General features: G+C 64.7%; 97 protein-coding genes, 1 tRNA gene and 1 riboswitch (2 of these 99 only partly in view). Of the genes, 42 read left to right on the forward strand and 56 right to left on the reverse strand.

Annotated elements, in window-relative coordinates:
• The 3 genes in view from JN302_RS34640 to JN302_RS34650 are tightly spaced (at most 16 nt apart) and all read left to right on the forward strand, a layout consistent with a single transcriptional unit that may run on beyond the window.
• On the forward strand, positions 1-301 hold the end of the coding sequence (locus tag JN302_RS34640; RefSeq protein ID WP_244846098.1) for an ABC transporter ATP-binding protein. The gene continues 521 nt to the left of window position 1, outside the view; only the last 301 of its 822 coding nucleotides appear in the window; its start codon lies off the left edge, out of view; it ends in the stop codon at positions 299-301.
• A 16-nt stretch (positions 302-317) separates the two neighbouring features.
• The gene (locus JN302_RS34645) at positions 318-1,172 is read left to right on the forward strand and encodes a sugar phosphate isomerase/epimerase family protein (protein WP_202330578.1); all 855 of its coding nucleotides are present in this window, start codon (positions 318-320) and stop codon (positions 1,170-1,172) included.
• The gene (locus JN302_RS34650) at positions 1,169-2,002 is read left to right on the forward strand and encodes a shikimate dehydrogenase family protein (RefSeq protein ID WP_202330579.1); all 834 of its coding nucleotides are present in this window, start codon (positions 1,169-1,171) and stop codon (positions 2,000-2,002) included. The genes JN302_RS34645 and JN302_RS34650 overlap by 4 nt, the downstream gene beginning before the upstream one ends.
• On the opposite strand, the gene JN302_RS34655 is transcribed toward JN302_RS34650, so the two are convergent.
• Positions 1,999-2,787 (reverse strand): shikimate dehydrogenase family protein, encoded by a 789-nt coding sequence (locus tag JN302_RS34655; protein ID WP_202330580.1) that lies wholly within the window; start codon positions 2,785-2,787, stop codon positions 1,999-2,001. The genes JN302_RS34650 and JN302_RS34655 overlap by 4 nt on opposite strands.
• Positions 2,788-2,825: 38 nt before the next feature.
• Positions 2,826-4,790, reverse strand: coding sequence for an FG-GAP repeat domain-containing protein (locus JN302_RS34660; protein WP_244846743.1), 1,965 nt, complete (start codon positions 4,788-4,790; stop codon positions 2,826-2,828).
• 93 nt (positions 4,791-4,883) lie between these two features.
• Between JN302_RS34660 and JN302_RS34665 the strand changes: the two genes are divergently transcribed.
• On the forward strand, positions 4,884-5,813 hold the full coding sequence (locus JN302_RS34665) for a dihydrodipicolinate synthase family protein (protein WP_202330582.1): 930 nt from the start codon (positions 4,884-4,886) through the stop codon (positions 5,811-5,813).
• Positions 5,814-5,897: 84 nt separating this feature from the next.
• Here JN302_RS34665 and JN302_RS34670 read toward each other — a convergent pair whose 3' ends face one another.
• Positions 5,898-7,523 carry a thiamine pyrophosphate-binding protein gene (locus tag JN302_RS34670; protein ID WP_202330583.1) on the reverse strand — a complete coding sequence of 542 codons (1,626 nt, stop codon included), beginning with the start codon at positions 7,521-7,523 and terminating at the stop codon, positions 5,898-5,900.
• 349 nt (positions 7,524-7,872) lie between these two features.
• On the opposite strand from JN302_RS34670, the gene JN302_RS34675 reads away from it, so the two are divergent.
• The 3 genes from JN302_RS34675 to JN302_RS34685 all read left to right on the forward strand — a co-directional run bounded on the left by JN302_RS34675 (position 7,873) and on the right by JN302_RS34685 (position 11,323).
• Positions 7,873-9,093 carry a C4-dicarboxylate TRAP transporter substrate-binding protein gene (locus JN302_RS34675; RefSeq protein WP_202308829.1) on the forward strand — a complete coding sequence of 407 codons (1,221 nt, stop codon included), beginning with the start codon at positions 7,873-7,875 and terminating at the stop codon, positions 9,091-9,093.
• Between the two features lie 176 nt (positions 9,094-9,269).
• Positions 9,270-9,839, forward strand: coding sequence for a TRAP transporter small permease subunit (locus tag JN302_RS34680; RefSeq protein WP_202330584.1), 570 nt, complete (start codon positions 9,270-9,272; stop codon positions 9,837-9,839).
• Positions 9,836-11,323, forward strand: a complete 1,488-nt coding sequence (locus JN302_RS34685) for a TRAP transporter large permease (RefSeq protein WP_202308831.1) — start codon at positions 9,836-9,838, stop codon at positions 11,321-11,323. Before JN302_RS34680 ends, JN302_RS34685 begins: the two co-directional genes overlap by 4 nt.
• A 3-nt stretch (positions 11,324-11,326) precedes the next feature.
• On the opposite strand, the gene JN302_RS34690 is transcribed toward JN302_RS34685, so the two are convergent.
• The 4 genes from JN302_RS34690 to JN302_RS34705 all read right to left on the reverse strand — a co-directional run bounded on the left by JN302_RS34690 (position 11,327) and on the right by JN302_RS34705 (position 15,163).
• Positions 11,327-12,115 carry an IclR family transcriptional regulator gene (locus JN302_RS34690; protein ID WP_202330585.1) on the reverse strand — a complete coding sequence of 263 codons (789 nt, stop codon included), beginning with the start codon at positions 12,113-12,115 and terminating at the stop codon, positions 11,327-11,329.
• A gap of 107 nt (positions 12,116-12,222) precedes the next feature.
• Positions 12,223-13,047 carry an SDR family NAD(P)-dependent oxidoreductase gene (locus JN302_RS34695; RefSeq protein ID WP_202334549.1) on the reverse strand — a complete coding sequence of 275 codons (825 nt, stop codon included), beginning with the start codon at positions 13,045-13,047 and terminating at the stop codon, positions 12,223-12,225.
• Between the two features lie 2 nt (positions 13,048-13,049).
• Entirely contained in the window at positions 13,050-14,036 is a 987-nt protein-coding gene (locus JN302_RS34700; protein ID WP_202330586.1) for an acyl-CoA dehydrogenase family protein, read from the reverse strand.
• A complete protein-coding gene (locus JN302_RS34705; RefSeq protein ID WP_202330587.1) occupies positions 14,033-15,163 on the reverse strand; it encodes an acyl-CoA dehydrogenase family protein in 1,131 nt (376 codons plus the stop codon). Before JN302_RS34705 ends, JN302_RS34700 begins: the two co-directional genes overlap by 4 nt.
• 278 nt (positions 15,164-15,441) lie before the next feature.
• Between JN302_RS34705 and JN302_RS34710 the strand changes: the two genes are divergently transcribed.
• Genes JN302_RS34710 through JN302_RS34725 form a run of 4 tightly spaced genes read left to right on the forward strand, consistent with a single transcriptional unit; the run spans position 15,442 to position 19,937 of the window.
• Positions 15,442-16,596 carry an acyl-CoA dehydrogenase family protein gene (locus tag JN302_RS34710; protein WP_202330588.1) on the forward strand — a complete coding sequence of 385 codons (1,155 nt, stop codon included), beginning with the start codon at positions 15,442-15,444 and terminating at the stop codon, positions 16,594-16,596.
• Complete coding sequence (locus JN302_RS34715; RefSeq protein ID WP_202330589.1) at positions 16,596-17,519, forward strand: acyl-CoA dehydrogenase family protein; 924 nt, start codon at positions 16,596-16,598, stop codon at positions 17,517-17,519. Before JN302_RS34710 ends, JN302_RS34715 begins: the two co-directional genes overlap by 1 nt.
• On the forward strand, positions 17,516-18,322 hold the full coding sequence (locus JN302_RS34720; RefSeq protein ID WP_202330590.1) for an enoyl-CoA hydratase/isomerase family protein: 807 nt from the start codon (positions 17,516-17,518) through the stop codon (positions 18,320-18,322). The genes JN302_RS34715 and JN302_RS34720 overlap by 4 nt, the downstream gene beginning before the upstream one ends.
• Before the next feature lie 25 nt (positions 18,323-18,347).
• A complete protein-coding gene (locus tag JN302_RS34725) occupies positions 18,348-19,937 on the forward strand; it encodes an AMP-binding protein (RefSeq protein ID WP_202330591.1) in 1,590 nt (529 codons plus the stop codon).
• 253 nt (positions 19,938-20,190) lie between these two features.
• Here the strand turns inward: JN302_RS34725 and JN302_RS34730 are convergent, their stop codons facing one another.
• The gene (locus JN302_RS34730) at positions 20,191-21,201 is read right to left on the reverse strand and encodes a helix-turn-helix transcriptional regulator (RefSeq protein WP_202330592.1); all 1,011 of its coding nucleotides are present in this window, start codon (positions 21,199-21,201) and stop codon (positions 20,191-20,193) included.
• Positions 21,202-21,329: 128 nt separating this feature from the next.
• On the opposite strand from JN302_RS34730, the gene JN302_RS34735 reads away from it, so the two are divergent.
• A complete protein-coding gene (locus JN302_RS34735) occupies positions 21,330-23,780 on the forward strand; it encodes an arylsulfatase (RefSeq protein ID WP_202330593.1) in 2,451 nt (816 codons plus the stop codon).
• 33 nt (positions 23,781-23,813) lie between these two features.
• The gene (locus JN302_RS34740; RefSeq protein ID WP_244742563.1) at positions 23,814-24,173 is read left to right on the forward strand and encodes a hypothetical protein; all 360 of its coding nucleotides are present in this window, start codon (positions 23,814-23,816) and stop codon (positions 24,171-24,173) included.
• A gap of 185 nt (positions 24,174-24,358) precedes the next feature.
• Here JN302_RS34740 and JN302_RS34745 read toward each other — a convergent pair whose 3' ends face one another.
• From JN302_RS34745 to JN302_RS34755, 3 genes are all read right to left on the reverse strand, one after another.
• Positions 24,359-27,709, reverse strand: a complete 3,351-nt coding sequence (locus JN302_RS34745) for an AAA family ATPase (protein ID WP_202330594.1) — start codon at positions 27,707-27,709, stop codon at positions 24,359-24,361.
• Between the two features lie 465 nt (positions 27,710-28,174).
• Positions 28,175-28,882: a hypothetical protein gene (locus JN302_RS34750; protein ID WP_202330595.1), complete on the reverse strand. Its 708-nt coding sequence runs from the start codon at positions 28,880-28,882 to the stop codon at positions 28,175-28,177.
• A gap of 38 nt (positions 28,883-28,920) precedes the next feature.
• A complete protein-coding gene (locus tag JN302_RS34755) occupies positions 28,921-29,310 on the reverse strand; it encodes a hypothetical protein (protein WP_202330596.1) in 390 nt (129 codons plus the stop codon).
• Positions 29,311-29,504: 194 nt separating this feature from the next.
• Here JN302_RS34755 and JN302_RS34760 point away from each other — a divergent pair, with 194 nt between their 5' ends.
• The 3 genes from JN302_RS34760 to hemA all read left to right on the forward strand — a co-directional run bounded on the left by JN302_RS34760 (position 29,505) and on the right by hemA (position 32,259).
• Entirely contained in the window at positions 29,505-29,759 is a 255-nt protein-coding gene (locus JN302_RS34760; RefSeq protein ID WP_202308852.1) for a hypothetical protein, read from the forward strand.
• A 514-nt stretch (positions 29,760-30,273) separates the two neighbouring features.
• Positions 30,274-30,603: a hypothetical protein gene (locus JN302_RS34765; RefSeq protein WP_202308853.1), complete on the forward strand. Its 330-nt coding sequence runs from the start codon at positions 30,274-30,276 to the stop codon at positions 30,601-30,603.
• A gap of 378 nt (positions 30,604-30,981) precedes the next feature.
• Positions 30,982-32,259 (forward strand): 5-aminolevulinate synthase, encoded by a 1,278-nt coding sequence (hemA, locus tag JN302_RS34770; protein WP_202330597.1) that lies wholly within the window; start codon positions 30,982-30,984, stop codon positions 32,257-32,259.
• Positions 32,260-32,348: 89 nt separating this feature from the next.
• Here hemA and JN302_RS34775 read toward each other — a convergent pair whose 3' ends face one another.
• From JN302_RS34775 to JN302_RS39475, 3 genes are all read right to left on the reverse strand, one after another.
• The gene (locus JN302_RS34775) at positions 32,349-33,515 is read right to left on the reverse strand and encodes a pyridoxal phosphate-dependent aminotransferase (RefSeq protein WP_202330598.1); all 1,167 of its coding nucleotides are present in this window, start codon (positions 33,513-33,515) and stop codon (positions 32,349-32,351) included.
• A 219-nt stretch (positions 33,516-33,734) separates the two neighbouring features.
• Positions 33,735-34,937 carry a YcaO-like family protein gene (locus tag JN302_RS34780; protein ID WP_202330599.1) on the reverse strand — a complete coding sequence of 401 codons (1,203 nt, stop codon included), beginning with the start codon at positions 34,935-34,937 and terminating at the stop codon, positions 33,735-33,737.
• Positions 34,938-35,365: 428 nt separating this feature from the next.
• Positions 35,366-35,959 carry a hypothetical protein gene (locus JN302_RS39475; RefSeq protein ID WP_244846099.1) on the reverse strand — a complete coding sequence of 198 codons (594 nt, stop codon included), beginning with the start codon at positions 35,957-35,959 and terminating at the stop codon, positions 35,366-35,368.
• A 129-nt stretch (positions 35,960-36,088) separates the two neighbouring features.
• On the opposite strand from JN302_RS39475, the gene JN302_RS39480 reads away from it, so the two are divergent.
• Positions 36,089-37,399 (forward strand): tetratricopeptide repeat protein, encoded by a 1,311-nt coding sequence (locus tag JN302_RS39480; protein ID WP_244846100.1) that lies wholly within the window; start codon positions 36,089-36,091, stop codon positions 37,397-37,399.
• Between the two features lie 28 nt (positions 37,400-37,427).
• Here JN302_RS39480 and JN302_RS34790 read toward each other — a convergent pair whose 3' ends face one another.
• From JN302_RS34790 to mscL, 3 genes are all read right to left on the reverse strand, one after another.
• Positions 37,428-37,832: a hypothetical protein gene (locus JN302_RS34790; protein ID WP_202308858.1), complete on the reverse strand. Its 405-nt coding sequence runs from the start codon at positions 37,830-37,832 to the stop codon at positions 37,428-37,430.
• Positions 37,833-37,849: 17 nt separating this feature from the next.
• Complete coding sequence (locus tag JN302_RS34795) at positions 37,850-39,577, reverse strand: peroxidase family protein (protein ID WP_202330601.1); 1,728 nt, start codon at positions 39,575-39,577, stop codon at positions 37,850-37,852.
• 333 nt (positions 39,578-39,910) lie between these two features.
• Positions 39,911-40,330: a large conductance mechanosensitive channel protein MscL gene (gene mscL, locus JN302_RS34800; protein ID WP_202308860.1), complete on the reverse strand. Its 420-nt coding sequence runs from the start codon at positions 40,328-40,330 to the stop codon at positions 39,911-39,913.
• Positions 40,331-40,611: 281 nt separating this feature from the next.
• On the opposite strand from mscL, the gene JN302_RS34805 reads away from it, so the two are divergent.
• Entirely contained in the window at positions 40,612-44,085 is a 3,474-nt protein-coding gene (locus tag JN302_RS34805) for a PAS domain-containing hybrid sensor histidine kinase/response regulator (protein WP_202308861.1), read from the forward strand.
• A gap of 10 nt (positions 44,086-44,095) precedes the next feature.
• Here the strand turns inward: JN302_RS34805 and JN302_RS34810 are convergent, their stop codons facing one another.
• Positions 44,096-44,755, reverse strand: a complete 660-nt coding sequence (locus JN302_RS34810) for a response regulator (protein WP_202308862.1) — start codon at positions 44,753-44,755, stop codon at positions 44,096-44,098.
• Positions 44,756-44,885: 130 nt separating this feature from the next.
• Positions 44,886-45,302 (reverse strand): hypothetical protein, encoded by a 417-nt coding sequence (locus JN302_RS34815; protein WP_202330602.1) that lies wholly within the window; start codon positions 45,300-45,302, stop codon positions 44,886-44,888.
• Between the two features lie 107 nt (positions 45,303-45,409).
• Here JN302_RS34815 and JN302_RS34820 point away from each other — a divergent pair, with 107 nt between their 5' ends.
• Together JN302_RS34820 and JN302_RS34825 are read left to right on the forward strand one after the other, a co-directional pair.
• Entirely contained in the window at positions 45,410-45,769 is a 360-nt protein-coding gene (locus tag JN302_RS34820) for a DUF952 domain-containing protein (RefSeq protein WP_202308863.1), read from the forward strand.
• On the forward strand, positions 45,766-46,851 hold the full coding sequence (locus JN302_RS34825; protein WP_202330603.1) for a quinone-dependent dihydroorotate dehydrogenase: 1,086 nt from the start codon (positions 45,766-45,768) through the stop codon (positions 46,849-46,851). The genes JN302_RS34820 and JN302_RS34825 overlap by 4 nt, the downstream gene beginning before the upstream one ends.
• Positions 46,852-47,019: 168 nt before the next feature.
• Here the strand turns inward: JN302_RS34825 and JN302_RS34830 are convergent, their stop codons facing one another.
• On the reverse strand, positions 47,020-48,357 hold the full coding sequence (locus tag JN302_RS34830; protein ID WP_446720696.1) for an MATE family efflux transporter: 1,338 nt from the start codon (positions 48,355-48,357) through the stop codon (positions 47,020-47,022).
• A 130-nt stretch (positions 48,358-48,487) separates the two neighbouring features.
• Here JN302_RS34830 and JN302_RS34835 point away from each other — a divergent pair, with 130 nt between their 5' ends.
• Entirely contained in the window at positions 48,488-49,390 is a 903-nt protein-coding gene (locus tag JN302_RS34835) for a histone deacetylase family protein (protein WP_202334550.1), read from the forward strand.
• A 4-nt stretch (positions 49,391-49,394) separates the two neighbouring features.
• Here JN302_RS34835 and JN302_RS34840 read toward each other — a convergent pair whose 3' ends face one another.
• Complete coding sequence (locus JN302_RS34840; protein WP_202330605.1) at positions 49,395-49,658, reverse strand: DUF6460 domain-containing protein; 264 nt, start codon at positions 49,656-49,658, stop codon at positions 49,395-49,397.
• Positions 49,659-49,784: 126 nt separating this feature from the next.
• On the opposite strand from JN302_RS34840, the gene JN302_RS34845 reads away from it, so the two are divergent.
• Positions 49,785-49,858 (forward strand) — tRNA-Gly (locus JN302_RS34845).
• Between the two features lie 155 nt (positions 49,859-50,013).
• Positions 50,014-50,280, forward strand: coding sequence for a hypothetical protein (locus tag JN302_RS34850; protein WP_202330606.1), 267 nt, complete (start codon positions 50,014-50,016; stop codon positions 50,278-50,280).
• 245 nt (positions 50,281-50,525) lie between these two features.
• Here JN302_RS34850 and JN302_RS34855 read toward each other — a convergent pair whose 3' ends face one another.
• Entirely contained in the window at positions 50,526-52,973 is a 2,448-nt protein-coding gene (locus JN302_RS34855) for a tetratricopeptide repeat protein (RefSeq protein ID WP_202330607.1), read from the reverse strand.
• Positions 52,970-53,833, reverse strand: coding sequence for a hypothetical protein (locus JN302_RS34860; RefSeq protein WP_202330608.1), 864 nt, complete (start codon positions 53,831-53,833; stop codon positions 52,970-52,972). The genes JN302_RS34855 and JN302_RS34860 overlap by 4 nt, the downstream gene beginning before the upstream one ends.
• Before the next feature lie 428 nt (positions 53,834-54,261).
• On the opposite strand from JN302_RS34860, the gene JN302_RS34865 reads away from it, so the two are divergent.
• Positions 54,262-55,437 (forward strand): dipeptidase, encoded by a 1,176-nt coding sequence (locus tag JN302_RS34865; protein ID WP_202330609.1) that lies wholly within the window; start codon positions 54,262-54,264, stop codon positions 55,435-55,437.
• Between the two features lie 101 nt (positions 55,438-55,538).
• Positions 55,539-56,429: a cytochrome c3 family protein gene (locus tag JN302_RS34870; protein ID WP_202330610.1), complete on the forward strand. Its 891-nt coding sequence runs from the start codon at positions 55,539-55,541 to the stop codon at positions 56,427-56,429.
• Between the two features lie 215 nt (positions 56,430-56,644).
• Here JN302_RS34870 and JN302_RS34875 read toward each other — a convergent pair whose 3' ends face one another.
• The gene (locus JN302_RS34875) at positions 56,645-57,730 is read right to left on the reverse strand and encodes a 2'-deoxycytidine 5'-triphosphate deaminase (protein WP_202330611.1); all 1,086 of its coding nucleotides are present in this window, start codon (positions 57,728-57,730) and stop codon (positions 56,645-56,647) included.
• 296 nt (positions 57,731-58,026) lie between these two features.
• Positions 58,027-58,103, forward strand: a riboswitch (SAM riboswitch).
• Between the two features lie 44 nt (positions 58,104-58,147).
• Here JN302_RS34875 and JN302_RS34880 point away from each other — a divergent pair.
• On the forward strand, positions 58,148-59,344 hold the full coding sequence (locus tag JN302_RS34880) for an O-succinylhomoserine sulfhydrylase (RefSeq protein WP_202330612.1): 1,197 nt from the start codon (positions 58,148-58,150) through the stop codon (positions 59,342-59,344).
• Positions 59,345-59,474: 130 nt separating this feature from the next.
• On the opposite strand, the gene JN302_RS34885 is transcribed toward JN302_RS34880, so the two are convergent.
• From JN302_RS34885 to JN302_RS34895, 3 genes are all read right to left on the reverse strand, one after another.
• Positions 59,475-59,735: a hypothetical protein gene (locus JN302_RS34885; RefSeq protein WP_202308873.1), complete on the reverse strand. Its 261-nt coding sequence runs from the start codon at positions 59,733-59,735 to the stop codon at positions 59,475-59,477.
• Positions 59,732-60,166, reverse strand: coding sequence for a DUF5681 domain-containing protein (locus JN302_RS34890; RefSeq protein ID WP_210382574.1), 435 nt, complete (start codon positions 60,164-60,166; stop codon positions 59,732-59,734). Before JN302_RS34890 ends, JN302_RS34885 begins: the two co-directional genes overlap by 4 nt.
• Positions 60,167-60,836: 670 nt before the next feature.
• A complete protein-coding gene (locus JN302_RS34895; protein ID WP_202330614.1) occupies positions 60,837-61,442 on the reverse strand; it encodes a CDP-alcohol phosphatidyltransferase family protein in 606 nt (201 codons plus the stop codon).
• 370 nt (positions 61,443-61,812) lie between these two features.
• Between JN302_RS34895 and apaG the strand changes: the two genes are divergently transcribed.
• Complete coding sequence (gene apaG / locus JN302_RS34900) at positions 61,813-62,205, forward strand: Co2+/Mg2+ efflux protein ApaG (protein ID WP_202308876.1); 393 nt, start codon at positions 61,813-61,815, stop codon at positions 62,203-62,205.
• A gap of 662 nt (positions 62,206-62,867) precedes the next feature.
• On the opposite strand, the gene JN302_RS34905 is transcribed toward apaG, so the two are convergent.
• The 3 genes from JN302_RS34905 to JN302_RS34915 all read right to left on the reverse strand — a co-directional run bounded on the left by JN302_RS34905 (position 62,868) and on the right by JN302_RS34915 (position 66,115).
• Complete coding sequence (locus JN302_RS34905) at positions 62,868-63,875, reverse strand: Hsp33 family molecular chaperone (protein ID WP_202330615.1); 1,008 nt, start codon at positions 63,873-63,875, stop codon at positions 62,868-62,870.
• Positions 63,876-63,993: 118 nt separating this feature from the next.
• Positions 63,994-64,905, reverse strand: coding sequence for an ornithine carbamoyltransferase (gene argF / locus JN302_RS34910; RefSeq protein WP_202330616.1), 912 nt, complete (start codon positions 64,903-64,905; stop codon positions 63,994-63,996).
• A 13-nt stretch (positions 64,906-64,918) separates the two neighbouring features.
• Entirely contained in the window at positions 64,919-66,115 is a 1,197-nt protein-coding gene (locus JN302_RS34915) for an aspartate aminotransferase family protein (protein ID WP_202330617.1), read from the reverse strand.
• A gap of 865 nt (positions 66,116-66,980) precedes the next feature.
• Here JN302_RS34915 and JN302_RS34920 point away from each other — a divergent pair.
• Positions 66,981-67,493 carry a GcrA family cell cycle regulator gene (locus tag JN302_RS34920; protein WP_202308880.1) on the forward strand — a complete coding sequence of 171 codons (513 nt, stop codon included), beginning with the start codon at positions 66,981-66,983 and terminating at the stop codon, positions 67,491-67,493.
• 127 nt (positions 67,494-67,620) lie between these two features.
• On the opposite strand, the gene JN302_RS34925 is transcribed toward JN302_RS34920, so the two are convergent.
• The 5 genes from JN302_RS34925 to JN302_RS34945 all read right to left on the reverse strand — a co-directional run bounded on the left by JN302_RS34925 (position 67,621) and on the right by JN302_RS34945 (position 72,602).
• Positions 67,621-68,553: a hypothetical protein gene (locus JN302_RS34925; protein ID WP_202330618.1), complete on the reverse strand. Its 933-nt coding sequence runs from the start codon at positions 68,551-68,553 to the stop codon at positions 67,621-67,623.
• Between the two features lie 253 nt (positions 68,554-68,806).
• Complete coding sequence (gene dmeF / locus JN302_RS34930) at positions 68,807-69,724, reverse strand: CDF family Co(II)/Ni(II) efflux transporter DmeF (RefSeq protein ID WP_202330619.1); 918 nt, start codon at positions 69,722-69,724, stop codon at positions 68,807-68,809.
• Between the two features lie 10 nt (positions 69,725-69,734).
• Entirely contained in the window at positions 69,735-70,010 is a 276-nt protein-coding gene (locus tag JN302_RS34935; RefSeq protein ID WP_202330620.1) for a metal/formaldehyde-sensitive transcriptional repressor, read from the reverse strand.
• Between the two features lie 469 nt (positions 70,011-70,479).
• The gene (phoU, locus tag JN302_RS34940; RefSeq protein ID WP_202330621.1) at positions 70,480-71,205 is read right to left on the reverse strand and encodes a phosphate signaling complex protein PhoU; all 726 of its coding nucleotides are present in this window, start codon (positions 71,203-71,205) and stop codon (positions 70,480-70,482) included.
• A 128-nt stretch (positions 71,206-71,333) separates the two neighbouring features.
• Positions 71,334-72,602, reverse strand: coding sequence for an ATP-binding protein (locus JN302_RS34945; protein ID WP_202330622.1), 1,269 nt, complete (start codon positions 72,600-72,602; stop codon positions 71,334-71,336).
• 138 nt (positions 72,603-72,740) lie between these two features.
• Between JN302_RS34945 and ppk2 the strand changes: the two genes are divergently transcribed.
• Entirely contained in the window at positions 72,741-73,652 is a 912-nt protein-coding gene (ppk2, locus tag JN302_RS34950) for a polyphosphate kinase 2 (RefSeq protein ID WP_202330623.1), read from the forward strand.
• A 9-nt stretch (positions 73,653-73,661) separates the two neighbouring features.
• A complete protein-coding gene (locus JN302_RS34955) occupies positions 73,662-74,516 on the forward strand; it encodes a transporter substrate-binding domain-containing protein (protein WP_202330624.1) in 855 nt (284 codons plus the stop codon).
• 100 nt (positions 74,517-74,616) lie between these two features.
• On the opposite strand, the gene JN302_RS34960 is transcribed toward JN302_RS34955, so the two are convergent.
• The gene (locus tag JN302_RS34960; protein WP_202308888.1) at positions 74,617-75,285 is read right to left on the reverse strand and encodes a TetR/AcrR family transcriptional regulator; all 669 of its coding nucleotides are present in this window, start codon (positions 75,283-75,285) and stop codon (positions 74,617-74,619) included.
• Between the two features lie 135 nt (positions 75,286-75,420).
• On the opposite strand from JN302_RS34960, the gene JN302_RS34965 reads away from it, so the two are divergent.
• The 6 genes from JN302_RS34965 to JN302_RS34990 all read left to right on the forward strand — a co-directional run bounded on the left by JN302_RS34965 (position 75,421) and on the right by JN302_RS34990 (position 81,106).
• Positions 75,421-76,326 carry a shikimate dehydrogenase gene (locus tag JN302_RS34965; protein WP_202330625.1) on the forward strand — a complete coding sequence of 302 codons (906 nt, stop codon included), beginning with the start codon at positions 75,421-75,423 and terminating at the stop codon, positions 76,324-76,326.
• A gap of 146 nt (positions 76,327-76,472) precedes the next feature.
• Positions 76,473-77,459: a TRAP transporter substrate-binding protein DctP gene (dctP, locus tag JN302_RS34970; protein WP_202308890.1), complete on the forward strand. Its 987-nt coding sequence runs from the start codon at positions 76,473-76,475 to the stop codon at positions 77,457-77,459.
• A 137-nt stretch (positions 77,460-77,596) separates the two neighbouring features.
• The gene (locus JN302_RS34975) at positions 77,597-78,109 is read left to right on the forward strand and encodes a TRAP transporter small permease (RefSeq protein ID WP_202330626.1); all 513 of its coding nucleotides are present in this window, start codon (positions 77,597-77,599) and stop codon (positions 78,107-78,109) included.
• Positions 78,106-79,407 (forward strand): TRAP transporter large permease, encoded by a 1,302-nt coding sequence (locus tag JN302_RS34980; protein WP_202330627.1) that lies wholly within the window; start codon positions 78,106-78,108, stop codon positions 79,405-79,407. Before JN302_RS34975 ends, JN302_RS34980 begins: the two co-directional genes overlap by 4 nt.
• A gap of 16 nt (positions 79,408-79,423) precedes the next feature.
• Positions 79,424-79,870 carry a type II 3-dehydroquinate dehydratase gene (locus JN302_RS34985; RefSeq protein ID WP_202330628.1) on the forward strand — a complete coding sequence of 149 codons (447 nt, stop codon included), beginning with the start codon at positions 79,424-79,426 and terminating at the stop codon, positions 79,868-79,870.
• A gap of 426 nt (positions 79,871-80,296) precedes the next feature.
• The gene (locus tag JN302_RS34990) at positions 80,297-81,106 is read left to right on the forward strand and encodes a class I SAM-dependent methyltransferase (RefSeq protein ID WP_202330629.1); all 810 of its coding nucleotides are present in this window, start codon (positions 80,297-80,299) and stop codon (positions 81,104-81,106) included.
• Between the two features lie 229 nt (positions 81,107-81,335).
• On the opposite strand, the gene JN302_RS34995 is transcribed toward JN302_RS34990, so the two are convergent.
• Entirely contained in the window at positions 81,336-82,169 is an 834-nt protein-coding gene (locus JN302_RS34995) for a sterol desaturase family protein (RefSeq protein ID WP_202330630.1), read from the reverse strand.
• Positions 82,170-82,182: 13 nt separating this feature from the next.
• A complete protein-coding gene (locus tag JN302_RS35000; protein WP_202308896.1) occupies positions 82,183-82,596 on the reverse strand; it encodes a tellurite resistance TerB family protein in 414 nt (137 codons plus the stop codon).
• Positions 82,597-82,870: 274 nt separating this feature from the next.
• On the opposite strand from JN302_RS35000, the gene JN302_RS35005 reads away from it, so the two are divergent.
• A complete protein-coding gene (locus JN302_RS35005; RefSeq protein ID WP_202330631.1) occupies positions 82,871-84,523 on the forward strand; it encodes a lysine--tRNA ligase in 1,653 nt (550 codons plus the stop codon).
• 310 nt (positions 84,524-84,833) lie between these two features.
• Here the strand turns inward: JN302_RS35005 and JN302_RS35010 are convergent, their stop codons facing one another.
• The 8 genes from JN302_RS35010 to JN302_RS35045 form a co-directional block, all read right to left on the reverse strand.
• The gene (locus JN302_RS35010) at positions 84,834-85,538 is read right to left on the reverse strand and encodes a thermonuclease family protein (protein WP_202330632.1); all 705 of its coding nucleotides are present in this window, start codon (positions 85,536-85,538) and stop codon (positions 84,834-84,836) included.
• A 7-nt stretch (positions 85,539-85,545) separates the two neighbouring features.
• Positions 85,546-86,190, reverse strand: a complete 645-nt coding sequence (locus JN302_RS35015) for a S24 family peptidase (protein ID WP_202308899.1) — start codon at positions 86,188-86,190, stop codon at positions 85,546-85,548.
• A gap of 501 nt (positions 86,191-86,691) precedes the next feature.
• Positions 86,692-87,237, reverse strand: a complete 546-nt coding sequence (locus tag JN302_RS35020; RefSeq protein ID WP_202330633.1) for a thioesterase family protein — start codon at positions 87,235-87,237, stop codon at positions 86,692-86,694.
• A gap of 284 nt (positions 87,238-87,521) precedes the next feature.
• Complete coding sequence (locus JN302_RS35025) at positions 87,522-89,741, reverse strand: 3-hydroxyacyl-CoA dehydrogenase NAD-binding domain-containing protein (protein ID WP_202330634.1); 2,220 nt, start codon at positions 89,739-89,741, stop codon at positions 87,522-87,524.
• Positions 89,742-89,757: 16 nt separating this feature from the next.
• A complete protein-coding gene (locus JN302_RS35030; protein ID WP_202308902.1) occupies positions 89,758-90,966 on the reverse strand; it encodes an acetyl-CoA C-acetyltransferase in 1,209 nt (402 codons plus the stop codon).
• A gap of 78 nt (positions 90,967-91,044) precedes the next feature.
• Positions 91,045-92,217 (reverse strand): acyl-CoA dehydrogenase family protein, encoded by a 1,173-nt coding sequence (locus tag JN302_RS35035; protein WP_446720697.1) that lies wholly within the window; start codon positions 92,215-92,217, stop codon positions 91,045-91,047.
• Positions 92,218-92,291: 74 nt separating this feature from the next.
• Positions 92,292-94,088 carry an acyl-CoA dehydrogenase C-terminal domain-containing protein gene (locus JN302_RS35040; RefSeq protein ID WP_202330635.1) on the reverse strand — a complete coding sequence of 599 codons (1,797 nt, stop codon included), beginning with the start codon at positions 94,086-94,088 and terminating at the stop codon, positions 92,292-92,294.
• Positions 94,089-94,405: 317 nt separating this feature from the next.
• A complete protein-coding gene (locus tag JN302_RS35045) occupies positions 94,406-95,866 on the reverse strand; it encodes an ATP-dependent nuclease (protein ID WP_202330636.1) in 1,461 nt (486 codons plus the stop codon).
• 752 nt (positions 95,867-96,618) lie between these two features.
• Between JN302_RS35045 and JN302_RS35050 the strand changes: the two genes are divergently transcribed.
• Positions 96,619-98,259: a hypothetical protein gene (locus tag JN302_RS35050; protein ID WP_202330637.1), complete on the forward strand. Its 1,641-nt coding sequence runs from the start codon at positions 96,619-96,621 to the stop codon at positions 98,257-98,259.
• Between the two features lie 56 nt (positions 98,260-98,315).
• A complete protein-coding gene (locus tag JN302_RS35055) occupies positions 98,316-100,067 on the forward strand; it encodes a hypothetical protein (protein ID WP_202330638.1) in 1,752 nt (583 codons plus the stop codon).
• Positions 100,068-100,125: 58 nt separating this feature from the next.
• Here JN302_RS35055 and JN302_RS35060 read toward each other — a convergent pair whose 3' ends face one another.
• The gene (locus JN302_RS35060) at positions 100,126-100,725 is read right to left on the reverse strand and encodes a hypothetical protein (RefSeq protein ID WP_202330639.1); all 600 of its coding nucleotides are present in this window, start codon (positions 100,723-100,725) and stop codon (positions 100,126-100,128) included.
• Positions 100,726-100,992: 267 nt separating this feature from the next.
• Here JN302_RS35060 and JN302_RS35065 point away from each other — a divergent pair, with 267 nt between their 5' ends.
• Both JN302_RS35065 and JN302_RS35070 read left to right on the forward strand, forming a co-directional pair.
• The gene (locus JN302_RS35065) at positions 100,993-101,625 is read left to right on the forward strand and encodes a tyrosine-type recombinase/integrase (RefSeq protein ID WP_202308912.1); all 633 of its coding nucleotides are present in this window, start codon (positions 100,993-100,995) and stop codon (positions 101,623-101,625) included.
• A 300-nt stretch (positions 101,626-101,925) separates the two neighbouring features.
• The gene (locus JN302_RS35070; RefSeq protein WP_202330640.1) at positions 101,926-102,369 is read left to right on the forward strand and encodes a pyridoxamine 5'-phosphate oxidase family protein; all 444 of its coding nucleotides are present in this window, start codon (positions 101,926-101,928) and stop codon (positions 102,367-102,369) included.
• 555 nt (positions 102,370-102,924) lie between these two features.
• On the opposite strand, the gene JN302_RS35075 is transcribed toward JN302_RS35070, so the two are convergent.
• The 9 genes from JN302_RS35075 to JN302_RS35115 all read right to left on the reverse strand — a co-directional run bounded on the left by JN302_RS35075 (position 102,925) and on the right by JN302_RS35115 (position 113,985).
• Positions 102,925-103,443, reverse strand: coding sequence for an NADH-quinone oxidoreductase subunit B family protein (locus tag JN302_RS35075; protein ID WP_202330641.1), 519 nt, complete (start codon positions 103,441-103,443; stop codon positions 102,925-102,927).
• Positions 103,440-104,954 (reverse strand): hydrogenase large subunit, encoded by a 1,515-nt coding sequence (locus JN302_RS35080; protein ID WP_202330642.1) that lies wholly within the window; start codon positions 104,952-104,954, stop codon positions 103,440-103,442. Before JN302_RS35080 ends, JN302_RS35075 begins: the two co-directional genes overlap by 4 nt.
• 4 nt (positions 104,955-104,958) lie before the next feature.
• Entirely contained in the window at positions 104,959-106,407 is a 1,449-nt protein-coding gene (locus tag JN302_RS35085) for a hydrogenase 4 subunit F (protein WP_202334552.1), read from the reverse strand.
• Positions 106,407-107,072, reverse strand: a complete 666-nt coding sequence (locus tag JN302_RS35090) for a hydrogenase-4 component E (RefSeq protein ID WP_202308917.1) — start codon at positions 107,070-107,072, stop codon at positions 106,407-106,409. The genes JN302_RS35085 and JN302_RS35090 overlap by 1 nt, the downstream gene beginning before the upstream one ends.
• Entirely contained in the window at positions 107,073-108,029 is a 957-nt protein-coding gene (locus JN302_RS35095; RefSeq protein ID WP_202330643.1) for a respiratory chain complex I subunit 1 family protein, read from the reverse strand.
• On the reverse strand, positions 108,020-110,032 hold the full coding sequence (gene hyfB, locus JN302_RS35100) for a hydrogenase 4 subunit B (protein WP_202330644.1): 2,013 nt from the start codon (positions 110,030-110,032) through the stop codon (positions 108,020-108,022). The genes JN302_RS35095 and hyfB overlap by 10 nt, the downstream gene beginning before the upstream one ends.
• 11 nt (positions 110,033-110,043) lie before the next feature.
• On the reverse strand, positions 110,044-110,337 hold the full coding sequence (locus JN302_RS35105) for a helix-turn-helix domain-containing protein (protein ID WP_202330645.1): 294 nt from the start codon (positions 110,335-110,337) through the stop codon (positions 110,044-110,046).
• Positions 110,338-111,142: 805 nt separating this feature from the next.
• Entirely contained in the window at positions 111,143-112,087 is a 945-nt protein-coding gene (locus tag JN302_RS35110; protein ID WP_202330646.1) for a formylglycine-generating enzyme family protein, read from the reverse strand.
• Between the two features lie 77 nt (positions 112,088-112,164).
• A complete protein-coding gene (locus JN302_RS35115; protein WP_202330647.1) occupies positions 112,165-113,985 on the reverse strand; it encodes a sulfatase family protein in 1,821 nt (606 codons plus the stop codon).
• Between the two features lie 234 nt (positions 113,986-114,219).
• Between JN302_RS35115 and JN302_RS35120 the strand changes: the two genes are divergently transcribed.
• On the forward strand, positions 114,220-115,343 hold the 5' portion of the coding sequence (locus JN302_RS35120; protein ID WP_202330648.1) for an ABC transporter substrate-binding protein. The gene runs 376 nt beyond the window's last position; 1,124 of the gene's 1,500 nt are visible here — the first part of the coding sequence; its start codon is at positions 114,220-114,222; its stop codon lies off the right edge, out of view.

A 115,343-nucleotide genomic window follows, 5' to 3' on the forward strand; every position in this document is an offset into this window, starting at 1 on the left:
GATGGACGAACCGTTCGGCGCACTCGACGCGATCACGCGTACGCAGATACGCCACGACCTTGAAATGCTTTGGCTGGAAACGCGCAAGACGGTTCTGTTCATCACGCACTCGATCGAGGAGGCGGTCGGCCTGTCGGACCGCGTGCTGGTGATGTCGAAAAGCCCGGGCACGATCGTGGAGGAGATCGTCATCGACCTGCCGCGCCCGCGCCCGGCTCATCTCGGCGAATATCCGGAATTCTCGCGCTACGCGGAACGCATCTACGCGATCTTCGAGAAGCTCGGCGTTTACAAGTTCTGACGCGCGCCGAAGATCGATGGACAACACACTGAAGCAGCCCGAGATCGTTATCAACCATGCCACCATGCGCGAGAGATGGGACATGGCGGCGTTCCTTTCCGCATGCGCCCGGTGCGGACTGACCCGCGCTTCGATCTGGGACGACGAGGTGAAGCGGACGGGCATCGCGGGTGCACGATCGATCATGGCCGAGAACGGCATCGGCGCTTTCGGCTACAACCGGGCGGGGCCGCTGATCGGCGCAACCGTGGAAGATAACCGGCAGAAGCAGGATGCCGGCCGGCGGGCGCTGGACCGGGCAGCGGAAGTCGGGGCCGATCACGTACTGGTCTTTTCGGGGGGTCTCGCTCCAGGCAGCCGCGATATGGCCGGCGCGCGCGCGCAGATGGAAGACGCCACCGCCGCCCTGCTCGAACACGCACGGCCTCTTGGGGTCAAGCTTGCGCTGGAGCCGCTCCATCCCATGTTGGCCGCCGACCGGGCCGTCATTCTCAGCCTCTCCCACGCCAATGACATCTGCGATCGTCTCGGGCCTGGAATAGGCGTCGTGATAGACGTCTATCACGTATGGTGGGACGAGCGGCTCGAAGCGGAGATCATGCGCACCGGCGCGGCCGGCCGCATCCTGGCATTCCACGTCAACGACTGGCTGGTACCGACAAGGCACATACTGAAGGACCGAGGCATGATGGGCGACGGCGTCATCGATCTCGGGGGCATCTGGCGGCAGATCGAAGCGGCCGGCTACCGCGGGCCGGTCGAGGTCGAGATATTCTCCGAGCGGTGGTGGAACGAGGATCCCGACCTTGTTCTCGACACGGCGATCGCGCGATGCCGGGAACTGTTCGTGCCCGCCGGTGCGCGAACATGAGCGGCCTCGTCTCCAACCTCAACGGCGCGTCGCGCATCTATGCTGTGTTTGGCGATCCCGTCGCGCAGGTGCAGACGCCGGCCCTGATCAACCCGCTCTTCGCCGAGCGTGGCGCCGATATATGGGCGGTGCCTTTCCACGTGACGCGCGAGAACTTCGAGACGGCATGGCGCGCATTCGCGGCGATGCCGAATGTCGCCGGCATCGGCGTAACGGTTCCACACAAGGTCGCAGCCTTCAGGCTTTGCGACAGGGTGACACCGGCGGCATCGGAAGTCGGTGCGGTGAATTCGATCCAGCACGCGCCCGACGGCTCCATGCACGGCGCGCTTTTCGACGGGCTCGGTTTCGTGCGCGGGCTTGGCGAGAACCGGAAGCGGCTGGCCGGGGCTTCCGTGCTGCTTGTCGGCGCCGGCGGCGCCGGGCGGGCGATCGCGCACGCGCTGGCGGAGAACGGGATCGGCCGGCTGTCCGTGATCGAGATCGATGCCGAAGCGCGGGATTTCACAATCGAGATGACCAATCGTGTCGCGCGAAGGACCATTGCCGCGGAGGGCAACGATACCCTTTCCGGCCACCACATGCTGATCAACGCGACCCCGATCGGGCTGAAGTCGGCCGAGAGCTTTCCTGTCGATCTCACCACACTCGAGCCAGAGGTTCTGGTGGCCGACATTGCCGCGCTTTCGCGCGAAACGGAGCTTCTGAAACTGGCACGCGAGCGCGGCTGCCCGACCAGCGACGGGCGCGACATGTTGAAAGCCCAGATCGGGCTGATCGCGGGCTTCGCGGCCGGGCACGCGGCAGGCACCCCGCTTGATGGCGCCTAGCCCTTCCGGGCGAGGTGTCCCCAGAGCCTGGCGATGTGCTCCGCAATCGGGCGAACCTGCCCCCTGATCATGTGAATGCCCGAGTGGATTGCGGCACCTCGCTCGCGCGCCACTTCCAGAAGCGGCGTGATCTCCGGTTTGGCGACGACCTCCGCGACAAGCATGGTGCCGTCGAGCCCGTCGGCGGCTACCGGCAGTGCATCATCGGGACTGAGCCCGAGGGAGGTGGCGTTGACAACCAGCTGTCCGGGCCGCGGCTCGGCCGCACCGGCTCTGGCGAAGCGCCGTCCGAAGGCGGCATTGACCAGGTCCGCCAGTTCTTCCGCCTTGCTCGCGGTCCGGTTTGCGACAACCAGGGATGCCGCGCCGTCCTCGGCCAGCGCAAAAGCGATTGCGATGGCCGCTCCGCCGGCGCCGATCATCAGGCAGTCCCTCCCGGCAACAACATGGCCTTCGCGTTTCAGCCCACCGACAAATCCCTTGCCGTCGAACTGGTAGCCGCGCAGGGAGCCGTCAGCCTCGCGGCGCACCAGATTGACCGCGCCGACACGTTCCGCCAGCGGGTCGAGACTGTCGCACAGGCGCAGGACCTGCTGCTTGTGGGGAATGGTGACGCCGAAGCCGACGATGCTTTCGATCGCACGCAATCCCTTCCATGCCTCTTCGAGGCGCTCGGTCCTGACGTGGAGCGGCACGCACACGATGTCCGCACCGAGTTCGGCGAAGATCGGGTTGATGTTCACCGGCGTCATGATCTGGGCGATCGGATCGCCGATAACGCCCATGACTCGGGTCGTGCCTTCGATAGCCGGAAGCGCCGCACCTACCAAGACAAGTCCCCTCGCGGCAACCAGACGATGCTGCCGTCTTCGATGCCGACCAGCAGGCCGAGTTCGCCCGTGCCCGTCCAGTCGACCGCTTCCGGCGACGCGACATGCATGCCCATCGCAATCGTTTTGCCCCTGAACTTCAAGGCTCGCGGCAGGGCGAATACCGGCTCCGCGTTCGTGCCGACATTCTCCAGCAGGAAAATACCGGCCTGGCCGGTGGTATTGCGCGGCGCGCCGGATGGGCCGGGCGGCACGGATGCGCGCGCATGCGTGCCTATGACGAGGTCGATGCGCCCGTTCCCGGTCCAGTCGCAGGCGCAGAGCTTCACCCGCCCGCGGCCACCGCCCACGTCCTGGGTAAAACGCATCTCACCGCCGTCTGACCAGCGCGGATGGCGCTTGTCGGAAAGCTCGGTGTCGGACCTGCGCCGGTAGTCCGAAAGCACGCCATCCTCGTCGAGACAGAGATAGTGAAGCCGGCCACCACCGAGCCAGTCGACCACCGCCGGCCTGACGCGCCAGACCGTCTTGAGGGGCCTGCCTTCATATGTGAGCCTGCGCGCCGCCTCGAAGCGTGGCACGGCGTTGCCGCCCGCGTTCCTGTAGAAGCTATGGTAACCGGTCACGTCGCTCACCAGCAGGTCCGGCTTTCCGTCGCCGTCCCAGTCGGCGATTGTGGGACAGGAATATCCGAACATCTTTTCCGAAGGGCCCTGGATGGAGCCGGTCAGTCCGGCTGCGATGCGCACGGGGACACCGTCCGCCTCGATCATGATTTCCCGGGCCAACAGCGGCGCCTCGCGCGGGCCGCGGTTCTCGTAGAACAGAAGCTCGCCCGTGCTGTTGCCGACGACGAGGTCGGGCAGGCCATTGCCGGTGAAGTCGAATGCCGCCGGCGCTGGAAGTGCGCCGGCATGGATCAGCGGTGCCGAAGTCTCGACCCGCCCGACCTTTTCGAAGGCCGCGCGGCCGTCCGGGCCGATCCCGACGTTCCTGAGGAAAGTGACATAGCCGTCCTCGGCGCCGGCAAGGATATCAATTCTGCCGTCGCCGTCCCAGTCGACCGCGCAGGGCAGGTGGATGCATTGATCGAGCAAAACCGGCTCGCCGTCTGCGCTCGACAGAAGGCGCGGCTGCTCGAAAGAGCCCGGACCTGTCTGTTTGGCATGATGCAGGATGTTCCAGAACTCGCCGCAGACGATCTCGACGAGGCCATCGCCGTCGAAATCGGCGAAGGCGGGTGCGAGCTGGCCGTAGACTTCCAGCGGGGTTTCGCCGCCGATGATCGGCTTGCCGCGTTCCAGCTTCGGCGCGCTCACCGTTCCGCGGTTCTTGAAGGCATAAAGAAAGCCGCGAAGCGGACCGCCGAGCCAACGTCCCGCCGCGTCATAGCCGCGGTAGCCTTCATCGTTCCATTCGAGACCGTTGGGCCAGTAGTCGTCCCAGGAATCGGTGCCGACGACCAGTTCCGGCACGCCGTCGCCGTCGATGTCGTGAAAGCGGGCCATATGGAAATATTCGTTTCCCTTGACCCAGTCGGCATCAAGGTCGAGCTTCACCGGCGCGTCGAAGCGCGGCTCGCCACGCGTACCGATGTTGGGGAAGACGTAGATCTGCCGGCGCATGCGCGAGGCCGACACGAGGTGGAATATATCGCCGTCAGGGACGGCGGTCACATAGCCACGTACGCCTTCGACCACCTGCTCGGGCCCCAGAAGCGGCGTGCCGTCGGCGCGCGCGCCGACCTGCCGTCGCAGGAAGACCTGGCCGTCATAGCAGGGATCCCAGCTTGAGAGGAGCAAGTCTCGGCCACCGTCGCCATCCCAGTCGACCACCTCGACACAGGTGATGATGCGGCCGGCGACCGGCGCGGACACGACCTCCGGATGATAGGCGACGGCCTGTTCCACGTAGGACGGGCCCGTCCAGACCGTGGCGTCGTCTTCCCAACGTTTCACGCTCAAATGGGTGTCTCCTCCGTTTTGGAATCCTATTCCAAAATTGAGAACTATCATATAGGTTCGCAAATGGAAGCAGCACACGGATCACTCATGCACATTTCCATAGACGGCATCGTGCCGGTCATGCTCACGCCCTTCACCGATGCCGACAGAATAGACGAAGCCGGACTGGAAAGGCTCGTCGAATGGTATCTGGACAATGGAGCGGACGCCCTGTTCGCGGTCTGCCAGTCGAGCGAAATGCAGAAACTGACGCTCGACGAACGGATATCGTTGGCGCGCAGCACGGTGCGGTTCGCAGCCGGACGCGTTCCGGTGGTCGCATCCGGGCACATCTCCGATTCGCCGGAGGATCAGATCGCGGAACTTGCCGCCATGGCCGAGACGGGCATCGGCGCGCTGGTGCTGGTGACGAACCGTCTCGATCCGCGAAACGGGGGCTTCGAAGTCTTCCGGTCGGCGCTCGAGACCATTCTCAAGCATCTTCCGTCCGACCTGCCGCTCGGGCTTTATGAGTGTCCGGCACCCTACCGTCGCCTGCTTTCCGACGACGAAATGAAGCTATGCCGCGACACCGGCCGTTTCGTGGTGCTGAAGGATGTCAGTTGCGATCTGGAAACCGTAAGGCGTCGGGCTCGGATGACTGCCGGGACTTCCTTCGCCATCGTCAACGCCAACGCGGCGATCGCCTTCGAAGCGATGCGCGCGGGATCGCATGGATTCGGCGGGGTCTTCACCAATTTCCATCCCGATCTTTATGCCTGGCTTTACGCGCACAGGGAGGAAGACAGCCCGCTGATCCGCGACCTTGCCGTTTACCTGGCACTGTCCGCGATGGCGGAAGGCATGGGCTATCCCAAGCTGGCCAAACTATACCACCAGCGCCTCGGCACATTCGAATGCGCCCATTCGCGCGTGACGGACTACCACCCGTTCGAGCGCCACTGGGCCTCGGCCGACCTGCTCGATCATATCCATGTCGGCGCGGAACGCTTTCGTGCGCTGATCGCCGACACCTGATCCTGTAGCTCTGCCGACTTCTGATCCAGGGCGGACAACAGTCCGGAGCGCGCCGGCGTATGGCCGAGACGCGCATGATCGCGATCACCAGAACGGCATGTGAGCCGGATCGAGCATGATCTCGATCAGCAGCGGCCTGTCGCGGCGGGCGATGGCCTCGCGCGCGAGGTCGAGGTCGGCCAGCGTGCGCACGGTGACACCCTTGCCGCCGAGCGCGTCGGCGATCGGCGCGAAATCCGGCCAATCGAACAGGCTGATTGCCGGATCCATCTGCTTGTCGCGCAGCAGCGCGTATTCCGCGCCATAGCAATTGTCGTTGCAGAGCACCACGATCAGGTCGGTGCGTTGGCGCACAGCGGTGTTGAACTCGGTCAGCCCGCCAAGCATGAAGCCGCCGTCTCCGATCGTCAGCACCACCGGCCGCCCCGGCTCGGCCGCCGCGGCTCCGATCGCCTGCGCCATGCCGAGGCCGATCGAGCCGAAGCTCGCCGTCTGGACATAGAGCCGCGGATGCTGGACGCGGAGGGACTGCATCGCCTTGACCATGTGCCGGCCCGCGTCGGTGACAAGGATGCGGTCGGGCGGCAGGATTGCGTCGAGACGGCAGAGCACATCGACATAGTCGAGCCGCTGCAGGGAGGCTTCTGCCTGCGGAGGCGGCTGGTCGGCAAGGCCGTGCGGGGACAATTCGCCGCGGAAGCCCGAGGGCGCGATCTCGGCCTCGTCCAGCCAGTAGATGATGCGCTCGACCGTCTCGGCCACGCCGCCGACGAGGCCGATGTCGGGCGTGTGGCCACGGCCGATGCCCGCCGGGTGCGAGGCAAGCTGCACCACGCGCTTGCCGTCGACGAAGCCGCCATGCGAGGTGGTGTGGAAGTTGAGCGCCGCCCCGAAGGCAAGGATGCAGTCGCTCTTCATGAGCGCGTCGGTCGCTCCCGGGGCGCTCAGCGTGCCCATGATGCCGAGATCGTAGTCTTCGCCCCGAAAGAGATCCTTCGCTCGCAGCGTGGTTGCCAGCGGTGCGTCGATGCGCGCGGCAAGCCGCAGCAACGCCTCGCGCGCGGCATCGCCGATCGCGTCGCGGCCCGCCAGCACGATCGGGCGCTTCGCCGCCGCGACGATGCCGATCGCTTCGTCGAGATCGGCACCGGCGGGCGTTGCCGAAGGCTGCGCAGGCGCCGCCAGCATCGGCGCGAAATCGTCCTCGACGGAAGCGCGCATGACGTCGACGGGAAAGTTGAAGGCCACCGGGCGTCGCTCGGCGTTCGCGCGGCGGATCGCGCGCGCGAGATCGGCGACCGCGCTGGCCGGCGTGTTCATCTGCTCGAAGCCGGCGCCGGTCGCAAGGATCAGATCGCGCTGGGCGATCTTCTGGAGGTTTTCCCGGTCGCCATAGGCGGTGTCGCCGCAAAGCAGCACCATCGGCGTGCCGGCCTTCACGCCCTCCGCCAGCGCCGTCAGGGTGTTCGTCACGGCGGGGCCATGCGTCACGGTTGCCAGCCCGGTCCTGCCCGAAACCGAGGCGTAGCCGAGCGCCATCAAGGCAGCGCCGTTCTCGTTCGCGGCCGCGACGAAACTCCCTCCGTGTCTGCGCATGAAACAGTCGGCGAGGTAGACATTGGCATCACCGGTGACGCCGAACAGCGGGCCAAGCCCGGCCTCGGCAAGCGCATGCGCCAGAGCTTCGTAGACCTTCACCGATGCCGCCATGATTCCTTCCCTTCTTTCCCACTGCCGGCCAGTTCGCCACGACAGCGCCTCCCGAATCCCAGAGAGATGCCAATGTGTCTCATATACTGGGACAATTCCAGCCATCCGGTCGATCTCTCTACTCGCCGGTCAACGCATCCGGACAAAGGATGTCGAAAGCTGATGAAACGCAATATTGACATGCCTGCAGGTTCGTGTCGATGATCTGATCGACAGATCACAGAATCTGGGCCGGCGGATGGTGCTGCGGCGGTTCATGGAAATGTGTCCCACATCGTAGGAGATTGGCCTGCCAATCCCGCTATGCGAAACACCTGAAGATTGCCGGCGGGGCCGGCGGGAGGAATTGATGAAATACACCTGGCCTTCAATCGGCGCTTCGATCGCTGCGATGGTCACCGGCATGTTCGTGGCCTGCTCTTCGGCATCGGCCGCCGAAGCGTGGCTCGAGCAGCTCGAACCCCGCGTATTGAAGCTCGCGGACTTCTCGGGCGACCAGAACGCCAACTTCGGCGCTGCGATGGTCGAGTGGGAGAACGCCATCACCGAGTTCACCGGTGGCAAGATCACCTTCGAGAACTACTGGTCGTCGTCGCTGCTGAAGGCGACGGACACGCTGCAGGGGGTCGGCGACGGCGTCGCCGATATCGGGTTGATCATCCCGAGCTACTACCCGCAGCAGCTTCCCGTGGGCTCCTGGCTGTTCGGCCTCGGCGCCGCGCTCAGCGGCTCGACCGTGCACGACGTGGCGGCGGGCGGTGCGACGGCGCTGGAGACAATCCTGACGCTCGACGCGCTGACGGAGGAGTACGCCTCGCACAATGTCAAGGTGCTGCAGGGAACGTCGACTCCCGCCTACAACCTGCTCTGCAACAAGCCGATCGACTCGCTGGCCGACGCCGGCGGCAAGCGCGCGCGGGCTATCGGCGCCGTCTGGTCGGACACGGTGACCGCGCTCGGCATGACGCCGGTCAGCATCGCCTGGAACGAGGCCTATGAAGGCCTGCAGCGCGGCGTGTTCGACTGCATGGTGATCAACCCCAACCAGTATGTCGACGGCCTGATCCTCAAGGATGTCGCGCCCGAATATATTCCGGTGACGATGGCGCAGCTCCAGGCGTCGACCTGGGTGATCAACCTCGACGTCTGGGAGAGTTTCCCCGTGGAGCTTCAGAACTTCATCACCAGGGAAAACATCCGCGCCGCCTACAACATCTGGAAGGGCTACCTGAAGATCGAGGCTGGCGCGGGCGATCTGATAGCCGAAGGCAAGGTAGTGCGCACCCACGATGTCTCCGCGCTCGAGCCCGTCGCCATGAAGCAGCGCGCGGAGTCCGTGGCCGCACTTGCCTCCAAGGCTCCGGCCACCGTCACAGACGCACAAGCCGTCGTCGACCGCTATCTGGAGCGGATCGCCTACTGGACCGGGGCACTCGGCGCCGAGGGCTATCCGGTGGCGGAGCGCACGCCGGAGGCGATCCAGAAGGCCTTCGCCGGCCTGCGCGACGTCGACCTGTCGGGCTTCTACAAGAAGTTCGACGGGGAAGTGACCCCGACGCTGCTGAAATAGGCCAGGGCAATTCCAGCAGGAGTGCGCAGCGGTTTGCGTCCGGAATTGCTTGGGAACAACACGATAGGGCATTTCCGCGACTCGGAGAAAAGCGGAAATGCTCCATGGGCGCCGCTGCCCGCGGGCGGGCGGCGGCGCGAGCCGCATCCTGCCGCCGATTGGAAGGCCTCGAAACGATGACCGACAACGCAAGCCGCGCCGGCGCGGCGCCAGGGCGGATTGCCGCCGCCTTGCGCCTGATCGACCGCATGAGCGCCATCCTCGCCGCCGCGGCAGCTGCGGCGCTGGTGCTTCTGGTGGTGAACATCGCCATCGACGTGGTCGGCCGCACGCTTTTCCAAGCGCCTCTCGTGGCCACGCTGGAGATGACCTCCTATTGGTGGATGCCCGGCCTCACTCTGCTGGCTTTCGCCTATACCGAGGTTCGCCAGGACCACATCAAGGTTACCATCCTGCTCGACGCCCTGCCGCCGCGCATGCGCCAGATCGTCGAGGGCTCGTTCGGCGTCCTGACGATCCTGCTTCTGGCTGCGCTCGCCTGGTACACGCTGGCCGACGCTTTGCAGAGCGCTCACATCGGCCAGACGACGCCGTCGACGCCGCCGGTGGCGATCTGGCCCTTCAAGTTCGCCGCGGCGGCCGGCATCGCGATGCTCTGCCTGCAGGTCGCGGCGACGACGCTGCGCCACTTCCTGGGCGTGCTGCCGAGGACGGGCGGGCCGGACGGCGAGGCGGACCGGCCATGAGCACGATCGAGACAGGAAACCCGTCGGCGGCCGGCGCGGGTGCGCCGCGCAGCCATCGCCTCGCGCGCGCCGTCTTCGCGGTCGCGGTCGCCGCGGCGGTCGGCGCCATCGCGGCCATGTTCTTCGGCGGCCTGCCGAAGCCGGCGATCGGGTCGCTGGTCGTGTTGCTCAGCATCGCCCTGCTGCTGATGGGCATTCCTGTCGGTATCGCCATGCTGGGCGCGGCGCTTGTCGGCCTCCATGCGCTGAGCACCACCAGGGTCGTGACCTCGACGCTCAAGGCGGTCGCCTACGATTCGGCCGCGTCCTGGTCCTACAGCGTTATCCCGATGTTCATCCTGATGGGCATGCTGCTGTGGAAATCGGGCTTGACCGCCTCGGCATTCGAGACGGCGCGCCGCTGGCTCGGCTGGATGCCCGGAGGTCTCGCGGTCGCGACCAACTTCGCCGGCGCCACTCTTGCCGCCAGCAGCGGCAGCACCATCGGCATCACCTATGCGCTCGGCCGCGTCTCGATCCCGGAAATGCTGAAGTCGGGCTACCACCCGCGGCTTGCCGTCGGCTCGGTCGCGGCGGCCGGCACGCTCGGCCAGATCATCCCGCCCAGTCTGCTGCTCGTCGTCTATGCAGGAGCGGCTGCGGTGCCGGTAGGCCAGCAACTCCTCGCCGGCGTCGTCCCCGGCATCATCCTCGCCCTCGCCTTCGCGCTGATGATCATCGTCCACGCTATCGTAAGCCCGGCGCTGGCGCCGCGCGTCGACATGAGCGGCGTCACCTGGCGCATGCGCTTCGCATCGCTCGCCGGCATCGTGCCGATCGCAATCGTCGTGCTGCTGGTCATCGGCGGCCTGTTCGCCGGCATCTTCACCGCCACCGAATCGGGTGTGTTCGGCATGATCGCAGCGCTGATCTTCGGGACCGTCCATCGCCTGCGCGAGGGTGCAACGGCGAGCGACATCTGGACCATGGTGAAGGAATCGATGGTCGGCACGCTCACCGGCACCGCGTCGATCTTCCTCTTGATCATGGGCGTCGCGGTACTCACGCGCGCCATGGCGCTGAGCCAGGTGCCAAACGCTCTGGCCCAGCTCATCGTCGACATGGGGCTTGGCCGCGTCGAGCTGCTGCTGATCCTGATCTTCGTCTACCTGCTGCTCGGCATGTTCATGGACACGCTGGCGATGATGCTGCTGACCATTCCGGTGCTGCTCGCCCCGCTCGAGGCGGTGGGGGTCGATCCGCTCTGGTACGGCGTGTTCCTGGTGGTGATGGCCGAGGTCGGCCTGCTCACCCCGCCGCTCGGTATCCTCTCCTTCATCGTCCACAGGATCGCGTCCGACTCGCAAACCGGCAGGCCGATCGGGCTCGGTGAGGTATTCCGCGGCGTCGCGCCGTTCGCCGCGACCGCGATCGCTGTGCTCCTGCTGCTGATCGCGTTCCCCGACATCGTGACCTGGCTTCCGGGAGCGAGTTCGTCCCGCTGACCCCTACCCCTCCCGCGAGAGCACGGCATTTATCTCCTGCCTCAGCACCTGCGCCCAGACGCCAACGCCGCGCTCGTCGACCTGCGAGGCGAGGCCCGCGACGCTCAGGGCAAGATGCGGCGTCGAGCCGGGGCTGGGGATCGCCATGCCGATGCCGACCACGTCCTTGGCGACGTTGCCGCGGCTGACCGTGTAGCCGATGCGCTGCGTCTCGGCGACGAGGTCGCGGATCTTGTCGACCGTCAGCGTCGAATAGGCCGGCAGGTAAGGCTCGATCGTGCGGATGATGTTTTCCCGCGTCTTTTCGTCGAGTGCGGCGAGCAAGGCGGTCGCACCGGCCCCCACGCCGAGGAAGCGGCGCTGGCCGACTTCCACCGGGATGACGCGGATGACCGAGTTGCCCTCTGTCTTGAGAACGCACGCAGCCTCGATGCCGCTGCGGCTCAACAGGTAGGCGGTAACGCCGGTGCGCTGGGCGACGCGGTCGACCGCGACCCGCCACTTCGCGACTTCGAGCGGGCTGCCGGTGACCGTCAGCCCGAGCTCGTAGGTCAACTGCCCGACGAAATAGCGCCGCCGTTCGGTATCGTGCCGAACCAGACCTTCGTCGACCAGGCATTTGAGGATGCGGTGCGTCGTCGAACGCGGCAGCAGCACAGCCTGGGTGATGTCGGCGAGACTGGCGCCCTGCGTGCCGCCGCGTCCCAGCCGGCGCAGGATAGCCGCGGCGCGCCGGATCGCCTGGGTTCCATCGGTATTGCCCTCCGTGGGCGACTGGTCGCGACTTCCCATCTCGTCCTCGGTCTGTTCGGGCGGCCCGTGCGCGGCGGGGTCATCCGCTCTACGTGCACGGCCGCCACGCGGTCAAGTCGATGCGCTTCCCGGACCTACGGGCATATCTATCCGGCGCCTTCACCGCGCGGCCGGCCCGAATGCGACCAGTCCGGCGTGACGGGCCGCCGCTCGGCCGACAGCGCTTCCTCTGTCAGGAACTTGGTGGTGCTCCAGCCCCCGTCCACGGCCAGCACCTGGCCATTGATCCAGGCCGATGCCGGCGACGACAGGAAAAAGATCGCCTGGGCGACATCCTCGGCAAGCCCCATCCGCGTCGATGGCGTCATGTCCACGTTCATGCGCCGGAAGCGCTCGTCGTCCATGCGGCCCATCGTCATCGGCGTGGCGACGACGCCGGGCGCCACGGCATTCGTCCGGATGCCGATCGAGCCGTACTGGCAGGCAAGGTGCGTGGTCAGCGCGTTGATGCCGCCCTTGGCGGCCGAATAGGCGCCGCCGCGCAGTCCGCCCAGCAGCGCATAGGTCGAGCTGACGTTGACGATGGTGCCAGGCGTCGCCAGCACGCGCAGGGCCTCGCGACAGAAACGGAAGGGCGAGCGCAGCATGACGTCGAGAAAGTAGTCGAGCGTCTCGTCGTCGGTCTCATGCACCGGCTTGGGGCTGCCGATGCCCGCATTGTTGACGAGATGATCGAGCCGGCCGAACCGCTCGACCGCGAGGTCGACGGCCCGGCGCGGCGCGTCATCGTCGCGCACGTCGACGGCAAGCGTTGCCACCGGCGCAGGCCCGCCGGCAAGAGCACGCTCCATCGCGGCGAGCTTCCCGGCATCTCGCGCGACGCCGACCACCGCGATGCCCGCCTCCACGAACATCTTTGCCGTCGCCAGCCCGATCCCGCTGGAAGCGCCTGTGATGACCGCCACATGCATGGTCAATCCCTTTCCGAGAGGCTGGTGTGGGGCGCGAGCGGCGCCGGAAGCGCCAACAGGTCGGCCGGCTGGCCGAGGCGAGACAAGAGGTGCGCCTGCTTGAGATAGTGGTGGACATCGGCCTCGGCCGAAAAGCCGATCCCGCCATGGACCTGGATCGCCGTACGGACATTGCCGAGCGCCGCCGCGGTCGCCAGGCGTCGAAGTGCAGCGATCTGGAACGATGCATCGTCCCGGCCGTCACGCCCGGCGAGCGCGGCCATGTCGAGCTGCGCCGAGACGGTCTCGGCGGCGATCGCCATGTTCGCGCAGTGGTGCTTGACCGCCTGGAAGCCCCCGATCGGCTGACCGAACTGGTGGCGCATCCGGGCATAGGCGACGGTGAGATCGCGCGCGCCCTCGGCAATGCCGAGAAGCTGTGCACTGATCATGAGGTCGGCGACGTCGAGAAGCCCGTCATCGCTCGACGTGGCGACGGTACGGCCGCTGCCGGCCCCGAGCCGCTCGACCGGGATCGACCGTCCAAGGCCCGTCTCCTGCCTGCCTGCCGCATCGCCGATCTCGACCAGCGCCAGCCTGCGGTTGTCGAAGACGAGGGCGAGGCTCGCGCTGCTGCGATCGACAAGCAGCATCTCGCCGCCGACGGGTATAGCGGCACAGACGGCCGTCCCGCCGGCGATCACCTCGAATGCGAGGCCATCGCCTGTCGATGTCAACAGCCGCGCACCGACCGCGGCCGCCAGGACGCGGGTCGAGACGACATGTCTGCCGAGCAGCACGTGCAGCAGCGCTTCCTCCACAAGGCTGAAGCCGGCACCACCTTGCGCTTCGGGCAGAGCCAGCCCTAAGGCGCCGAAGGCCGCCAGCCCGGACAGATCATCTGGATCGCGCCGGCGCAGCCGCGATACGGGATACTGCGCTTCCAGCATCGCGGCGGCGGTATCGAGGATTTGCCGCTGGTCCTCGGAGCGGTTGAGGTCGCAGGTCATGCTGCCTTGACCCGCGGCAGGCCAAGGATGCGCTCGGCGATGATATTGCGCTGGATCTCTGCCGTGCCGCCGGCAATCGTCTCGCTGTAGGATTCCAGGTAATCGTGGGTGGCCTGGCTGGCGATCAGGGCCTCGGCACCGAGAACGTCCATCGTCGCGCGATGGACGCGCTGGGCAAGCTCGGCGAAGCAGAGCCGCACCAACGATCCGTCCGATGCCGTCGCCGGTTGGCGCAGGAGCGTGCGGTAGGTCATCGCGCGCAGGGACGCTGCTTCGGCCCGCAGCGTCGCCAACCGCTCGGCCATGGCTGAGCCGGGCGCGGGCATGGCCAGCGCGATCAGGTCCTCGACCTTGACGGAAAGGTCGAGTTGCAGGCCGATCGCCGCTGTCTTGCGTTCGAAGGACAGCGTGTTCATCGCCACCCGCCAGCCATCGTGAAGGTCGCCCACCACATTCGACAGCGGAATGCGCACATTGTCGTAGAAGACTTCGGCGAAGTGCGTTGCGCCTGCCAGGTTCTCGATCGGGCGCACCGTGATGCCTGGGCTCCTCATGTCGCAGATGACCCACGACAGCCCCTGGTGACGCCGGAATCCGGGCGCGGTGCGAATCAGCAGTTCCTGGTAGTCGGCGACATCGGCGAAGCTGCTCCATATCTTCTGGCCGTTGACGACGAGGTGATCGCCTTCGACCACGCCGGTAGTGGCGAGCGAGGCAAGGTCGGAACCGGCCCCGGGCTCGGAAAAGCCCTGGCACCAGATCACCTGGCCGGTCAGGATTTTCGGCAGATGAAATGCCTTCTGTTCCGTCGAGCCGCACGCGATCAGCGTCGGTCCGGCGTGGTTCAAGGCTACGAAGGTGCAGTCGAGCACGGATGGCGCGCGTGCCCGGACATATTCCTCATACCAGATGATCAGCCGCTCCGGGGAAAGGCCGCGACCGCCATACTCGCTGGGCCAGCTTATCCCCGACCACCCGCCGGCGTGGCAGCGCGCGAGCCAGGCGAGCGCGTAGGCACGCGCGGCCGGACCATCATGCGGTGGGGGAGCAGCCGGCACACTGGCCAGAAGCCATTCCCGTGCCGCGGCGCGGAACACGTCGTCTTCGACGGTGAAGTTCAGTTGCATATCGGCCTCGCGGTCACGCCATCACGCCCGTGGCGCGGGCCGGCGCCGGCGGGGGAAGAAGCCACCCTAGCCCAGGCGCTGCGTACAGCATAGTCCCATTATATGGAACATTCAAAATCATCGCCATGAACTCTCCCGAGACGTTGGCTTGCCATCGCATCCGCATCGATCCAGCCATCTTGCTGCTTTCAGCTTGACATGATCGACTTCCCGCCGCAACCTTCTTGCCAATCCCGGCGAGGACCGGTCGTCTCATAACGTGGGAAACGAGGTTTCCGGTGGACTTTGACTGGACGGATGAGGATCGGGCGTTTCGCTCGCGCGTCCGCGACTTCCTGAAGCGTGAACTGCCCGCCGACTGGGCGGAGATTTCGCGCCATGGGCCCGGCTCGCGGGAGCAGACGGAGTTCTGCCTGGAATTCTGTCCAAAACTCGCCAAGGCCGGGCTTCTCGTCCCTCACTGGCCGCGCGAATGGGGCGGCGAGGATCGTCCTCCATGGGAGCATTTCATCCTCGGCGAGGAGATGTGGGCCGCCGGCGAGCCGCGCGGCGCCCAGTACATGAACGTCAACTGGATCGGGCCGACGCTGATGCGCTTCGGCACGCCCGAGCAGCGGCAGCGCTATGTGCCGGAGATGGCGGCCGGCAAGGCGATCTGGTGCCAGGGCTTTTCCGAGCCCGATGCCGGCTCCGACCTCGCCCGCCTGCGCACCCGCGCCGTGCGCGACGGCGACGACTACGTCATCAGCGGCTCCAAGATCTGGACCTCCTATGCGGGCCTGGCTCACCACTGCTTCCTGCTCGCGCGCACCGGCGAGGCCGGCAGCGGCAAGGCCGGCATCGCCATCTTCCTGGTGCCGATGTCCATACCGGGCATCGAGGTGCGCTCGATTCCCAGCCTCATCGGCCACGGCGACATCCACGAGACATTCTTCACCGATGTCCGCGTGCCGGCGAGCGCGCGGCTGGGCGAGGAAGGCCAGGCATGGTCGATCATCGGCTATTCGCTCGCCAATGAACGGGTCGGCATTCCACGCTACGAACTGTCCGCGCGCGTGCTCGACCAGATGGTCGGCGAGTTGCGGCGGCGCGGCGCGGCGGCAAGCCCGGTCGTGCAGGCACGCGCGGGTTCCGCGGCGGCGGCCTGCGAAGCCGCGCGGCTGCTGGTCTACCGCACCGTCGACAAGCGTGCGCGCGGCGAACCGCTGGGTGCCGAGGCGAGCCTCGCCCGCGTCGCGGTCGCCGAGGCCGACCACGCCGTAACCGATTTCGGCATGGAGTTCCTGCCCGACGCCTTCGACGGCGACGCCTTCCCCGCTTTCCTCGCCCACCATGAGCGGGCGATCGTCACCGGTATCGCGGCGGGCGCGGCCGAGATCCAGCTCGGCCTGATCGCCCGGCGATGGCTCGACCTGCCGAACGGAGACGCCTGATGCGCTTCGCGCCCAACGAGGACCAGGCCGCCTTCCTGTCCGTGCTCGACCAGATGACGGAGGCTCCGGAAGCCGGCTGGAAGGCGTCGCCGGACTGGTCGCGTTTCGACTGGTCCGATGCCTTCGATTCGCTGCTCGCCGACAACGGCTTCTTCGACTGCGCGCTCGAACCCACCCTGGGGCTTACCGCCGCGGCGGCGATGACCTGCCGCCTGGCCGGCCTACCGGTGCTGGTCGAGGCGGCGGCGTCCTCGATGCTGCGGTCGCGCTGGGGGCGCGACCTGCCGCGTCCCGTGGCCGTGATCGACGGCGATGCCGGCCGGGCGGTGCCCTTCCTGCCGGTGGCCAGGTCGTTGGTGATGATCGGCACCGACGCCGTTTCGGTCGCCGCCGTTGCCGCGGGAGATTTCGAGCCGGTCGAGAGCCTCTATGCCTATCCGATGGGCCGGTTGGCACCCGGCGCCCGGATCGCCTGGAGCAAGATCGACGATGATCCGCAACCGGTGCGCACGGCCTGGCGAACGGCCCTCGCGGCCGAATTGGCAGGGGTGCTGAAGGGCGGGCTCGACGCCGTGGTTGCGCATGTCGCCCAGCGCCACCAGTTCGGCCGGCCGCTCGGCGCCTTCCAGGCGATCCAGCACCGGCTCGCCGCCTCGGCGACGAAGATCGAGGCCGCTCGCTGGCTGGCGCTCAGGGCGGCGCAGACGCAGGATGCCGGCGACGCGGCGATGGCCATCGGCTATGGTCAGGAAGCATCGACGAAGGTGATCTATGACCTGCATCAGTTCATGGGAGCGATGGGCCTGACGCTGGAACACCCGCTGCACCGGTGGACCTACAGGGCGAGGCTGTTGCGGGCCGCTATGGGAGGAAGTGCTGCGAACATGACCGAGTTCTTCGTCAGGCGGTGGGGCGGTTCATGAGTGGCCTGCCGGAGTTCACCACCCTGCTCTTGTCGCGGCGGGAGCGCATCCTCACCATCACCTTCAACCGGCCGGAGGTACTCAACGCCTTCGCCGCGATCATGCATCTCGAGATCCTCGATGCGCTGCGCTTCGCCGCCGTCGACGAGGGCTCGGACGTGATCGTGCTCACCGGTGCCGGCCGCGCCTTCTCCGCCGGCGGCGACCTCGCACGCATGGACCAGTGCATCGCCAATCCCGTCGAGTTCGACCGCGAGGCCGCCGACGCCAAGCGCATCGTCTTTTTGCTGCTCGACATCGAGAAACCTGTGATCGCCAAGGTCAACGGTGCAGCGGTCGGCCTCGGCGCCACCATCGCACTGCTCTGCGACGTCATCTTCGCGGCCGACACCGCCCGAATCGGCGATCCGCACGTCAAGGTCGGGCTGGTCGCGGGCGACGGCGGCTGCGTGATCTGGCCGCAACTCATCGGCTTCGCCCGCGCCAAGGAGTATCTGTTCACCGGCGACCTGATTCCCGCACCGAAGGCGGCCGCGATGGGGCTGATCAACCACGCCGTGCCGGCTGCCGAACTCGACGCGCGGGTCGACGCCTTCTGCGACAGGCTGGCCGGCGGCGCGGTGCAGGCAATCCGCTGGACCAAGACCACGATGAACCTCGAGCTGAAGCGCATCGCCCACGCGTTGATGGACGCGGGGATCGCCTATGAGTCGGTCACCGTGCGCTCGGAGGAACACCGCCGCAGGGTGGCGGCGATGAAGGCGGAGATGCAAGAGCGCTCGGGCCGCGGCTCAAAGACCTGATTCCCGCAACCCGAAGAACGCCTGTATGAACCCGCTCGACGAACGCCTCAATTCCCTGCGTGCCTCAGGCCGAACCCTGCCCGGCGAGGGCCGTGCTCTCGGCGCCGTCGCACTGGAGAAGGCGCAGGCCGACCCCGACCGAGTCATCGTCATCGAAGGCGAACGCCACTTCTCGCGCGGCGAGATACTCGATCTGTCGCTGCGCCTCGGCGGCGCGCTCAAGGCGCGCGGTCTCGAACGCGGCGACGCGATCGCCTTCCAGCTTCCGAACTGGTGGGAGGCCTGCGTGGTCAACCTTGCGGCGGCACTGTTCGGATTTCGCATCATTCCCCTGCTGACGATCTACCGCGAGGCCGAACTTGGTACGATCCTGCCCGTCTGCGGCGTCAAGGCAGCCTTTGTGCCTCGGGAATTCCGAGGCATGGACTACCCGGCACTGATGGAGGGCGTCGAAGAGCATCCTTTGCATGTCTTCACCGTGCGCGGCGACGGCAAATCGAACGACGATTTCGCGGCACTCGTCCGCCACGAGCCGGCCGATCCCGAGGTTCCGCCCGCGGACGACATCAAGCTTGTGCTCTTCACCTCCGGCAGCACCGGCAGGCCGAAGGGCGTGATCCACAGCCATGCGACGATCGACGTCATGACCCGGCATACGGGGCAGTTCTGGTCGACCGGGCCGGGAGACGTCTTCCTGGTTGCCTCCCCGATCGGCCACATCGGCGGTTCGATCTACGCCTTCGAGTTCCCGTGGATCACCGGCTGCGTCGCGATGATGGCCGACAGCTGGGCTCCCGAGCGGGCGGTCGAACTGATCGACCGCCAAGGCGTCACCTTCATGGCCGGCGCGACACCCTTCCTCGCCGGGCTGATCGCCGCAGCCGAGCGGGCCGGATCGAACCTTCCGGGGTTGCGGCGCTTCATCTGCGGCGGAGCCAGCGTGCCGCCCGAACTGGTGCGCCGCGGATTGGAGCGCTTCCCGCATGCGACCGTCTCTCGCGCCTATGGCTCGACGGAAGTGCCGCTTGCCTGCCCCGGAATCCGTACGCGCGAGGAGGCGATGCTACGCGCCGACACGGACGGCGAATGCGCCAGCGAAATCCGCATCCTGTCGGAGACCGGCGAGCCGGTGCCCGAGGGCGAGAGCGGCGAGATCGTGGTGAAGGCTCCGCAGATGCTGATCGGCTATCTCGATCCGGCCGACGAGGACGGCGCCTTCACGAAGGACGGCTTTTTCCGCATGGGCGATCTTGGCCGGCTCGTGTCCGGCCGCTTCATCCAGATCACCGGGAGGAAGAAGGACATCATCATCCGCAAGGGAGAGAACATCAGCCCGCTGGAGATCGAGAACGCGCTGGCCCGGCACGAGGCCGTCAAGCAGGCATCGGTCGTCGGCGTTCCCGAGCCGGAGCGCGGGGAGATGGTGGTGGCCTTCGTCATCCCGGCACCGGGTGCAAGCTTCACCTTCGCCGACATGACCGCTCACTTGACGCGGCTTGGCCTCGCGCGCCAGAAGTTCCCCGAGCGGCTTCATATCGTATCCGAACTGCCGCTCAATTCGGTCGGCAAGGTCCAGAAGAATGAGTTGCGCATCTGGGCGTTGGAGCGCGCCTAGCGGCTAGGCATGGTTCCGACGGATCGTCGGTCACCGCGATGCTGGAAGTGAATTCGTGTGGTAGCGGACCAAATAGACCGCTGTTTTTTCTTGCGGTAGCCGCATCCGTCGCGGGGCGAGACCGCTGCGGGGCTGCCGTCGAAATCGTGAGCCTGCATCAGGCGGTCCTTGATATCCGCCGGCGGGTCGAAGGTGGTAGCTTCCATCCCGAGCGGGCCATGCACCCTTCCTGGCCCAAGCCAAGCGTTGGACTTCATGACGTCCTCGCTCGGAATTGACCGGGGGAGCTTCCTGTCCAACGCCGAAAAGCCCGCGTGAATGAAGCCTGATCGGAATACCCCAACTCCGCTGCAATGGCAGCGATGGTATTGCCACGTTCGCTCAGCCGTTTGAGTGTTGCGGTGCGGCGGACCTCCGACAGAAGTTCCGAAAAGCTCGTCCCCTCGGCCCTGAGCTGACGCTGGAAGCTACGCTCGCTCGTGCCGGCCGCGGCCACCAGCCGAGTCATCGACGGAGCCTCGTCCCAGTCGACCATGGAAGCAAGCAGCGTTGTCACTGCCGACGACAGAGTTCCATCGCCCCGCAGCGGATGGGTGATTGTCAGCTGACGACCCTCGACGCGATCGCGGGCTATGCCGGTGAACGGGCGGTCCATGATCCGGTTATCGATCCAGATCGTCAGTCCGCGCACCTTCGCAGCGTTAAGCCCGTCGCCGAACCAGGGTACAAGATGCGCCAGCCCGGCTGTCGGATGGGCCGGCATCTCGATTCGCATGAAGCGGGGCGGCGCGGCCCCGGTCATGCCGCAGATCCTGTCGATGATGGCGGCCGCGTACTGAAACAGGAGATGCGCGGTCTCGCCGTCGAAGCGATGTGCAAGCTGTTCGCGCACGATCGTCGCCCCCTGGCGCCGCTCCGTCGACAGGACTTCGTGCGAGGAATAGAAAGGCAGGGCCGCCAGGATCCGGTCGATCGCATCCCGCGGCGTTCCCGTGCCGAGCGCCACCTTGCTGATCAGTGCGAGCTCCAGGTTGCTGGTCTGGGCAAGGACGCGGCAGGGTAGGTCCGGGCCGAACCGGCGCGCGGCCGTGCGCAACAGGGCTGCGGCCTGTATGAGGGGAATGGGACGGAACGGATCGGCGGCAAGGTCGGCCGGCAGTCCGGCCTGCTTCAATGCATCTTCGACCGGGGTTCCCTTGCTCGCCACCCAGCCAAGTGTCGGAAAGAGGGCGAACCCGCGGATCAAGGGAATGGTGACCGGCATTTCGCTCCATGGCCTGCTCGCGGCGATGTAAAGCCGACGGCATTGTAATCTGGCGCCAAATGCCAATCCAGAGGCTTAGCCCCTCGATATACTTGATATCGGCAGTATCGCCGAAAGGGGACTACGACATGAACGTTGTCAGGCATTTCGCTGTAGCCACGGCCACCGCAGCGACCCTTGCGCTCGCCCACCAGGCCGCATTTGCTCAGGAAGTCACCGGCAAGCTCGGCTCGCCGGAGGCTACAACCACCATCGACGGGCGCCAGCTTCCCCCGCCAGATCCCAGGTTCGAGGGCGAGATCAGGGAGAAGGCTTCCGAGTCGACGCCCTGGTGGCCGCCGCGAGTCGTGCCGCCGAAGGGCGCGCCGAACGTTCTGCTCATCATGACCGACGACCAGGGCTTCGGCGCACCGAGCACTTTCGGCGGTGTCATTCCCACGCCCACGATGGACCGGATAGCCAATGCGGGCCTGCGCTACACGAACTTCCATTCGACGTCGCTATGCTCGCCGACTCGGGCGGCGATCATTACGGGGCGCAACCATCACTCGGTCGGCTTCGGCGTGGTGAACGAAATCGCGACGGGATATCCGGGCTACGATTCCATCATCCCGATCGAGAAGGGAACGATCGGCACCATCCTGAAGGAGAACGGCTACGCCACGTCGTGGTTCGGCAAGGACCACAACACGCCATCTTTCCAGTCGAGCCAGGCGGGGCCCTTCGGCCAATGGCCGAACGGCATGGGTTTCGAGTACTTCTACGGCTTCGTCGGCGGCGACGCGAGCCAGTGGCAGCCGAACCTGTTCCGCAACACGACCCCTATCTTTCCCTATCTCGACAATCCCGGCTGGAACCTCGAGACCGCGATGGCCGACGAGGCGATCCAATACATGAAGCAGCTCAAGGAACTCGCCCCGGATAAGCCGTTCTTCATCTACTACGTACCGGGCGCCACACACGCCCCGCACCATCCGACACCCGAATGGATCAAGAAAATCAGCGACATGCACCTCTTCGACGAAGGCTGGAACACGGTGCGAGAGAAGATCTTCGAGAACCAGAAGCGGCTCGGCATCATGCCCGAAAACGCGCAGTTAACGCCCTGGCCGAAGGACCTGCCGGAGTGGAATTCGCTGAGCTTCGAGGAAAAGAAGCTCTTCATCCGCCAGGCCGACATATATGGCGCCTACCTCGCCTATGCCGACCATGAGATCGGCCGCGTCATCCAGGCGGTCGACGACCTGGGAGAGCTCGACAACACCCTGATCATCTACATCGGCGGAGACAACGGCGCGAGCGCCGAGGGCATGCTCAACGGCACGCCCAACGAATTCACCACCTTCAACGGCGTTCCCGTTCCGGTGAAGGACCAGTTCCTCTGGTATCCGTTCTGGGGGTCGGAGCGAACCTTCCCGCACTTCGCGGCCGGCTGGGCCTGGGCGATGGACACCCCGTTCAAATGGGTGAAGCAGGTGCCTTCGCATTTCGGCGGCACCGCGCAGGGCGTCGTCATGTCATGGCCCGGCCACATCACCGACGTCGGCGGGATTCGCCGCCAATTCCACCATGTCATCGATATCGTGCCGACCATCCTGGAAGCGACCGGTATCACCCAGCCGGATACAATCGACGGTATCGGGCAGGCCCCGGTCGAGGGTGTCAGCATGGCGTATACATGGGGCAAGGACGATGCCGACGCGCCCTCGACGCACGTGACCCAGTACTTCGAGATGCTCGGCAACCGGGCGATCTATCACGACGGCTGGGTGGCAGCGACGACGCCGGTGACGCTGCCCTGGGAACTGAGCACGGCGACCCCGCCCGACGTGACCACCGGCTACAACTGGGAGCTCTACAACGTCGCCGACGACCCCACCCAGGCGAGCGACCTCGCCGCCCAGCATCCCGAAAAGCTGAAGGAACTGCAGGATCTCTTCTACGTCGAGGCTGCAAAGTACAATGTCCTGCCGCTCGACAACTCGACCCTGGCGCGCTGGAACACGCCGCGCCCGAGCCTGACGGCGGGGCGGACAGAGTTCACCTACCGAGGCGTGCTGTCCGACGTGCCGGCGGCGGCGGCCCCGAGCACCCTTAACAAGGGCTACACCATCACCGCGCAGGTCGAGATTCCCGAGGGCGGCGCCGAAGGTATGATCGTCACCCACGGCGGCCGCTTCGGCGGCTACGGCTTGTTCCTGAGCAAAGGCGAGTTCGGCGTCGGCCGCGGCAAGGTGGTGTTCCTCTACAACCTGCTCGACCTGAAGCGAACTGCATGGGAAGGCCCGGAACTGGAGGCGGGCAAGCATACGATCGTCTTCGAGTTCAAGCCCGACGAGCCGGGTCTCGGCAAGGGTGGTACCGGCGTGCTCTCTGTGGACGGCAAGGAAGTGGCGAGGAACAGCCTTGAGCACACTACGCCGATCACCTTCCCCGAGGACGAAACCTTCGACGTCGGTCTTGACACCCGCACCGGCGTGGCGCTGGTGGAGTACCGCTACGACGTGCCGTTCAGGTTCACCGGCACGATCGACAGGCTGGACTTTGCGCTCGCGCCGGAAGTCACTGCGGCGAAGTAGCAGCGGGCGGCGGCGCGGAGGCGCAGGCATTCGATGACCGGCAGGCTTATGAACAACGCACTGATGGTCGCCGCCATCGGCGAGGCCCTGACCGGTGCCGCGCTTTTCGTCGCGCCGTCGCTCGTCTCGGTGCTGCTGCTCGGCGAGGACTTGTCCGGCATCGCCGTCCCTGTCGCCCGTGTCGCCGGCATCGCCCTGATAGGCCTCGGGATCGCCTGCTGGCCCGGCCCGCCGCTCGCCGGCATGCTGGTCTACAGCGGGGCGGTCGCGGCCTATCTCGCCTGCATCGATCTGCAGGGCGCGCGCGCAGGCATTCTTCTTTGGCCGGCCGTCATACTGCACGTCGTCCTTACAGTCCTGCTGGTGCGTGAACTGGTCAAACCTCGGCGATGATCCGTGCCGCCACGCTGCTCGACAGGCAGGACATATGGTAGCCGAAGTTGGAGAGCCGACGTCCCCGGTGGGAACAAGCAGGGATCCTGCTGGATCTCGGCGAGTTGGACCTCTCTGGCGCTGGCGCCCAAAGGATCTTCCGGCGGCGCAGCGGCGCCATCGAAGGCACCATGCAGCAACTCACCTCAGATGCGCAGTTCATCGAGGAGTTCCTTGGTCTCCCTCAGGTCCGACAAGTCGAAACCCTCGGTGAACCAGTCGTAGATCGGGGTGAGGAGATCGGCGGCCTGCCGCCGTTCCCCTCTCTCAACCAGGAGTCGCGCGAGGTCGCGCGCGGCACGCAACTCCCAGAAGCGAGCGTCCTGACTTTTAGCCGTCGCCAGCGCCCGCCGGAACGCCGCTTCCGCGCCGGCGCCGTCGCCGGGCCGCAGCCGCCGCCGAATGACACCCTCTCGGCGCTGAATTTCGGCCAGTTCGTAGAAAGCCCCGCTGCGCCTCGCCAACTCTTCGGACGCTGCGATCGTTTCGAAGGCCAGAACATCGCCGATCGCGGCCTGCGCCTCTGCAAGGACCGATCGCGACAGGGCGCCGAAGAGGCCGCTGCCCGTCGCCTCCACCTCCTCGATCAAGCGAGGCAGCGCATCGGCAGCACCGGCGGGGTCTCCCGTTGCGAACATAGCCCAGCCTGCAACAATACGGGCCATTGCCTGCCAGAACTGGAGGCCACGCAGCCGTGTTTCCGAAGTAACCTCCAACGCCAGTTCCCTCGAACGGGCAGCCTCTCCCGCCAATGAAGCCAACGCAGCGCGGTGCCAGATCGCGTGGGCCTTCGTGTGGACCTCACCCGACGCCTGGACGACATCCCACGCTTCACCGGCCAGTGCGCGAGCGCGATCAGGAAACCCAAGCGCCAGTTCCGCGAAGGCGAGATAGGAATTGATCGACACGATCGGATCGGCGCCCGTCACGGCGCTGAGACTTTTGTCGCGCTCGTGATCGTAAAGCGAGCGCGCCGTTCCCAAAGTCTCACGGGCCTCGGTAAGCCGGCCTGCCATTGTCTGGCTGTCGCCCAGCATTCGAAGAGCCATCATAGAGAGTTGAGGATCTCCCCGGCGGGTCGTCTCCTCACGCATCTCCTTGGCGACGACGAGCGCAGGACCGACGTTTTCGCGCACGTGGTAGACAGCCCAAACTCCATAGCGGGCGAGCATGAACAGCCGCTGATCGTCGGCATCCCGGGCCAGGGCATCTGCGCGAGCGTAAAGGGTCTTGGTTCGTTCGTGGCCGTAGCCGTAGCGGACAAGCGACAATTGGGAGTGTGTGATTGCAATGGCGGCTTCCGCCCGCCTCCGCTTCGGCACATCATGGAGCGCTGGCAGCAACGCGAGTGCGCTTGCCAAATGCGCCTCGGCCTCGGCGAAGGCGGCCCGGCCGACTGCGGCCTCGGCGGCCTCGTGCCACCAGCCGATCGCTCGCTCCGCGTCGCCGCCCGCCTGGGCATGCTGGGCGAGTATCTCGGGACGAGCCGCGCCACTGACCTCAAGGATTCCCAGAAGGCGCATATGAAGCAACTGCCGCCGGCTCTTGAGCATGCTCTCATAGGCGGCATCCCGGACCAGCGCATGCTTGAAAAGGTAGCTCGCGTCGGGCGGCACGCCCCGGCGAAACACCAGTTCGGCCTCGACCAGCTTGCGCATCGCTTCGGTCAGGTCCGCCTCCGGCATGGCGGCGAGGGCCGCGATCGAACGATAGTCGAAGCTGCGGCCGATGACAGCTGCCGTCTGTGCCACCTCCTTCACCGGCTGCAACCGGTCAAGACGGGCCATCAGCGAGTCGTGCAGCGTCGTCGGTATCGCCAACGCGCTCAATGGCCCCTCGAGGCAATAGGCATCGTTCTCCTCGTGCAGCATGCCGGACTCAATCACTGCCTTGGTCATCTCTTCGACGAACAGGGGCACGCCGTCGGTTCTGGCGGCGATCTCTTCGAGCAAATCGTCCGGCAAGCGCTTGCCGCGGGTGATGCGCAGGACAATTGCCTGCGTCGCCGCGCGCGCCAGCCGGTTCAGCGCCAGCCTCGTCACCACCGGATGACTGGCGAAAGACGCGACGAAGGTCGGGCGCGCGGTGATAAGCATGAGGACGCCGATGCCCTGCACGCGATCAAGCGCAAGCTCGATCAATTCCAATGTGGTGGGATCGATCCAATGCGCGTCCTCGATCACCCACAACACAGGCCGCCGTTCGGCCAAGCCGGCGAGTTGGTCGATCAGGACAGCGAGAGTGCGATTGCGGCGCTGCTGCGGCGTCAGTGCCGACGCGCCATAACGCGCCTCGCCGTCGATACCCAGGATCGCCGCCACGAGGGGTGCAGCCTCGCCGATATCGTCGCTACCTCGGGCAAGAAGCGATTCCAGCCGCTCCAGCCGGCGCTCGGTGCTATCCTCCGCGGCGAAGCCGGCCGCGAAGGTGAGGTGCTGGATCACCGGGTAAAGCGCGGAATCCGTATTGTAAGGCGAGCACTGATAGCGCAGCAGGAAATGTGGATCGCCTGCCGATGCCTCGATCAGCGCCTCGGTGATCCGCGACTTGCCGATGCCGGCCTCGCCGGTGAGCAGCACCACTTGGCCTTCGCCACTCCTGGCCTGCCGCCACCGCTCCGACATGAAGCCGAGTTCCTGGTCGCGACCGACGATCGGCGCCAAGCCGCCTCCATGCCGGGCCGCGAAGCGGGTTTCGAGGGTGCGTTCGTCGAGCACGGCGAAGGCGGCGGTGGGTTCCTGGATGCCCTTTAGGGTTTGGGCGCCGAGGTCGCGCAGCACGAAGACGTCTCCCAGCAGGCGGCGGGTCGCCTCAGCGATTACCACCGTGCCGGGCCCGGCCGCGCTCTGCAGCCGTGCTGCGAGATTGGGCGTATCGCCGACCACGGCCTGCTCCTGCGCCGCACCCTCGCCAGCGAGGTCGCCGACGACGACAAGCCCCGTCGCGATGCCGATCCGCGCCTGCAAGGCCGTTCTGTCGGGTGTCTGCAGCCTTCCCATCGCTCTCACCACCGCCAGGCCCGCTCGCACCGCCCGCTCGGCTTCATCTTCATGGGCTTTCGGCCAACCGAAATAGGCGAGCACGCCATCACCCATGAATTTCGCGACATGTCCCTCGAACCGTGTGATCTCGCCAGCCACCGTGTTCTGATAGACGCGGATGATCTCGCGCATGTCTTCGGGATCGAGCTTGGCTGAAAGCGCGGTCGAGCCGACGAGGTCTGTGAACATCACCGTCAACTGCCGGCGCTCCGCGTCGGGCTGCTTTGCCGCATCTACGGGCAGCGGAGCGAGCGAGGCGGCAGCGCTACCAGACGCGGCGTTCAGGGAGGCGATCGCCTCTAGCAGCTTCTTACGATGGCCGACCGAGGCGACCCCTATGTCCTTGAGGTCGTCGCCGGTCAATTGAAGCAGCACTTCGCCGTCGACATCGTTCTCATCGAAAGCCTGCCGGTACCGCTCGAGCCCAAGGCCCACTAGCCAAGCCGCGATATCCAATGGCCTCCCCTATTCAGCCTGAGGCAGGATGATCCACAATACCTCAAACAAGAGCCGGTGTATCGTCCTGGCCTTGGCCTCTCATTGGGCGGCCGTCATGCCGCGCCATACCGGGAACCAGACGTATGGACCGTGGCCATAGACGTCGATCCGGTGGGAGACACAGGAACCGGTGGGAGACACAGGACGAAAATATCAAGAAACTGCGGAAGAACGAAGTGTTCCGCCTTTCCGTAAACGGTTGAAACTGTTTGCTTCAACAGCCCGCCCCTGGGCATCGCGCTTTTCAATCGCACGCCGGTTCGCTGCGCTCCGATGGGGCGGCCTGGCCGGTCGACGGGCGGTCGCGCTTGCGAATTCCCTCGAGTTCGATTTCGCCGGCCAAGGGCACCGCTCTCAGGCAATCTTTTCGGGCTTTTCGGCGCATTCCATGCAAGCGAGAAACTCTTCGCGCCGCGGTGCAGGTCACCAATCCTCGTAGGCCGGGCAGCGATCGGCCGGGATTTCGGACAAGAGAAAGGTCTTGTCGTCGATGCCGGGCTCGAGGTCGATGCCGCTTTCATCGTCGCACCCGTCGCTCATGCGAATGCGCCCGGTTGCTTCGAGATCGACCAGCAACTGCCCTTTCTTCGCTGCCTGCCGGATCAAGACCGCGCCGCCATCGCACTCCACTCCACAATGGATGTTCTTCCCATCCTCTGCAGGCACACATTCGCCGCCGGCGGCCAGTTCCTGTCCGCTCCGCATCTTCGCGCGGAGTTCGAAATAGTAGTTCCGCTGCCCCTTCGGGTAATACTCGTCGGGATCGTGGGCGTGATAGGCCAAGCTGAACCCGATCGATTGCACTTGCTGATCTGGATGCGCCTTCAGATGGGCGCCGTCGTACTGCCTCGCAAAGCAGATGCGCGTTCCAGGTTCTGGGGGCAACAGTCGAGCGATCTGGCCTTCCTTGCCCGGCTCGATCGGCTGCGCCAGTGCGGAAAACGCCAATGAACAACCCGCCGAGAGAGTGAATGCGGCGACAGAACGCAAAATCATAGATCGTTTCTCGACAATGGCGGAGCAGGATACCGGGGCGAAGATCGCTTCCCGCACGATATCCGGTCTTGCGGCATCGGCAAGGCATCCGATCGGCCCACCGTCGCGACGCAACGGATCGTTTGCTTCACGCAATGAGGGCGGGCTCGCACCATATCCGATCGACGGATGACTTACGACGATGCCGCCGCGCTGCGCGAGGGCGTCTGCGAGACCGACGGGGGCAGGCTGGCCGGCGGCGGCGATGGCGACGCGCGGCGGTGCGACGGCGGAAACGCCAAAGCGCGGTGAAGGTTCTCCAACACGCTTCCGGATGGCGGGAAGAACGGCTCGCGAAAGCGCGTAGGCTGGCGCTCCCGAAGGAGCATTGCCTGAGTCCGCCAGCCCGCGCTCTCGCCCGAAGGCTCGTCGCGCGGGCCTTCTAGATAAAAGCGGTCCACCCTGTCGACGCACGATTTTGAAATTGCATGAAATATGACGTGACCGAATTTCATGCCAAAGATTTTCATGTCTACTTTTGACATTTCAAAGTAATATTTCAAGTCACCACTCGAATTGGTCACCAAAGATCTCCGTTCATATACACGCCAATACCGCCGACGCGCCTGACACCCGCACCGCAGGACGGGCGGACCGACGCCGGCGGAGGCTCCTGAGCCCTTCGCCACGGATCAGCGCTTCCCGAGTTGTAACTACAGTTTTACTGGCGCGGCGCGGAGGCCGGGAGTAACCTTGAAGATATCAGGAGGTCATGGTCATGCGTTATCTGGCCATTGCGATCGCGACCGGGCTTGCCACCATCGTGTCCGGCTGCACGACAAGCTATCTCGACAGCGTGAACTATCTCGGCAGCGCCGGCACGTACGAACCGGGCTATCGCTACACGGGCTACGGTCCGGCATATCTCGGGCAGACCGGCCTGTATGGGCTCAGCCCCGGGACGGCGCGTGTCCAGCGATCCGACCGCGCCCGTCTCGCCAGAGACAATGCCGAGCATAACTACGGCCGCTGAGGCCGAGAGGACTACGGGTCAGTCCGTCGGCCGCGCAGCGGCCCCTTCGCCGAACGCCGCGCACGCGTGCCGTTGCGGTGATTTCGGCAATCCGGCCGCGTGACCTTGTCGCGCCACGCCGGGTCCTCGCTCGAATCCGGCCTCAGGCCTCAATCCGGATTCACGTTTGAATCACGCACGCCGGAAGACGTTACCCAACGTAACAACCAGGGAGAGTGGGGCGCTCACGGACGCCCCGCAATCGAAGCCCGAGCGCGCCAATTCCAAAAAGGGGCGGCAGGCGCTGCTGGGCACCGGGGACGGAGCGCTGCCTCCCAAGCGTCTCCGTCCCCTCCGGCTTCACGCTGGGTTCACGTAGTCCGAGTTTACTTGCTTCCGGGCACGCAAAGGACGAGACTTGGCGGACCCGCCAGGAACAACGCTTTGAGGAGTGCCTTCAGTCAACGGCGATCAGCATTCGCGGCCTGTCCGCGCCAGCCGACCGTGTGTCGTAGAACTTCGGGGGTGACAAGTCATGACCGACGCAAGTTTCGCAACCAAGGCCCGCGCCTCGACCGTTCGGAAAAAGGCCAGCACGCTGCAGTCTGGTCGCGTGTCTCTCTCACGTCTCCCGGTACAGGGTTTCGCGTCGAACCGGGATGCCGCCGGGGGCTGCTACTTCGAAGAATACGAGATCGGGATCGGCGCCTGGAAGGCGACGATCGTCAAGGTGCTGGACTACGGTTCAGGCCGCACGCGGCTTCGGGCGCGATACGAAGCCGACCAGAAGGCCGGACGGCCCGAGCGGCAAAGGCGGCACAGCGTCCGCCGCCGCCGAGCGAGGCGCTACGTCGAAAGTTTCTGAACGGGAAGCCGCCCCTTCGCGTCGCCGCGCTGGATTTCGCGGTGACGAATGCGGCACCCGGCGCCTCCTGCGGGCCGATCCTGAAGACATCGACCGTCATCTGCGCAATGCGCCTCGGGACGTCGAGATCATCACCTGGGCCGGCCAAATGGCCAGGGGACCACGTCCGGACGGAGCGGGCCGGCCGCGGCTTGTCGTCAAACGCCAATCCGAAACCTGCGGCCAGCGGTTTTCGTAGCTTGATCGAGATCAAGGGAATATCAGCGCTTTGCTGCTCGTTATCGAGCGCGGCGAGCAGCGTGGCATTTTGCCCCCCTTGGCACGATGGACGCCTCCCGGGGCAGCGACTATGATCTCGGCCAACATCGGAAAGGCATCATGAACTACCAGCGGTTCTTCGAAGAAGCGATCGATCAGATCCATGCGGAGCGGCGTTACCGGGTCTTTGCCGACCTTGAGCGGATCGCCGGTTCCTTTCCCCGCGCCATCTGGCGCTCCGGCGACGAGGCCAAGGAAATCATCGTCTGGTGTTCCAACGACTATCTCGGCATGGGACAACACCCCGATGTCATCGCTGCGCAGCAACAGGCGGCCGCCCGGATGGGCACCGGCGCCGGCGGCACCCGCAACATCTCCGGAACCAACCATCCGCTGGTCGAGCTGGAAATCGAGCTGGCCGATCTGCACGGCAAGGAATCGGCGCTCGTCTTCACCTCCGGCTTCGTTTCGAACGAGGCCGCCATATCCACCATCGCGCGGCTTCTGCCCAACTGCCTGGTGCTTTCCGACGAACTCAATCATGCCTCGATGATCGAGGGCGTGCGCCGCTCCGGCGCCGAGAAGAAGATCTTCCGCCACAACGACGTCGCGCATCTCGAAAGCCTGCTCCAGGCTGCGGGCCGCGAACGCGCCAAGCTGATCGTCTTCGAGTCGGTTTATTCGATGGACGGGGATATCGCGCCGATCGCACGGATCGCCGACCTCGCCGAGAAATACAATGCGATGACCTATATCGACGAAGTCCATGCCGTCGGCATGTATGGACGTCGCGGCGGCGGCATCACCGAGCAGGAAGGCCTTGCCCACCGGATCGACGTCATCGAAGGCACGCTCGCCAAGGCGTTCGGCACCATGGGCGGTTACATTTCGGGGCCGCGCACCGTAGTCGACGCGGTGCGCTCCTATGCACCCGGCTTCATCTTCACCACGGCGCTGCCTCCGGCGATCACAGCGGCCGCGACAGCCTCGATCCGCCATCTCAAGCAGTCGGGCGCCGAGCGCGAGGCGCAGCAGCGGCAGGCCCAGCGCACCAAGGAGGTCCTGTCGGCGGCCGGTCTTCCGGTGATGCCGTCCTCGACCCATATCGTTCCCGTGCTGGTGGGCGACCCCGAGCTCTGCAAGATGGCGACCGACAGATTGCTCGGGCTGCACGGCATCTACATCCAGCCGATCAACTATCCCACCGTGCCGCGCGGCACGGAGCGGCTGCGCATCACGCCGACGCCGTTCCATTCGGATGCGCTGATCGCCGAGCTTCGGGATGCCCTGGTCGAGACCTGGGACGCCATCGGCATCCCCTATGGGTCGGCCGGCAAGCCTTCGATCGCCAAGACCGACCGCATCATCCCGCTGCTGGTACCCAAATCAGGCGGCTGAACCCCGGCACCGCCGGGGTCATGGCGACCGGCCTGGTGTCACTCGCCTTGCCGAGGCCTCCTGGCCAGAGGATCGTGGCGCATGCCGCGTCACAGTCCCCGCACCCAGGTGGCGATGCGGCCGGCCGCTTCCTCCAACTGGTCGAGGCGGCGGTGAAAGCAAAGCCGCAGAAAAGCCTCGCCGCCGACCCCGAAGGCGGTGCCCGGCGCCAGCCCGACATTGGCGTGGTCGACGATGTCGAATGCGGCGCGACGCGAGTCGGCGAGACCTTCGATCGCAAAGAACAGATAGAAGGCGCCCTGGGGAACCGTGAAACGCGCCCGCCCGGTCTCACCGAGGATGCGGCAGACGAGGTCGCGCGCCTGCCTCGCGCGCTCGACCTGCCCGGCCACGAAGCCTTCGCCCTGGTCCAGCGCCGCGACCGCGCCGCGCTGCATGAACTGCGCGACGCCAGAGGTCGAGTATTGGATCAGGTTCTCGAACATCGCCTGCAGCGAAGGGTGGACACGAAGCCAGCCGACGCGCCAGCCGGTCATCGCCCAGTTCTTCGAAAAGCTGTTGACGAAGAGAATGCGGTCCTCGTCAGCCATGATGTCGTAGAAGGACGGCGCGCGGCCCCCGCCGTAATGGAACAATGCGTAGATCTCGTCGGCAATGATCCAGAGGCCGCGTGCCCGAGCAAGATCGAGGATCGCCTGCAGCGTCGCCCTGTCGGCGGTCCAGCCTGTCGGGTTGGAGGGCGTGTTGATAAAGATCGCCCTGGTGCGGGGCGTGATCGCCGCCGCCAGCTTCTCGATGTCGAGCGCCCAGCCATTGGCGGTGTCGTCGAGCGGCACGGGGACAGGGCGCGCGCCGGCAACGCCCGCCGCGGCGGTGAGATTGGGCCAGGCAGGCGACAGATAGACGACCTCGTCGCCGGCCCCCGCGGTCGCCTGCAAAGCGAGCTGGATCGCCTGCATACCCGAGCCGACGACCATGAACTCCTCGTCGACGAAACGCCTGCCGAAATGCCTGCGGTGATATCGGGCGAGGGCGTCGCGCAGTTCCGGTATGCCGCGCTGCCAGGTGTAGAAGGTCTCGCCGGCATTCAGCCCGGCCACGGCGGCCGAACTGATGAAGTCGGGCGTCGGCAGGTCGCCCTCGCCCGCCCACAGCGGGACCAGCCCGTCCTTGTGCCGGCCGTGGTTCATCACGGCGACGATGCCGCTTTCCGGCGCCAGCCGTGCTTCGAGGCGCATCGTTTCGCTGAGGGTCATGTGGGTCGTCCGCGGTCGAATGAGTCGGGAGCACAATCCGTCAATACGCCGGATTTTGACAGGCCTCCGGCGGATATGGCTTTGGTCCAGGCAGGCCCCATGCCAACGGTCGATAAGATCGACCGTTGGACGGCGTCAAGGCGTCACCCGGTGTCGACAGGATTCGCAATGCGCGTTCTCATACGCATGCGGGTGCCTGTGCATCGCCTTCGTCACGGATCACGGCAAAGGGGGACGCGATCGAAGGCCGCGCCTTCCATACGTCGTCCGCCAGCCTCGCTGCCCCGGTAGCTTCCAGGGACGGTCGCAGCCCCAGCGCGGCTTGAAATGCGCCAGACCGGGGCAGATCGCCTTCGCCACGCGAACGCCGGTTTCGGGGCGCGATAAGTCCCGGAACCAGGCGCTCTCTCCCGTCGCAGCGGACATTTCCTCGACGAGACCGGGCAAAGTGCCGACCATCCCCGAGGCCTCCTCGGCAATCGTGCCGTCTTGTCCGCAAAGAAAGTCGAGCCTCTTGATGTCGCTCTCGACAAGCCATGTCGCGAGACGGAGGTCGGCATTGCTCATAGGCATATTCCGGGCTTTCCGGATTTCATGCGCGTCGAGCGCAAGCTCGGTCTGGATCATCTCGAGAAACGACGACCTCAGAGCATCCCCCAGGACGAAGGCGGCTGCGAACCCTACGGCGATCTGTTTGCCGTTCCGGTCGCACGACAGCGCCGCCACCGCATGTGCATTCCGGAAGGTCGAAATATCCAGGAACCACACCCGCCTGCCGGTTTGGTCCCGATGTTCGGCAAGCGCCTTGCTCAGATCGGGATCGCCGAACAGGCCGGGTGAAAGACGAGTGCGCACGCAGCCTGGCCACCACCAGATTCCGGTTGCATCGCGTTCGACGAGTTCCAGGACGGCGCGCGACTGCGCCGCGCGCCAGGAAGCACCGGCAGCGCAGCCATTCGAGTCGGCGTTCAGGCTGCTGTCGCCGTATACGGCCTCGCCAAACCCGCCATGACAGAGGAATGCCGGACAAAGCGCGATACTGGAACCATCCAGATCGCTGACGGTCGACCACAGATCGGGCCGCGACAACTGACCGGCCGGCGGAACGGCGTCCCAGTCGGCCCACAGGCGATTGTAGCGATCGCGGTGACGGACCTGGGTCGCAGAAAAGCCCAGGATGCGGGCCGGCGGCAGCATTCGCAGATCTCCGGCCTCGGAACTCCGGACGAGCTTGGCACCATCGGCCCGCTGGTGCATCCAGCTATGCGTCTCCACCGCCTCCCCGAGGCAGCTCAGCACCGCCCTGGCCGGATCGAAACCCTTCCCGCTCGCCGTGACCTCGCGCGAGCCGGCGCCTTCGCCGAGTCCGAGCCTCGTGGCAGCAATGAAGCCACCCGGAACATCGAAGATGTCGACGGTCATTTGGCAAGCAGCGGCGAACCCATAGAGTTCGCGACGGTCGGCCGTCGTCCCGCTCCCGGCGGGCCCCGCCAAGCCCAGTTCCGTCAGGTCGCGAAGCACACGGCCATCGTCGATGACCGCTCGCTGGCCGAAATCTGCTGGTGCATCTCCTGGAGGAACAGGCCCAGCGCCGAGGAGTTCCCAATGTTTCCGTTCAAGCCGCACGCCCGGTCCGCCATTTACCTCAAGATCGAATCTGGTCTAAAGTAGCATGAGGGCTTGCTCCTCTTCGACCACTAGCCATAGAGGTCCAAATGTGCTCCCGTACCGACCGGCGCGCGATGCAGCTGGTTTCCGCGCATGAATCGTGTGGCTGTTTCGCCGTTCAACTGAAAATCCCTGCCGGTTCAGACTAGTCCTGAAGAAAGTTCGTGGTGGTGATGTCGACATCAGTTGTCGAAAAAAGAGCTCAGGAAACCGCACCACGGAAGCGTCTCGCAATCAGGCTCATCGGTGGCTTCGAAATCCGCAGCTCGGACAAGGTCCATGCCCTCGACAAGCGGAAAGCGGGCGCAATCCTTGCGTATCTCGTGCTTAACGCGCAGTCGCACGAAACGCGTGGGCGGCTTTCGGCGCTGCTGTGGAGCGATCGGGACGAGGAGCATGCCCGGGCCTCGCTGAGACAGTCGATCCGGGACCTCAAGCAGATCGAGACCGCGACAGGCGTGGACTTTCTCGTCGTCGACAAACATTCCGTCGGCATTGATCACGACGCATTGGAAAGTGACGTTTCGGCGCTCCAGAACGCGCTCGACAGGCGGAATTTCGCGCAAGTCGATGTGTTGCTGGCGCGCGGCCGCGAATCGTTGTGCGAAGGACTTCGGGATTGCGATCCGGTCTTCGACAACTGGATTGCGATGACATCGACGCATTGGGCGGATCGCGTTCTGGACCGACTGTCCAAATCGCTCGACATGCCCAACCTGACTTCGGCCGAACGAAAGACTATCGCCGGTTGCGTGCTTCGCCTCGAACCGTTTCACGAGGCAGCCGTGACGGAGATGCTGCGCGCTTTGTATCGGGAGGGCGGTTACCCTCGGGCACGCGTTTTCTTCGAACATTATTGCGCTGATCTGAGGTCGGAGCTCGACCTTTCGCCACCCAGAGAAATCGTGCGACAGTTCGAGCAGTTCAAGGAGGCCGCGGACGCTCCCTCGGGCACGACCATCAGTGTGCCCGGCTTCGAAGAAGACGCTGCTTCCTTGTCCAGCGCGGTCGAGCGGCCGACAATCGTGCTTGTCACGGAGAAACAGAGAGCAAGCCACGCTCACATCCAGTTTGCGCTGGTGAGCGAACTCTCCGCGTCCCTTTCGCGCTTCAGGCATTGGACCGCGATCCATGCCGAGGTGGATCGAACCCTGATCCGCTCCGGCAGGGTCGACGAACTTCGCAAGGTCACGAGCGGACACGCGGATCTTGCGGTGGTAATAACGATGCCGGACGAGCCCGCCGAACCGTCTTTCGAAATCCTGTGCCGCGATCTGGCGACGGGAGCGATACACTTCTCGACGACCGCGCCTTCTGCACCCTCTGCATGGCGGACGGTGTTCAATGAAATATGCGCGCATGTCGCGTCGCGCCTCCAGATCGCCATTTCGACGACACGACTGCACCGACTCGACGAGCAATCGCCCAACTACGTGTCCGCATATGACAGCTGGCTCGACGGACAGCGTCTGTCCATTCTGTGGCGCACCGACACCGAAGCGGCCGCCATTTCCCGCTATGAGGAGGCGATCCGTCAGGATCCCAAGCTCGCTTGTGCTTATTCGAGCCTGGCAGGGATACTGAACTCGCGCTGGATCGTCCTGCCGGGATACCCCTTGGACGGCGCGGATCTGGACCGCGCCTTCGAGCTTGCCAAGACCGCCGTCATGCTCGACCCACTCGACCACCGGAACCAGGTCAACCTCGCGTGGAGCCATCTGCTGGCGCGGCGATGGGAGCTTGCCGATTTCCATTTCGGGTTGGCCCATGATCTCAATTCGGCCAACCCGGCGACACTAATGGCATATTCGATCGCCAGCGCATTCATGGGCAACCACGAGCGGGCGACGCAGCTATCGGAACGGTCCTTCGAACTCAATCCATTGCGCGAGCCGCACTATCACGGTTATCGGGCCACGGTGCTGTTCCTGGCCGGCGACCTGCGGGGATGCATCGAATCCGTCGAGCAGAGCAACGACCTTTTCCCCGACATTCGCGGCTGGTCCGCCGCGGCACACGCACTGCTCGGAAACGACGCGAAAGCCGGCACCGATTTCCGCCTTTTCCTCAGGAGCGTTTCGGCAGCCTGGTACAATCGCGAGAGGCCGACGCGCCGCGAGGCGACCGAGTGGTTCAAGAATGTCTTCCCCCTCCGGCTCGAGGCCGACCGGGAAAGACTTGCGGAAGGGGTCGATCGCGCCGCGCGACTGGCGTGACGCGATCGGCCACATCCGTCTCCGCCCCTTACTTGCAGCGGGTCATGACATAGTCGCCCAGGCGGCTGGTATAGGCGCGCAGGCGACTTGCCCGTTTCTCGGCGTCCGTCAAGCCGCCGTTCGGATCAAACGTATAGTGATCGGGGAAGATGTATTCCTCTCCCGGCCCGGCCGCGGGCGCAATCGCCTCGACCGTCTTTTCCACGTCTCCCGTAAAGGGGAAAGCGATGTTGACGACGTTGTCCTCATCGAAATGGGCAACGATGGTGATCTCGTCCCAGGTCTTGTCGAGCGGCGTCATGAAGGCCCGCAGCAGGTCCTTGATCTCCTCCTGCGAACCGTTCTTGAATACCTCGATGAGGGCGGGATCCTTGATCGTGTTGCGGATGAAGTTTCCCAACGCCTCAAACTGTATGTCTTTGAATTTCGCCATTTCTCCCTCCTTGATCGTCAGCTGGCAATGTCCCCGGTCCGTCGATGCACGCGCGCCGATCGGGCCGGATGGATAAAGCGGTCGAGATATCCTGCGAGTTGCTCGTCGGTGACGAGCCGGTCGTCAGCCATGCGGATCAGTCCGGGCAGGTCGTTCGGTTCGACGGCAAGGCTCAGCGACCCCGCACGCATCTCATTCTCGTCGGTCTTGAACAGGGCGGACGCGACAGTAGCGCCGACGATGTATGAACCGACGGGACCCAGCCGGTTGCCGTCGTCGCCCAGGACGGACGCCTCCTGCAGAATGTAGTAGGAAAGTGGCGTTTGGGCCAGGAACTCGGGATATGCCTGCAGGATCTTGACGAGCTCCTTGGCGACATAACCGTGTCGCGCCACGTTCCTGGCGGACGGAAGGATATCCGGTCCCGTCAGGACAGGCACGTCCAGGCTGGTCGCTGCCAAGGCCTCGCCGACGGCCTTCGCGACAGTCTGCCCGGAAGGGAGTCCGAGGTGATAGCAGCGCCAGCAGTCCATGAACGCGATGGAACGGGGCGTGCCGTCGAGATCGGAAGTGTGCGTGACCGTTGCCAGTTCGAGCGCGAGGAACGGTCCTATGCGGCGGGCGTGCTGCACCTGCGCGTCGCCCCCGACAAAACGGCTCCAATCGACAATCCAGTTCTCCCTGACCGGAACGTCGCCGTTGGAGCGCTGGCTGGAAAAGGACAGGATCTGACGCAGCGTGCCGGGGTTCTCGTCGAACGATTGATTGATACGGTACCGGTTGCGCACCATGCCGTGGGCGAAACGCGATGCGCCGAACGAGAATTCCAGCGGCAGATCGGAGAGCGGCCTCAGTCGCGCGAAGCCCGGTCCTCGGAAATCGGGCCCGCCAAAGAAATGCTCCCACACCGTAGGTGACAGGATCCGACGCATGTAGTCGTCGACGACGACGCGGCGATAGACGCTGGTGAGAAAGGCACGCGCCCGCTCGAAGGCGTCCAACGGCGTGGCTCCCTGATCCCGGATCTGCAGGTCGACCAACCTGTTGTGAGCCTGCATCAGCGCGCACAGAAGCTGTGAAAGGATGAGGTTGTCGTCGTTTCTGGGGTCTGCGACCAGGGGACGGTAAGGTGACTTGCGCCCGCACACCGCAAGGAAAGCGCCACCGGCGTCGATACGCGGCAGATCCCTGCCCCTGCCCCCCGGATCGACGGCACGAATGACGGTCGGATCGGCCACTGCAGGCAATCCCATCGGGAACCGGCACGGGGTCGTATCGATAGCGGATGCGGCATCGTAGAGATGGGCATCCACGGTCGGACCACGGCCATACAGTCCCGACAGATCGAGACCGACCGTCACGGCATTGTCGACCGAATGTTTCCCTGACGCGCCGGCGGCTCCGAAAACGCGGCTGAAGACGATGTCGTGAAAAGCGAACTGACCGAAATATGTGTAGGCTGCCGGCGTTTCGCTCCCGTCGTCTGGATCGCGGGGACCGAGCATGCGGCTGGAAATGGCCTCGAGCGCCTTTTGAGTGCGTTCGACCGGCGTGTCGTCGCCTTGGGCGGCCATCAACGCGATGGGCTTGTCCACCAGTTCCGGAAAGAGATGCCTGCCACGCAGCACCTCTCCGGCGCCCATCTGTCCGCCCGGACTGGCCGGGCATCCGGAAGAGCGTGTCGAATCGTAGACCCGACGCTGGTTGATCAGGGTTTCGTAGGTCGAATCACTCCCGTGTCCCATCAATGGGCCCGTTTCCTGTCCAGAGCGCGCCGTTATAGGTTGTGCGGCCTTGCGCCGCCTTCGGATTGCCAAGCCAGGCGCTGCCTCGCATCCCGATCAGTACCGATCCCAAGCCCTCGACCGCCAAAGAAGGGCCCCACGAAATTGACGGCCATCGGCGATCGAGCTTCCCGCTGGTCTTAAGATATCGGCGTGAAATCAGCGTGAATCGCGAGAGAGCGGTTTCTCACAGCCAGTTCGGCCCGAAAATCGCTACCGATTCAAGCCGATAAATCCGCAGGAGTTCTCGGCGAGAATTCGCGCCGGAGCACCGCGCGTACTTTCGCGGCAATCCTACTTTTTGGCGAGAAGGTCGCGGATTTCCGTGAGCAATTGGACATCCGCGGGCGGGGCGGAGGGCGCCGCTTCCTGTTCCTTGACCAGCCGTCGACGCATCGTGTTCACGCCCTTCACCATCAGGAAGATGATCCAGGCGAGGATCAGGAAATTGATCACCACAGTGAGGAAACTGCCATAGGCGAAGACGGCCCCCTGCTTGCGCGCCTCCTCGAGAGAATCCGCAGTGACGTTGCCCGACAGTGGAAGGAAATAGTTGGAGAAATCGAAGCCGCCGAAGATTGCTCCGACGATCGGCATGATGATGTCGCCGACGAGCGAATTGACGATCAGGCCGAAAGCACCGCCGATGATGACGCCGACCGCGAGGTCCATGACATTGCCCTTGGAGATGAACTCCTGGAATTCCTTCAGCATTCGATCCTCCTGAAGCTGCCCAACGACCGCGCCGGCCACGATTCGTCCGACCCTGTCCACGCCATAACAAAACAACAAAAAGCTGTTGTGGCAAAACAGGAATTTGCCTTCCAGGCCATGCCGGCCGTGTCGAAACGTCAGCCGAAACCGCAGCAACGCCGTGTCGGGCCAGGAACCCCGACCCGGCCCGACGGGTTTCAGTCTTTCGGACGATGGACTCGACCGCGCCGCTGTGATTGCCTGCAGCGGCGGCAGGGAAGCCGCACGGGAGGTTCCGACCGGTGCAAGGCTGGGTCGTCGTCATCATCGCCCTCGCCTATGTCACGCTGCTTTTCGCCATCGCGAGCATCGGCGACCGCCGTCGCGCGTCGGCCCGCTCGCGGCCCTATATCTACGCGCTCAGCCTGGCCATCTACTGCACGTCATGGACCTTCTTCGGCTCGGTCGGCCTGGCAGCCGAACGCGGCCCCGAGTTCCTGACCATCTATATCGGCCCGGTGCTGGTGTTCCTCTTCGGCTTCCCGCTGCTTAGGCGCATCGTGCGGCTGGCCAAGACGGAGAAGATAACCTCGATCGCCGACTTCCTCGGCGCGCGCTACGGCAAGAGTTTCGCCGTCGCCTCGATCGCGACACTGATCGCGACCGTCGGCACGGTCCCCTATATCGCCCTGCAGCTCAAGGCGATCTCGGGCTCCGTCAGCCTGATGGTGGAGCATTATGGCGGTTCGCCGCGGACCTTCGATCCCTTCGTCAGCGACATCTCGCTCATCGTCGCCTTGCTGCTCGCGGTGTTCGCCGTGCTGTTCGGCACACGGCACGCCGACGCGACGGAGCATCAGGACGGGCTGGTGCTGGCGGTCGCCGCCGAATCCGTCGTCAAGCTCGCGGCATTCCTGGCCGTCGGCACGCTCGTCACCTTCTATCTGTTCGGCGACGTCGCCGGTCTGGCCGCCGCATTCGCAGCGAGCCCCGCCGTGCAGCAGGCTGCCGGCTACTCGACCTCGCTCGGGAGCTGGATCGTGCTGTCCGCGCTCAGCGCCTGCGCCATCATCATGCTGCCGCGCCAGTTCTACGTGACCGTCGTCGAGAACCGCGGCGAAGCCGAACTGAAGAAGGCGAGCTGGATCTTCCCGCTCTATCTCGTCGCCATAAACCTGTTCGTCATCCCGATCGCCTTTGCCGGCCTGGCGCTGGTCGGCGGCAAGACGAGCGCCGATCTCTACGTGCTGTCGCTCCCGCTGCTCAGCGGCCATGACGTCTTTGCGATGGTCGCCTTCATCGGCGGCCTGTCGGCCGCCACCGCCATGGTCATCGTCGAAAGCGTGGCGCTCTCGATCATGGTGTCCAACGATCTTGTGATCCCGCTGTTCGTGCGGCGGCTGCTGAAGCCGAGGCTCAGCGACAACGAGGACTGGTCGAGCCTCATCCTGAATGTCCGGCGGGCGGCGATCTTCATCATCCTGTTCGTCGCCTTCCTCTACTATCGCCAGAGCACCGACAACGCCCGCCTGGCATCGATCGGATTGATGTCCTTCGCCGCGATCGCCCAATTCGCGCCCGCCCTCATCGGCGGGCTGGTCTGGCGCGGCGCCAATGCCCGCGGCGCCGTGCTCGGTATGGCCAGCGGTTTCATCGTCTGGGCCTATACGCTGCTTCTGCCGTCGCTCGCCGCGCCCGGCACGCCTGTTGTCGTCGACGGCCTGTTCGGCCTCGAGGCGCTGCGCCCGCAGGCGCTGTTCGGCACAGTGGCCGAACCGCTGAACCATGGCGTGATGTGGAGCCTGGCGATCAACACGCTGTTCTTCGTTCTGGGCTCGCTGTCGCGCAGCTCGATCCCGCTCGAGCGCATCCAGGCGTCGATCTTCGTGCCGCGCGACGCCAGCCCCATGCCGAGCCTTCGCCGCTTCCGCACCGCCATCACCGTCAACGAGTTGAAGGACACGATCGCGCGCTATCTCGGAATGGAGCGGACCGAGCGCTCCTTCCTGACCTTCGAGGCGACCGAAGGCGCCAAACTGAACGGCAGCGACGCGGCGAGCATGTCGATGATCCGTTTCTCCGAGCAATTGCTCGCCAGCGCCGTCGGCTCCTCTTCGGCGCGGCTTATCCTCTCGCTGCTCTTCCAGCGCAACGACAGCGCCTCGCGGGACGCCTTTCGCCTGCTCGACGACGCGACCGAAGCGTTGCAGCACAATCGCGACCTCCTGCAGATCGCGCTCGACCAGATGGAACAGGGCATCACCGTCTTCGACCGGGATTTTCGCCTGACCTGCTGGAACCGGCAGTATCGCAACCTGTTCGACCTGCCTGACGACATGGGCCAGGTCGGCGTCCGGGTGAGCCAGATCCTGCGTTTCCTGGCCGAGCGCGGCGATATCCCGCCTGATTCCGAGGGGATCACGCTCGACAGGCTGACGACCTTCGGGACGCCCTGGAAGATCGAGCTAAAGACCAGCCGCCGCATACTGGAGATCCGCTCGAACCCGATGCCCGACGGCGGCATCGTGGCGACCTATGCCGACATCACCGCCAGCGTGCAGGCCGACCTCGCGTTGAAGCGCATCAACGAGACGCTGGAACAGCGGGTGCGCAACCGCACCGCCGAACTGACCCGCGTGAACGAGGAACTGGCCCAGGCGCAGATGCTTGCCGAGGAGGCCAATCTCGGCAAGACGCGCTTCCTGGCGGCTGTCGGCCACGACATCCTGCAGCCGCTGAACGCCGCGCGGCTCTATTGCTCCTCGCTGATCGAGCAGTCCGACGGCGCGGTCGGCGGTGCCGCCGCAAATATCGAATCCTCCCTGGATTCGGTCGAAACCATCCTCGGCGCGGTGCTCGACATATCCCGCCTCGACGCAGGCGCGATGAAGCCGTCGGAAAGCGTGTTCAGGCTCGACGGCCTGCTCCGCCAGATCGGAACGGATTTCCAGCCGCTGGCAGCCGAGAAGAAGCTCGAACTGGTCATCGTGCCGTCCTCGCTCGCCGTCCGGACGGATCGCAACCTGTTGCGGCGCCTGATCCAGAACCTCGTCTCCAACGCCATCAAATATACGCGGTCGGGCAGGATCCTGGTCGGCGTAAGGCGGCGCGGCGAACTTGCCGAGATCCAGGTCTTCGACACCGGCATCGGCATTCCCGCCGACAAGCTGAACATCGTGTTCCGTGAGTTCATGCGCCTCGATGAAGGAGCGCGGGAAGCGCAGGGACTCGGCCTCGGCCTGTCGATCGTCGACCGCATCGCCCGTGTGCTTCGCCTCGAGATCCAGATCGATTCCGGTCGCGGCAAGGGAACACGCTTCTCCGTGATCCTGCCGACAACGGTAGCAGAGGAGCGCCAGGCCGCGAACGACGCGCGGCCCGCCATCCATGCTTCGGTCGCGCTCGACGGCCTGTCCGTGCTCTGCATCGACAACGATCCACGCATTCTGGAGGGCATGCGGCTCCTGCTCGAAGGCTGGGGCTGCTCGGTCAGGACCCTTGCAGGCTCGCAGTCGCTCGACCGGGTGGCGCGCCCCGACATCGTGCTCGCCGACTACCACCTCGACGGCGAAACCGGCCTCGATGCCATCCGCAATTTGCGGCTGGTCCACGGCCCGGGCCTGCCCGCCGTGCTGATCACGGCCGATCGCTCCAACGAAGTGCGCAGCGCGGCCGAGGCGCTCGACGTCTCCGTGCTCAACAAGCCGGTCAAGCCTGCCGCGCTGCGGGCCGCCGTCACGCGCGCGCGGCGCATGGCCTCGGCCGCCGCCGAGTGATATGTCTGGCTCAGCCGTTGGCCGGCAGCGGATCGGTGCCGATCTTCGAGAGCAGGATGACCGCCTGGGTGCGGCTGTCGACGCCAAGCTTCTGCAGGATCGCGGAGACATGCGCCTTGACGGTCGCTTCCGACACGCTCAGCTCGTAGGCGATCTGCTTGTTGAGCAGGCCTTCGGCGAGCATGCCGAGCACGCGAGTCTGCTGAGGCGTGAGCATCTGCAGCCGACGGATCAGGTCCGAGATCTCCGGATCGCGCTCGACGCCGAGATCGAGGCCGGGCGGTGCGGTGACGCCGCCGTCGAGCACCGCAGAGACGGCGCTGCGGATGTCCTCCATGCTGGCCGACTTCGAGATGAAGCCGGATGCGCCGAGCTCGAGCGCCCGCCGGATCGTTTCGGGGTCGTCCCGCGCGGAGACGACGACGATGGGCACATCCGAATGGATGCCGCGCAACGAGATGAGCCCCGACAGGCCGCTGACGCCGGGCATGGACAGGTCGAGCAGGACAAGATCGACATCGCCGTTCTGGCCGAGCACAGCCTTGGTGCCGTCGAAATCGCCGGCCTCGATGATATCGGTTGTCTCGGCCATCACCGAAAGCGCCTGCTTCAGCGCGCCACGGAAAAGCGGGTGATCGTCCGCGATCACGAACTTGTAGCCTGATGGCACCGATCCCTCCCGTCGTCTCCCGCTCTCATTCTGCTTCGCCGGGATTCTCGCGATTATGCGGCGATCCCGGAGCATTTCAAGACGGCAATGCACCGCTTCGGAGACGTGCAGGCGGGCGGCTGTGCTGCGATCAGGTCTTCTGCTGGTCGTCGGCGCCCTTGTCCATGTCCCTCACGATGTCCATGAACCTGCGGAAAAAGCGCTCCATGTAGCCCAGCGACTTTTCGAACTGCTCGTCGGTCGGCAGGAGGTTCTGCGGGCTGAGGATCGGATTCTGCTCCACTGCGGCGAGGCGCTGCTCGAGGGCGCCGAGTTTCTCCTCCATCCGGTCGATCTCGTCCTGGAAGGCGGCGCGCTCGTCGGCGGCCAGCTTGCATACCAGTTGGCCGGCCCGCTCCTCGCAGATCGACATCTCGCCCGTGCGCGTGTCCATGCGCGCATAACCCGTCGCGGATTTCTCAAGCGTGTAGCGGCCCGGCTCCTCTGCGGTCACGGAGGGGACGGCCAATCCGACGAAGGCGGGAACCAGGAACAGAACGCGTCGCATGATGTCCTCCATGGGCACGACCGAGTGTGCTCCTTCTTTACGTCCAAAATGCGAAGCGCCGGCGGGGCCACCTTTCCCTGCGGCCCCTTTCGGACTATAGCCCGGCCATGCATGCGACCATCTACAAGATCTGCCCTGAGGGGCTCTGGCGCGAAGCCGAGAAGGCCGGCGTGTTCAACGGCGCGTCGATCGACCTGACCGACGGCTACATCCATTTCTCGACGGCCGAGCAAGCCAGGGAGACGGCGGCGAAACACTTCGCCGGCCAACACGGACTGCTGCTGGTGGCCGTCGATGCGGCCAGGCTGGGCGACGCGCTCAGATATGAGGTCTCGCGCGGCGGCGCCTTGTTCCCGCATCTTTATGCGCCGCTCGCGCTTTCGGCCGTGCGCTGGGTGAAGCCGCTGCCCGTCGGCCCTTCCGGAGCGCACGCCTTCCCGGATCAATTCCCGGATTTCGGAGGATGATCGGACCCTTCGAGTGGATCGGTCGGCAGGCGCTGTTCGCTTTCGACCCGGAGACGGCGCACGGCATGTCGCTATCGGCGCTGAAGAGCGGCCTGCCCATATGCGGCCGCGTGACCTCCTCCGAGCGGCTCAGAACCACCGTCTGCGGCCTCGACTTTCCGAATCCGCTCGGCATGGCCGCGGGCTACGACAAGAACGCCGAGGTGCCGGACGCCCTGCTCGGCCTTGGTTTCGGCTTTGCCGAAGTGGGCACCGTGACGCCGCTGCCGCAACAGGGCAATCCGCGTCCGCGCATCTTCCGGCTGACAGCGGACAATGCGATCATCAACCGGCTCGGTTTCAACAATGAGGGCCACGAGCGCGCCCTGGCCCGCCTCCGGGCGCGATCCGGCCGCAAGGGCATCGTCGGCGTCAATATCGGCGCCAACAAGGACAGCACCGACCGCGTTGGCGACTACGAGGCAGGGGTCCGCCGCTTCGCCGGCGTCGCCAGCTACCTCACGGTGAACATCTCCTCCCCCAACACGCCCGACCTGCGCAACCTGCAGGCGCGCGAGAGCCTGTCCGAACTGTTGGCACGGGTCATGGCTGCACGCGACACGGCCGGTGCTCAGTCCGTGCCGGTCTTCCTCAAGATCGCCCCTGACCTGCATGAGGCCGATCTCGACGATGTCGCCGCCGAGGTGACGCAGAAGAATGTCGAGGGGGTGATCGTCTCCAACACCACGATCGCGCGCCCTCCCCTCAAGAGCCGTGCCTTCGCCAGCGAGGCCGGAGGCCTGTCCGGCGCGCCGCTGTTCGAGCGCTCGACGATCGTGCTCGCCAAGATGCGCCGGCTGCTCGGCCCGGACCGAGCCATCATCGGGGTCGGCGGCGTCAGTTCCGCCGACACGGCGCTGGAGAAGATCCGCGCCGGGGCAGACCTTGTGCAGCTCTATTCCTGCATGGTCTATGCCGGACCGTCGCTGCCTTCGCGGATCGTGCGCGGCATGACCGACTTCGCCGAGAGAGAGGGGCTGTCGAACATCCGCTCGATCCGCGACTCGAGGCTCGACCATTGGGCGGCGCGGCCTCTCGATTGACACTGGCGCATCGGCCCGAAAATCGTACTCGGAAAGCACGATGCGGCACTCAATAGTGGCAGGGCGTCCTTAGCGCGTCCAAGTGGACGCGCGGCGCTCTGACGGGCGTGGGCCACGCAGCCGCGCGCTCCATCGGTCGATCATATCGACCGATGGAAACGCACCTCCTCAAAACGTCGACCGGGCGCGGCGCGGCAGCACGGCGAGCAGGCTCGCGCCGCGCACCAGCAGGAACAGGTGGAGAGCGCCCCACAGGCCGTGATTGCCGAAGGCAGCGCCCAGCGTCAGCAGCGCCGCCAGGAAGACGGCGAAGGACAAAAGCATCATGTTGCGCATATCCCGCGACCAGGTGGCGCCGATGAAGACGCCGTCCATCTCGAAGGCGAGCACGCCGCTCACCGCTGTGAAGGCGGCCCAGGGCAGATAGGTGCCGGCGGCGGCGCGCACATCGGGCGCGGTGGTAACCAGCGCGACGAGTTCCTTGCCGAACAGGAGCATGGTCGCCGTCGTCGCCAGGGCGAGCCCGAACCCCCAGACCGCCGACAGCCTGACGGCGGCTGAAAAGGCCGTGCGGTCGCGGGCGCCGATGGCGCGGCCGGCAAGCTGCTCGGCAGCGGTTGCAAAACCGTCGAGAAAGTAACCGGCCACGAGGAAAAAGTTCATAAGCACCGCGTTGGCAGCGAGCGTGAGCGTGCCAAATTGCGCGCCCTGCCGCGCGAACAGCGCAAAGGCTCCAAGCAGGACGAAGGAGCGGATCATGATGTCGCGGTTGAGCGACATCATCTGCCCGAACGCCCCGAGATGCGCGATGCGTCCGAGCGGCGGGAAGCCGGCCTTGCGGAAACGCACGGCCAGGAGCGCCATGCCGAAGACGAGCGCGGCGAGCTCTCCCGCCACCGCGGCCCAGGCCACCCCTTCGATTCGCCATCCCAGATGAAGGCCGAGATAGAGCGACAGGATGATATTGGTGCCGTTGAGCACGACCTGCAGCAACAGACCGAACGCCGCTTCGCCGCGGCCGAGCACGTAGCCGAGCACGACATAGTTCGCCAGGGCGAAGGGCGCGCCGATGAAGCGGATCAAGACATAGGTCTCGAGAGCCGAATTGACGTCCGCTTCCGCGCCCAGGAAGGCCGTTCCAGCCAAGACGAAGGCCGGCGCCAGCAGCAGGAGCAACACGCCCGAGAATGCGGCTACGGCCAGCGCGCGCCAGAAGACGGCCTGCTCCTCGATCCGGTCGCCCCGCCCGAAGGACTGGGCGACCAGCCCCGTCGTGCCGGAGCGCAGGAAGTTGAAGGTTGCGAAGACCACGTCGAAGACAATGGCGCCGGCCGCCAGGCCGCCGATCAGCGCGGCATCGCCGAACTGGCCGACGACGGCGGTACCGACGACACCGATCAGCGGCGTGGTGAGATAGGCGAGCGTCATCGGCACGGCGATCGCCAGCACCATGCGGTTGGTCACCGAGAAATTGCGGAGCACCGTGTCTGAGGAAGAATGCGCCAAGGGGTGCTCCGCGAGGGTTGCCGGCATGGACGCATTGATGGCATCGCCGGCGCCGGACTTCAAACCCCAAGATTATCGGTCGCCCCCCAAGCCGATTGTAGGGCGCGGCGGATGCGATAGATTGGCGGCAATGAAGCTGCCGATCGTCCACCATCCCGACTATGACGCGAAGTTCCCTGCCGGGCATCGATTTCCGATGGGCAAGTACCGGCTGTTGATGGATGCTCTGCGCTTGCGCGGCCTCGCTGAAGACGGCGCGCTTCATGTGCCAGAGCCTGCGCCGCATTCCTGGCTGGGGCTGGCGCATAAGTGCCTCTATGTGGACCAGGTGCTCGCCTGCGCAGTGCCCCCACCCATCGAGCGCGACATCGGATTTCCCGTGGGCGATCGGGTGTCGCTGCGCGCCCAACTGGCCTCCGCCGGCACCGTGCTCGCCGCCCGGCTGGCACTGGAGCACGGCATAGCCTGCAACACGGCCGGCGGCAGCCATCACGCGCGACGCAGCCAGGGCGCAGGCTTCTGTACCTTCAACGATGTCGGCGTGGCGGCGTCGCTTCTGCTGGCAGAGGGCGCGGCCGAAAACATCCTCGTCGTCGATCTCGACGTCCATCAAGGCGACGGCACAGCCGATATCTTCGCCGGCGAGCCTCGCGTCTTCACCTTCTCCATGCACGGCGAACGCAACTATCCCGCCCGCAAGATCGCGTCCGACCTCGACATCGGCCTATCAGACGGAACCGGCGACGAAGCCTATCTCGCGACGCTGCGCGACGCCCTGCCGGCGCTGGAACGGCGATCGAAGCCGGATCTCGTCTTCTACAATGCCGGCGTCGACCCGCATCACGCCGACCGGCTCGGCCGGATGGCGCTGACGGATGCCGGCCTGCGCGCCCGCGACCATATGGTCATCGCACATTTCCGCGAGCGCGGCATCCCGGTCTGCGGCGTGCTGGGCGGCGGCTATTCGAACGACGCCGCAGCCGTGTCGGAGCGCCACGCCACCCTGTTCGAGGTGGCGGCGGATTTTGTGTGACGGGTCAGCGCCGATAGCTCATCAGCCGCAGGATCAGGAAGGCCGGCACGACCACGGCCGCGCCGAGCAGGAAATAGCCGATGAACGTATCCAGCGCCGCGAAACCCATGTTCCAGATGCGCAGGAAGAAATCGCGGATGCCGTAGACCACGTCCATCGGCGACCAGCCGAAGGCGCTCATGACGAGGCCGGCAATGAAGGAGACGACGACCAGTTTCAGCAGCACCCTGCCCGGCGTGTCGCCGAGAAACCGCGTCAATGCCGACATGCCAAATCTCCGCATCCTGTTCCCGCGCCCCGAGATACGCGTTCGCCATGCCGGCATCAAGGCGCGGTTCCGGCTCCAGCTTTTTGCATTGCCGATATCCTGGCCTCATGCTAGGCAGATGCCCGCGCGGGTATGATGTAATGGTAGCTTGTCAGCTTCCCAAGCTGAACGCGCGGGTTCGATTCCCGCTACCCGCTCCAACACGAAAGATATCAGCCGTTCTTTGCTGGTTCACGCGCGCCTGGCATCGACAGACGTCGAGTTCATCCCCTGGCAACGTGCAGGTTCGCGCTATCCGCCCCCAAATCTTTCGGCGATGATCCCGGACGAATCGTCGCTCCAGCGGGGGAGTTCCATGAAACGCGGCATCCGTATTTTCGCCTGGGCTCTGGGATTGCTGGTGGTGGCCGGGCTGGGCTTCTTCTTTTTCGTGCTGCCGGCCCAGGTCGAGGCGGCGATGAACGGCGTCCTCCAGCCCCCGCCCTATGCCACCTCCGACAAGGCCAAGACCTCACCTCGCCAGAACCACTCCAGCGGAAATCCAGCGCGGCGTCCAGGCAGCAATGGCCGCTCCCGCGGCGCAAGGCTCGATGGTGTAATGTCGGCTGACACATCCGGCTAGGGAGGCTAGGGAGAGGGTGACTGTCTCGGCTCACAATTGATGGGCGTAGTCGGCTCTCAATGACCCCGCGATGCCTGCACTTCCTCCTGCGCCCGAATGGCCCTGCTCTCCCGGAGGGCCTGGCTGACCTCCGCGTCCGAAATGCCAAGAGGCCATCAACACCTCAAGACCGGTCGCTGACGACGTGCACTTGGGCCCCAGCGTTGCGTAGAGGCCTTTGCAAAATGACGGATGCAATAACCGCTTTAGGCGGCTTCTAACATTAGAGCGTTCTGCTCCATTTCAAACAGCCACTGCTTCGAGTACTGAGGTCCACCATCGATAACTCGGTACTGCCGCGCGATTTCGTCCTTTAGGACAACCAGACTCTCGGTCAGTCCGGACATTTCACGGTACGCTCTCTGTGCTTTAGGGCTACGCGTGGCCGCTAACGTATGGAAATAGATCACGTTAGCCAACTCCCCTTGCTTATCTTGGGAAATGGCCGCAGCTGCGTCGGTCCTCCCTACAGACAACTCTGCTAGCGCAACAGCATTCGAAAAAAGCCTTCTCTCTTTTGCAAACGGTATACTGCCTGGTTGAATGTTAAGATGGATTAAGGCGTCCTTTCCTTTCCCCTGGCGCGTCAACAGTATTCCTTTCAGGATAAAAGATCGCCACTCATCTTGAGTCTGCGGCTGCTTTGCATTGGGAAGAACTTCAAGCGCGTGCGACAAACGCCCGACGGCGCCAAGCAAACTGGCTTTCGCATTTAGCGCTCTTACTGACTTAGGCTGATCTAACAGAAGTTCGTCAAATGCCTTCAAGGCCTCGGCTACCGACCCAAGACGCATTAGAAGGTCCGCACGATCTAGTTTCAGCCACATATTTTTCGGGTTTTCAGCGACGGCTCTATCTACCAGCGCCAATGCATCGGCATTGCGTGATGCCGCCCTGTACAGCCTGCCCAATGCGCCAACTATGCGGGAGTCATGGTAAGAACTGCCACGCGCTATCAGTGCTTCCAAACTTCGGAGCGCATCTTGGGGCCGACCGCTTTCACGTTGAATGTCGGCACCAAGTGCTATCAACATCCCATTCTTTGGGAAACGGTCCAACGCAGCCTTGAGTGCAGTGCTTGCATCAACAAAACGCTCCATTGTGCGGTATGTGTCAATCAAACCATAGTGAGCTTGGGGATAGTATGGATGCCGAGTGACCATCCGCGAGTATTCGCGAATAGCATAGTCGAGCTGTCCTCCAAGCTTATAAACAGACGCCCGCTGCAGGCTAATTGCAACATCTCCCGGACTAATTTCACGCGCTGCGTCAAGAGCTTTTATTGCCTCGCGCCACTCGCCTAGCTCGATTAGTGTTGCAGCCTTACTAACCAGGACAAATGACTCACCCGGATACTTATTCAGAGTCGTATTGAATTCTCGAAGCGAGACTTGCAGATCACCCATCTCTCTAGCCACTGCCGCAGCCCCTACGAGGGCATGCACAGCATCAGGCTCACTTGAATGCTCTTCGAAGGCACGAAGATAGGCTGCACGGGACTCCTTAAGCTGCCCTGTTTCCCTCAATATTCGAGCACGGCCCGTCGCTGCGTAGAGACGGTCACCTGCTGCGGCCGCCCTATCGAGAGCCGCTTGGGCCTCTAACAGTCGGCCAACGTTAATCAACGCATCGGCTTCCTGACCATGCGTCCAAGGATCACTAGGCCGCAATTGAGCCGCCCAATTCGCCCACTCCAATTGAACGTCCCAAAGCTCCAGTGCTTTTGCTTCTTGGCTCAATTTGCAGAGCGACTTCGCAACGAACTCTGTGTCTTGGCTGTTTCCCAACTGAGACTGAACCAGTTCGGATGTAAATCTCTTCGCTCCTTCAATGTTGCCTTCTTGGAGCCTCTCAACAATTGCCTTTTGCTGCCTCCTGACATTCTGGAACGCTTGATGGGACGCCCATCCGTCTAAGCCTTGATAGCCATCGAGGTCTGCGTCCTCCCGTTCAGGCTCCAGAGTTCGTCCATTTGCTTTTTGCTTAAAATCCTTCGTCCACGCAGTTACTACCTTGCGAGAGCCAGGTACATCGGCCAGCGTCGTAAACAACGACAGGATTGCAATGTTACGCTTTTCTTCGGAAGTTATCGCGCGAACTAACGTGCTGAAGCAGCCTCGTCGAACCGCGATACTTTCAAATTCATCATATGGAGCATCCGGCGAAAAATGGCCTTGATCTACACTATCGAAAGCATCTCTGACAATGCGAATTGCATCTTGAAGTGATCTCCACTCGGCTAGCAATGATCGAACAAACTCACAATTAAGATGCTCAAAATTGGGCCAGTCGACGCCTTGGGGTAACGGCTTACTAAACAGCCTCGCTTCGACTAATGCTCGGACATCCTCGCTTGAAATAATCTTGTCCAGATCCTGGGCTATAGAAATCCTATCATCTTCGTCCTCATCTTCATCGAACAGCAAAAGAGTAAGACGCCAACCAAGATATACATTGTACCGGAGCAATGCCTCTTTTCTTACATCACTCTCACTCTCAAGTTGAATCCACTCTGCGTCTAAAACCCCCGAAAACAAAGGAGCGCCGAAGCGAACAGTATGGCTCCGTTCGGGGTCAAAGTAGCTTACGACTAACGCATCGCCGCTGGCGATTGCGTAGCCGCCCGACTGCCCAGATACAACCGCTTGAATCATATTTCCTCGACCTCAAGCCCGGCCGTCACCAGTTTCTTTCTAACGCTACGCCACACGTGGCGTTCCGCGCCTTTGGGCGCCAACGCTAACACACGCCCAATCGATTTGCCACTTAGGGCTCCGTAGACATGGACTTCAATGAAGTCTTCGTTGCCGTCGCCAGTGCCCTGATCGACCAAGATCCCGACAAATTCGCTCGGGTTCATTCCTTTCTTGAGCTTATGGTGAAGTTTGGCTTGAGCGAGTTTGCCGCGGTCGGCCCAGGTCGCTCTATAACCTTTTGGTGGTTGGGAACCGACCACCACACTATGCTTTTTACTGAATATGAAGGGGTTCTCTTCGAAAACTGATGCCCTGTTCGCAATGGCTGTCTCAACAAGGGTGATGTGACAAGAGCCATAGTGATCAACCCCACGCCCGTTAAGTGACAACGCGGCAAAGTGTAAATTTTGGTAGTAGTTTGGATTTATTGTACTATCGGCCGCATCACGCCCTTTGTCCCAGCTATTATCTTGCGGAACACGACCATTTGATCTTACCTCTTGATGATACGTCGAAAGAAGCGAGCTTTCCATATTCACCAATCTGTCTAAAACACTCATAGATCGAGCGATGACAGCTTCCGATTTAGACACTTCTTCGCCGAACTCAACTAATTCAGTCTCGTATGAGGCTGCCCTTGCAGAAACAAACGCTTTCTCGTGGCGAAGACCTAGCGCCGCTACTTCGCCAGCCTCTTTTGCTGCACGCACATTCGGGAAGCCAACTGCTTCACCACAAACGGTGCAATCTCTTACATGGCGCGGCACCACTGACTTACAATGCGCGCACAGATCGTCACTCCCCACTAATCCGGACATGATCTCCCCTCGCATGCTGCAAGTTGTCCAGAATACGAAAAGCGAGTCAACGTCCAGCTTTTCCTGCCGAACCGGCCCTCAGCCGACGTCGAACCCGTTAGCGCTTTTCCCCAAAGCCTAAGTCGAGTATGTCTTGCCCATGCAGATCGAGCACAATCCGCGGGAGCGCAGAGAGACCGACACCATTTCGTGGATCATCTGGCCAATCATCGGTCTGCAGTGGATCGGCTACTTGTGGTTTTTCGCCCCCGACCGGGTGAGTATCGCTCTCGGCGCGGACACCGCTCCAGCCACAAGTCTTCACCCGCCGCAAGCAGTCTGAGCAACACCAGACATCCTGCATCGGCTCCCCAGGCGCCCCCCACTATCGGCTTTCAGGTCTTTCGGCGATGATCCCGGACGAGTCGTCGCTCCAGCGGGGGAGATCCATGAAACGCGGCATCCGTATTCTCGCCTGGGCGCTGGCCTTGCTGGTGGTGGCCGGGCTCGGCTTCTTCTTCTTCGTGCTGCCGGCCCAGGTCGAGGCGGCGATGAACGGCGTCCTGCACCCCGCACCCTATGCCGCTTCCGAGAAGGCCAGGGCCCTGCACGGCACGATCGAGGTGGCCGACCTGCATGCCGATCCCCTGCTGTGGGGACGCGACCTGACGGAACGCGGCACACGCGGCCAGGTCGACATTCCGAGGCTTTCGGAAGGCAACGTCGCGCTACAGGTCTTCTCGGTGGTGACCAAGTCGCCTCACAATCTCAACATCGAGGAGAACGACGACGATAGCGACGACATAACGCTGCTCGCGCTCGGCCAGCGCTGGCCGCCGCGCACCTGGTTCAGCCTCAAGGAACGCGCGCTCTACCAGGCCGCCCGGCTGCACGACATGGCGGCGCGCTCCGACAACAAATTCGTGCTGATCAAGAGCCGGGACGACCTCGTACGCTTCCTTGAGCGGCGCAAGGCGGAACCCAACATCGTCGCCGGCCTGCTCGCCATCGAGGGCGCCCATGTGCTCGAAGGCGATCCGGCCAATGTCGATGTCATGTTCGACGCCGGCTACCGCATGATGTCGGCCGCGCATTTCTTCGACACGGAAATGGGCGGGTCTGCCCATGGCATGGAAAAGGGCGGGCTGACTGAGAAGGGCCGCGACATGATCCGGCGCATGGAAGAAAAGAAGATGATCGTCGACATCGCCCATGCCTCGCCGGTGCAGATCGACGACGTGCTCGCGCTGGCCACACGACCGATCGTGGTCTCCCACACCGGCGTGAAGGGCACATGCGACAACCGCCGCAACCTGAGCGACGACCAGTTGCGCGCCGTCGCGAAGAATGGCGGGCTGGTGGGCATCGGTTTCTGGGAGACGGCGATCTGCGGAACGGATGCCGCGGCCATCGCCAAGGCTCAGCGCCACACCGCCGACGTCATCGGCATCGACCATCTGGCGCTCGGCTCGGACTTCGACGGCGCGGTCGCGACGCCCTTCGACGCGACCGGGCTGGTGCAGGTGACCGACGCGATGATTGCGCAAGGCTTCACCGACGAGGAGATCGGCAAGGCAATGGGCGGCAACCAGATCCGCTTCCTGCTGGAGAACCTGCCGGATTGAGCGACGGAAGTCACATCGATCGGCCGTCATAAGGCGGAGGTCGACTGACACTCCGGCATCGGGCATGATGCGGGCAGCCTCATCCCGATAGCTTCCGCAACATGCAGCGGTTTGTTCGATACCGTTCCCGGGCGGGTCTTGCCTCGGTTGCGGCGGCCGTCCTCTTGCTGGTCATGCAGCCGACCGATGCTGCCTGGTGGCTCGTCCGCATCCCGGGTGTCGCCGCGCTGCTGCTGGCTGCTGCGGCCGTCGCCATTCCGCCCGCTCCCCGAAGACCCACATGGCACGCGCCGCTGGGCCGACTGGCGATCGCGGCACTTTTCGCGCACATCCTGTCGGTGGTCGCGCAGGAGCCCGAAATCTGGCGATGGCTCTCGGCGGCCATGCCCGTCGAGATCGCGCTCGGGCTTGGCGCGGCGATCGCCCTGTCGATGACGCTGGCGGTACGGCGATCGCGAAGCCTGCGGCTGCGTGTCGGCCCGCCGGCGACACTGGGTCTCCACCGCATCGCCGGCCTTGTCGCCTGCGCGGCCGCGGGGGCGCATGTGGCGCTCGTGGCGGGAAGCACATTCACAATCGTCTCGCTCGTGGCGTGCGGCGTGGCCATGCTGCTCGTAGCCGGCAATCCCGCCGAACGGCATCTGCCCGCGCTGATCGTGACACTCGGTTTGGGGACCGGCGCCGCGGCGGCGCTCGCAGCCGGGCCGCTTGCGCAAACCCGCCTCGCCGGCCTGCGCGCATCGACCGTCGATCACGCCGGTTTCTCGCATGGCGACCACGGCAGCATCGCCTGCACGACCTGCCATCACAATTTCGTCGACCGCAGCGGCAAGGAGAACTGCATCACGTGCCACAAGCGGCTCACGATCTCGGAACCGATGCGGGTCGACAGGATGTTCCACGCCTTCTGCGGCGAATGCCACCGGGAGGAGAAAGCGGCCGGCCGCAAGACCGGGCCGATCGATCATTGCATGGGGTGCCATGCAGATTGAGGCGATGCGCCGGCGCGATGGCAATGTGCCTTCGCGGTGTCACTGCACATAGTCCTGAATGAGGGGCTGCTCCGGCATTGCCGGGCGGTCGAGCACGGCGGCTAGGTCACGGCATAGATCCTCGGGTCGAGCCCGAGGATGACGAAGGCGCGGGGGATGCGTGAGGTGTCTCGGCCGGGATGGCGTGCCGGGCACGGCGCCCCGATGCGCGGGAACTACCGGAAGTGCTTCGACAGCTTCAGGCCCTGGGCCTGGTAGTTGGAGGCGAGGTCGGCACCGTAGAGCGCCTTGGGCCGCGCCAGCATATGTTCGTAGACGAGGCGGCCGACGATCTGGCCGTGCTCGAGGATGAAGGGCACCTCGTGGCTGCGCACCTCGAGCACGGCCCGGCTGCCGGTGCCGCCCGCGGCGGAATGGCCGAAGCCGGGATCGAAGAAGCCGGCATAGTGGACGCGGAATTCGCCGACCAGCGGATCGAAAGGCGTCATCTCGGCGGCGTAGAGCGGCGGCACGTGCACGGCCTCACGCGAGACAAGGATGTAGAATTCGTCCGGGTCGAGCACCAGTTCGCCGGCGCCGCGATCATAGAGCGGCTCCCAGAAATCGAGCACGTCCTGGGCGGCCCGCTTGTCGACGTCGATCAGGCCGGTGTGATGCTTGCCTCGATAGCCAACCAGACCATCGGCGCCCCCGGTCAGGTCGATGGACAGCGCGATGCCGCCGCCGGAGATGTTGGGCTGTTCCGACGCGACCAGGGTTTCGTCTTGATGGAGAGCGCCGAGTTCAGCTTCGGTGAGTTGGGCCTTGCCCTTGCGGAACCTGACCTGCGACAGGCGTGAGCCGGTGCGGACCACGATCGGAAAGGTGCGCGGGCTGACCTCGATGAACAGCGGGCCGGTATAGCCGGCGGGCATCTTGTCGAATTCCTGGCCGTGGTCGGTCATCACGCGGGTGAAGATGTCGAGCCGGCCGGTGGAGCTCTTGGGATTGGTGGACGCCGCGACATCGGCTGGCAGCGCCAGCGTTTCAAGCAGCGGCACGATATAGACGCAGCCTGTCTCCAGAACCGCGCCTGCTGTCAGGTCGATTTCGTGAAGCTTCAGCCTGTCCAGCTTGTCCGCGACCTTATGGCCGGGGCCAGGGAGAAAACTCGCGCGCACACGATACGCCTTCTCGCCCAGGCGCAGGTCGAGACTGGCAGGCTGGATCTGGTCGTTGTCGAGCGGACGGCGGAATGCGAGCGCGCCGGCGTCGAACAGAGCGGCGATCTCGTGATCGGGAAGAATGCCAGACTGACGCAAGACGAACTCCTATACCAAGGCCTGAATACTGGCGTATTCAGGCGGCCTCAATCGCCGGCGCGGCCCATCCGGGCCGCTTGGCTTTCGCGCCAACGGGCGCGGCGCGCGGTCGCGCGCTCCAACGGTCGACAAGGTCGACCGTTGGCAATTACCCAATCACCTGGATGCTGGCGACCTCAATCGCCATAGCGGCCAATCCGCCCCGCATGACGTCCGCACCAACATGCCTGGCACAAAGGGTCATGGACCTTTAATCACCGGCGCGATTGACGCAAGAACGCGCAAGGTCTAAAGGAGCCTTATCCCGTGGTGATTTGCCGGTCGGCTTGCAGCCACGTTAAACAAGTCGCTAAAGGGCCGTGACGTGGACCGGTTGCGACTTTCGCGGCCGGTTTTTTTGTGTCTGGAGATATGTCGATGGCATCGCAAGGGAAGCGCAACTGGAAGCCGCAGACGGCACTTGTTCACGGCGGAACGACGCGGTCAGCCTTCGGCGAAACGTCCGAGGCGATCTATCTGACCCAGGGCTTCGTCTATGACAGCTCCGAGGCGGCCGAGGCGCGTTTCAAGGGCGAAGAACCCGGCTTCATCTATTCCCGCTACGCCAATCCGACGGTCGACATGTTCGAGAAGCGCATGTGCGCGCTCGAAGGCGCCGAGGATGCGAGGGCGATGTCTTCAGGCATGGCGGCCGTGTCTGCCGCGCTTCTGTGCAGCGCCAGGGCCGGCGACCATGTGGTGGCGGCGCGCGCGCTTTTCGGCTCGTGCCGCTGGGTGGTCGAGACTTTGATGCCGCGATACGGCATCGAGACCACGCTCGTCGACGGCACCAGGCCCGAGGAATGGGAAAAGGCGGTCCGGCCGAACACCAGGCTGTTCTTCCTGGAAAGCCCGACCAACCCGACGCTGGAGGTGATCGACATCGCCGCCGTGGCCAGGCTCGCCAACCAGATCGGCGCCAAGCTCATCGTCGACAACGTCTTCGCCACGCCGCTGCAGCAGAAGCCGCTGGAGCTCGGTGCCCATATCGTCGTCTATTCCGCCACCAAGCACATAGACGGCCAGGGCCGGTGTCTCGGCGGCGTCATCCTGTCGGACAAGAAGTGGATCGACGAGAACCTGCACGACTATTTCCGGCACACGGGCCCGAGCCTGTCGCCGTTCAACGCCTGGACCCTGCTGAAAGGGCTGGAGACGCTGCCGCTGCGCGTGCGCCAGCAGACGGAGAGCGCCGGCACGATCGCCGACCATCTCGCCGGCCACCCTGCCGTGGCACGCGTCATCTATCCGGGCCGGGCGGACCATCCGCAGGCCGACGTGATCCGGCGCCAGATGAGCGGCGGCTCGACGCTGATCTGCTTCGAGCTGAAGGGCGGCAAGAAATCGGCCTTCGCCTTCCAGAACACGCTCGACATCGTGCGGATCTCCAACAATCTCGGCGACGCCAAGAGCCTGGTGACGCATCCCGCGACCACGACGCACAAGAACCTCTCCGACGAAGCGCGCGCCGAACTCGGCATCGGGCCGGGCACGCTGCGCATCTCGGTGGGGCTGGAGGATGCCGGCGACCTCATTGCCGATATCGACGGCGCGCTCGCCGCGGCGCAACCATAGGGGCAGCATCAGGGACGAAGCTCCAACGTCCTCGCCCCCGCTCCAACAGCAGGAATAGTGCTCGCCGCCGGAACGTTATCGGGCGGCGGGCAGGCAGCGTCTTCGACTGAAATCACTGCGATCGTTCGCATCAAAGTCCGTCGGGCTGCTCGCCGAAGCCGAGCAGATAGGGCGGCTCCCGATAAGGCTCCTCTGCCGGCGCCGACACGATGCAGCGGCGAATGATGAGCAGGTTGCCGGCCTTCGGGTCCAGGCCGTGGCTGCGGAGCAGTTTCCTGACGGCGGCTTCCTGCCCCTCGCCCGAGACGACCGTCACCACCCGGCGTTCCATGGATGCAGGCGGTCTCGCCGCCTCGAGCGCGGCGAGACGCGATGTGATGGCGGCACTCATTTCAAGCCGATCCTTTCCTCAAGCGCCGCGATACGCGCGACCAGTTCTCCCGTCTCGAGCGCCTTGCGCTGGGCGTCGAGCAGCCCGATCACAAGGGAGCCCTCCTCCAGCGACAGGACACCGGCGGCGACCTGCCTGTTGACGCTGGCGATGGCGGCAGCGAGTTCGCCGGCCCCGGCCATCTCGGGCAGGTCGAACGCGACCCGGGCGCCCCTGCGGGCCGGCCAGACGCGATCGAGGATGGCGCGGGCCGCCGACGTATCGCCACACTTTGCGCCATCGATCGTGGCGACCAGTATCGCCTCGGCCGACTGCTCACCCAGATGGTCGAGAATGGCCAGCTTCCTCGTTCGTGAACCCGGCGCCCTCCCCTTCGGGTTGCCGGACTGGCCCGGCTTGAACTGCGTCTTCCTGCTTCCTTCACGTGCCATCATCGATCTCCTTCAGGGGCCAAAACGCTAAAGCGCGTCGCGATCTTTCGGATGCGCGTGACGCGCTTGAGGTGTCTGTTGTTGCGCACTGTCTTTGTTCCGAAACCGGTTCCCACTTTCGGGAGACATGCCTCAAGCCGAGCCGGGCGCTGCATGAGCGCCCGACGCGCTCCAGCGGCGACGCTCGCGCATCGTGCTTTCGGCATGCGTCCTGCAAAGAACAGGGAATTTGCAGGACAGCGGCCATTTCGGCGGGCCCTGCAACAGCGCCCCTCGGGCCGGCCGGAAACTGGCTGCGACCACGGTTTCGGCAATCCTTCTGGACGCGCGCTGCGACGCTGTTTCCACGGCGGCGCAACGATCCCAGGTCGCGGGCTGAACGACGGACCGCCGCGATCAAAGCCCGGCGGGCATAGTTCTTCGAAAGTGACGCTGAAGGTCAGAAAATCGTCGGTCGTCGAACAGTTGTCAAAGGAAATGTGACATGGTCAGCAAGAAGTGATCGGGCGGATCTACTACAGCGAAGAAACGGCATCCGGCCTACAGCGTATCGCTCCTCAAAACGTCGGCGCGAGGTCCTTCAACAATGCGGTCAGACCGCGCCGAGGCCCGTCCCAGGCGGCGCCGTCCACCCGGTATCCGCCGCCACGAGCCAACCGAAGCGCCGGCCTCAGTCGAAAGTGCGCGCCGCGAGCACGATGCGCGACAGCGCGGTGTAAAGCGTCAGTGCCGCGAAAGCCCAGGCGATCCATGCGAACCAGGACGGGAACAGGCAGCACAGGGCGAAGACCAGGATGGTCTCCGTCGCCTCGGCGAGGCCTGTCGTGAAAAACAGCGACTTCGGCCCCCGGGCCTCGCTCGTCATCTTGCGCTTCTCGGCCATCACCGCATAGGCAAGAAAACTCGAGCCGTTGATATAGAAGGAAAAGAGGAGGCCGGACGCGGCGAGCGCGTTGGCCGTGGGGTCGGCCAGGGCGAAGCCGAGCGGCACGGCGCCGTAGAAGACGAAGTCGAGCACGATGTCGAGATAGCCTCCGAGATCGGTCTTGCCGCGCCTCTTCGCCACGGCGCCGTCGAGCCCGTCGCCGAGGCGGCTGAGGAGCAGCAGGAGAAGCCCCGACACAAACAGGCCGGACGCGATCGCCGCCGCCGCGGCGAGACCGACGAGGCAGGCGGCGACGGTGATCGCATTGGCCGAGACGCCGGCATCGGCCAATCGGCCGGCGACGACGTCCAGCATCGGGTCGAGTTTTCGCCGCGCCCATCCGTCGAGCATGCTTCCTCCGCTGTCGTACCGGCCCGGGAATCGGAGCCGTTTCCTGGCGGCTCGATCCTTGAATTAAGTCCTGGAGCGGCGGGCGCACCGGTGGAATTGGTGCGTCCGCCGCTCCAGGCATTGCTTGTAGCATCGGATTCATCCCGAAACCGGTATTCGATTCCGGGTCCGATGCTCTGGTGCGGCCGACGGATCGACTGAACCGGTGCCGCCAACCCCGCAGGCGAACCGCCACATTGCGAGAGCCCGTTGTCGCTGCAGTCCACCCCGGCCTATGGAAGCAATCGACGTCAAAATGCCGCTGATATGGTATGATTTTCCGCGTCGGCTGCAGGATCGGCCAGAATCACGGACCGGAGACGCAGAACTGATGTATCAGGCGGTGACGCGCAACATCGAGGTGAAGGTCGAGCCGTTCTATCTCGACGATCGTTCGGACCCTTCCGAGAACCGCTATGTCTGGGCCTATCGCATCACCATCGCCAACCATTCCGACGACTTCGTCCAGTTGCTCACCCGCTACTGGCACATCACCGACGCGAAGGGTCGGGTCGAGGAAGTGCGCGGAGCCGGAGTCGTCGGCGAGCAGCCGGAACTGAACCCCGGAGACAGCTATCAGTATACGTCGGGCTGTCCGCTCACGACCCCTTCGGGCATCATGGTCGGCCGCTACACCATGCGCAACGAGCGCGGCGAGCTGTTCGACGTCGCGATTCCGGCCTTCTCGCTCGACATTCCGGGGCTCTCGCGGACGGTGAATTGACGCGGTCATCGGTTCGCCGGCAGGCGCCTGTCCATGAAAGTGCCGGCGGAAAGCCGTTGTGCTTCAGTCGGATGGCAGAATCGGCGACGCCGCGAATTGCCCCTCATCCGGCTGCCCGTCCTCCGCAGCAGCCGCGGAGGGTGGACCGGCACCTTCTCCCCGTTTACGGCTAGGGGATGCACATATTCTCTGCGGGCCAAGACGTTGGTTACGGCCACCGAGTCGCCTACTTGCCCGTGCCTTGTGGCCCTTGCACACGGGATACCCCTCATCCGACCTCGCTTCGCGAGGCCACCTTCTCCCACAAGGGGAGAAGGTCGGAGCCTGGCTTTGCCGGCTCTGCAAATCGCCAACGTCGACGATTGGCCGGAGCGCTCCTGCAAGCCTTGCCTTCTCCCCTTGTGGGAGAAGGTGGCCTCGCCCGCAAGGGCGAGGTCGGATGAGGGGTACCTCGCGATGTGTGCATGCACTAGCCGCTTGCGGGTCGCCGCCGGCTTCGCCAATCTTCAGCGTTGCCGATTGAGCGCCGTCATCGCGGCAGGCGGTCTTCTCTCCGCAATGCGGGGAGAAGGTGGCGGTCCACCCTCCGCGGCTGCTGCGGAGGACGGGCAGCCGGATGAGGGGCAATTCGCAGCGGTCAAAGATTGCCTCCAGAGGAAGCATCACTCCGCCTTGGCGAACTCCGTGGGATCGAAGAGATATTCGGTCGAGCAGAACTCGCAATTGACGCGGATGTTGCCGTTCTCGGTGCTCTCGACGATCTCCTCGGCGGTGAAGCTCTCGAGGATGCCGCGGATCTTCTCGCGCGAGCAGGAACATTCGTCGGCGACCGGGATGCCTGTGAAAACGCGCACGCCGTGCTCGTGGAAAAGCCGGTAGAGCAGCCGCTCGGCGCCGACCGTGGGATCGATGAGTTCGCTCGGCTCGATCGTCTCGAACAACGCAAGCAGTTCCTGCCAGGCATTGTCGGTGGGATCGTCGTCCTCATCGTCGTCACCGTTTCCGCCGGGCAGATCCGCGAGGCGCAGCCGTTCCGGCGCTTCGGGCAGGAACTGCGCCAGGATGCCGCCGGCCCGCCAATGTTCGTGTCCGGCGCCCTCGCCCGGCAGCCGCATCCTGGCCACCGACAGGCGGACATCGGTCGGAATCTGCTCGGACTGGCGGAAATAGACGCGCGCCACATCCTCGAGCGAGGTGCCGTCGAGCGGCACGACGCCCTGGTAGCGTTGCGTATGAGCACCCTGGTCGATGGTGAGCGCCAGCACGCCCTTGCCGAGCAGATCCTTCGGCGAGGCCTCGCCTGCCGCCACGGCCGCCGCCAGACGGTCCGCGTCGAAGCGCGCATAGGCGCGCAGCGCCCGCGGCGTCGCGAAATCGACGACCAGCATGTCGACCGGGCCGTCGGTGCGCGTCTGCAGGATGAACTTGCCTTCGAATTTCAGCAGCGTGCCGAGCAGCACGGTCAGCACGGAGGCCTCGGCCAGGAGGCGCGCCACGGGCTCGGGATAGTCGTGGCGGCCGAGGATCTGGTCGAGCATCGGTCCGAGCTGGACAATGCGGCCGCGCACGTCGAGCGGGCCGACCTCGAAAGGCACGACATGGTCGTCGCCGGCAAATCCGAATTCGCCGAGTTTGGGCTGCTGTTCAGTCACGATCGCGGTTTCCGGCATGGTTGTTCTCCGGCGCGCCGCGAGGGCATCTTCGAACGCCGTCCGCGTCCGGAAAGAACCTGCGCCACGCCATCTTTTTGGGGTGATGGGCCTGACATAGGCATCACCCCCTCGCCGTTCAAGCGCCCAGACACCAGGCGAGCACCGCCTTCTGAGCGTGCAGCCGGTTCTCGGCCTCGTCGAAGACCACGGAGTTCGGACCGTCGATCACCTCGTCGGTGACCTCCTCGCCGCGATGCGCGGGCAGGCAATGCATGAACAGCGCATCGGGCTTCGCCTGCCGCATCAGCGCGGCATTGACCTGATAGGGCATGAACACGTTGTGGCCGCGCGCACGATGCTCCTGGCCCATGGACACCCAGGTGTCGGTGACGACGCAATCGGCATCCCTGACCGCCGCTTCGGCGCTGGGTGTAAAAACGATCTGGCCGCCGTTGCGCTCGGCCCAGTCGACATATTTCGGCTCCGGCTCGCTGCCTTCGGGCACGGCGACATTGACCTTGAAGCGAAACCGCGCCGAAGCCTCGAGCAGCGAATGCAGCACATTGTTGCCGTCGCCCGTCCAGGCGAAGGTCTTGCCGGCGACGCTGCCGCGATGCTCCTCATAGGTCATGACGTCGGCCATGAGCTGGCAGGGATGCGTATCGTCGGTGAGCCCGTTGATGACAGGCACGGTGGCGTGCTCGGTCAGCTCCAGCAGCCGCGCATGGGCGGTGGTGCGGATCATGATGATGTCGACGTAACGCGACAGCACCTTGGCGGTGTCGGCGATGGTCTCGCTGCGGCCGAGCTGCATCTCGGTGCCGGTGAGCATGATCGTCTCGCCGCCGAGCTGGCGCATGGCGACGTCGAAGGAGACGCGTGTGCGCGTCGACGGCTTGTCGAAGATCATGGCGAGAACCTTGCCCTCGAAGGGGCGGCTCAGCTCGCCCGCCTTGAGCCGGCTCTTGCGCGCCGCGGCGTCGTCGAGGATCGCGCGCAGTTCCGCCGCCGATACGGTCGACAGGTCGGTGAAATGACGAATGCCCATTCAGCGCCTCCGATCAGCTCGCCGCGGGGGCCGGGAGCTCGGCGAGATGCCCGGCCGCGGCCCTGATGCGCGAGAGGCCGTCGCGTATCTCCTCGTCGGAGATCGTCAGCGGAGGCAGGAGCCGAACGACGTTGTCGCCGGCCGGCACGGCGAGCAGCTTCTCGTCGCGCAGCGCCATATTGACCCTGGTGTTGGGCACGCGGCATTTCAGGCCGAGCAGCAGGCCGGTGCCGCGGATGCCCTCGAACACGTCGGGGAACTCGTCGGCAACGGCGGCGAGGCCCTGCTTCATGAGCAGCGCCTTGCGCGATACCTCGTCGAGGAAGCCCGGAGCCAGAACCACGTCGAGCACGGCATTGCCGACCGCCATGGCGAGCGGATTGCCGCCGAAGGTCGTGCCATGCACGCCGGCCGTCATGCCCGATGCGGCCGCGTCGGTGGCGAGGCACGCGCCCATCGGGAAGCCGCCGCCGATGCCCTTGGCGATCGCCATGATGTCGGGCGCGACGCCGCTCCACTCATAGGCGAACAGCTTGCCGGTGCGGCCGACGCCGCACTGCACCTCGTCGAAGATCAACAACAGGCCGTGCTTGTCGCACAGATCGCGCAGCCGCCTGAGCGAGGCGCCGGGCACGGGACGCACACCGCCCTCGCCCTGCACGGGCTCGATCAGGATCGCCGCCGTCTCGGGCCCGATCAGTTTCTCGGCGGCATCGATGTCGTCGAAGGCGACCTGGTCGAAACCTTCCACCTTCGGGCCGAAACCTTCCAGATATTTGGCCTGGCCGCCGGCCGCGATGGTGGCCAGCGTGCGGCCATGGAAGGCGCCTTCGAAGGTGATGGTACGGAAGCGCTCCGGATGACCGTTGACGAAGTGGTAGCGGCGCGCCGTCTTGATCGCGCATTCCAGCGCCTCGGCACCCGAATTGGTGAAGAACACCTTGTCGGCGAAGCTCGCCTCGACGAGGCGCTCGCCGAGGCGGCGCTGGCCGGGGATCTCGTAGAGATTGGACACATGCCAAAGCCTGGCCGCCTGCTCGGCAAGCGCTGCGACCAGATGCGGGTGGCTGTGGCCGAGCGAGTTGACGGCGATGCCGCCGGCGAAGTCGAGATATCGCTCGCCGCTTTCCGTGACCAGCCAGACGCCCTCGCCTCGCTCGAAAGCCAGGGGTGCGCGAGCAAAAGTCTCGTAAAGCGCCGAACCGCTCATTCTCTGTCACTCCGGAAAGATGAGGGAGCCGAGCGGCTGGCGTGCCGACCAGACCCCTCCGGCAGCCTGGAAAGTAAAAGGCCGCCCAAAAGGCGGCCGTTGCTGACATATCCGTTTTTTCCGGCCCGAAGTCAACGAAAAGGTGGCCTGCGGGAGGAGGCACGAAACCGCGTGCAACCTGCGCAAGAGCGCCTTGCAATCCTCGCGGCAAGATCGGAACGACCGTCCGCGATGAAGGGGCGCGGTGTGCATCGGACCTCATGTTGGGCGACCTGCCGGTGCCCGCGTCTGGCTGGGCGCCGCGGCGATCGTGGCGGGCGGACTGCTGCCGGCTCAAGGACGCAAGATGATGCGATCCCGCCACAACAGGGCCATATCCGGACTTCATCGGCATCGCAGCACGACCGGCCCGAACCCTTGACGTCGAAAGCAACAGACCACAAATGATCGTTATCCTTGGCGGGCTCCCTGCCGGCTCCCCATCCGCAAGATCGACTTCTGCGACCGCGGACAGCGAAGATCGCCGGCGATCGAGCGCGGCGGCGCCGGGAAGGCCTGAAAGGCAACGCTCGCTCCCGCGCCGGACGGGACGGCGCAAGGAAGCGGCCAGCTCGGCGGCTCCAGCCTCGCGCCAGCCTGTTGTGACAGACTGACAAGGCAAGTTGGGGAAAACTGCGAAAACCGAGTCAGGCTGCCAAAGCGACTCTTGTCACGGAGTCAACCGATAGAGTAGGTAGAAGGCAAGAAAAAAACTAGATTTCGTGCGGCGACCCTAGTCACTGGAATATATGTGGTATCGCGCCGGCTGCGGTCGGTTGCGAGCGGATTCCCGGATTCACCGTACGCAGCTTCAGGAGCATGTTCCATGTGGACTGACGAACGCGTCGAACTCTTGAGAAAACTGTGGGCCGAGGGCCTGAGCGCCAGCACGATCGCAGCGCAGCTCGGCGGCGTGAGCCGCAACGCGGTCATCGGCAAGGTGCACCGGCTGAAGCTGTCGAGCCGCGGCCGGTCGGCCGCCGCCCCGACCCGCCAGAAGAAGGCGCCGGCCGCCACGCCCGTCACGAAATCGGTGACGCGCACGACGACGGTGACCCGGCCGGTCACGGTCTCGGTCGGCGCGACCGCGCTGCAGGTGCAGTTCGAGGCCGCGCCGGTGGCGCGGCAATATCTGCGCCCGCAGGAAGAGGTGGTGGTGCCGATCTCGCGACGGCTCAAGCTGGTGCAGCTCAGCGAGCGCACCTGCAAATGGCCGAACGGCGATCCGCTTTCGGAAGACTTCAGCTTCTGCGGCAACGACTGCGCCGACACCGGGCCATATTGCGGTTACCACTCGCGCATCGCATATCAGCCGGCCGCCGAGCGCCGCCGCCGATAAGGCTCGCCAGGAACGGAGGGCGCCCCGTCGTCCGCGACGGCCCGTCCGGGCCGCTCAGCGGGAAACACAGCCGCTCGCGCGGTCCATTTCGCAACCCGGGCGGCGCCGTACTTCCAGCCGCGAGCGCTCAGACCGCGTCGATCTCGTCGATTGCGGCGACGGCGCAGTGAGCGAGGAACAGCAGCGCCGCGGCGAGGAAAACGCGCACGGCCTTCACCAGCCGCGGCGAGAGGCCGATATGGCTGCCGTCGGCGTCGGGCCGGTGGATCAGACCGGCATCGCCGGCGTCCCGCAACAGTTTGCGCACATGCGAGCGGGAGACGCCGAAGCGGGCGGCAATTGCCGAAATCGAGACGGGAATCGGGCCCTCGGGCGGGAAGGGCCCACTCTGCGCACCGGTTAATGCCAGATGGAGCAAGACCACGATGCCGGCATTGCGCTCCATGAACAGTTCGAGATCGGGCGCCTGGTCCAGAAGGCGGAAGCCTGCGAAGAAACGGATCGAGAGATGGCGCACGAAGGCCGGCGTGAATTCAGGCCGACCAAGCGCCGCGAGCGCCCGATCCCCTTCCGGCAGAACCCGCCGCATGGCCTCGAACTGGTTGGCCCAGCGCTCCCGCAACGAGGAAATCAGCCGGTCCGTCGGGACAAGCAGGCGGATGCGCCGGTCGGCGGAGGCCGGCGCCGCGGCGAGATAGCCGGCCAGCCGCATCAAGGCCAGCACGGCCTCCGCCCGATTGCCGCTGCAGAGCTTCTGTTCGACGCAGAGCGCGCGCATGCGGCTCGTCGTCAGGCCTGGCCCGTGCCCGTCATCACCGAAGTAATGGAGATAGACGCAGAGATAGCCGATCACGAAGCGGCCGCGATCGCTGACCAGCGTGCTGACCAGCCGATTGCCGCGATGGAGCCGCACCATGCCGGCCGCGACCAGCCTGATCGCCTCGTCGAAGCGAGGATGCGCGGCGAGCGCGGCGATCGTCTCGGCCGACAGGCCGTCGGCGCCGGACCCCCGAAGCCACTCGCCTTGTGCCCTTCCCGACACCGTTACGGATCTCGTCACGCGTTGCCTCGCCCTACCTCGTCGGGCGCCCCGACGACACGGCAGCGCCAGCATGCACCCGTTTCCCGCATGGATACACCCAATTTTCTCCAGTTGCCGCCGCTGCGCAACTGCCGTTTTCGTCCCTCATATCCGGCGACCGGCTCGAGGCCATCAAACTCCACCCCGTCCCCAAAGGCGCCCATCAGGCTCGAAGATGCGGTAGGGGGGCTTTGCTACCGGGCGGCGCTTCCGCGCGGGCGACGGAAAGGCTCTACCGCGCCTCGACCGTCACATGAGCGAGATCGTGGACGGCCGTCAGCCGCCGCCGCACGGCCTCGGAAGTGTCACGCCCCGTGAAGGAGACGATTGCCGCACAGGCGCCGGGTCCGACCCGCCAGACATGCAGGTCGGTGATCCGCGCGTCACCCTCGCGCTCGACCCTCTGGCGGATTTCGGCCTCGAGTTGCTGATCGGACGCGTCGAGCAGGACCCCGGCGGTGTCGCGCAACAGGCTCCACGACCATGACGCGATGACGATCGCGCCGACGATGCCCATGACGGGATCGAGCCAGATCCAGCCGAGATAGCGGCCCGCGACCAAGGCGACGATCGCCAGCACGGAGGTCAGGGCGTCGGCCAGAACATGGGCGAAGGCCGAGCGCAGATTGTTGTCGCGATGCCCGTGATGCGCATGGTCCTCATGGTCGTGATGGTGACGGCCGTGACGATGGCCCCCCGATAGCAGGAGAGCGCTGAGCGCGTTGACCACGAGACCGAGCACGGCGACCAGCGTCGCCTCGCCGAACGCGACAGGACGCGGATCGAACAGGCGGCCGACCGACTCCACGCCGATACCGAGCGCGACGAGCGCCAGGACAAGCGCCGAGGCGAAGCCGGCAAGATCCCCCACCTTGCCGGTTCCGAAGCTGAAGCGCCGGTCATGCGCGTGCCTCCGCGCGAAGGCGTAGGCGCCGGCGGCCACCGCCAGCGCGCCGGCATGGGTCGCCATATGGAAGCCGTCGGCAAGCAGCGCCATCGAATTGAAGACGCTGCCGGCGACGATCTCGCCGATCATCATGAGCGTGGTGAGAAGAACGACCCACAGGGTACGCCGGGCGCTCTCGTCGTGGCTCTCCCCGAGGAAGACATGCTCATGGCTCAGGGCGCCGGCTTCCGGCTGGCTGGTCAAAGGCTGCTCCTCATTTCACGTAGCGACGCATCGCCATGACGAGTTCCTCCGCCGCGGCTTCACGGGCTTCATCCGTGAGGTCGGGCCGTGCCACATGCTGACGGACGTGATCCTCGACAAGTTCGTCCATCAGGCCGCCGATCGCGCCGCGTACGCCGGCGACCTGGTGCAGGACGACGGCGCAGCCGGCGTCGCTGTCGATCGCCTTCTCAATGGCCGCGACCTGGCCGGCAATCCGCCGGATGCGCGCGAGGAGCTGATCCCTGTTCGATTTGACGTGCGACATAGTATACCCTCCTACCCTATATGGGACGTTCGGGCAACCCGGTGCCGCCGGCCGGCCGCTTCATGGATCCGATTTTGACTGTCGCGCTGGCCCCCGCCATGAAGATAAGGAAAGCTGCGAAATGCCCTCATCCGGCTGCCGCCACCTTCTCCCCGCAAACGGCTAGGGCATGCACACATCGCGGGGTACCCCTCATCCGACCTCGCTTCGCGAGGCCACCTTCTCCCACAAGGGGAGAAGGCAGGTGCCCGGCTTGGCTGGCTCTGCAAATCACCAACGTCGACGATTGGCCGGAGCGCTTTTGCAAGCCTTGCCTTCTCCCCTTGTGGGAGAAGGTGGCCTCGCGAAGCGAGGTCGGATGAGGGGTATTCCGCGATGTGTGCACGCCTTAGCCGTAAACGGGGAGAAGACAGCCTGCCGCGTCCCTACATGTGTTTGTGAGCAACGCAGAAGCTATTGCCGTGCAAACTCACCCCGCAGCCGGATCGGCGCCAAGCGTGACGTTGTGGCTCTTGTCTTCTTTCGGCCGCTCCGGCGGCATCTGCTCACCGGTGACGATATGGTAGACGGTCTCGGCTATGTTGGTCGCGTGGTCGCCGATGCGCTCTATGTTCTTGGCGCAGAAGAGCAGATGGGTGCAGGCCGTGATGTTGCGCGGATCTTCCATCATATAGGTCAGCAACTGGCGGAACAGCGACGTGTACATGGCGTCGATCTGATCGTCGCGGTCGCGTACGAAGCCGATACGGTCGATGGTGCGGGAGGCGTAGACGTCGAGCACTTCCTTGAGCTGGGTCAGGGCCAGTTCCGCCAGGGCCTCGAGGCCGCGGAAGAGGCTCGGCGGCTGGCGCCCCTGGGTGACCGCGACGACGCGCTTGGCGATGTTCTTGCCGAGGTCGCCCACCCGCTCCAGATCGGCCGAGATGCGGATCGCGCCGATGATCTCGCGCAGGTCGTCGGCCACGGGCTGCCGCCTGGTGATGATCAGGATCGCCTTTTCGTCGATCTCGCGCTGGCCCTCGTCGAGCACGACGTCGTCGGCGATCACCTTCCCGGCAAGCGCGGTGTCGGAATTGACGAGCGCGACGACCGCCTGGTCCACCATGCGTTCGGCATGGCCGCCCATCGCGCCGATGCGCGTCGCCAGGAACTTCAGCTCCTCGTCATAGGCCCGGACCGTATGCCTGCTCAGCATTTGATCTTCCATCCTCCCGCGGCAGCGGCGATTCTTCGTCTTTCCCTATAGGTAGGCTACAGGGATGACGGAAAAAAGAAACCGCGCATTCGTTAGCCGACAAAATCGAACGGGCGAGGAAATGCAAGTCACGGGGCAGGAAAATGCGCGGTGAAGGCGGCACCCTCGCCGACTTTGGAGCGGATCGACAGGCGGGCGTTGTGGCGGGTCAATATGTGCTTGACGATGGCCAGCCCCAGGCCGGTGCCCTTCTGCGCCCGGCTGGTCTCCACATCGACACGATAAAAGCGCTCGGTGACGCGCGGAATATGCTCTTCGGGAATGCCGGGACCGAAGTCGCGGAACGTGACCTCGACCTCGCGCCTGCCGGCTTGCGCGGTCTCGTCGATCGACACGACCACCTTGCCGCCCGACTGGCCATATTTGATGGCGTTCTCCAGCAGGTTCTCGAACACCTGGAACAGCTCGTCGCGGTCGCCCGCGACCTCGGCCACCGCTTCGGGCACGTGCTTCTCGATCAGGACGCCGGAATCGGCCGCCAGCGGCGCCAGGGAGTCGATCACGCTCTGCAGTATCTGCCTGACGTCGAGCCTGGCGCCCGGACTCAGAAAGGGCTTCATCTCGAGCCGCGAGAGGGAAAGGAGGTCGTCGATCAGCCGCGCCATGCGCGAGGTCTGGTTCTGCATGATCTGCAGGAAATGGTCGCGGGCGGCGGGGTCGTTGCGCGCCGGGCCGCGCAGCGTCTCCACGAAGCCGGCGATGGAGGCCAGCGGCGTCCTGAGTTCGTGGCTGGCATTGGCGATGAAATCGGCCCGCATGCGGTCGATCCGGCGCACCTCGGACTGATCCTTGAAAACCAGCGCGAAAAGCCGCTCGCCATTGCCGATCGACGTCGCCACCACGCGGAAGACGCGTTCCACCGGCACCCGCTCGGCATAGTCGACGACGCCCGACGACGCGCGCCCGGAAGCGATCTTCTCGACCAGTGCCTGCATTTCCGGCGCGCGGAACTTGAGCTGCAGGGAAATGCCTGATGCAAGCGGCCCGAAGGCCGCCTCCGCAGCCTGGTTGGCGTGGACCAGCGCGCCGCTGGCGTTGAAGACGACAAGCGGATCGGGCACTGCCGCGGCCACGTCCTCGGCGGCGATCCTGGCGAGCGCCCTCCCCTCACGCGACGACAGTGCCTTGCCGGCGTTGCGCACGGCCGCGGGCCCACGCGGCGCGAATGCCACGACGCAGACGACCGCCGCCACAGCGCATGCCGCCAGCGTCCAGGACGGACTGGCCGCAACCGCAGCAATCGCGGCCGTCGAGGCGGCCAAAGGCCAGCGGGACGCGAAAAGCCTGCGCCGGAACCGCGCCGCCCTCGTCTCCTGCAGTTCGCTCGTCTCGGTCATGTCGAAATCCAGATCTTCCGGTTCGGTCCGCGACCGGGCGAGGGAAATGACCGGGCGTGGGAAATAACGGCCGGCCGGCTGGACCGCGCCGCGGCCTCCAAATAGCATGGCGCGCGGCGAGAGAAAGGACCCGGCACCATGAAAAGCGAAGGCGCCACGGCGGATGCGGGCGGCACGCCGGTCGTCAGGATCAAGGTCGGCGGCGTGGAGCGGGAGTTCGACATCGACGACCCCAAGTTGCCGGACTGGGTCAGGAACAACGCGCTGACCTCGGGCGGCTACCCCTATGACGACAGGCTGGACGAGGAAGAATACGAAGCCACGCTGGAACGCCTCCAGATCGAACTGGTGAAGCTGCAGGCGTGGATGCAGAAATCAGGAGCGCGGGTGCTGGCGCTGTTCGAAGGCCGCGATGCCGCCGGCAAGGGCGGCGCCATCAACGCCACGCGCGAGAACATGAACCCGCGAAACGCGCGCAACGTCGCCCTGACCAAGCCAAGCGATACCGAGCGCGGGCAATGGTACTACCAGCGTTACGTCGCCCAGTTTCCCACGGCCGGCGAGTTCGTGACCTTCGACCGGTCCTGGTACAACCGGGCCGGCGTCGAGCCGGTGATGGGCTTCTGCACGCCCGAACAGCACGAGCGCTTTCTCGAGGAAACGCCGCATTTCGAAAGGCAGATCTGCCGGGACGGCATCCATTTCTTCAAGTTCTGGCTGAGCATCGGCCAGGAGATGCAGCTGAAGCGCTTCCACGACCGGCGCCACAGCCCGCTGCGGAACTGGAAGTTCTCGCCGATGGACGTCGCCGGCATGACCAAGTGGGACGACTACACCAGGGTGCACGAGCTGATGTTCAAGCGCACCCACAGCGCCCATGCGCCCTGGGTGATCGTGCGGTCGAACGACAAGCGCCGTGCCCGCCTCGCCGTCATCCGGCGCATTCTGCAATCGATGCCCTATGACGGCCGCGACATGGCCGGGATCGGCAAGGCCGACCCGAAGATCATCGGCGAAGGCCCCGACTTCCTGAGAAACGCGGCGGCCTGAGCGTCCGATATGACATCGATCCGCAATACCGCGAAGGCGCTCGCGCTCCTGCTGTCGCTCACGGCCCCAGCCGCGGTTGCGGCGCACGCGGCCGAGCCGGCGATCCCGCTCTTCTGGGACATCAAGGAGAGGCTGCCCAAGCCCGACCTCACCAAGCTGCCGCGGCTGCGCTTCCTCACCACGATCGATTTTCCGCCCTTCAACCATCTGGACGGCAGCGGGCGGCTGAGCGGTTTCCATGTCGACCTCGCCCGCGCCATCTGCGCCGAGCTGGAGATCATGCCGAAGTGCCAGATCCAGGCCCTGCCCTGGGGCGAGCTCGACAAGGCGATGCAGGAGAAACAGGGCGAGGCGATCATCGCCGGCCTCGCCGTCACGGCCGAGAACCGGGCACGCTACGACTTTTCGCGCCCCTATCTGAAGTTCCCCGCCCGCTTCGTCACGCCACGGGCGAAATCACTCACGGAGCCGCTGTTCGACAAGCTGCCGGGCCAGCGGATCGGAGTGATGGCGGGCTCAGCCCATGAACGCATGCTGCGCAGCTATTTCCCCGACACGAAGGCCGTGACCTATTCCAGGCAGGACTGGATGCTGCAGGATCTGAAGGACGGCAAGCTCGCCGGCGTCTTCGGCGACGGCATGCGCCTCGCCTTCTGGCTGGCCGGCACCGATTCCGCCGGCTGCTGCCGCTTTTCCGGCGGCCCCTATCTTTCGACCGAATATCTCGGCAACGGCCTCGCCGTCGCCACCGAGCACGGCAATGCCGAACTCGCAGCGGCGCTCGACTACGCCCTGCAGCAGATCGCCACCAAGGGCACCTTCGCCGAACTCTACCTGCGCTACTTCCCGGTCAGCTTCTATTAGGTGCGGCCAGTTGCATCCGCTCCGGCCCACGGGTCGCGAGACGTTGCCGCCAGACTGACCGGCCCGGCAACGTCGCGCTGCCCGGCTGTTCCGGTGCCGATCATGCGGGATCCGCGGCGACGAAACGCAGGACCATTTCCACGGCGTTGTCGCGCAGTCTCGCCAAGGCCTTCGGCTCGCCGAAATCGCGCCCGAAGATCCTGGAGAAGGTCGCGCGGTTGGAGACGTTGAAGAAACAGAGCGCACTCACCTGCCAGTGCAGCTCGACCGGGTCGAGGCCGGCGCGGAAAACGCCTTCCTCCACGCCCCGGCGGTAGATCGAGGCGATGTGGTCGATGGCGGTCACGTTGAGGCCGCGTATGACGTCGGAACGATCGATATATTGGCCGTGATGGATGTTCTCGATCATCACCATGCGGATGAAATCCTCATGCGCGTGATGGTGGTCGAAAGTGAATTCGACCAGCCGCCTGAGCGCGTCGCGCGGCGGCAGACCCTCGGTATCAAGCTCGTCCTCGCCCTCGCGCACCGTGCGATAGGCATTCTCGAGCGCCTGCAAATAGAGCCCTTCCTTGTCTCCGAAATAGTAATAGATCATGCGCTTGGACGACTTCGTGCGCGCGGCGATCTCGTCGACGCGCGCCCCCGACAGGCCGTTCATCGCAAATTCGCGCAACGCCGTGTCCAGGATGTCGCGCCGCGTGACATCGGGGTTCTGCGGGCGTTTCGGCGGCTCTCGATCCTTCCGGACCGGCTTGGGCTGAGACATGCAATCCTCTTTCGCCGCCAGGCGGCATTGACAAACTAACCAGTTCGTACATAGTTTCGCAACGGTCATTTTCATTTACCGGGTCGGGCCGAACGAAAACAAGCCGTCGCATCGACGGCGCTCCAGGGAGGAGGCATGTCGGACAGGGTCACGATCGGGCGATCGCTCGAAGCGCTGGTGCATCGCCATGCGATCGCAGGCACCGGCCGACCCGACGTGCTGATCGGGCTCGTCGGTCGCGGCATCCAGCTCTCGCGTTCGCCTGTCATGCACGAAAGCGAGGCGGCGCGGCTCGGGCTCAGCTGCGCCTATGTCCTGATCGATTTCGATGCGCTGCGGCTCGACGACGGCGATCTGGCCGGGGTTCTCGATGCCGCGTCGCGGCTCGGTTTCCGCGGCGTGAACGTCACCTATCCCTTCAAGCAGGCGGTGCTGCCGCTGCTCGACGACGTCGCGCCGGAAGCCGGCGCCATCGGCGCGGTCAACACCGTGGTGTTCGGCCAGATGCGGGTGGGCCACAACACCGATTGCTGGGGCTTTGCGGAGAGTTTTCGCCGCCAGATGGCCGATGTCCCCCTGGGACGGGTAGCGGTGTTCGGCGCGGGCGGCGCGGGTTCGGCCGTCGCGACCGCGCTGGTCGAACTCGGCGCGCGGGAGATCGCCATCGTCGACAGCGACGATATCAGGGCGGACGAACTCGTGCGACGCCTGGGCGGCGGCAGGGCGGCATTCGCCGTCGCGCAGGATGCGCGCACCGCAGTGCTTTCGGCCGACGGCCTCGTCAACACCACGCCGGTCGGCATGGCCAGACATCCGGGCACGCCGTTCCCCCCGGAATTTCTGCACGCCGGGCAATGGGTCGCGGACGTGATCTATTTCCCGCAGGAGACCGAATTGCTGCGCAGGGCACGCGCGATCGGCTGCCGAACACTGCCCGGGACCGGAATGGCGGTCGGGCAGGCAGCGCGAGCGTTCGAGCTCTTCACCGGCCGCGCGGCCGACATGGGCGCCATGGCCGATCATTTCGGGGCGGCGGCATGAAGGCGGCGGCGGGCATCGCATCGACGCGATCGACCCGGAGAAGCTCCGCTCCGGTGCATGCGGGCCGGCAAGGCCTGACGGCTCGACTGGCCGAACGCATCAGAGCTCTTTCGACTGCCTAAACACCATCAACGGGAGGAAACGACATGACACTCGATCTGAACCGCCGCCGGTTTCTGGCGGCCACCGCAGCTGTCGCCATGGCGACAGCGATGCCTGCGCTTGCCCAGGACAAAACGAAGCTGCGCTTCTCGGCGGTCTTCTCCGAACAGGATATCCGCGCCGAGATGATGAAGATGTTCGCCGATGCCATCGGGGACGACTTCGCCTTCGAAGGCTATTATGGCGGCAACCTGTTCAAGCAGGGCACCGAACTTGTCGCGCTGCAGCGCGGCAATCTCGAGATGGGCAACATCGCGCCGCAGGATATCTCGAAGCAGATACCGGCCTGGTCGATCGTGACGGCCGGCTATCTCTTCCGCGATGCGGCACATGTCAGGGCTTTCTTCAACAGCGAGGCCGGCACCGAATTGAAGAAGATGGCGGAGGACCAGCTTGGCGTCGTCGTTCTGGGGCCGACCTATTTCGGCGTGCGCCAGGTCGGCCTCAAGCCCGAAAAGGAGATCAAGACCCCTGCCGACATGGCCGGCGTCAAGCTGCGGATGCCAGGGGGCGACGCCTGGCAGTTCCTCGGCGAGGCGCTCGGGGCCAACCCGACGCCGATGGCCTATGCCGAAGTCTATACCGGCCTGCAGACCGGCGCGATCGACGGGCAGGACAATCCCTTGCCGAATGTCGAGAACATGAAGTTCTACGAGGTCATGTCGCAGATCGTGCTGACATCGCATCTCGTCGGCTTCGACCTGCTCACCGTGTCCAAAAAGGTCTGGGACGAAATGGGCGCCGAGAAGCAGGCGAAGTTCCAGGCCGCCGCCGACGCCGCGATCGACTTTTCGACGCAGAAGCATCTCGCCCGCGAGAAGGAACTGGTCGAGACCTTCAAGGGCAAGGGCCTCAAGATCTACGAGCCCGACGTCGCGGCGTTCCGCAAGCATGTACAGGAGAAATACCTGGCTTCCGACCTGGCCAAGGACTGGCCGGAAGGCATGGTAGACAAGATCAACGCGTTGTGACGCCCTGGATCGGGACCAGGCTCTGACGCCTGGTCCCGATCCGGATCCGGTCGGCAGGCTGCGAGGTGTCATGCGCGCGACCAGCCGGATAAGCCATGGAGGCGGAACGCCGCTTCCCCAGGGAGGTCAAACTGGAAATGAGACTTGCGAGCCTTGGCTCATGGCTCTACGCGCGCGCCGAGAACGTCCTGGCCGCAATGCTGGTCGCGATGTTCGCCGCGTTCCTTCTGCAGATCGTCTTCCGCTATCTGCTGAACCTGCCTGTCGGCTGGACCAACGAGATCAGCGTCGTCCTGTGGATCTGGATCGTCCTGTTCGGCGCCGCCTTCGTCGTGCGCGAGGAGGAGGAGATACGGTTCGACCTCATATACGCGGCGGCAGGCCCAACTGCCCGGCGCGCGATGTTCCTGGTTTCGGCCGCGGCGCTCGTCGCTCTCTACGGCATCTCGTTTCCGGCGGTGGTCGATTATGTGACCTTCATGAAAGTGGAGCGCACCGCCTATCTGGACATAAGATTCGACTGGCTGTTCTCGATCTACCTGGTCTTCGTCATGGCCGTCATCGTCCGCTATCTGTGGCTGGCATGGCAGTCGCTCTTCGGCAGCGCGCCGGATGAATTCGATCCGGCGAAGGCGGGTTCGGGCGTATGAACCTCGCCAGTCCGTTCTCCCTGTCGGTCGTCGCCATCACCGCGCTTGCCTTTCTCGGGCTGCCGATCGGGCATGCGATGATCGCGGGCTCGATCCTCTACCTGATGCTGGCCGGGCTGGACATGGGAACGGCCGCCGAACAGATCCTCAACGGGATGTACACCAACTACATCATCCTGGCCGTGCCGCTCTTCATCCTCGCCGCGGAGCTGATGAATATCGGGTCCATGACCGATCGCCTGATGGCTTTCTGCAACGCGATCGTCGGGCGCTTCAGGGGCGGACTGGCGCATGTGAACATACTCCAGAGCGTCATCTTTGCCGGCATGTCGGGCTCGGCGATCGCCGACGCGGCCGGCACCGGCAAGATGATGCAGCAGATGATGACGAAGGACGGCAAATATCCGGCGAGCTACGCCGCGGCCCTGACCGCGGCCACCGCCGTGATCGGGCCGATCATCCCGCCCTCCATCCCGATGGTCCTCTATGCCCTCGTTTCGGATGCATCGATCGGCTATCTTTTTCTCGGCGGCGTCGTGCCGGGCCTGCTGATGGCGCTTGCGCAGATGCTGATCGTCGTCGTGGACGCCAGGCGCAGGAACTTTCCCGTCGAGAAGCCGACGCCGCTCGGCGAACTCCCCCGGATCACCTGGCGCGCATTTCCCTCGCTGATGATGCCGGTGGTGCTGCTCGGCGGCATCTATTCCGGAGCGACCACGCCCACCGAGGCGGCTGCCGTGGCGGCCTGCTACGCACTGGTGATCTCGGTCGTGCTCTACCGCAGCGTCTCCTTCGCCGACTTCTATCGCTCGGTCCTTTCGAGCGCGCGGACCTCCGCGTCGATCGGCATGCTGATCGCCGGTGCGCTGGTGTTCAACTTTGTCGTCACGATCGAGAACATTCCCCAGACCCTGTCGCTGATCCTGCAAGCCTGGGACCTGTCCCCCCTTGCCTTCCTGGTCCTGGTGAATGTGATCCTGCTGGTTCTCGGCTGCATCCTGGAGGGCACGACGATCCTGCTTGTGATCGTGCCGGTGCTCATCCCCACGGCGCAGGCGCTCGGCATCGACATGGTGCATTTCGGCGTGATGGTGGTCGTCAACATCATGCTCGGCCTGATAACGCCGCCATACGGGCTCCTGCTGTTCGTCATGACACGCATCGCCGAGGTGCCGCTGCGCGACCTGGTGCGCGACGTGCTGCCCTTCCTCTTCGCGATGGGCGGCGCGCTCGCCTTCATAACCTTCATGCCCGATGCCGTGCTGTGGCTGCCGCGCCTGCTCGGCTATCAGGGGTGATCCAGGGAGAAATGCCATGGCCGGGAAGCCGATCTTCATTCTCAACGGACCGAACCTCAATCGCCTGGGCAAGCGGGAGCCCGAGATCTACGGCAGCACCACCCTTGCCGAGATCGAGGCGATCTGCCGGCAGGCCGCCGGCGAGTTCCCCGTGCGTTTCCACCAGTCGAACGCGGAACACCAGCTCGTCGACTGGGTGCACGAGGCGATCGACGACGGGGCGGGCATCCTCATCAATCCGGCCGGCCTCAGCTTCCGCTCGATCCCGCTGCTCGATTCCCTCAAGATGTTCCCCGGCCCGATCGTCGAGTATCACATCTCGAACATCCACCGGCGCGAGGAGATCTACCACCATTCGCTGGTTTCGAAGGTGGCGACCGCCGTGCTGGCCGGGCTCGGCCCCCGCGGCTACGCCCACGCCGTCCGCGCGCTGATCGACATGGTCGCGGACAGGAACGGCTGAAGGGAGCTTCCCGACGGCCGAACGCAGCTTGTCGGACCATCGCTCCAAGGGCGCTTTCGCGGAGTTTGATCCGTATTGCTCCCGGTCCGGGCTGCCGGTCGCAGCCAGGCGTGCCGAGTCTGTCGCAGGAAGCCGTTCAAATCGACGCATTGCCCGAGGCACAGCTGCTTGTCGAAGACGCGCGCCGGCGTAAGTATCCACCCGTCTGGTCACATCTCGACCAGAACGGCAGGATGGTGGCTAAGCGAACAGGACGCACGGAAGCCTTTCTGCGTCAGATTTCTTAGCTCCAAGACGGCCACCCCTGCTATGCTTCCCATTGAAGGCGGCTCGGTGGGCCCATGCATGCGGCAAAGCCGCATGATGCAAAGAACGGCATTGTCGTTCCGGCGGATCAAGCGGGTGGCAACTCGATGAAGGGCAGCCATGGGCCTCCCGAGCTACGTGACGAACCAGGCAACTTTCCCGGAGATGTATGAGCGCTGGCTCGTAGGTCCTCTCTTCCGACCGTGGGCAGAGACGACCCTGGAAATGGTGGAGTTGTCTCCGGGCGACCGTCTCCTCGACAACGCTTGCGGAACGGGAATCGTCGCACGCGTAGCAAGGGAGCGGCTCGGTGCCGCCGGATATGTCGTCGGCGTCGACATCAGTCCGGACATGCTTGCCGTCGCGCGCGTCGTGGCCCCCCGCATCGACTGGCGCGAAGGTGACGCGAGCGCCCTGCCTCTCCAAGACGGAGAGGAGTTCGAGGTTGTCGTCTGCCAGCAAGGGCTGCAGTTTTTCCCTGACAGATCCGCGGCGGCGCGCGAGATGCGGAGGGCCCTGGCAAAGGGCGGCAGGCTGGCGGTGGCCACATGGCGCCCCGACGACGAAATACCGTTCTTTCGGGAGTTGCGCTATGTCGCGGAGCGCCATCTGGGCGCCATCGCGGATCGCCGGCACAGCTTTGGAGACGCTGCGCCGCTCGAGGCGCTGCTCCGCGACGCCGGCTTCCACGACGTCCGCTCAAGGACGATATCGCGCACCATACGCTTCGATGACGGCGCGCCCCTCCTCCGATTGAACACGATGGCGCTGGTCGGCATGAGCCCTGCCGGCAACGAAATGAGCGATCGGGAACGCAAGCGCGTGGTGGAGAAGATCGTGGGCGAGAGTAAACCCGTGCTGCGCTCTTATGCTGATGGATCGGGGCTCGCTTTCGAGCTCCGATCCAATGTGGCAACGGCCAGAGGATGAGATCAGCCGCCTGGTAACGTTCTGCGCGGGCAAATCCGGCGTCGGCTGGGGACTCCAGACGAAACTGCCGTTCGCGGCGAGGTCGATGAAGGGGACCATAAAGGGTCGAAACAGGTCGCCAGAAGCGCCATCGGTCCAATGGCGCTTCTGGTGCAGGCTGCTCGTTCCTTTGGGAGACATGCTTTGGCCAACCGCAAGCGCATCCGAGGCTTGCGCCGCGAACAACAGCTCAAGCCGAACGCTTGCGGCGGGCGCCGAAGCGGAACGGCAATAGGAGCGTCCAGCCGAGCCTGGCCGGAGCCGCGCCGCGGTACTCCAAGAGGCCGATGTCGATCGCCTCGTGGCCGCGTTTCGGCGCGGCGACATAGGTGCCGAACAGCCGGTCCCAGAAGGGGAAGTTGAAGCCGTAGTTGGTGTCGGTCTCGGCCGGGTCGCTCGAATGATGCACCCGGTGCATGTCGGGGGTGACGACGAAACGGCGCAGGAAACGATCCGCGCCGGGGCGGAGCCTCACGTTGGAATGGTTGAACATCGCCGCGCCGTTGAGCACGACCTCGAAGACCAGCACCGAAAGCACAGGCGCGCCGAGCGCGATCACCACCGCCGCCTTCCAGACCATGGACAGGAGGATCTCCAGCGGATGGAAGCGCAGGCCGGTGGTCACGTCGAAACCGGGATCGGCATGGTGAACGCGGTGGATGCGCCACAGGACGGGAACCTTGTGGCTCACCACATGTTCGAGCCACACGGCGAAATCGAGCGCCACGAAGGCGATGACGCCGGCGGGCAGGTCGCCGAGGCCGGCGGCGCGCAACAGGCCCCAGCCCCGCGCCTCGGCCCAGGCGGCCGCGCCGACGGCGGCCGCGGGAAAGACGATCCGCAGGACCGCCGAAGACAGCACGACCATGGCGAGGTTGGTGAACCAGCGGCGCGACTTCAACGCACCGGACATTTCCTTGCGCTCGAGCCGCGGCGACCACAGTTCGAAGGCCGCCATGGCGATGAAGACCACCAGGAAGACGCCGGAACGGACGATCGCTTCATAGCCGGCGACGGCGCCCATCGCGCCCGCCCGCTCAGGTCAGCATACGGTGGCGCACCTTGGTGACACGTTCGATCGCCTGCGTGGTGGCGGCATCGAGACCGAGATGCTGGCGAAGCCTCTGGATCACCCTCAGTTCCTCGATCCGCATCTCCAGGTCGACCGCGGCGACCTCCACGGCGGCAGCATAGGCGGTGTCGTAAAGGCGTGGCGGAATGACCTTGCCGGCGAGTTCCAGCACGCCGTCCAGACCTTTTTCCTCATGCAGCAGCTTCTGGCAGTCCTGTGCGACCCTGATCAGCTTCTGCTCGTCGAAATCCTGGAACACCGGCCAAGTGCGGACGACGTCGCCGATCCGGGCCAGTTCGACATCGGTCATGTCGCGGTCTGCGGCTGATGTGATCACCATCAGGTAGATCAACGCCTCTTGGGCGGTCGGTGCGGGCATGTGGTTTTCTCTCGCCTTCAAAACGCCGCGCGACCACTTGGACGCTCGGCGCTCTGCATTTTCAGATGACGCATCGTGCGCTCCGACAGTCGATTTCGAATTTCGGGCCGATGCGGTGATCGGCAGCAAGGTAGAAACGGGAGCCGGCCGCCGCAAGGAAAAAAGCTGCCGAGCGTTGACGCTGCGGAGCGCGGCGAATAGAGCAATGCCTTGGCCCGCGGACGTCCTGCCGGATCCGGCGAAGACAGCGGTGCGAACCCCTGGGAAGCACGATATGGCGCGATCAATGACGATCGAACTCAATTCCGACATCCTCGCCGCCGCGGCGGACAGCAAGGCATGGCCCTTCGAGGAAGCGCGGAAAATCATCGAGCGCTACAAGAAGACCGGCTTCCCCGCGACCGTGCTGTTCGAGACAGGCTACGGCCCGTCCGGCCTGCCGCATATCGGCACCTTCGGCGAGGTGGCGCGCACCACCATGGTGAGGCACGCCTTTCACGTGCTGACCGAGGACAAGGTCGCTACAAAGCTGCTGTGCTTCTCCGACGACGTCGACGGTATGCGCAAGGTGCCGGAGAACGTGCCCAACCGCGAAATGCTGCTGGAACATCTCGGCAAGCCGCTGACGCGCGTGCCCGACCCGTTCGGCGAGTACGAGAGCTTCGGCCATCACAACAATGCGATGCTGCGGCGTTTCCTCGACACATTCGGCTTCGAATACGAGTTCGCCTCGGCGCTGGACTACTACACATCCGGCCGTTTCGACGACGGCCTCGTACGGATGCTGGAAAGCTACGACAAGGTCATGGAGGTCATGCTGCCGACGCTTCGCGAGGAGCGCCGCAAGACCTATGCGCCGATCCTGCCGATCCACCCGGAGACCGGCGTCGTCATGCAGGTGCCGATCGAGGAGGTGCATCCCGACCGCGCGACCGTCGTGTGGACCGATCCGGCAACGGGCAGGCGCTGGGAGACCTCGGTCAAATCAGGCGGCTGCAAGGCGCAATGGAAGCCCGACTGGGCGCTGCGCTGGGCCGTGCTCGGCGTCGACTACGAGATGTCGGGCAAGGACCACATCGACAATGTGAAGACCAGCGGCAAGATCTGCCGCATCCTCGGCGGCACACCGCCCGAGGGCTTCAACTACGAACTCTTCCTCGACGAGAAGGGCGAGAAGATCTCGAAGTCCAAGGGCAACGGCATCACCATCGACCAGTGGCTGACCTACGCCCCCACCGAGAGCCTCGGGCTCTATATGTACCAGAAGCCGAAGGTGGCGAAGAAGCTCTACTTCGACGTCATCCCGCGCGCCGTCGACGAATATTATGCGTTCCTGGCGGCCTATCCGCGCCAGGACTGGAAGGAGCGGCTCGGCAATCCGGTCTGGCACATGCACAATGGCGAGCCGCCGGCGATCGACCTGCCGGTGCCTTTCGCGCTGCTGCTCAACCTGGTGAGCGCCTCGAACGCCCAGAACAAAAGCGTGCTGTGGGGCTTCATCTCGCGTTATGCGCCCGGCGTGACGCCGCAGACGCATCCGGAGCTCGACCGGCTGACGGATTACGCGATCCGCTATTTCGACGATTTCGTGAAGCCGTCGAAGGTCTATCGCCAGCCCGACGCGGTGGAGCGCGACGCGCTCGCCCGGCTCGCCGAGGCGCTGGGCGAGCTGCCGGCCGATGCCGACGGCGAAGCGATCCAGAACGCCGCACTGAATGTGGCACGCCGGATCGAACGCTACCAGGACCATGCCAAGAAGAGCCCCGAAGGCGGGCCCGGCGTCTCGGTCGCCTTCTTCCAGATGATCTACCAGGTGCTGATCGGACAGGAGCGCGGGCCGCGCTTCGGATCCTTCGCGGCGCTCTACGGCGTCGCCGAGACGCGCGCGCTGATCGGCAAGGCGCTGGCGGGGGAACTGGCGGCGTAGGGCGCGCGTCTTACCCCTCATCCGACCTCGCGGAGCCTGTCCTCGGGCTTGCCGGAGGCAAGACCCGTGGGCGAGGCCACCTTCTCCCACAAGAGAGAAGGGAAGGCGCTGCAGCAGCGCTTCGGCCAATCTTCAACGCTGGTGATTTGCAGAGCCGGCCAAGCCAGGCCCCGGCCTTCTCCCCTTGTGGGAGAAGGTGGCCTCGCCCCAAAGGGCGAGGTCGGATGAGGGGTCTGCAGCGCACCGCGCGCTCGCCGATACTGTCGGATGAGGGGTCTGGCAAGACGCTCGGGTAACCACCGCCCCTGCCCTATTCCTCCGTCTTCGGCGGCGGGCCGAAGATGCCGCGGCGGGCTTCGCGCGCTTGCTTCTCGGCCTCCGCATAGGGGCCGCCGGGCGCGGCACGCGCCCAGCCATTGGTGACGAGCCAGGCGCCGACGTCCTGCGCGCCGATGCGGCAGCCGGCGACGATGTCGGTGCCGGCCTCCGGCGGCACGTCGCAGCTGATGGCGCGGCCGCGGATGAAATAGCGGAATGCCGTTCGCGCGCGGACGCCGCAGGGCCATTCGGCGCCCTCGAAGGTGCAGCGTTCCCGCAGGTCGACGCTTTCAGTTCCAGCCACATCGACGACACGCCCCATCGCTTCGAAGCGCGCCGAGCCGGTTGCGACCGGCCGGTAGAGGATCGTGCCGCCGTCTTCGTCGACAGGCGGCTTTGGCGGTAAGGCGAGACTGAGCTGCGACAGCGGCGCACGCGGCTCGACCCGCTCATACGGCGCAGCGTCGCTCGCGGCGGCAGGACTTGCGGCATCTGGAGACTGAACGAAGGGCCTGGAGGGCTCCGAGCGACGGGTTCCCGGGCCCGGGTCCTTGCTCGCGCCCGACGGCGCTGCGACACGCTCGATAGCAGGGGTCGACACGGCCGCCTCCCGCGCGAGCCTCTCTCCACCGATCTTCATCACGACGGCGGCACCGCCGATCATCACCAGAGCGGCGATGGCCACATATGCCCGCATCGGCCCGCTACTGGCTCGCCCAGACGATCCGGGCTACCCATTCGATGGCTTCGCTCGGGATCTGGCGGTTCGGATGGGCAGGGTTGAGCGATACAAGGTCGATCCCCTTCGGCGTCTGCCGTTCCAGGAGTTTGGCCATCACCTCGCCCTCGGTGGTCTTGACCACGACGCGGTCACCCCGGCGCAGCACGGCGCCCGGCTGGACGATCAGCACGTCGCCGTTGCGGTAAAGCGGCAGCATGGAATCGCCCTGCACCTGGAGCGCATAGGAACCTTCGGCGGCGCGCGCCGGCAGTTCGACGAGGTCCCAGCCCTCGCCGGCCGGAAAGCCGGCATCGTCGAAGTAGCCGCCGGCTCCCGCCTGCGCGAAACCGATGAGCGGAACGGTGGAACCCCGGCGGCTCTCCTTCCATGGAAAGGCCTTGCCTTCGATCAGTTCGAAAAACTCGTCGAGCGACGAATTGGTGGCCTCGATGATCTTGGCGAGCGATTCTGTCGAGGGCCAGCGCGGGCGTCCGTCGGAGGACAGTCGCTTCGACTTGTTGAAAGCCGTCGAATCCAGGCCGGCGCGTTTGGCCAATCCGGATGCCGAGAGCGAGTAACGCGCAGCCAGCGCATCGATGGCCGCCCAGACACGATCATGCGAGAGCATGGTGCTGCTCCCCGTGAAGACAGGAAAAAATACCTTTGCCGTTGTAATGTCGGCCGCCGGGCTTGTCCAGACAAGATCAGACCGGAAACTCACAATGGCTTGAACGGGGGTGCCGAGGGTCAGCGGATGCCGGGAAATGTTGCCGCCAAGGCACTCCTCATCCGACCTCGCGGAGCGAGGTCGGATGAGACACACCGCCCGGCGCCGGACGCCATCCTGGATGAAAGTACCGCGTGTCTTCGTACCCCTCTCTGTCCACCTGATATCTCCCCCACAAGGGGGGAGACCGGCCGGCCGCTTGGATTTCGCCAATCGTCAACGTCGCAAGACGAGTGCCATCATCGATGACAGCCAGTCTCCCCCCTTGTGGGGGAGATATCAGGTGGACAGAGAGGGGTATCTGGCCAAGCCGTATCCGACTGAAATCAAAAAGCTTTTCGCCCTACTTTCATGGCAGGGGTAGCCCGTCTCGACGTTTCCGATCCTGGCACGAGGGACTGCTCACCCGCCCGCCTTCGCAAGCCTGCGCAGGCCGGCATGGGAGGCCATGAAGATGCGCTCGGCTTCGGTGGGCGCGCGCGGCGAGCGCGTGACGCCGAGCGCGGCGACGACCTCGTCGATCTCACGGAACTTCTTCGTGTTCATGTCGTAGATGCCGGCGGTCGTCATCACCGCCGCGGCCGTCTCGCCGTTCTCGAGGATGAAGCGGTGGCGGCCGATCACCTCGGTGCCGTCCCAGGTCTCGATGGAGGAGACGACCTCGAAGCGCCGCCACAGCCGGATCTCCCGCACGAAGACGCTCTGCACGCCGCCCATCATCGGCACCCAGTTGCGCGTGCGATAGAGCTTCATCAGCCCGGAGCGGATAAAGATGTCCATGCGCCCAAGATCCGCCATCATCAGATAGCGGGCATTGTTGAGGTGCATGTTGGGATCGATGTCCGTCGGCAGGCAACGGAACGACAGGCGGCTCTCGCCGCCGGGCAGATAGGGGCCGCGGCGACGCGCCGTCGCCACGACCTTCAGCAGGCGGCCCCAGACATACATGGCCGCTGTCTCTAACCCAACAGCACTGGATGTTGACACATCCAGTGGCGTGGATGCCAACGCATCCACGCGACCTCAAACGCCGGCGCGGCCCATCCGGGCCGCTTGGCTTCCGCGCTACCGCATCGGCCCGAAAATCGTATTCGATTTTCGGAAAGCACGATGCGGTAATCAATAGTGGCAGAGGGTCCTTTGCGCGTCCAAGTGGACGCGCGGCGCTCTGCAGGCGCGGCGCGCCGTCGCGCGCTCCAACGGTCGATAAGATCGACCGTTGGTATCACGCCTCAGGCCGCCTTCTTGGCTTCCGCTCCGGCATAGGGATCGAAGCGCTCGTAGAAGGTCTCGCCCTTCTCGGCCATGTCGACCAGCAGCTTGGGCGCCTTGAACTGCACGCCGTAGCGCTTCTGCAGTTCCCTGGCCCGCTTGACGAATTTCTTCGCGCCGATGCCGTCGACATAGGAGAGCGCCCCGCCCGTATAGGGCGCAAAGCCGAAGGCCAGGATCGAGCCGACATCGGCCTCGCGCGGATCCGTGACGATCCCTTCTTCCATGACCCGCACCGCCTCGAGCGCGATGGTGAAGAGCAGGCGCTGCTTCAGCTCCTCGATGTCGACCTTCTCCGGATCCTGCTGCTTGTAGAGGTCCTTGAGGCCCGGCCACAGCTTCTTCTTCGCCGGCTTGGCCGGATAATCGTAGAAGCCCTTGCCGTTCTTGCGGCCGAAACGGCCATGCTTGTCGACCATGGTGTTGATCAGCGCCATCTGGTCGGCGTCGACCGCCTTCTCGCCGAGGTCGCGGATCGTCTGCTTCATGATCTTCTGGGCAAGGTCGATCGCGGTCTCGTCGGTCAGCGCCAGCGGGCCGACCGGCATGCCGGCCATCTTGGCGGCGTTCTCGATCATCGCCGCCGGCACGCCTTCGATCAGCATCTGATAGGCTTCCGACATGTAGCGCAGCACGCAGCGGTTGACATAGAAGCCGCGCGTGTCGTTGACCACGATCGGCGTCTTCCTGATCGCCCGGACATAGTCGATCGCCACGGCGAGCGCCTTGTCGCCGGTCTTCTTGCCCAGGATGATCTCGACCAGCATCATCCTGTCGACGGGCGAGAAGAAGTGGATGCCGATGAAGTTCTTCGGCCGGACCGAATTCTTCGCCAGCCCGGTGATCGGGATCGTCGAGGTGTTGGAGGCGAAGGTCGCGGAGGGTTTCAGCACAGCCTCGGCCTTCCCGGTGACGCCCTTCTTGATCTCGGAATCCTCGAACACCGCCTCGATGACGAGATCGCAGCCGTCGAGATCGGCATAGTCGGCCGTCGGCGTGATCAGCGACAGCAGCCTGTCCTTCTCCTCGGGCCTCGCCCTGCCCTTCTTGACCTGGTCCGAGATCAGGTTGTCGGAATGGGCCTTGCCCTTCCCGGCCGCTTCCATGTCGCGGTCGAGCAGCACCACCGGGATGCCGGCCTTGGCCGTCACATAGGCGATGCCGGCGCCCATGAAGCCGGCGCCGAGCACGCCGATCTTCTTGAACTTCGTCTCGGCGACGCCCTGCGGGCGGCGGGCGCCCTTGTTGAGCTCCTGCAGCGAGATGAACAGCGAATGGATCATCGCGGCCGCTTCGCGGGTCTGCAGGATCTCGGTGAAGTAACGCTGCTCGATGCGCAGCGCCGTGTCGAACGGCACCAGCAGCCCCTCATAGACGCATTTCAGGATGGCGCTGGCGGCCGGGTAGTTGCCATAGGTCTCGCGGCGCAGGATGGCGATCGCGGGCGGCCAGAGATTGGCGCCGGCGGCCGAATAGATCGGGCCGTCGGGCAGCTTGAAGCCCTTCTCGTCCCAAGGCGCCACCGGCTTCAAGCCGTTCCTGATCATCGCCTTGGCGGTCTCGATCAGCTTGGCGGGCTCGGCGATCTCGTGGATCAGGCCCATGGCCTTGGCCTTCTGCGGCGTCAGGTTCTGGCCTGAGGTGAGCATGGTGAGGGCGTCCTGGGTCTTGGCCAGGCGCGACACCCGCTGGGTGCCTCCGGCGCCCGGGAAGATGCCGACCTTGATCTCCGGCAGGGCCATCCTGACCTTCTCGCCGTCGGCGGCGACGCGACCGTGGCAGGCGAGCGACAGTTCGAAGGCGCCGCCCATGCAGGTGCCGTTGATCGCCGAGACCCAGGGCTTGCCCGAGGTCTCGATCTTGCGGAACAGCCAGGTCATGCGGCCGGCATTGTCGAAGAGCATTTTGGTCGCGGCCTCGGGGCTCTTCGCCTTCTCTTCGCCGAAGAGCTTCAGCATGCGCTGCAGCATGGAGAGATCCGCGCCGCCGGAATAGCTTTCCTTGCCCGAGGTGATCACCGCGCCCTTGATGGCGGCATCCGACGTGACCTTTTCGACGATCGCCTCCAGTTCCTCGATGACGCTCTCGTCGAAGACGTTCATCGACTTGCCAGGCATGTCCCAGGTGACGAGCGCGATGCCGTCGGCGTCGACGTCGACAGTGAAATTCTTGTAGCTCATTGTCATGTCCTTCCGATCAGACGCGTTCGATGATCGTGGCGGTGCCCATGCCGGCGCCGATGCAGAGCGTCACCAGCGCCGTGTTGAGGTCGCGCCGCTCGAGCTCGTCGAGCACGGTGCCGAAGATCATCGCCCCGGTGGCGCCAAGCGGATGGCCCATGGCGATCGCCCCGCCATTCACGTTGATCTGGTCGTGCGGGATGTCGAAGGCCTGCATGTAGCGCAGCACGACCGAGGCGAAGGCCTCGTTGAGCTCGAACAGGTCGATGTCGGAGAGCTTCATCCTGGCGCGCTTCAGGAGCTTCTCCGTCACGTCGACGGGGCCGGTGAGCATGATCGCCGGTTCCGAGCCGATGTTGGAGAAGGCGCGGATCCTGGCGCGCGGCTTCAGCCCCATCGACTTGCCGCCCTTCTTGGAGCCGAGCAGCACGGCCGCCGCGCCGTCGACGATGCCGGACGAATTGCCGGCATGGTGGACGTAGTTGATCTCCTCCACTTCCGGATGCCGCTGGATCGCGACCGCGGAGAAGCCGCCCATTTCGCCCGGCATGGTGAAGGACGGGTTGAGCGAGGCGAGCGTCTGCATGTCCGTCGTCGGACGCATATGCTCGTCATGGTCGAGGATGGTGAGGCCGTTCTGGTCCTTGACCGGTACGACCGAATTCTTGAACCAGCCCTTCTCCCAGGCCTTCGCCGCGCGCTTCTGGCTCTCCACGGCATAGGCGTCGACGTCGTCGCGCGAGAAGCCGTATTTGGTGGCGATCAGATCGGCCGAGACGCCCTGCGGCACGAAATAGGCCGGCAGGCCGACGGAAGGATCCATGAACCAGGCGCCGCCCGACATGCCCATGCCGACGCGCGACATCGATTCCACGCCGCCCGAGATGACGATATCGTCGGCGCCCTGCGCGATCTTGGCCGCGCCGAGATTGATGGCGTCGAGACCGGAGGCGCAGAAGCGCGACAGCTGCAGGCCGGGCGCCTTCATGTCGTAGCCGGCTTCGAAAGAGGCAGCGCGCGGAATGACCGAACCGGCCTCGCCGACGGGATCGACGCAGCCGAAGATGATGTCGTCGACCGTGCCGGTGTCGAGACCGTTGCGGTCGCGCACGGCTTCGAGAACCTTGGCGCCAAGGCGGACCGCGGGCACCTCGTGGAGGGAGCCGTCCTTCTTGCCGCGGCCGCGCGGCGTGCGCACGGCGTCATAGACAAATACGTCTGCCATTTTGGTCTCCTTGGGTTGCGGATCAGGGGGTCGGCGCCCGACGGCTTCCGGCTCGTGCCTGAAGCCGCGGACCCTGGCTCACAGCGAGCGCCCGATCAGCAGTTTCATGATCTCGTTGGTGCCGCCATAGATGCGCTGCACGCGCGCATCGCGATACATGCGGGCGATCGGATATTCGTTCATGTAGCCATAGCCGCCGAACAGCTGCAGGCACTGGTCGACGACCTTGCCTTGCAGGTCAGACAGCCAGTATTTGGCCATCGAGGCGGTGACCGGATCGAGCCCGCCATTGATGTGGCGCTCGACGCAGTTGTTGTAGAAGACGCGCCCGACCGTGGTCTCGGTCTTCAGTTCGGCAAGCGTGAACTGGGTATTCTGGAAGTCGATGATCGCCTTGCCGAAAGCCTTGCGATCCTTGACGTAATCGATGGTCAGCGCCAGCGCCCGCTCGGCCATGGCGATCGCCGTCGTGCCGATCTGCAGGCGCTCCTGCGGCAGCTGCTGCATGAGCTGGACGAAGCCCTGTCCCTCGTCATGGCCGAGCAGGTTCGACGTCGGCACGCGCACGTCGTTGAAGAACAGCTCGGAGGTGTCGTTCGATTTCAGCCCGATCTTGTCGAGGTTGCGGCCGCGCTCGAAACCCGTCACCTCGTCGGTCTCGACCACGATCAGCGACGTGCCCTTGGCGCCCCTGGCCGGGTCGGTCTTGGTCACGACGATGATCAGATTGGCGAGCTGGCCGTTGGTGATGAAGGTCTTGGAGCCGTTGATGCGGTAGTGGTTGCCGTCCCTCTCGGCCCGGGTCTTGACGCCCTGCAGGTCGGAGCCGGCACCCGGCTCGGTCATGGCGATGGCGCCGATCAGCTCGCCCGAGGCCATGCGCGGCAGCCATTTCTTCTTCTGCTCCTCCGAACCGTAATGGAGGATGTATGGCGCGACGATGGAGTTGTGGAGCGCGATGCCGAAGCCGTCGACGCCGACATGGCTGATCGCTTCGATGATGGCGCTCTCATGGGCGAAGGTGCCGCCAGAGCCGCCATATTCCTCCGGCATGGATGCGCAGAGCAGACCGTTCTCGCCGGCCTTGCGCCAGCTCGCGCGGTCGAAGATCTCGGCCTTCTCGAACTCCTCGTATTTCGGGGCGATCTCCTCGGTAAGGAAACGCGCCGCCATGTCGTAGAGCATGGCGACATCGTCGCTCACCCAGCGCGGCTTCGGCAGTTCCAGGACGGATGCGGGATCGGTGGCCACGTACTACTCCCTGTCGACGATAACCCTTAGCAACTCCGTTCAATCTTGAACAGACTTGCCGGACCGCAAAAAGCTCAGAACGCCTCGGCCGGCAGCGCCATCATCGCGTCCGCGCCGCTGGAGATGCGGGCGAGATGGGCCGAGGTTTCCGGCATGACGCGCTCCATGAAGAAACGGGCCGTCACCAGCTTGTTATCGTAGAAGGATGACGCTCCGTTGGCACCTTCGGCGAGCTTCGCCTGCGACGACTTCGCCATCTGCGCCCACATATAGCCGAGCGCGACAAGGCCGAAGAGATGCATATAGTCGGTGGAGGCCGCACCCGCATTGTCGGGCTTGGCCATGGCGTTCTGCATCAGCCACATGGTCGCGGCCTGCAGGTCGTTGAGACCCTTCTTCAACTGCTTGGCGAGCGGCGCCATCTTCTCGTCGGCGCGGTTTTCCTCACAGTAGTCGCCGACCTCCTTGAAGAAGGCCTGGACCGCGCGACCGCCATTCATGGCGAGCTTGCGCCCGACAAGATCGAGCGCCTGGATGCCGTTAGCGCCCTCATAGATCATGGCGATGCGGGCATCGCGCACGAACTGGCTCATGCCGTGTTCTTCGATGTAGCCGTGCCCGCCGAAAAGCTGCTGGGCCATGACGGCGTGGTCGAAGCCCTTGTCGGTGAGCACACCCTTGATGATCGGCGTCATCAGGCCCATGTGGTCGTCGGCCGCCTGGCGCTCCTTCTCGTCGCCGGAGCGGTGGGCGACGTCGGACTTGATCGCCGTCCACAGGATCAGCGCGCGGCCGGCCTCGTTGAAGGCCCTGATGGTCATCAGCGCGCGGCGCACGTCGGGATGCACGATGATCGGATCGGCCTTCTTGTCCGGCGCCTTGACGCCGGAGAGCGATCGGCCCTGCAGGCGTTCCTTCGCATAGGCGACGGCATTCTGGTAGGCGACCTCGGCGATCGACAGGCCCTGCAGACCAACGCCGAGGCGGGCCTCGTTCATCATGGTGAACATCGCCTTCAGGCCGCCATTGGCCTCGCCGAGCAGATAGCCGGTCGCCTCGTCATAGTTCATGACGCAGGTCGAGTTGCCGTGGATGCCCATCTTCTCCTCGATCGAGCCGCAGGAGACCGCGTTGCGGGCATCAGGCGCGCCGCCGCCGTCGAGCATGAATTTCGGCACGATGAAGAGCGAGATACCCTTGACGCCCTCGGGCGCGCCTTCGATGCGGGCCAGCACCAGATGCACGATGTTCTCGGAGAGGTCGTGCTCGCCGGCGGAGATGAAGATCTTCTGGCCGGAGATCCTGTAGGAGCCGTCGCCGTTCGGCACGGCCTTGCTGCGCAGCAGGCCGAGGTCGGTGCCGCAATGCGGCTCCGTGAGGTTCATGGTGCCGGTCCAGACACCTTCCACCATCTTCGGCAGCCAGGTCGACTTCTGCTCCTCGGTGCCGTGGGCAAGGATCGCAGCGACCGCGCCCTGGGTGAGGCCGGCATACATCATGAAGCCCATGTTGGCGGAGGAGAGATATTCACCGACCGCCGAATGAACGGTGTAGGGAAGCCCCTGCCCACCGAATTCGGCCGGGGCCGCCAGCCCCATCCAGCCGCCTTCGCGATACTGCCGATAGGCGTCCTTGTAGATGTCAGGCGTGGTGACCGAGCCGTCGGCGTGGCGCACGCAACCCTCGATGTCGCCGATGCGGTTGGTCGGCTGGATGACGTTCTCGGCAAGCTTTGCGCCTTCCGCGAGGATCGCCTCCAGGATATCGGGGGTGGCGTCCGAGAAACCCGGGAGATTGCTGTAGCGCTCGTAGCCCAGAACGTCGTTCAGAACGAAAAGCGTATCCTGAACCGGGGCCTTGTATGTCGGCATGCCTCATCCTCCAAACACGGTTTTGCCGCTCCGGGGACGCACCCTCCGGAACCGCCGCTGAAGGAGTGTCTAGCAATCTTTGACGTTTGCGTAAACGTCAATTTGTACCGCAGCGCAAAATTCACAGCTGCGCCGCAGGCTGGTCGTCTGTCGATTGCCACGCTATCTGGCCTTTTGGCCCGCCGATCAGAAACGTCGGCTTTGCGCCCAGAAGTCGGCCGTAGGGGCAAACTTTGCCTTCGCCTGAGAGCGGACAATCAGGCTGCCATACTCTGAGGTCAGCCTTGCGCCCTAGGAGGCTGTCTGGGTTCGGAGAGTCAGGGCCGGATGAGCTGGCACATGCGCTTGATCGACTCCGCTAGCTGCTCTTCTGAGTGCTCTGGTCGGTGGCGGTTTTCCGGGTGGTGGATGCGGTTGCGGACGTATGTCATCAACGTCTCCTCTCTCTGAGCCCCATTGGCGTCTACCCACCGGATCTCTCTAGGGTGCCCCTGATCTACCAACCATTGATCGAAATCCGCCTGCGAAGTCTTCTTGACTGGGCTGGACCTGAACCTGTCCTCAAGCGAGCAATAGAGATCGTCGTGGAACTCAACGGTGGGCAGATCGTAGGCGAGGTAGGAAATCTCTCCCCACGATGGGCTCCACTGGAGGTATCCGAACCCTGCGCTATGTGCATCTTCCACTCTGACAGCCCCTTGGTACTGTTTGGTGATCTGGAGCTTTGCGTTTGGATTTCGGAACGCATTCTTGAAGAGTAGTGGCGAGTGTGTCGACGCGACTATCTGAACGCGGTCGCTAAGTTCAGCTAGGTGCTCAACCAGCTTCGCCTGAAGTTTCGGGTGGAGATGGAGCTCGGGTTCGTCGACCAGAATGATCAGCTTCTCTTTGGAAAGCACTGCCATTGCCTCGAGCAACGCGAGGGACAGAAGCATCTCGATGCCGGAACCGCCGTGCTCAGCCGGAAGCTCAAAGCCATCGAACGGGAAGACAACTTCTGCATTGTCGTACGGATTCAGTGTCTTGAGGAGGCTAACCTCGACAGGCGGGACCCCGAGCTTGGCCAGGATGTCGTTCGCGGCCCCGATCGTCTTCTTGAGCGTGTCACCGTCGGTCTCGGCGAAAATTCTATCCTGGAGCGCTCTTCTATGGTGCTTAAAGTGATCACCCTCGGCCTTCCTCCTCTGCCCTCGATCAAAGCGCCAGTTCAGATCGTCGATGATGCTCGACAGCGAGGAATTAAACCCCTTGGAAAGTTGGCGAACGCGGGTCTTGGAGAAGTAAAACACGCGCGGAAGGTCAACTTCGACGTTGCCCGGTAACAACAGGCGTTCGTCGAAGTGGAAAGTAGTTCCGTTCTTGCGAAGCTTTGACCACCCTTTTTCGCCTCGCGGTTCGACGGGCACAAGGTGATGAGACGTGGTGACCAAGTCCGAAAATGCTTTACCAGGGGCAGCCCGGTCTCGTTTCTTGGCCCTCAGGATTACCTTGTCACAAGCGACATCTTGGGACGTGAAGCCGTCAGGAAGCTTCGCCGTGAGGGGGCTCTGAAACTCGACAACAATCTCGATTGGCTCGTCGCCCCCGTTGTAGAAGTCGTTGACATCTAGCCTAGACGCTACGTAACCGGACGATAGGCAGAAGTTCATCGCCTCCAGCAGCGACGTTTTCCCAGTTCCATTATCACCAATGAAAAAGCCTAGGGCCCCTAGCTCAACAGGCGCTTCTAGCCTTTTGATGCCGCGGAAATTCGCAATACTGACACTTTTGATCTTCACGCCCCCCTCCACCACCCTCGTGTCTGTAAGTTGGCAACGGAACTAGGTGGGGTCAATGGGGCGCACTCGGATTTGCAGCCGGGGCACCGTCCGCGTAGGATTCTAACAAATCGGCGTCCGACAGGATGCGGGTGACGCCAAGGGTGGTTGCGATGACGAGTTTCCGGTGAGAGCCGTTTCTAAGACCTTGGCCTCTGCCGATCGAAGGGTCCGATGTCGTCTGTGACGCTTACAGCCGCCAGTCCTCTTCCGGCCTCAATGTACCGATCAGCTCTGCGCCGGTATCCGCCATCCGGGCCTCATTTGCAGATTCCGAAACCGGACGATCATTCGTGTGCATTCAGAGATCTTCGAAGGTCCGCGCTGTTGGATTTTGCTGCCGTCCTGGCATAGTGCCAAGAATCGCCGCACTTGTCAGGAGTAAACGAACGTACGCGAGTATTTAAAGTCAGGAGGCGATGGGAACGCGGTCCCGAAAACCTTCCAGGTGAAAACCGACGCGCACAGCCGCTGGCTCAACAATTTCAGTTGCGATTTCTGGCAGAAACGGTCTTAGCCGACCTTCGACGCGTGAAGGCTCTATTTTGCGAGGGGCAGCCGCTCAGTGAGCAGTTAGCCACGAGGCAGCGAGGGAATGTGGCAGCACGGGGACAATGGCCGATAAGGACGACATCATTGCACATCATGCTGCGGGCACGCTCCCCGAGCTGTTTGTCGAGTGCATGCGGCGTCATCGAACTGATGACATCGGTATGGCATTTCGCGCGACGCTGACGGCACTCCACAACGAGGGTATGATAGACGTGCTTGAGGCCGCGCGCACGATCGGCATCTCTCCCATCAACCAGCATGACTTTTTCACCGTCATGGAGGTCTATTGCGACCTCATTCCTGCCATCGAGGCCGAGGTGCCGACGATGCTCGCGGCAGTGAAGGCGCTGGTCGCGCGCGCTGGCAATGACATGGCCTCGGGCATGCCCAATGGCGCCTACCGCAAATGGGCGGAGCAATGCGATCGCGCCCGTGCGACGCTCGCCGCGATTGATCCGGAAGAGCCCGAGGATGCTGCCTATGTATTTCTCGGGCTTCAGGCGCTCGCCAAGAACGATGCCGATGCCGCGCTCAATGCTGCAATCGCATATCTCGCCGGCACGGCCGCACCTGCGCGTTCGGCCGCAGCCAAAGCGATCGGCTCGATCGAGCTCGCGACGCCGGAAGCACGCTCCCGCGTCACCGAAGCGTTCGCTGTCGCAAGCGCCACCGCAGACGATAACAGCCAGGGGCACATCCTGACCGCCATTTGCGAGATTGCGCGGGCGCATCCCGAGATGGAAGCCGCGGCGGTCGCGCTGATCGACGCAGCCGCCCCCATGGTCGGCGACCTGGCGATCCATCAGGTCTCGCTCGAGCTCATGTTCCATGGCGAAGCGCTGCAGCCGCCGATCGTCGCGGGGCTGACGGCAATCTTGCACAAGCTCGCGATCGGCAATCGCGGCACGCTTGAGCATATCGATGCGGCCGGCGCCAAGTTGGTGACGCATGGGCGCCTCGACGAAGCGCTCGCCCTGATCACGCCGTTAATTTCGGAACATGAGGAGCTCACCTCACTCGAACCGCTCAGCGGCTTCTCCTATGCGTTGTTGCAGCTCGCCCCCGACCAGTTAGCCAAGGTGATAATGGGCTGGCTGCTGTCGCTCGATCCCAATCTCGGCCACGCGACCCTGTCGCTGGTCGGTGACCACCATGGCGATGCTCCACTGGTGCTTCGGGTCAGCGGACCCACCCTCGTCTTGTCTGACGCCGACATGATCCTGCTCGCCCATCGCGTTATCGGCTATCTGTTTATCCACGCGATCACTGCGGCCTCATTGGTGCTCGAGCTCATCCGCGGCGCCGCAGACGGACCACGCCAGGTGATGGCGGACATTCTCTTCGATCCGCTGCTTATTAACTATTCGGGCGAGCTTGCCGGTTGGCTGGGCGAACGGTCCAAGGACAGCGCCGATCCCGCGCAGCCGTTGATCATGGAACTGCTCGCTCGGCTTGAGGCCTATATCGAGGGGCTGCGCAAGGCCGGGCAGATCAAGGAGTTGCGTCCGTCCGAGCGCGAGCGGCTGATCGAGAATCAGCGCCAGCATGAGTCGATGCGCCAGGTGCAAAAACAGGCCGAAAAGAAGTCGGTGTTCATGTCGATCGTGAGCCGCTCGGTGCTGCTCTACGGCAACCGCTCGATCAGCTATTTCGAGGAGCCTAACGGCAATAAGCGGCGCAACGAGATGAAACTGCACAGCTTCAGCCACAGCGTCGAGGCGCCTCGGCTCGATATTCTCGAGCCGTTCGACCTCGACTATACGTTGAGGATATTCCGCGCCATGCGGATAGCAAAGCCATGAAACTCGTCATCCGCGAATATCTCGCATCGCTGCGCGAGCGAGGCGAGCTCGACGCAGTGCTGCCCGATCTGCTGACCGAGCTCGGTTTCACCGTATATTCGCGTCCGGCGCGGGGCACCCGCCAGTATGGCGTTGACGTCGCCGCGGTTGGCACCGGGCGCGACGGCGTGCGGCGCGTCCATCTCTTCTCGGTCAAATCGGGCGACCTCGATCGGACCGAGTGGAACACGGCCTCGCCGCAGAGTCTCAGGCCATCGCTCGACGAAATCCTCGACCATTATATATCGAGCCGCATCCCGCCCGAATATGCCGCGCTGCCCATTGCCATCTGCCTCACCTTCGGCGGCGCAATCGACGAGCAGGTCCGTGCCGAAGTGACCGGATATATGAACCGCAACACCACCGAGCGCATTAGATATGAGGAATGGAACGGCGACCGACTCGCAGACGTCATCCTCGACGGCATCCTGCGCGAAGGCTTGCTGCCGCCCCCCTTGCGCGGCCATTTGCGCAAGAGCGTCGCAATGGTCGAGGAGCCCGACATCGCACTCGACCATTTCGGCCGGCTGCTACACGCAGTGGTCGACGCGCCCGGCGCGACCCCGGCGGCGCGGCTGTCACAGGCGCGGTTGATTAACATCTGCCTGTGGATCATGTTCGTCTGGGCGCGCGAGGCGAACAATGTGGAAGCCCCCTATCGTGCCAGCGAACGCGCGCAGCTCGAGGTCTGGCACCTCCTCAAATCCGAAGTCGCGCGCTCCGGCAAGGCGGCCGAGGCGGCAGGCTTCGTTATTAACGAGCTGTTCGAGCTGCATTTCGCGATCTGGGACGAATTATTCGAGAAGAAGATTCTGCCGCACGCCGACCACCGCCATGCGCTCTCGTCAGCGATCGGATCGTATGCGGCGCTCGACGTAAACCTCAAGCTGTTCGAGCTTGTCGGTCGCCTGGCGCTGCGCGGGCTGTGGCTGGTGTGGCAGCTTGCGCCCCCAAGCGGCCCGGTCGTGCTCAGCAATGACTATCTCCAGACACTCCCGGCGACGATCACCGAGATAACCAAGGCGACAGTCGAGCGGATCGACCGGCTCTGCGAGAAGCTGATGCAGATCGTCAGCAACAACCGGGCGCTGCTTTCACCGATCGGCGACTGGCAGGCTATCGACATTGGTCTCGCCTTCACGCTTCTCGCCTGTCGCCCCGGTGCTCATGGGGCGATCGACGAATGGGCCGACGAACTGGCGAAGCGCAGCATCTTTGCGTTCAATGTGCATGGCCGCTATCCGGTGACTAGCCGCTCCTATTGGGACCTAGTGGACCATCCATCTGAGCGCAGCGAAGAGTATCGCCAGAGTTCAACCGAGGGCAGCATCCTGTACCCGATGCTCGCGCTGTGGGCCGCGGCGCGCGGCAAGCGGAAACTGTTCGACGAGTTGGCCGCGTTCAAGGTCAAATCGCTCGGACATTGCACCTTTCAGACCTGGCTGCCGGACGAGGACAGCGAAGACAATCTCTATCTCGGCCGCGACAATCACGGTGCCGCGCTGACTGGCATTCCCGTCACCGCAGGCACACGGGACACGCTCGATTTAGTGCTAGAGGAGATTGCCAGCAACCCGCATTATGATGCACTTTCGGCGGTCCGGCTCGGACATTGGACGATCGTGCTCACGGCCTGCCGCTGCCACCGGCTGCCGGTGCCACCGCAAGTGTGGCGCGATCTCCTGCCGGGGGTTTGTCCGCCAGCCACGGACGCGGCTCCACAGCCAGATGATTGCGCACTGACGCCGCCAGATAATGGCCACGGCTAGGGAATGCGCGGCCCTGGGCTCCAAGCCTAATATGAAAGTCCCCGAGCCGAAATCCATGTCATTGCTGCCGTCCGCGATGAAAAACTTCGTAGTTCTTGTTGGCTGGCGCGGGTGCAATCGCCCACAGTGGCCTCTTTCCATTGCCAATACCGAGTGCGGCCGTGAGCAACGCCTCGTCGCTATCGGTGTATTCGACGTACCGCTCGTACGACGTCTCGCGCCGACTATTGAAAAACGGAATAGCGCCGTACCGTTCAGCGAAGCGGGAGATGAGATCCGCCTCCACATACTTGAACATGTCGGCGAAATTGCGCCGGCGGGGCCGGCACACACGGATCTCGATCCGCACGTCTTTGCCGAAGCCCTCCACCTCGTGGAGCCAGCGGCGCAGATGTGAGGACAGTCGACCGAACGCGGCTCCCCTACCGATGTACAGCACCGGCGATCGTTGCCAAGGATAGGCAATGACGAAGTCCCCCTTCATCCTAATAACGTACACGCACCTTGAAAGGTCCGCTGGGGTGTAGTTTTGCTCCTGCAGCGCCGCGATGAGTTGCTTGCGTAGCGTCTTGACGATGGATGCTTCGGTTCGAAGTCCCTGTTCTGGCTTCAACTCGATGTTCTCAAGCCATACCAAGCTCGCTGTAGGCTTTGCCATTTTTCCCCCTGATGCTGTGGCAGGACCACATTCGCGCAGACCGATGGGCGAGTGCTAGATGGTTGCAATGCTATGCGCAACGGTGGCTATGTGACACGAGAAGGCAGGATTTTAGCGTTTGCTTCTATGAATGGTCCGCCGATCAGCCGGAGCTGTGGCGAAGGACAGCGAAGTTGGATCGCCCGCCCGGAAGCTGCCAGTCCGCCCTCGGCCCCGTAACGCCCGCGCCGTTTCTTCCTTGGCCAATCAAGGCCGAGGAGAACTCAAATGGGATATTCTCAATTCGATGATGCCAGCCGCGAGCGTGCAGCTTGGAACGCTGGAAAGAAGGTCGGCACAAAGCGTCCGCTCACGCAGAAGCAGATTTGGGCCGTCCGCTTCTTCCTCGATCGCGAGCGGCGCATTCGTGACCGCGCGCTGTTCGATCTTGCCATCGACAGCAAGCTTCGCGGCTGCGACCTGGTCAAGATCAGGATTCGTGATGTGGTCGCCGGCCCTGAGGTCAGGACCCGCGCAATCGTGATTCAGCAGAAGACAGGGCGCCCGGTCCAGTTCGAGATCACCAACGATGTCAGGGTCAGCCTCCTGTCTTGGCTCGAACGGCGTGGCGGAACGGTCGACGACTATGCCTTCCCGAGCCGGATCGATCACGCACACCACATGAGCACAAGGCAGTACGCCCGCCTCGTTGACGAGTGGGTGACCGCGATCGGGCTGCGGCCAGAAGAATATGGCACTCACTCGCTTCGTCGCACGAAGGCTTCGATGATCTACAAGGCGACGGGCAATATCCGAGCCATCCAGATCTTACTCGGTCACTCCAAGATTGAGAACACCGTTCGGTATCTTGGTGTCGACGTGGAGGACGCGCTGCTCCTGGCCGAGCGAACCGAAATCTGACGTTGAGCGGTCATCCGACTCAGCGCGGATGGCCGCTTCGACAGGCGGGAAATCTCGATGGCCTCGTGCATTATGGGGGGTGGATTGCTGCCAGTCCGGTTCTAGTCGCCGGATCCGAGAAAGCGGCCATTCATGTGACCTTAGTGCTTCGACGGAAACGCGCCCTCGAAGCGGTCCCCCTAACGCCCCAAGATCGATTGTGCCGACGGTGCGGGCGGAAGAAGTTTGGACCGAGGCTTGGTGCCGGTTGGCGATCATTCTCCATTCCCCCCCCGCCCCTGACTTCCCGTATGCTGGGGCATGGAATCTCCAACCCCCGACTCCCTCGCCAAGGACATTCTGCAAGACGCACTGACGATGACGTTGGCGGTAGCCGATGAGGAAGGCCCGTGGGCTGCGCCCGTGGTGTTCATTAACCCGGAAAATTACGATATCTGCTGGATCTCTCTCCCTACTACCCGCCATTCCCTTGCACTCGCCAAGAGCCCTCGGGCGGCCTTTAGCATTGTTGCCTCGGATAATACCACGGCGGAGCGCGCGCTCCAGATTTCGGCCCGGGTAGAGAAAATGGATGGTCCCAATCTGGCCTGGGAACAGATGCTGGAAGGGAAGCGTGGGCTCCCCCTCCCCCAGAACGCCGGGGATGTTCTGGACAAAGGCTATGATTGGTACCGGGCACGCCCGGAGGCCGTATATCTGACTCATCTCGAGCGCTACGGTTTTGACCGCAAGCGAGTCGTTTGAGATCTCAGCTTAGATGAGCGGGTTCGTAAGGCTGAAGTCCTGGAGGGCGGTCAGGCTTCTACGCTGGCTGGAGAACCTGTGTTGGCGAGCCTCGCGGTACGCCACTTCCCCCACACCCATGATGGATCTGCGCGAGGCGCTCGAGCAGTAGACCCCACGCCCGTATCGCGGGGCGTGAGTGCCGAATGACCGCTTAGGGCCGCGGCTTTGCCATTGGAGGACCGCCGAACGAACGGCAAGTTTCGGACAGCGATCGGAGCAGCCGGAACGACGACAAAGGGGTCGAAAGCTGACCGGGCATACTTTGCCCGATCGGGCGGCCCCAGAACAGCAGCTCAATGTCGAGCGCTTCCCAAAAGCCGGCCGTCAGGACGCGGCCCCCAACGCGATCATTCAGGCGAGCCGACTCCCATTCCAAGAGCGGCCATCGGTGATCTTCCGTGCCGACGAGACAGGAGGCGATGACGATGGTCTCGGATCCTTCCCGCCGTCGTCCAGCGCGAGCACGGGCACACAGGGAAGCGGGTTGATCTCCGCAGCCGGAAATCCCAGCGTTCAGGCTGACGCATGTTCCAAAAGCGCGAGCAGTCCCTTCAAGATCTCACATGGAGATGGTGGACAGCCGCGAATGTGAAGATCCACCGGCAGGACGGCTGAAACCCCGCCCACCACCGCATAAGAACCCGCGAAGCAGCCGCCGTCAAAGGCGCAGTCGCCAACCGCCACGACCCATTTCGGATCGGGTGTGGCGTCGTAAGTGCGTTCCAGCGCCATACGCATGTTCTTCGTCACGGGGCCGGTCACGAGCAGGACATCGGCATGGCGCGGCGAGGCGACAAAGCGCAGGCCGAAGCGCTCGATGTCGTAGAAGGCGTTGTTGAGAGCATGGATTTCCAGTTCGCAACCATTACAGGAACCGGCATCCACCTCGCGGATCGACAGCGAGCGGCCAAGCCGGCGCCGCGAGGCACGGCCGAGCGACCCGGCGAGCTCCGCAAGCGCCCTGTCCTCCGCCGAGGGCGCGGTCTCGGTCAGCGGCGACCGGATGAGGCTTTGGAACAGCAGCTTTCTCACAGGTCGTGGCCAGAATAGGAGCAGTTGAAGGATTTGTTGCAGAGCGGGAAGTCGGCGACGATGTTGCCCTCGATGACGGCTTCCAACAGCGGCCACTGAAACCAGGACGGATCGCGCAGATGGCAGCGCGCCACGGTGCCGTCGGGGCTGACTTTCAGCCAGACCAGGATGTCGCCGCGGAAACCTTCGACGAGCGCCATGCCTTCGCGGGTCTCCGTGGCCGCCGGCAGGTTGACACGCGCCGGTCCTTCGGGCAGGCGGTCGAGAAGCTGCGCGATCAGCGACAGGCTTTGCTCGATCTCGCGAATGCGTATCCAGACCCGCGCATTGACGTCGCCATCCTCGAGCGTCGGCACGCTGAAGTCGAGCCCGTCGTAGGGCGCGTAGCCCGGCGCCTTGCGCGTGTCGAATTTGCGCCCTGACGCGCGGCCAACATAGCCGCCCGCCGCATATTGACAGGCAAGCGCGGGCTTGAGGATGCCGGTCAAGGCTGTGCGGTCCTGCAGCGAGGTGGTGTTGTCGTAGAGATCGACGAGAGCGGGAAGGCGGGCGCCAACTTCCGCGGCGACAGCGCGGATCGCTGCGATGCCCTCCCTATCGACATCCGTGGAGACCCCGCCGGGCACGATGCGGTCGCGCATCAGCCGGTGGCCGAACACCCCGTCCGCCGCGCGCAGAACCCTCTCGCGCAGCACCGCGCAATGGGCAAGCATCAATGAGAAGGAGGCGTCGTTGCAGATGGCGCCGAAATCGCCAAGGTGGTTGGCGATGCGTTCCATCTCGGCCATCAGCGCCCGCAGCAAGACGGCACGCGGCGGAGCCTCCGCGCCCAGCGCCGCCTCAACCGCTCGCGCAAAGGCGAGGCCGTAGGCGACCGTGCTGTCGCCGGAGGTGCGGGCGGCAAGGCGGGCGGCGGCCGCCACCGTCGCGCCGGCCATGAGCCCTTCGATGCCCTTGTGGACATAGCCGAGCCGCTCCTCCAGCCGCACCACCGTCTCGCCATTGGCGGTGAAGCGGAAATGGCCGGGCTCGATGATGCCGGCATGCACCGGCCCGACCGGAATCTGATGCAGCCCCTCTCCCTCGACCGGCAGGAAGGCATACCCCTTGTCGATCGGCGTCGATCGCGGCTCCGCGGCCAGCGGATAGCGCAGGTCCCAGTTGCCATGGTCGAGCCAGGGACGCTGATCGGGGAGGCCATCCGGCTCCAGTCCGAACAGGCTGCGGATCGCCCGTTCGAGGCGGACGGCCGGCGGATGATGCAGTCCCACGGAAGGGTAGCGGCCGTCCGGGCAGTCAAGGCTGGCGATGCCGATTTCGCCTGATGCCTCGTCGAGCAGCGCCATATGAACGGCCCTGGCTTCGGCCCACAGGCCGAGCAGGCTCCACTCGCCGACGCCCAGACGCCGGGCGGCTTCGGACCAGAGGTCCGGCTCGACGACCGCGCGCGGCCACGGCCTGTGCTGCGGCTGTGCGCTTCCCTGGCTGAGAAAGTCGATCAGGACCGCCATGGCGCTAACCCAGGATCCTTGCGATGTTCTGGAACCATGACACCAGCATCGGCGGCAGGAAGATGCCGGCCATCAGCACCAGGCCGAAATGCACGATCATCGGCACGTAGGAGGCTTCCGAAGGCTTGGTGCTGCCCGTCGGCTCGCCGAAGGCCAGGTCGTTGAGATGATAGAAAAGCGCGCCGAGCGCCAGAAGGATGCCGAGCACGAGCGGGACCGCGAGCAACGGCTCGCGCGCGAAAGTGGACGTCACGACCAGGAACTCGCTCATGAAGACGCCGAACGGCGGCAGGCCGGCGATCGCGGCGACGCCGACGACCAGGCTCCAGCCGAGCCAGGGATGCGTCTCAGTCAAGCCGCGAATATCGGCGATCCGTTGCGAGTCCTTGATCTGGGCGATATGGCCGACCGCGAAGAAGATGCCGGATTTGGTCAGGCTGTGCATGACCATGTGCAGCAGCCCGGCGAAGTTCGCCAACGGCCCGCCCATGCCGAAGGCGAAGGTGATGATGCCCATGTGCTCGATCGACGAATAGGCGAACAGCCGTTTGATGTCGCGCCGGCGGTAGAGCATCAGCGCGGCGAAGATCAGCGAGACCAAGCCGAGCGTCACCATCAGCGGCCCGGGTGCGATCGCGCCTTCGTTGGCCGCGAGCAGGATCTTGAAGCGCAGCACCGCATAGAGCGCGACGTTGAGCAGGAGCCCGGAAAGCACGGCCGAAATCGGCGTCGGGCCTTCGGCATGGGCGTCCGGCAACCAGGCATGCAGCGGCGCCAGCCCCACCTTGGTGCCGTAGCCGAGCAGCAGGAAGACGAAGGCGACGTTGATGAGCGCGGGCTCGAAGCGCGGAGCGTTCCGGACCAGGACCGTCCACACCATGCCGTCCACGCCCTCGCCGACGACCGGCAGCGCGGCCATGTAGACCAGGATCGTGCCGAACAACGCCAGGCCGATGCCGACGCTGCCGAGGATGAAATATTTCCAGGCGGCTTCCAGCGCCTCGTGCGTGCGGTAGATGCCGACCATGAGCACGGTCGTCAGCGTGGCAAGCTCGATCCCGACCCACATCAGGCCGATATTGTTGGCCGTCAGCGCAAGGTTCATGCCCGCCATCATGACCTGGTACATGGCGTGGTAGAAGCGCAGATAGGTTGGCGTCAGCCGCCCTGTCTCCAACTCGTGGCCGATATAGCTCGCCGAGAAGATGCTGGTCGTGAAACCCACGAAGGTGTTGAGCACGATGAAGACGATGTTGAGATCGTCGACGAAAAGATAGGAGCCCGGCTCCGGCCGTGCGGCGAAGAACAGCGCGAGCGAGGCAAGGAAGGTCAGGCCGGAGGCGGCAATGTTGAGGCGTGCCGTCACACGGTAGCCCGGCAGCAGCGCCAGGATCGCCGCCGCACCGACCGGTATCAGCAGGACGAGCGCCACTGCAGCGGAAGCGGCAGACATCATCGGCGCTCTCCGCGGAAGCTGTCGAGCGCCTGGACATCAACCGTGTCGAAGCGCTCGCGGATGCGGAACAGGAAGACGCCGATCACGAAAAAGGCGATCAGGATCGAGAAGGCGACGCTGATCTCGACCACCAGCGGCATGCCGCGTGCGCCGGTACCGGCAAGCACAAGCCCGTTTTCCAGCGACATGAAGCCGACGACCTGGCTCACGGCATTGCGCCGGCTGACCATCATCAGCAGGCCGAGCAGCACGACCGACAGCGAAAAAGCCAGATCCTCACGCGCCAACGGATCGGCATCGGTGGTGACCTTCAGCATGACGGCCATCGAAAGCGCCACCAGCGCCATGCCTGCGAGCATGGTGGCGCCCGAACCGATCACGGTCTCGATCTCGCGATGGATGCCGAGCCGCTGGATGATGCGGTGCAGCCCGACCGGGATCACGATCGCCTTGAAGACGAGGGCAATCGACGCCGTGATGTACAGATGCGGCGCTTCCTGCACATAAGCCTGCCAGGCCACGGAAGCGGCGAGCAGGACCGCTTGCAGCGCGAAGGCATTGAGCAGCGCGTAGAGCCGATGCTGCGAGATCATCAGGAAGCTCACCAGCACCAGCCCGCCGGCCAGAAGATGGGCGATGTCGAATGTCAGGCCGTGTCCCATCTAGAGGCTCCGCGAGACGAAAAGGAGCAAGGTGCCGAGCAGGCCGAGCATCAGCGCGGCGCCGACGAAATCGGGGAGGCGGAAGACCCGCATCTTGGCGATGGAGGTCTCGAAAAGGGCAAGCAGGAGGCCGGCAACGGCGAGCTTTGCGCCATAGGCGGCGAAACCGAGAGCATAGCGCCACAGGCCGCTGCCCGTGCCGGCGAAGCCCCATGGGACGAAGATGCAGCCGATCAGCGAGACGTAGAGAAGCAGTTTCAGGAACGACGCGATCTCGATCATCGCCAGATGCCGGCCTGAATATTCGAGCACCATCGCCTCGTGCACCATGGTGAGTTCGAGGTGCGTCGCCGGATTGTCCACCGGGATGCGGCCGTTCTCGGCGACGGCGACGATGACGAGCGCGATCAGCGCAAGGCCCAGGGAAACACGCAGCCCGACCTCGGGTGAGGCGAGCATGGCGGCCACGTCGGAAAGCTGCGTGGAGCGCGCCACCAGCGCCATGGTGAAGACGATGAGCAGCATCGCAGGCTCCGCCAGCGACGCGATCATCATCTCGCGGCTGGAGCCGATGCCGCCGAAGGCGGTGCCGACATCCATGCCGGCGAGCGCCAGGAAGAAGCGCGCGCTGCCGAGCAGGGCGGTGATGGCGATGAGATCGGCCGACCAGGAGAACATCAAGCCGGTGGCGAATGTCGGAACGAGTGCTGCGGCCACCCAGGTTGCGGCGAAGATCATGTAGGGCGCGACCCGGAACAGCCACGAGGCGCTTTCGGCGATCACCGCCTCCTTCTTCAGCAGCCTGAGAATGTCGCGATATGGCTGGAGGATCGGCGGGCCTTGCCGGCGCTGCAGCCGCGCCTTGATCTTGCGGACGTAGCCGGCGAGCAGCGGCGCCGCCAACAGCACCAGCGCCATCTGCATGCCCTGCACGAGGAGGCTTTCGATCAGCTCCATATGGCGAGCACCAGGAGCAGGAAGACGAGCGCAAAAAAGACCAGGCTGAGATAGCGCCGGATCGTCAGGAACTGGAGATGGTTGATCCGCTGCGCAACGAAATCCACAACGCCGCAGAGCGGCTGGTAGAGCCGGTCCCACACGGGGTCGGGCACGACGAGCGCAAAGCGTGCCGGCCGCACGTCGCCGGGAGCAGGCATCGCGACCTTTTCGTGTACGCCGAAAGCGCGCGCGACGAAGACCCTGCGGATCGGTTGCGCGAAGCTGGAGCCCGAATATTGGGTGAGCGGGCTCGGATCAGGAAACCCGCAGTCCCAGGCGGGCGCACGCCGCAACCTGTGCGATGCGAAGCGATGGATCGCCCACGTCGCCAGCAGCGCCGAGAGCGTGATGAACAGGAAGACGAGCAAGCCATTGTAGGAGCTGCCACTTTTCGCAGCAGGCACAATCGAAAGCCAGGGCAGCGCCGATTGCTCCGGCACCGCGCCGCCCGCCAGCAGGCGAGTGACAGGCGCCAGCATGTCGATGACGAAACCGGGCAGAATGCCCGCCAGAAGACAGAGCAGGCCGAGGATCGCCATGGCCGCGAGCGAGAAACGGTCGACCTCGTGCGCCGTGCGCGCGGCTTCGCTGCGCGGACGTCCGAGGAAGGTGATGCCGAAAGCCTTGACGAAGGTCGCTGCTGCCAGAGCCGCGGCGAGCGCCAGGGTGCCGCCGACCGCAGGCACCATGATCTTCAGACCCCATTGCGGAAGGTCGGGGCTGAGCAGCACGGCCTGGAAGGTCAGCCATTCCGAGACGAAGCCGTTGAGCGGCGGCAGCGCCGAGATCGCGACGCACCCGGTGAGGAACAGGAAGCTGGTAACCGGCATGCGGTGGATCAGGCCGCCGAGCCGCTCCAGGCGGCGTTCGCCGCTCGCGGTCAGAACCGCGCCGGCACCGAAGAACAGCAGGCTCTTGAAAAAGGAATGGTTGAGCACGTGGAAGAGCGCTGCGGTGAGCGCCAGGGCCGCGGCCATCGCCATGCCGTTGCTTCGGAAAGCAAGCGCCAGCCCGAGCCCGACGAAGATGATCCCGATATTCTCGATCGTCGAGTAGGCAAGCAGCCGCTTCAGGTCGTCCTGCATGATCGCCTGCAGCACGCCGAGCACGGCACTCGCGCCGCCGAAGGCCAGGATCAGCATCCCCGACCACCACGGCAGCGGGCCGACGAGGTCGAAGACGACGCGGATGAAGGCGTAGATGGCGACCTTGGTCATGACGCCGCTCATCAGCGCAGAGACATGACTGGGGGCGGCGGGGTGGGCCAGCGGCAGCCAGACATGCAACGGCACAAGGCCCGCCTTCGACCCGGCGCCGACAAGGACGAGAACAAGCACCAGCGCGGCCATGACCGGGCTGTGCGTGCCCTGCCGGATCGCCTCGAAAGCGAAGTCGCCGCCCGGCCCCGCCAGCAGGCCAAAAGCGAGCAGCAGCGCCAGCGTGCCGAAACTCGCCATCAAGAGATAGATGTAGCCGGCGCGGCGGTTCTCAGGATCGTGGTGGTGAGCCATCACCAGCGCCCAGGAGGCGAGCGACATGAACTCCCACGACAAGAGGAAGACGAAGGCGTCGCCGGCAAGCAGCACGAGGTTCATGCCGGCAAGGAAGGCCGCGAAAAACGGCAGGACCCGATGCGGCTCCTCCTCATGCGCGCCATAGCCCAGTCCGTAGAGGCTCGCCGTCGCGCCGCCGAGGTTGATGACGAGAAGGAAGAAGGCCGACAGGGCGTCGAGACCAAAGTTCGCCCCGACCCAAGGCAACCCAAGCGGCAAGGCGACGGTGAAAGGCCCGCCTCTTCCCGTGAGCACGGACAGCGCCGTCACCGCAGCAGCGAGACAAGCGGCCAGCACGAGGCAGTAGACCCAAATCGTCGCCACCTTCGATCGGGCAAGGCAAACAGCCAGAACGACCGTGCCGAGGAGCACCGCGACGCACAGCAGGAGGAAGACCACCGGGCTCATCGCAGTGCTCTTTACGCCCCCACGTTTCCGGTCTGCCCGTCAGACCTGCCGCTGCCCAGGCCCGCCTTCAGGCGTACGCCGCGCCCGCCGCCCTGGCTGACGACGCCGGGGCCAATCAACTCGATGCCCGCCTGGTCCAAGGCGGCGATCAGCTTCATGAGCGAATCGACATTGCCGCGAACAACACCTTCGCTCGCCTCCATGCGCTGGACGGTCGGCACGGAAAGTCCGGAGAGTTCCGCGAGCTGGCGCTGGTCGATCCCCAGCAGGGATCTGGCGGCTCGCAATTGCGCGGACGTGATCACGGCCTGGCACACATCCCTGATGGTTGCGATGTCGATGATACCATGTGTAACCTACATATTTATGAAACTGCGTCAATTATTGATATATGAGATATGAGCTCGCTCCCAATAGTTCCGCGCGGCCAAACGGGGAGCCCGACCGTAGACTCCTGGAGGGAGAAGGCGTCCCTCGGACCATGGATCTCGACACCGCGACTTCCATCGCAGCGGACGTTTTTCAGCGCAAACGCAGGATCCGCTTCCGTGATCCGTCGGGGCCACCCAAATCTGCTGCCGTTGGGGCGTAAGGCGGCGTCTAAAATTGACCGAATCGCTTCGACCAAAAATCTGGCGAAGGATGTGCGGTGCTGTCGCCCCTGGCTTGCCCCTCACTGTCCTGCCGGACGCCCGGCCGGGTCCCCGCTGCTTCGCAGCGTCCCGGCGTTCGCTGGCCTTTCATCGTGCCGCTGGCACGATGAATTCGCTCGGCGAACCGGCTGCTCACCCCCGCAAGCGGGGAGAGAGAGGCCGGCCGCTCGGATTTCGCCAATCGGAAACCTCGGCGATTGGCAAAAAGCGTAGACCCGATCGGGTCTCTCCCCGCATGCGGGAGTGAGCAGCCGGTTCGCGGAGCGCGACCCGGCCGGTCGTCCAGTTGACACCCAAAGCAGAAGGTTCCGCTGGCGGCACAGCGACTGGTCAGCCGCGTTGCTCGACCGCTCACCAAGCAGACATTCCCTGGCCAGCCAACGAATGGTCTGCTCAGGCCTTTTGTTCTGTCGCAGGTTCCCGTCGGAAAACCGTGGGACAGTTTTCCGGAATCTGCCTAGTCGTAGAAGACCCGCAGTCCGGTGTTCGATGACCCGCTGTCGGCCGACGTGCCGGAGCGCGCGGCGATGCGGTAGCGGTAGCAATAGCTGATGTGGCAGAGGAAGCTGCCGCCCTTCATCGTCTTCTGGCTCGCCTCGGCCGCCTGCCTGTTGCGCAGCCTGGCGGCGCGCGAGGCGGAACGGATCATGAAGGGTTCCGAGGTCCATTCCCAGACATTGCCGACCATGTCGTGGAGCCCCGCCTGGTTGGGCGCAAAGGCGCCGACCGGCGAGGTTCCCAGCCATCCGTCGGCGCAGGCGTTGTCGCCCGGAAAGCGGCCCTGCCAGATGTTGCAGGGCAGGAAATCGGCGTCGTCCGGCTCACGGTCGCCCCACGGGAAGCGCGGATCGCCTGCGAGCCCGCCCCGCGCCGCATGCTCCCATTCCGCTTCGGTGGGCAGGCGGCCGCCGGCCCATTGCGCGAAAGCGCCGGCGTCGGCCCACGACATGTGGGTGACCGGGTGGTCGGCGCGGTCGCGCACGTGACTGCCAGGGCCTTCGGGTTCGGCCCACCAGGCTCCCTCGCAATACACCCACCAGGGCGTGCTCGACGCCGACGGCGGGTGGGCCGACGGATCGGCAAGCAGGCCGCGGAAGACCGGCCCCCAGCCGAGGCGCTCCGCCTCGGTCCGATACCCGGTCTCGGCGACGAAGGCGGCGAACCGCGCATTGGTAACCGGTGCCGCGTCGACCGCGAAGGGGCGCAGCCTGACCTCGCGGACGAGGCCTTCGCCGTCGGAGCGGATTTCAGGACGCAAGGTGCCGACGTGGCTCCTGCCGCCCGAAAAGCCGATCCGCGGGGGCGGCGTGGGGTCCGCGATGCGGACGATGTCGGCGCGCCGGGCCGCCCCGTCGAGCGGCGTCGCGGAGGCCGGCGTCTGGCGATGCGCGCAACAGCTCATGCCGCATCATACTCCCTGCCGCACGCGACCCGCTCTCCACCACCACGCCCCACGGCAGGTTTACGCATGTCCACGGCTCACAGCCTCGCCGCGCCGGTCTGCGCCCGCGCATCCAGCCGGCTTTCCTCGAATATCACATTCTGTGGACGATAGGTGCCACGCAGAAGCTGGGAAAGGTAGATCGAGCCGGTGCGCAGGTACTGGTCGTGTGCGTCGTTGAAGCTTTCGACCACGGCCAATGAAATGGCCGGGCGCAGCGGCATGCAGGTCAGCGCCTCCATCGCCTGCAGACGCACCCTGGGGTCCGGGCCCGCCTCAAGGATGCCGGTCAGGCGCCGCACCCATGGTTCGGGTTCGCCGGCTATGCCCAGAGCCTCCGAAAGCGCGATCACGACGTGGATGTCCGTCTCGGTCGCGCACCGCTGCGCGACCTCGTCGGGCAGCGCGTGCCCCTGCACGGCGAGGCCGATCAGGCCCTGCGCCGCCCAGTAGCGCATCACCGCGGAGGCATGGCCAAGCCCGGTCACCAGTCGCTCACGATCAGCGGGATCGGCGCGCGCCGACAATGCCGCCAGCGCCAGGACGTCCTCCAGCGGGTAGAGCGCGGGGTCGTGCGCGGCCTCCCAGCCTTCCAGAGGCGAATGCTCCGGGATGAAGCCGGCGTCGTGGATGGCCAGCATGTGTTCGTCGAGAGCCGTCCGATGGGCGTCGAGCGCGTCGGCATGCCCGGCCCGCCCGGCCAGGTTCACCGTCGCGTCGGGGTCGGCCTGGAGGTCATAAAACTCCTCGAACGGCTTGCGCCCCCAGAAACGCCCCTGGACAAGATCGAGCCCGCCGTCGAGGCGTGCCTGCTCATAATCCTGGTAGTGGGCGCCCAGCCATTCATAGGCGACATGCTGGCCGAGGGGGCGGTGCGGCTGATAGTTCCTGATGTAGCGGTAGCGCCGGGATCGCACGGTGCGCGACAGGTCATAGCGTTCGCCCATCCTGTGGCGCCCGGCGAAGACGTAGGTCCGGTCCACGCGGCCGGGGCCGACGAAGACCCGTCCCTGCAGCCCTTGCGGGGGCTCGATCCCGGCAATCGCAAGAAAGGTCGGGAACAGGTCGACCAGAGATACGGGCGCGGCGAGACGCGACCCTGGCGCATGGGGAAGCAGGTGCCGCCACTTCTGCGGCACCCGCACGATCATCGGCACGCGCAGCCCCTCGTCGTAGAGATAGCGCTTGGAGCGCGGCAGCGCGCTGCCATGGTCGGAGAAGTAGAAGACGATCGTATCCTGCGCCAACCCGTCCTCTTCGAGCTCGCGCAGCCGCATGCCCATCTCGGCGTCCATCCGCGTCGCCGCGTTGTAGTGCCTGGCAAGGCTCTCGCGCATGCCCGGTGTATCGGGCAGATAGGACGGGAGCACGACATCCCTGGGATGCACCGCTCCCTCCTGCGGTTGGAAGGTGCAGGATTCGTGCGTCGCCATCGCGTTGAACACAGCCATGAACGGCTGGTCCGGCGCGCGGCGGCGCCAATGCGCCCTCGGGCTGCATTGATCCCAGATGGCGTCGGGATCGACGTCGCAGTTGTAGTGCGTCTTGAAGTTGTTCGTGCAGAAGTAGCCGGCCTCGCGCATCAGGCCGGAATAGGTGTCGAAGCTCGCCGGCAGATGCGCCCTCGTCTGCATGTGCTGGGCGCGCGGGCAGCTCTCGGCGTGGCGGCCGGTCAGGATGGCGAAGCGCGAGGGCGCGCAGACCGGCGACGTGCAGTTGGCGTTCTCCCAGGTCACCCCCTGGGCCGCCAGCCGATCTAGATTTGGCGTCCTTGCAACCGGATCACCATAGGCGCCAAGACGCGGAGGATAATCCTCGCTGACGAGGCACACTATGTTCGGTCGATCCTTCGCGGACATCGGCTCCTCCCTGCGGCCAGAGAGCTAGCATCGTTCCCGGCCGACGGGGCAATGCCAATTTTCCGCATAGCGATAAGATAATGGCATCGCTGGCGAGCGCCCGAGCGAAAACATCGGCTTATCACTGGCCGGATTTATTGCATTTTTCGCTGCACCCTCCACCATGATATCTCGTCTCTCGACGATACCGGAACCTGCGGGCGCCGCAGGCCGATCCGTCCTGGGAGGAAAAAAATGAAACGACTTCACGCGCTTGCCGCGGCGGCTATGCTTGCATCGATGGGGCCCGCATTCGCGGAGGTAGCCAACGACGCCCAGACGCTGGCGCTTTCGAACCGGCTGGACAACACCACATTCGCGCGTGACAAGATCGAGATCGGCAACCGGCTGGCCTACTGGACGCCGGTGTTCGAGACGCTGCTTACGATCATGCCGGACGGTTCGATCAAGCCCAACCTCGCGACCGAGTGGTCCTACAACGACGACAACACGGTGCTGACGCTCAAGCTGCGCGAGGGAGTGAAATTCACCGACGGGACGCCATTCGACGCCGAGGCCGTCAAGGCCAACCTCGAATTCCTCAAGAACGGTACCGGCCAGAACGTCTGGATGGTCAAGTCCATCGCCAGCTACGAGATCGTATCGCCCAGCGAGATCAAGGTTGTGCTCAGCGAGCCGGACCCGGCGCTGGTGCGCAACCTGACCCTGGTGGCGGGCGCGATCGCCAGCCCGGCGTCGCTCGGTACCGAAGACGGCGCGAAGGTGCCGGTGGGCACCGGGCCCTATATCTACAATGTCGAGCAGTCCGTGGTTGGCCGGCAGTATGTCTATACACGCAATCCGGATTACTGGAACTCGGACGCGTTTCCGTTCGAGGTGATGACGATCGCCCCGATGACCGACCTGAGCGCGCGCATCAACGCGTTGAAAGCCGGCCAGATCGACGTGGCGCCGGTCGAGGCCCAGTCGGTCGCCGAGGGTGAAGCGAGCGGCATGCGGGTGACCCGCAATCCGGTCAACTGGCAGGGCGTCTTCTTCGCCGATCGCGAAGGCAAGATGAACCCCGCCATCGCCGACCTGCGCGTCCGGCAGGCCCTCAACATGGCCTTCGACACCGAATCGATCCTCAAATATGTCGAGCAGGGATACGGGGTCGTCAGCGACCAGATATTCCCCGAGACCAGCACTGCCTACGTGGCCGAACTGGATGACTACTACCCCTATGATCCGGAGAAGGCGAAGGCGCTGCTCGCCGAGGCCGGACATGCCGAAGGGCTGACGCTCAAGCTTCCCGAGGCCACCGCATTCGCGGCCTACAACCCGATCATCGAGCAGCAGCTGAAGGATGTCGGCGTCGC

The organism is Mesorhizobium sp. L-8-3 (genome assembly GCF_016756615.1).
Taxonomy (GTDB): Bacteria; Pseudomonadota; Alphaproteobacteria; order Rhizobiales; family Rhizobiaceae.

Excerpts from the sequence above, each read along its gene's own strand:
- JN302_RS34980 (WP_202330627.1), top strand. The coding sequence starts at position 78,106 with ATGAACCTCGCCAGTCCGTTCTCCCTGTCGGTCGTCGCCATCACCGCG.
- JN302_RS34760 (WP_202308852.1), top strand. The coding sequence starts at position 29,505 with ATGCGTTATCTGGCCATTGCGATCGCGACCGGGCTTGCCACCATCGTG.
- JN302_RS34670 (WP_202330583.1), bottom strand. The coding sequence starts at position 7,523 with ATGGCGGCATCGGTGAAGGTCTACGAAGCTCTGGCGCATGCGCTTGCC.
- JN302_RS35050 (WP_202330637.1), top strand. The coding sequence starts at position 96,619 with ATGGCATTTCGCGCGACGCTGACGGCACTCCACAACGAGGGTATGATA.
- JN302_RS35065 (WP_202308912.1), top strand. The coding sequence starts at position 100,993 with ATGGGATATTCTCAATTCGATGATGCCAGCCGCGAGCGTGCAGCTTGG.
- JN302_RS34960 (WP_202308888.1), bottom strand. The coding sequence starts at position 75,285 with ATGTCTCAGCCCAAGCCGGTCCGGAAGGATCGAGAGCCGCCGAAACGC.
- JN302_RS35060 (WP_202330639.1), bottom strand. The coding sequence starts at position 100,725 with ATGGCAAAGCCTACAGCGAGCTTGGTATGGCTTGAGAACATCGAGTTG.
- JN302_RS35000 (WP_202308896.1), bottom strand. The coding sequence starts at position 82,596 with ATGCCCGCACCGACCGCCCAAGAGGCGTTGATCTACCTGATGGTGATC.
- JN302_RS35020 (WP_202330633.1), bottom strand. The coding sequence starts at position 87,237 with ATGTATGTCTGGGGCCGCCTGCTGAAGGTCGTGGCGACGGCGCGTCGC.
- JN302_RS34650 (WP_202330579.1), top strand. The coding sequence starts at position 1,169 with ATGAGCGGCCTCGTCTCCAACCTCAACGGCGCGTCGCGCATCTATGCT.
- JN302_RS34890 (WP_210382574.1), bottom strand. The coding sequence starts at position 60,166 with ATGGCACGTGAAGGAAGCAGGAAGACGCAGTTCAAGCCGGGCCAGTCC.
- JN302_RS34985 (WP_202330628.1), top strand. The coding sequence starts at position 79,424 with ATGGCCGGGAAGCCGATCTTCATTCTCAACGGACCGAACCTCAATCGC.
- JN302_RS35110 (WP_202330646.1), bottom strand. The coding sequence starts at position 112,087 with ATGAGCTGTTGCGCGCATCGCCAGACGCCGGCCTCCGCGACGCCGCTC.
- JN302_RS34705 (WP_202330587.1), bottom strand. The coding sequence starts at position 15,163 with ATGCAACTGAACTTCACCGTCGAAGACGACGTGTTCCGCGCCGCGGCA.
- JN302_RS34700 (WP_202330586.1), bottom strand. The coding sequence starts at position 14,036 with ATGACCTGCGACCTCAACCGCTCCGAGGACCAGCGGCAAATCCTCGAT.
- apaG (WP_202308876.1), top strand. The coding sequence starts at position 61,813 with ATGTATCAGGCGGTGACGCGCAACATCGAGGTGAAGGTCGAGCCGTTC.
- hyfB (WP_202330644.1), bottom strand. The coding sequence starts at position 110,032 with ATGAGCCCGGTGGTCTTCCTCCTGCTGTGCGTCGCGGTGCTCCTCGGC.
- JN302_RS34965 (WP_202330625.1), top strand. The coding sequence starts at position 75,421 with ATGTCGGACAGGGTCACGATCGGGCGATCGCTCGAAGCGCTGGTGCAT.
- JN302_RS34815 (WP_202330602.1), bottom strand. The coding sequence starts at position 45,302 with ATGCGACGCGTTCTGTTCCTGGTTCCCGCCTTCGTCGGATTGGCCGTC.
- JN302_RS34740 (WP_244742563.1), top strand. The coding sequence starts at position 23,814 with ATGACCGGCAGGCTTATGAACAACGCACTGATGGTCGCCGCCATCGGC.
- JN302_RS34825 (WP_202330603.1), top strand. The coding sequence starts at position 45,766 with ATGATCGGACCCTTCGAGTGGATCGGTCGGCAGGCGCTGTTCGCTTTC.
- dctP (WP_202308890.1), top strand. The coding sequence starts at position 76,473 with ATGACACTCGATCTGAACCGCCGCCGGTTTCTGGCGGCCACCGCAGCT.
- JN302_RS35085 (WP_202334552.1), bottom strand. The coding sequence starts at position 106,407 with ATGTCTGCCGCTTCCGCTGCAGTGGCGCTCGTCCTGCTGATACCGGTC.
- JN302_RS34690 (WP_202330585.1), bottom strand. The coding sequence starts at position 12,115 with ATGGGAAGTCGCGACCAGTCGCCCACGGAGGGCAATACCGATGGAACC.
- JN302_RS34645 (WP_202330578.1), top strand. The coding sequence starts at position 318 with ATGGACAACACACTGAAGCAGCCCGAGATCGTTATCAACCATGCCACC.
- JN302_RS34775 (WP_202330598.1), bottom strand. The coding sequence starts at position 33,515 with ATGACCCTCAGCGAAACGATGCGCCTCGAAGCACGGCTGGCGCCGGAA.
- JN302_RS34665 (WP_202330582.1), top strand. The coding sequence starts at position 4,884 with ATGCACATTTCCATAGACGGCATCGTGCCGGTCATGCTCACGCCCTTC.
- JN302_RS34675 (WP_202308829.1), top strand. The coding sequence starts at position 7,873 with ATGAAATACACCTGGCCTTCAATCGGCGCTTCGATCGCTGCGATGGTC.
- JN302_RS34860 (WP_202330608.1), bottom strand. The coding sequence starts at position 53,833 with ATGTCCGGATTAGTGGGGAGTGACGATCTGTGCGCGCATTGTAAGTCA.
- JN302_RS34840 (WP_202330605.1), bottom strand. The coding sequence starts at position 49,658 with ATGTCGGCATTGACGCGGTTTCTCGGCGACACGCCGGGCAGGGTGCTG.
- JN302_RS34920 (WP_202308880.1), top strand. The coding sequence starts at position 66,981 with ATGTGGACTGACGAACGCGTCGAACTCTTGAGAAAACTGTGGGCCGAG.
- ppk2 (WP_202330623.1), top strand. The coding sequence starts at position 72,741 with ATGAAAAGCGAAGGCGCCACGGCGGATGCGGGCGGCACGCCGGTCGTC.
- JN302_RS34935 (WP_202330620.1), bottom strand. The coding sequence starts at position 70,010 with ATGTCGCACGTCAAATCGAACAGGGATCAGCTCCTCGCGCGCATCCGG.
- JN302_RS35095 (WP_202330643.1), bottom strand. The coding sequence starts at position 108,029 with ATGGAGCTGATCGAAAGCCTCCTCGTGCAGGGCATGCAGATGGCGCTG.
- JN302_RS34885 (WP_202308873.1), bottom strand. The coding sequence starts at position 59,735 with ATGAGTGCCGCCATCACATCGCGTCTCGCCGCGCTCGAGGCGGCGAGA.
- JN302_RS34695 (WP_202334549.1), bottom strand. The coding sequence starts at position 13,047 with ATGCATGTGGCGGTCATCACAGGCGCTTCCAGCGGGATCGGGCTGGCG.
- JN302_RS34820 (WP_202308863.1), top strand. The coding sequence starts at position 45,410 with ATGCATGCGACCATCTACAAGATCTGCCCTGAGGGGCTCTGGCGCGAA.
- JN302_RS34905 (WP_202330615.1), bottom strand. The coding sequence starts at position 63,875 with ATGCCGGAAACCGCGATCGTGACTGAACAGCAGCCCAAACTCGGCGAA.
- JN302_RS34790 (WP_202308858.1), bottom strand. The coding sequence starts at position 37,832 with ATGGCGAAATTCAAAGACATACAGTTTGAGGCGTTGGGAAACTTCATC.
- JN302_RS35010 (WP_202330632.1), bottom strand. The coding sequence starts at position 85,538 with ATGCGGGCATATGTGGCCATCGCCGCTCTGGTGATGATCGGCGGTGCC.
- JN302_RS35040 (WP_202330635.1), bottom strand. The coding sequence starts at position 94,088 with ATGCCGACATACAAGGCCCCGGTTCAGGATACGCTTTTCGTTCTGAAC.
- JN302_RS35005 (WP_202330631.1), top strand. The coding sequence starts at position 82,871 with ATGGCGCGATCAATGACGATCGAACTCAATTCCGACATCCTCGCCGCC.
- JN302_RS34945 (WP_202330622.1), bottom strand. The coding sequence starts at position 72,602 with ATGACCGAGACGAGCGAACTGCAGGAGACGAGGGCGGCGCGGTTCCGG.
- JN302_RS34730 (WP_202330592.1), bottom strand. The coding sequence starts at position 21,201 with ATGCCGGTCACCATTCCCTTGATCCGCGGGTTCGCCCTCTTTCCGACA.
- JN302_RS34880 (WP_202330612.1), top strand. The coding sequence starts at position 58,148 with ATGGCATCGCAAGGGAAGCGCAACTGGAAGCCGCAGACGGCACTTGTT.
- JN302_RS35015 (WP_202308899.1), bottom strand. The coding sequence starts at position 86,190 with ATGCTCTCGCATGATCGTGTCTGGGCGGCCATCGATGCGCTGGCTGCG.
- JN302_RS34855 (WP_202330607.1), bottom strand. The coding sequence starts at position 52,973 with ATGATTCAAGCGGTTGTATCTGGGCAGTCGGGCGGCTACGCAATCGCC.
- JN302_RS34865 (WP_202330609.1), top strand. The coding sequence starts at position 54,262 with ATGAAACGCGGCATCCGTATTCTCGCCTGGGCGCTGGCCTTGCTGGTG.
- JN302_RS34835 (WP_202334550.1), top strand. The coding sequence starts at position 48,488 with ATGAAGCTGCCGATCGTCCACCATCCCGACTATGACGCGAAGTTCCCT.
- JN302_RS35030 (WP_202308902.1), bottom strand. The coding sequence starts at position 90,966 with ATGGCAGACGTATTTGTCTATGACGCCGTGCGCACGCCGCGCGGCCGC.
- JN302_RS34975 (WP_202330626.1), top strand. The coding sequence starts at position 77,597 with ATGAGACTTGCGAGCCTTGGCTCATGGCTCTACGCGCGCGCCGAGAAC.
- JN302_RS34715 (WP_202330589.1), top strand. The coding sequence starts at position 16,596 with ATGCGCTTCGCGCCCAACGAGGACCAGGCCGCCTTCCTGTCCGTGCTC.
- JN302_RS34780 (WP_202330599.1), bottom strand. The coding sequence starts at position 34,937 with ATGACCGTCGACATCTTCGATGTTCCGGGTGGCTTCATTGCTGCCACG.
- JN302_RS34685 (WP_202308831.1), top strand. The coding sequence starts at position 9,836 with ATGAGCACGATCGAGACAGGAAACCCGTCGGCGGCCGGCGCGGGTGCG.
- argF (WP_202330616.1), bottom strand. The coding sequence starts at position 64,905 with ATGGGCATTCGTCATTTCACCGACCTGTCGACCGTATCGGCGGCGGAA.
- JN302_RS34955 (WP_202330624.1), top strand. The coding sequence starts at position 73,662 with ATGACATCGATCCGCAATACCGCGAAGGCGCTCGCGCTCCTGCTGTCG.
- JN302_RS34795 (WP_202330601.1), bottom strand. The coding sequence starts at position 39,577 with ATGGGACACGGGAGTGATTCGACCTACGAAACCCTGATCAACCAGCGT.
- JN302_RS34655 (WP_202330580.1), bottom strand. The coding sequence starts at position 2,787 with ATGGGCGTTATCGGCGATCCGATCGCCCAGATCATGACGCCGGTGAAC.
- JN302_RS34765 (WP_202308853.1), top strand. The coding sequence starts at position 30,274 with ATGACCGACGCAAGTTTCGCAACCAAGGCCCGCGCCTCGACCGTTCGG.
- JN302_RS34915 (WP_202330617.1), bottom strand. The coding sequence starts at position 66,115 with ATGAGCGGTTCGGCGCTTTACGAGACTTTTGCTCGCGCACCCCTGGCT.
- JN302_RS34995 (WP_202330630.1), bottom strand. The coding sequence starts at position 82,169 with ATGGGCGCCGTCGCCGGCTATGAAGCGATCGTCCGTTCCGGCGTCTTC.
- JN302_RS34680 (WP_202330584.1), top strand. The coding sequence starts at position 9,270 with ATGACCGACAACGCAAGCCGCGCCGGCGCGGCGCCAGGGCGGATTGCC.
- hemA (WP_202330597.1), top strand. The coding sequence starts at position 30,982 with ATGAACTACCAGCGGTTCTTCGAAGAAGCGATCGATCAGATCCATGCG.
- JN302_RS35080 (WP_202330642.1), bottom strand. The coding sequence starts at position 104,954 with ATGGCGGTCCTGATCGACTTTCTCAGCCAGGGAAGCGCACAGCCGCAG.
- JN302_RS35025 (WP_202330634.1), bottom strand. The coding sequence starts at position 89,741 with ATGAGCTACAAGAATTTCACTGTCGACGTCGACGCCGACGGCATCGCG.
- JN302_RS34990 (WP_202330629.1), top strand. The coding sequence starts at position 80,297 with ATGGGCCTCCCGAGCTACGTGACGAACCAGGCAACTTTCCCGGAGATG.
- JN302_RS34725 (WP_202330591.1), top strand. The coding sequence starts at position 18,348 with ATGAACCCGCTCGACGAACGCCTCAATTCCCTGCGTGCCTCAGGCCGA.
- JN302_RS35070 (WP_202330640.1), top strand. The coding sequence starts at position 101,926 with ATGGAATCTCCAACCCCCGACTCCCTCGCCAAGGACATTCTGCAAGAC.
- mscL (WP_202308860.1), bottom strand. The coding sequence starts at position 40,330 with ATGCTGAAGGAATTCCAGGAGTTCATCTCCAAGGGCAATGTCATGGAC.
- JN302_RS35090 (WP_202308917.1), bottom strand. The coding sequence starts at position 107,072 with ATGGGACACGGCCTGACATTCGACATCGCCCATCTTCTGGCCGGCGGG.
- JN302_RS34735 (WP_202330593.1), top strand. The coding sequence starts at position 21,330 with ATGAACGTTGTCAGGCATTTCGCTGTAGCCACGGCCACCGCAGCGACC.
- phoU (WP_202330621.1), bottom strand. The coding sequence starts at position 71,205 with ATGCTGAGCAGGCATACGGTCCGGGCCTATGACGAGGAGCTGAAGTTC.
- JN302_RS34850 (WP_202330606.1), top strand. The coding sequence starts at position 50,014 with ATGAAACGCGGCATCCGTATTTTCGCCTGGGCTCTGGGATTGCTGGTG.
- JN302_RS34895 (WP_202330614.1), bottom strand. The coding sequence starts at position 61,442 with ATGCTCGACGGATGGGCGCGGCGAAAACTCGACCCGATGCTGGACGTC.
- JN302_RS35115 (WP_202330647.1), bottom strand. The coding sequence starts at position 113,985 with ATGTCCGCGAAGGATCGACCGAACATAGTGTGCCTCGTCAGCGAGGAT.
- JN302_RS34720 (WP_202330590.1), top strand. The coding sequence starts at position 17,516 with ATGAGTGGCCTGCCGGAGTTCACCACCCTGCTCTTGTCGCGGCGGGAG.
- JN302_RS34870 (WP_202330610.1), top strand. The coding sequence starts at position 55,539 with ATGCAGCGGTTTGTTCGATACCGTTCCCGGGCGGGTCTTGCCTCGGTT.